This window comes from Pseudomonas sp. C7.1, from assembly GCF_056312395.1.
Genome location: NZ_JBWDTL010000003.1, coordinates 2,955,156 through 3,066,221, shown reverse-complemented (window position 1 = coordinate 3,066,221; position 111,066 = coordinate 2,955,156). Strand labels below are relative to the sequence as shown.

General features: G+C 59.6%; 104 protein-coding genes, 3 tRNA genes, 2 pseudogenes and 1 riboswitch (1 of these 110 cut by a window edge). Of the genes and pseudogenes, 58 read left to right on the top strand and 51 right to left on the bottom strand.

From position 1 onward, the window contains the following. Positions 1-15: 15 nt before the first annotated feature. Together AC0T4W_RS17830 and AC0T4W_RS17825 are read right to left on the bottom strand one after the other, a co-directional pair. Positions 16-882 (bottom strand): NAD-binding protein, encoded by an 867-nt coding sequence (locus AC0T4W_RS17830; RefSeq protein ID WP_476321235.1) that lies wholly within the window; start codon positions 880-882, stop codon positions 16-18. After that, positions 867-1,649, bottom strand: a complete 783-nt coding sequence (locus tag AC0T4W_RS17825) for a cation:proton antiporter domain-containing protein (RefSeq protein WP_476321233.1) — start codon at positions 1,647-1,649, stop codon at positions 867-869. Before AC0T4W_RS17825 ends, AC0T4W_RS17830 begins: the two co-directional genes overlap by 16 nt. A 135-nt stretch (positions 1,650-1,784) precedes the next feature. On the opposite strand from AC0T4W_RS17825, the gene AC0T4W_RS17820 reads away from it, so the two are divergent. From AC0T4W_RS17820 to AC0T4W_RS17785, 8 genes are all read left to right on the top strand, one after another. Then, positions 1,785-4,247 carry a Lon protease family protein gene (locus AC0T4W_RS17820; RefSeq protein ID WP_476321231.1) on the top strand — a complete coding sequence of 821 codons (2,463 nt, stop codon included), beginning with the start codon at positions 1,785-1,787 and terminating at the stop codon, positions 4,245-4,247. Positions 4,248-4,445: 198 nt separating this feature from the next. Continuing rightward, positions 4,446-4,787 (top strand): PA4575 family protein, encoded by a 342-nt coding sequence (locus AC0T4W_RS17815; RefSeq protein ID WP_476321229.1) that lies wholly within the window; start codon positions 4,446-4,448, stop codon positions 4,785-4,787. Between the two features lie 202 nt (positions 4,788-4,989). Continuing rightward, a complete protein-coding gene (locus AC0T4W_RS17810) occupies positions 4,990-5,478 on the top strand; it encodes a TIGR00645 family protein (RefSeq protein ID WP_476321227.1) in 489 nt (162 codons plus the stop codon). Positions 5,479-5,620: 142 nt separating this feature from the next. Further along, positions 5,621-5,926, top strand: a complete 306-nt coding sequence (locus AC0T4W_RS17805; RefSeq protein ID WP_476321225.1) for a DUF6482 family protein — start codon at positions 5,621-5,623, stop codon at positions 5,924-5,926. 4 nt (positions 5,927-5,930) lie between these two features. After that, positions 5,931-7,331 carry an exonuclease domain-containing protein gene (locus AC0T4W_RS17800; protein ID WP_476321223.1) on the top strand — a complete coding sequence of 467 codons (1,401 nt, stop codon included), beginning with the start codon at positions 5,931-5,933 and terminating at the stop codon, positions 7,329-7,331. Next, on the top strand, positions 7,328-8,863 hold the full coding sequence (locus tag AC0T4W_RS17795) for a cryptochrome/photolyase family protein (protein WP_476321221.1): 1,536 nt from the start codon (positions 7,328-7,330) through the stop codon (positions 8,861-8,863). The genes AC0T4W_RS17800 and AC0T4W_RS17795 overlap by 4 nt, the downstream gene beginning before the upstream one ends. Continuing rightward, on the top strand, positions 8,860-9,006 hold the full coding sequence (locus tag AC0T4W_RS17790) for a DUF2256 domain-containing protein (protein ID WP_476321219.1): 147 nt from the start codon (positions 8,860-8,862) through the stop codon (positions 9,004-9,006). The genes AC0T4W_RS17795 and AC0T4W_RS17790 overlap by 4 nt, the downstream gene beginning before the upstream one ends. A gap of 60 nt (positions 9,007-9,066) precedes the next feature. Continuing rightward, positions 9,067-9,684, top strand: coding sequence for an FKBP-type peptidyl-prolyl cis-trans isomerase (locus AC0T4W_RS17785; RefSeq protein WP_476321217.1), 618 nt, complete (start codon positions 9,067-9,069; stop codon positions 9,682-9,684). A 76-nt stretch (positions 9,685-9,760) separates the two neighbouring features. Here the strand turns inward: AC0T4W_RS17785 and AC0T4W_RS17780 are convergent, their stop codons facing one another. Further along, on the bottom strand, positions 9,761-9,988 hold the full coding sequence (locus tag AC0T4W_RS17780) for a PA4570 family protein (protein WP_090249418.1): 228 nt from the start codon (positions 9,986-9,988) through the stop codon (positions 9,761-9,763). Between the two features lie 145 nt (positions 9,989-10,133). Then, positions 10,134-11,102, bottom strand: a complete 969-nt coding sequence (locus AC0T4W_RS17775; protein ID WP_476321215.1) for a polyprenyl synthetase family protein — start codon at positions 11,100-11,102, stop codon at positions 10,134-10,136. Positions 11,103-11,521: 419 nt separating this feature from the next. Here AC0T4W_RS17775 and rplU point away from each other — a divergent pair, with 419 nt between their 5' ends. The 6 genes from rplU (at position 11,522) to AC0T4W_RS17745 (ending at position 16,950) form a co-directional block, all read left to right on the top strand. Then, a complete protein-coding gene (rplU, locus tag AC0T4W_RS17770; RefSeq protein WP_339414415.1) occupies positions 11,522-11,833 on the top strand; it encodes a 50S ribosomal protein L21 in 312 nt (103 codons plus the stop codon). Positions 11,834-11,872: 39 nt separating this feature from the next. Further along, positions 11,873-12,130 carry a 50S ribosomal protein L27 gene (gene rpmA, locus AC0T4W_RS17765; RefSeq protein ID WP_003176049.1) on the top strand — a complete coding sequence of 86 codons (258 nt, stop codon included), beginning with the start codon at positions 11,873-11,875 and terminating at the stop codon, positions 12,128-12,130. 248 nt (positions 12,131-12,378) lie between these two features. Beyond that, positions 12,379-13,602 (top strand): Obg family GTPase CgtA, encoded by a 1,224-nt coding sequence (gene cgtA, locus AC0T4W_RS17760; RefSeq protein ID WP_476321212.1) that lies wholly within the window; start codon positions 12,379-12,381, stop codon positions 13,600-13,602. Between the two features lie 68 nt (positions 13,603-13,670). Then, positions 13,671-14,789, top strand: a complete 1,119-nt coding sequence (gene proB, locus AC0T4W_RS17755; protein ID WP_476321210.1) for a glutamate 5-kinase — start codon at positions 13,671-13,673, stop codon at positions 14,787-14,789. 297 nt (positions 14,790-15,086) lie between these two features. Next, positions 15,087-16,301: an IS110 family RNA-guided transposase gene (locus AC0T4W_RS17750; RefSeq protein WP_476316702.1), complete on the top strand. Its 1,215-nt coding sequence runs from the start codon at positions 15,087-15,089 to the stop codon at positions 16,299-16,301. A 184-nt stretch (positions 16,302-16,485) separates the two neighbouring features. Next, complete coding sequence (locus AC0T4W_RS17745) at positions 16,486-16,950, top strand: CreA family protein (RefSeq protein ID WP_476321208.1); 465 nt, start codon at positions 16,486-16,488, stop codon at positions 16,948-16,950. Between the two features lie 111 nt (positions 16,951-17,061). On the opposite strand, the gene rpsT is transcribed toward AC0T4W_RS17745, so the two are convergent. Further along, positions 17,062-17,340, bottom strand: coding sequence for a 30S ribosomal protein S20 (gene rpsT / locus AC0T4W_RS17740; protein WP_136663161.1), 279 nt, complete (start codon positions 17,338-17,340; stop codon positions 17,062-17,064). Between the two features lie 177 nt (positions 17,341-17,517). Here rpsT and murJ point away from each other — a divergent pair, with 177 nt between their 5' ends. The 8 genes and pseudogenes from murJ (at position 17,518) to ispH (ending at position 25,606) form a co-directional block, all read left to right on the top strand. Continuing rightward, positions 17,518-19,062 carry a murein biosynthesis integral membrane protein MurJ gene (murJ, locus tag AC0T4W_RS17735; RefSeq protein WP_476321205.1) on the top strand — a complete coding sequence of 515 codons (1,545 nt, stop codon included), beginning with the start codon at positions 17,518-17,520 and terminating at the stop codon, positions 19,060-19,062. 76 nt (positions 19,063-19,138) lie between these two features. Continuing rightward, on the top strand, positions 19,139-20,065 hold the full coding sequence (gene ribF, locus AC0T4W_RS17730; protein WP_476321203.1) for a bifunctional riboflavin kinase/FAD synthetase: 927 nt from the start codon (positions 19,139-19,141) through the stop codon (positions 20,063-20,065). Between the two features lie 48 nt (positions 20,066-20,113). Further along, a complete protein-coding gene (gene ileS / locus AC0T4W_RS17725; RefSeq protein WP_476321201.1) occupies positions 20,114-22,945 on the top strand; it encodes an isoleucine--tRNA ligase in 2,832 nt (943 codons plus the stop codon). A 203-nt stretch (positions 22,946-23,148) separates the two neighbouring features. Then, entirely contained in the window at positions 23,149-23,652 is a 504-nt protein-coding gene (gene lspA, locus AC0T4W_RS17720) for a signal peptidase II (RefSeq protein WP_476321199.1), read from the top strand. After that, positions 23,645-24,091: an FKBP-type peptidyl-prolyl cis-trans isomerase gene (locus AC0T4W_RS17715; RefSeq protein ID WP_476321197.1), complete on the top strand. Its 447-nt coding sequence runs from the start codon at positions 23,645-23,647 to the stop codon at positions 24,089-24,091. Before lspA ends, AC0T4W_RS17715 begins: the two co-directional genes overlap by 8 nt. 30 nt (positions 24,092-24,121) lie before the next feature. Further along, positions 24,122-24,316 (top strand): type II toxin-antitoxin system RelB family antitoxin, encoded by a 195-nt coding sequence (gene relB, locus AC0T4W_RS17710; RefSeq protein ID WP_476321195.1) that lies wholly within the window; start codon positions 24,122-24,124, stop codon positions 24,314-24,316. Beyond that, positions 24,316-24,598, top strand: a pseudogene (locus tag AC0T4W_RS17705) (type II toxin-antitoxin system RelE/ParE family toxin). Before relB ends, AC0T4W_RS17705 begins: the two are co-directional and overlap by 1 nt. Before the next feature lie 60 nt (positions 24,599-24,658). After that, on the top strand, positions 24,659-25,606 hold the full coding sequence (gene ispH, locus AC0T4W_RS17700) for a 4-hydroxy-3-methylbut-2-enyl diphosphate reductase (RefSeq protein WP_476321193.1): 948 nt from the start codon (positions 24,659-24,661) through the stop codon (positions 25,604-25,606). Positions 25,607-25,657: 51 nt separating this feature from the next. On the opposite strand, the gene AC0T4W_RS17695 is transcribed toward ispH, so the two are convergent. From AC0T4W_RS17695 to AC0T4W_RS17660, 8 genes are all read right to left on the bottom strand, one after another. Then, positions 25,658-26,101: a type IV pilin protein gene (locus AC0T4W_RS17695; RefSeq protein WP_476321191.1), complete on the bottom strand. Its 444-nt coding sequence runs from the start codon at positions 26,099-26,101 to the stop codon at positions 25,658-25,660. Further along, a complete protein-coding gene (locus tag AC0T4W_RS17690; protein WP_476321189.1) occupies positions 26,101-30,396 on the bottom strand; it encodes a pilus assembly protein in 4,296 nt (1,431 codons plus the stop codon). Before AC0T4W_RS17690 ends, AC0T4W_RS17695 begins: the two co-directional genes overlap by 1 nt. 14 nt (positions 30,397-30,410) lie before the next feature. Continuing rightward, positions 30,411-30,749 carry a hypothetical protein gene (locus tag AC0T4W_RS17685; RefSeq protein ID WP_476321187.1) on the bottom strand — a complete coding sequence of 113 codons (339 nt, stop codon included), beginning with the start codon at positions 30,747-30,749 and terminating at the stop codon, positions 30,411-30,413. A gap of 17 nt (positions 30,750-30,766) precedes the next feature. Continuing rightward, positions 30,767-31,270 (bottom strand): pilus assembly PilX family protein, encoded by a 504-nt coding sequence (locus AC0T4W_RS17680; protein ID WP_476321185.1) that lies wholly within the window; start codon positions 31,268-31,270, stop codon positions 30,767-30,769. Positions 31,271-31,348: 78 nt separating this feature from the next. After that, the gene (locus tag AC0T4W_RS17675; protein WP_476321183.1) at positions 31,349-32,077 is read right to left on the bottom strand and encodes a PilW family protein; all 729 of its coding nucleotides are present in this window, start codon (positions 32,075-32,077) and stop codon (positions 31,349-31,351) included. Next, positions 32,074-32,670 (bottom strand): type IV pilus modification protein PilV, encoded by a 597-nt coding sequence (gene pilV, locus AC0T4W_RS17670; RefSeq protein ID WP_476321181.1) that lies wholly within the window; start codon positions 32,668-32,670, stop codon positions 32,074-32,076. Before pilV ends, AC0T4W_RS17675 begins: the two co-directional genes overlap by 4 nt. Continuing rightward, positions 32,657-33,175 (bottom strand): GspH/FimT family pseudopilin, encoded by a 519-nt coding sequence (locus AC0T4W_RS17665; RefSeq protein WP_476321179.1) that lies wholly within the window; start codon positions 33,173-33,175, stop codon positions 32,657-32,659. Before AC0T4W_RS17665 ends, pilV begins: the two co-directional genes overlap by 14 nt. 79 nt (positions 33,176-33,254) lie before the next feature. Next, positions 33,255-33,770 (bottom strand): GspH/FimT family protein, encoded by a 516-nt coding sequence (locus tag AC0T4W_RS17660; RefSeq protein ID WP_476321177.1) that lies wholly within the window; start codon positions 33,768-33,770, stop codon positions 33,255-33,257. Here AC0T4W_RS17660 and thiO point away from each other — a divergent pair. Then, positions 33,769-34,944, top strand: coding sequence for a glycine oxidase ThiO (gene thiO / locus AC0T4W_RS17655; RefSeq protein WP_476321176.1), 1,176 nt, complete (start codon positions 33,769-33,771; stop codon positions 34,942-34,944). The genes AC0T4W_RS17660 and thiO overlap by 2 nt on opposite strands. Positions 34,945-35,184: 240 nt before the next feature. Here thiO and AC0T4W_RS17650 read toward each other — a convergent pair whose 3' ends face one another. The 4 genes from AC0T4W_RS17650 to AC0T4W_RS17635 all read right to left on the bottom strand — a co-directional run bounded on the left by AC0T4W_RS17650 (position 35,185) and on the right by AC0T4W_RS17635 (position 39,500). Then, on the bottom strand, positions 35,185-36,522 hold the full coding sequence (locus AC0T4W_RS17650) for a sigma-54-dependent transcriptional regulator (RefSeq protein WP_476321175.1): 1,338 nt from the start codon (positions 36,520-36,522) through the stop codon (positions 35,185-35,187). A gap of 2 nt (positions 36,523-36,524) precedes the next feature. Next, positions 36,525-38,114, bottom strand: a complete 1,590-nt coding sequence (locus tag AC0T4W_RS17645; protein WP_476321173.1) for a sensor histidine kinase — start codon at positions 38,112-38,114, stop codon at positions 36,525-36,527. After that, positions 38,104-38,349: a PP0621 family protein gene (locus AC0T4W_RS17640; RefSeq protein WP_476321171.1), complete on the bottom strand. Its 246-nt coding sequence runs from the start codon at positions 38,347-38,349 to the stop codon at positions 38,104-38,106. Before AC0T4W_RS17640 ends, AC0T4W_RS17645 begins: the two co-directional genes overlap by 11 nt. Before the next feature lie 167 nt (positions 38,350-38,516). Then, entirely contained in the window at positions 38,517-39,500 is a 984-nt protein-coding gene (locus tag AC0T4W_RS17635; protein WP_476321169.1) for an outer membrane protein assembly factor BamD, read from the bottom strand. 147 nt (positions 39,501-39,647) lie between these two features. Here AC0T4W_RS17635 and rluD point away from each other — a divergent pair, with 147 nt between their 5' ends. From rluD to clpB, 3 genes are all read left to right on the top strand, one after another. Beyond that, positions 39,648-40,622, top strand: coding sequence for a 23S rRNA pseudouridine(1911/1915/1917) synthase RluD (rluD, locus tag AC0T4W_RS17630; RefSeq protein ID WP_476321167.1), 975 nt, complete (start codon positions 39,648-39,650; stop codon positions 40,620-40,622). A gap of 45 nt (positions 40,623-40,667) precedes the next feature. Continuing rightward, positions 40,668-41,393 carry a peptidoglycan editing factor PgeF gene (gene pgeF, locus AC0T4W_RS17625; RefSeq protein ID WP_476321165.1) on the top strand — a complete coding sequence of 242 codons (726 nt, stop codon included), beginning with the start codon at positions 40,668-40,670 and terminating at the stop codon, positions 41,391-41,393. Between the two features lie 197 nt (positions 41,394-41,590). Further along, on the top strand, positions 41,591-44,155 hold the full coding sequence (gene clpB, locus AC0T4W_RS17620) for an ATP-dependent chaperone ClpB (protein WP_476321163.1): 2,565 nt from the start codon (positions 41,591-41,593) through the stop codon (positions 44,153-44,155). A gap of 84 nt (positions 44,156-44,239) precedes the next feature. On the opposite strand, the gene AC0T4W_RS17615 is transcribed toward clpB, so the two are convergent. Beyond that, positions 44,240-44,575 (bottom strand): PilZ domain-containing protein, encoded by a 336-nt coding sequence (locus tag AC0T4W_RS17615; RefSeq protein WP_275960678.1) that lies wholly within the window; start codon positions 44,573-44,575, stop codon positions 44,240-44,242. 9 nt (positions 44,576-44,584) lie between these two features. Further along, complete coding sequence (locus AC0T4W_RS17610; RefSeq protein WP_476321161.1) at positions 44,585-46,945, bottom strand: DUF1631 domain-containing protein; 2,361 nt, start codon at positions 46,943-46,945, stop codon at positions 44,585-44,587. Between the two features lie 212 nt (positions 46,946-47,157). On the opposite strand from AC0T4W_RS17610, the gene AC0T4W_RS17605 reads away from it, so the two are divergent. The 3 genes from AC0T4W_RS17605 (at position 47,158) to AC0T4W_RS17595 (ending at position 47,400) form a co-directional block, all read left to right on the top strand. Then, positions 47,158-47,233, top strand: a tRNA-Asn gene (locus AC0T4W_RS17605). Between the two features lie 9 nt (positions 47,234-47,242). Then, positions 47,243-47,319, top strand: a tRNA-Pro gene (locus AC0T4W_RS17600). A 5-nt stretch (positions 47,320-47,324) separates the two neighbouring features. After that, positions 47,325-47,400, top strand: a tRNA-Lys gene (locus tag AC0T4W_RS17595). Positions 47,401-47,564: 164 nt separating this feature from the next. Here the strand turns inward: AC0T4W_RS17595 and AC0T4W_RS17590 are convergent. From AC0T4W_RS17590 to AC0T4W_RS17575, 4 genes are all read right to left on the bottom strand, one after another. Next, a complete protein-coding gene (locus AC0T4W_RS17590) occupies positions 47,565-48,866 on the bottom strand; it encodes an NAD(P)/FAD-dependent oxidoreductase (RefSeq protein ID WP_476321159.1) in 1,302 nt (433 codons plus the stop codon). Between the two features lie 63 nt (positions 48,867-48,929). Continuing rightward, on the bottom strand, positions 48,930-49,103 hold the full coding sequence (locus AC0T4W_RS17585; protein WP_476321157.1) for a DUF3094 family protein: 174 nt from the start codon (positions 49,101-49,103) through the stop codon (positions 48,930-48,932). Between the two features lie 59 nt (positions 49,104-49,162). Then, positions 49,163-49,657 (bottom strand): MOSC domain-containing protein, encoded by a 495-nt coding sequence (locus AC0T4W_RS17580; RefSeq protein WP_476321155.1) that lies wholly within the window; start codon positions 49,655-49,657, stop codon positions 49,163-49,165. Continuing rightward, positions 49,654-50,283, bottom strand: a complete 630-nt coding sequence (locus tag AC0T4W_RS17575; RefSeq protein ID WP_304866758.1) for a DUF1780 domain-containing protein — start codon at positions 50,281-50,283, stop codon at positions 49,654-49,656. Before AC0T4W_RS17575 ends, AC0T4W_RS17580 begins: the two co-directional genes overlap by 4 nt. Before the next feature lie 302 nt (positions 50,284-50,585). Between AC0T4W_RS17575 and AC0T4W_RS17570 the strand changes: the two genes are divergently transcribed. Together AC0T4W_RS17570 and AC0T4W_RS17565 are read left to right on the top strand one after the other, a co-directional pair. Further along, on the top strand, positions 50,586-51,263 hold the full coding sequence (locus AC0T4W_RS17570) for an energy-coupling factor ABC transporter permease (protein ID WP_476321153.1): 678 nt from the start codon (positions 50,586-50,588) through the stop codon (positions 51,261-51,263). A 166-nt stretch (positions 51,264-51,429) separates the two neighbouring features. After that, positions 51,430-51,645: a hypothetical protein gene (locus AC0T4W_RS17565; RefSeq protein WP_476321151.1), complete on the top strand. Its 216-nt coding sequence runs from the start codon at positions 51,430-51,432 to the stop codon at positions 51,643-51,645. Between the two features lie 242 nt (positions 51,646-51,887). On the opposite strand, the gene yacG is transcribed toward AC0T4W_RS17565, so the two are convergent. The 5 genes from yacG to pilB form a co-directional block, all read right to left on the bottom strand. Continuing rightward, complete coding sequence (gene yacG / locus AC0T4W_RS17560; RefSeq protein WP_476321149.1) at positions 51,888-52,088, bottom strand: DNA gyrase inhibitor YacG; 201 nt, start codon at positions 52,086-52,088, stop codon at positions 51,888-51,890. Further along, a complete protein-coding gene (coaE, locus tag AC0T4W_RS17555; protein ID WP_476321147.1) occupies positions 52,085-52,699 on the bottom strand; it encodes a dephospho-CoA kinase in 615 nt (204 codons plus the stop codon). The genes yacG and coaE overlap by 4 nt, the downstream gene beginning before the upstream one ends. Before the next feature lie 446 nt (positions 52,700-53,145). After that, positions 53,146-54,012, bottom strand: a complete 867-nt coding sequence (locus AC0T4W_RS17550) for a prepilin peptidase (protein WP_476321145.1) — start codon at positions 54,010-54,012, stop codon at positions 53,146-53,148. 3 nt (positions 54,013-54,015) lie between these two features. Beyond that, a complete protein-coding gene (locus tag AC0T4W_RS17545; RefSeq protein WP_476321143.1) occupies positions 54,016-55,236 on the bottom strand; it encodes a type II secretion system F family protein in 1,221 nt (406 codons plus the stop codon). A gap of 3 nt (positions 55,237-55,239) precedes the next feature. Continuing rightward, positions 55,240-56,943 carry a type IV-A pilus assembly ATPase PilB gene (gene pilB, locus AC0T4W_RS17540; RefSeq protein ID WP_476321141.1) on the bottom strand — a complete coding sequence of 568 codons (1,704 nt, stop codon included), beginning with the start codon at positions 56,941-56,943 and terminating at the stop codon, positions 55,240-55,242. 235 nt (positions 56,944-57,178) lie between these two features. Between pilB and AC0T4W_RS17535 the strand changes: the two genes are divergently transcribed. From AC0T4W_RS17535 to AC0T4W_RS17510, 6 genes are all read left to right on the top strand, one after another. Continuing rightward, complete coding sequence (locus tag AC0T4W_RS17535; protein WP_476321139.1) at positions 57,179-57,364, top strand: prepilin-type N-terminal cleavage/methylation domain-containing protein; 186 nt, start codon at positions 57,179-57,181, stop codon at positions 57,362-57,364. A 26-nt stretch (positions 57,365-57,390) separates the two neighbouring features. After that, on the top strand, positions 57,391-57,885 hold the full coding sequence (locus AC0T4W_RS17530) for a hypothetical protein (protein ID WP_476321137.1): 495 nt from the start codon (positions 57,391-57,393) through the stop codon (positions 57,883-57,885). Between the two features lie 57 nt (positions 57,886-57,942). Then, a complete protein-coding gene (locus tag AC0T4W_RS17525; protein ID WP_476321135.1) occupies positions 57,943-58,122 on the top strand; it encodes a prepilin-type N-terminal cleavage/methylation domain-containing protein in 180 nt (59 codons plus the stop codon). Between the two features lie 151 nt (positions 58,123-58,273). Next, positions 58,274-59,083, top strand: a complete 810-nt coding sequence (locus tag AC0T4W_RS17520; RefSeq protein ID WP_476321133.1) for an ABC transporter permease — start codon at positions 58,274-58,276, stop codon at positions 59,081-59,083. 1 nt (position 59,084) lies between these two features. Beyond that, positions 59,085-59,924 (top strand): hypothetical protein, encoded by an 840-nt coding sequence (locus AC0T4W_RS17515; protein WP_476321131.1) that lies wholly within the window; start codon positions 59,085-59,087, stop codon positions 59,922-59,924. Further along, a complete protein-coding gene (locus AC0T4W_RS17510; RefSeq protein WP_476321129.1) occupies positions 59,921-60,820 on the top strand; it encodes an ABC transporter ATP-binding protein in 900 nt (299 codons plus the stop codon). The genes AC0T4W_RS17515 and AC0T4W_RS17510 overlap by 4 nt, the downstream gene beginning before the upstream one ends. Before the next feature lie 104 nt (positions 60,821-60,924). On the opposite strand, the gene nadC is transcribed toward AC0T4W_RS17510, so the two are convergent. Further along, positions 60,925-61,773 (bottom strand): carboxylating nicotinate-nucleotide diphosphorylase, encoded by an 849-nt coding sequence (gene nadC, locus AC0T4W_RS17505; RefSeq protein ID WP_476321127.1) that lies wholly within the window; start codon positions 61,771-61,773, stop codon positions 60,925-60,927. 366 nt (positions 61,774-62,139) lie between these two features. Between nadC and AC0T4W_RS17500 the strand changes: the two genes are divergently transcribed. The 3 genes from AC0T4W_RS17500 to ampE all read left to right on the top strand — a co-directional run bounded on the left by AC0T4W_RS17500 (position 62,140) and on the right by ampE (position 66,013). After that, on the top strand, positions 62,140-64,455 hold the full coding sequence (locus AC0T4W_RS17500; protein WP_476321125.1) for a DUF1631 domain-containing protein: 2,316 nt from the start codon (positions 62,140-62,142) through the stop codon (positions 64,453-64,455). Positions 64,456-64,616: 161 nt separating this feature from the next. After that, positions 64,617-65,180, top strand: coding sequence for a 1,6-anhydro-N-acetylmuramyl-L-alanine amidase AmpD (gene ampD, locus AC0T4W_RS17495; protein ID WP_476321123.1), 564 nt, complete (start codon positions 64,617-64,619; stop codon positions 65,178-65,180). Continuing rightward, entirely contained in the window at positions 65,177-66,013 is an 837-nt protein-coding gene (gene ampE, locus AC0T4W_RS17490) for a regulatory signaling modulator protein AmpE (RefSeq protein WP_476321121.1), read from the top strand. Before ampD ends, ampE begins: the two co-directional genes overlap by 4 nt. A 280-nt stretch (positions 66,014-66,293) precedes the next feature. On the opposite strand, the gene AC0T4W_RS17485 is transcribed toward ampE, so the two are convergent. Then, positions 66,294-67,187, bottom strand: coding sequence for an ROK family protein (locus AC0T4W_RS17485; protein WP_476321119.1), 894 nt, complete (start codon positions 67,185-67,187; stop codon positions 66,294-66,296). A gap of 252 nt (positions 67,188-67,439) precedes the next feature. Here AC0T4W_RS17485 and AC0T4W_RS17480 point away from each other — a divergent pair. Next, positions 67,440-68,579 (top strand): annotated as a pseudogene (locus AC0T4W_RS17480) (HAMP domain-containing protein); the annotation flags it as partial. A gap of 144 nt (positions 68,580-68,723) precedes the next feature. After that, positions 68,724-69,437 (top strand): methyl-accepting chemotaxis protein, encoded by a 714-nt coding sequence (locus tag AC0T4W_RS17475; protein ID WP_476323768.1) that lies wholly within the window; start codon positions 68,724-68,726, stop codon positions 69,435-69,437. A gap of 63 nt (positions 69,438-69,500) precedes the next feature. Here the strand turns inward: AC0T4W_RS17475 and AC0T4W_RS17470 are convergent, their stop codons facing one another. The 3 genes from AC0T4W_RS17470 to AC0T4W_RS17460 all read right to left on the bottom strand — a co-directional run bounded on the left by AC0T4W_RS17470 (position 69,501) and on the right by AC0T4W_RS17460 (position 72,529). Next, positions 69,501-70,283 carry a TatD family hydrolase gene (locus tag AC0T4W_RS17470; protein ID WP_476323765.1) on the bottom strand — a complete coding sequence of 261 codons (783 nt, stop codon included), beginning with the start codon at positions 70,281-70,283 and terminating at the stop codon, positions 69,501-69,503. Positions 70,284-70,375: 92 nt separating this feature from the next. Further along, on the bottom strand, positions 70,376-70,843 hold the full coding sequence (locus AC0T4W_RS17465) for an REP-associated tyrosine transposase (RefSeq protein WP_476323762.1): 468 nt from the start codon (positions 70,841-70,843) through the stop codon (positions 70,376-70,378). A gap of 102 nt (positions 70,844-70,945) precedes the next feature. Continuing rightward, the gene (locus tag AC0T4W_RS17460; RefSeq protein WP_476321117.1) at positions 70,946-72,529 is read right to left on the bottom strand and encodes a peptide chain release factor 3; all 1,584 of its coding nucleotides are present in this window, start codon (positions 72,527-72,529) and stop codon (positions 70,946-70,948) included. Between the two features lie 618 nt (positions 72,530-73,147). On the opposite strand from AC0T4W_RS17460, the gene AC0T4W_RS17455 reads away from it, so the two are divergent. The 7 genes from AC0T4W_RS17455 (at position 73,148) to AC0T4W_RS17425 (ending at position 81,100) form a co-directional block, all read left to right on the top strand. Then, positions 73,148-74,311 (top strand): type III PLP-dependent enzyme, encoded by a 1,164-nt coding sequence (locus AC0T4W_RS17455; protein WP_476321115.1) that lies wholly within the window; start codon positions 73,148-73,150, stop codon positions 74,309-74,311. 242 nt (positions 74,312-74,553) lie between these two features. Beyond that, positions 74,554-76,728, top strand: a complete 2,175-nt coding sequence (locus tag AC0T4W_RS17450; protein ID WP_476321113.1) for a TonB-dependent receptor plug domain-containing protein — start codon at positions 74,554-74,556, stop codon at positions 76,726-76,728. Between the two features lie 19 nt (positions 76,729-76,747). After that, the gene (locus AC0T4W_RS17445; RefSeq protein WP_476321111.1) at positions 76,748-77,425 is read left to right on the top strand and encodes a hypothetical protein; all 678 of its coding nucleotides are present in this window, start codon (positions 76,748-76,750) and stop codon (positions 77,423-77,425) included. Between the two features lie 13 nt (positions 77,426-77,438). After that, the gene (locus tag AC0T4W_RS17440) at positions 77,439-78,527 is read left to right on the top strand and encodes a 2Fe-2S iron-sulfur cluster-binding protein (RefSeq protein ID WP_476321109.1); all 1,089 of its coding nucleotides are present in this window, start codon (positions 77,439-77,441) and stop codon (positions 78,525-78,527) included. A gap of 253 nt (positions 78,528-78,780) precedes the next feature. Further along, complete coding sequence (locus AC0T4W_RS17435) at positions 78,781-79,524, top strand: 5-oxoprolinase subunit PxpA (RefSeq protein WP_476321107.1); 744 nt, start codon at positions 78,781-78,783, stop codon at positions 79,522-79,524. Then, positions 79,521-80,198 (top strand): 5-oxoprolinase subunit PxpB, encoded by a 678-nt coding sequence (pxpB, locus tag AC0T4W_RS17430; protein ID WP_476321105.1) that lies wholly within the window; start codon positions 79,521-79,523, stop codon positions 80,196-80,198. The genes AC0T4W_RS17435 and pxpB overlap by 4 nt, the downstream gene beginning before the upstream one ends. Then, positions 80,195-81,100 carry a 5-oxoprolinase subunit C family protein gene (locus AC0T4W_RS17425; RefSeq protein ID WP_476321103.1) on the top strand — a complete coding sequence of 302 codons (906 nt, stop codon included), beginning with the start codon at positions 80,195-80,197 and terminating at the stop codon, positions 81,098-81,100. The genes pxpB and AC0T4W_RS17425 overlap by 4 nt, the downstream gene beginning before the upstream one ends. A 129-nt stretch (positions 81,101-81,229) precedes the next feature. On the opposite strand, the gene lnt is transcribed toward AC0T4W_RS17425, so the two are convergent. The 5 genes from lnt to miaB form a co-directional block, all read right to left on the bottom strand. After that, positions 81,230-82,750 (bottom strand): apolipoprotein N-acyltransferase, encoded by a 1,521-nt coding sequence (gene lnt / locus AC0T4W_RS17420; RefSeq protein ID WP_476321101.1) that lies wholly within the window; start codon positions 82,748-82,750, stop codon positions 81,230-81,232. 313 nt (positions 82,751-83,063) lie between these two features. Next, positions 83,064-83,906, bottom strand: coding sequence for an HlyC/CorC family transporter (locus AC0T4W_RS17415; RefSeq protein ID WP_476321099.1), 843 nt, complete (start codon positions 83,904-83,906; stop codon positions 83,064-83,066). A gap of 49 nt (positions 83,907-83,955) precedes the next feature. After that, positions 83,956-84,414 carry an rRNA maturation RNase YbeY gene (gene ybeY / locus AC0T4W_RS17410; RefSeq protein ID WP_476321097.1) on the bottom strand — a complete coding sequence of 153 codons (459 nt, stop codon included), beginning with the start codon at positions 84,412-84,414 and terminating at the stop codon, positions 83,956-83,958. After that, positions 84,407-85,411, bottom strand: a complete 1,005-nt coding sequence (locus tag AC0T4W_RS17405; protein ID WP_476321095.1) for a PhoH family protein — start codon at positions 85,409-85,411, stop codon at positions 84,407-84,409. Before AC0T4W_RS17405 ends, ybeY begins: the two co-directional genes overlap by 8 nt. Positions 85,412-85,588: 177 nt before the next feature. Next, positions 85,589-86,914 (bottom strand): tRNA (N6-isopentenyl adenosine(37)-C2)-methylthiotransferase MiaB, encoded by a 1,326-nt coding sequence (miaB, locus tag AC0T4W_RS17400; protein WP_476321093.1) that lies wholly within the window; start codon positions 86,912-86,914, stop codon positions 85,589-85,591. Between the two features lie 135 nt (positions 86,915-87,049). On the opposite strand from miaB, the gene AC0T4W_RS17395 reads away from it, so the two are divergent. Then, positions 87,050-87,373: a DUF1820 family protein gene (locus AC0T4W_RS17395; protein ID WP_069521143.1), complete on the top strand. Its 324-nt coding sequence runs from the start codon at positions 87,050-87,052 to the stop codon at positions 87,371-87,373. A gap of 424 nt (positions 87,374-87,797) precedes the next feature. Here AC0T4W_RS17395 and AC0T4W_RS17390 read toward each other — a convergent pair whose 3' ends face one another. The 6 genes from AC0T4W_RS17390 to AC0T4W_RS17365 all read right to left on the bottom strand — a co-directional run bounded on the left by AC0T4W_RS17390 (position 87,798) and on the right by AC0T4W_RS17365 (position 93,089). Then, positions 87,798-88,817 (bottom strand): IS110 family RNA-guided transposase, encoded by a 1,020-nt coding sequence (locus AC0T4W_RS17390; protein WP_476319515.1) that lies wholly within the window; start codon positions 88,815-88,817, stop codon positions 87,798-87,800. A gap of 104 nt (positions 88,818-88,921) precedes the next feature. Further along, positions 88,922-89,473 (bottom strand): tetratricopeptide repeat protein, encoded by a 552-nt coding sequence (locus AC0T4W_RS17385; RefSeq protein ID WP_476321091.1) that lies wholly within the window; start codon positions 89,471-89,473, stop codon positions 88,922-88,924. A gap of 92 nt (positions 89,474-89,565) precedes the next feature. Then, positions 89,566-90,222: a DUF6962 family protein gene (locus AC0T4W_RS17380; protein ID WP_476321089.1), complete on the bottom strand. Its 657-nt coding sequence runs from the start codon at positions 90,220-90,222 to the stop codon at positions 89,566-89,568. Beyond that, positions 90,222-91,511, bottom strand: coding sequence for a glutamate-1-semialdehyde 2,1-aminomutase (gene hemL / locus AC0T4W_RS17375; protein ID WP_476321087.1), 1,290 nt, complete (start codon positions 91,509-91,511; stop codon positions 90,222-90,224). Before hemL ends, AC0T4W_RS17380 begins: the two co-directional genes overlap by 1 nt. A 129-nt stretch (positions 91,512-91,640) precedes the next feature. Then, complete coding sequence (thiE, locus tag AC0T4W_RS17370; RefSeq protein ID WP_476321085.1) at positions 91,641-92,267, bottom strand: thiamine phosphate synthase; 627 nt, start codon at positions 92,265-92,267, stop codon at positions 91,641-91,643. A 27-nt stretch (positions 92,268-92,294) separates the two neighbouring features. Continuing rightward, positions 92,295-93,089, bottom strand: a complete 795-nt coding sequence (locus AC0T4W_RS17365) for a hydroxymethylpyrimidine/phosphomethylpyrimidine kinase (RefSeq protein WP_476321083.1) — start codon at positions 93,087-93,089, stop codon at positions 92,295-92,297. Between the two features lie 406 nt (positions 93,090-93,495). On the opposite strand from AC0T4W_RS17365, the gene AC0T4W_RS17360 reads away from it, so the two are divergent. From AC0T4W_RS17360 to AC0T4W_RS17345, 4 genes are all read left to right on the top strand, one after another. Continuing rightward, on the top strand, positions 93,496-95,877 hold the full coding sequence (locus tag AC0T4W_RS17360) for a hybrid sensor histidine kinase/response regulator (RefSeq protein ID WP_476321081.1): 2,382 nt from the start codon (positions 93,496-93,498) through the stop codon (positions 95,875-95,877). A 219-nt stretch (positions 95,878-96,096) separates the two neighbouring features. After that, positions 96,097-96,753 (top strand): TetR/AcrR family transcriptional regulator, encoded by a 657-nt coding sequence (locus tag AC0T4W_RS17355; protein ID WP_476321079.1) that lies wholly within the window; start codon positions 96,097-96,099, stop codon positions 96,751-96,753. Next, a complete protein-coding gene (locus tag AC0T4W_RS17350) occupies positions 96,750-98,402 on the top strand; it encodes an acyl-CoA dehydrogenase family protein (RefSeq protein ID WP_476321078.1) in 1,653 nt (550 codons plus the stop codon). The genes AC0T4W_RS17355 and AC0T4W_RS17350 overlap by 4 nt, the downstream gene beginning before the upstream one ends. Positions 98,403-98,519: 117 nt before the next feature. After that, a riboswitch (cobalamin riboswitch) is annotated at positions 98,520-98,728 on the top strand. A 55-nt stretch (positions 98,729-98,783) separates the two neighbouring features. Beyond that, positions 98,784-99,464, top strand: coding sequence for an energy-coupling factor ABC transporter permease (locus AC0T4W_RS17345; protein WP_476321076.1), 681 nt, complete (start codon positions 98,784-98,786; stop codon positions 99,462-99,464). Positions 99,465-99,468: 4 nt separating this feature from the next. Here the strand turns inward: AC0T4W_RS17345 and AC0T4W_RS17340 are convergent, their stop codons facing one another. Next, entirely contained in the window at positions 99,469-100,212 is a 744-nt protein-coding gene (locus AC0T4W_RS17340; RefSeq protein ID WP_476321074.1) for a hypothetical protein, read from the bottom strand. A gap of 197 nt (positions 100,213-100,409) precedes the next feature. On the opposite strand from AC0T4W_RS17340, the gene amn reads away from it, so the two are divergent. Next, a complete protein-coding gene (gene amn / locus AC0T4W_RS17335) occupies positions 100,410-101,882 on the top strand; it encodes an AMP nucleosidase (protein ID WP_476321072.1) in 1,473 nt (490 codons plus the stop codon). A gap of 347 nt (positions 101,883-102,229) precedes the next feature. On the opposite strand, the gene ahr is transcribed toward amn, so the two are convergent. After that, a complete protein-coding gene (gene ahr, locus AC0T4W_RS17330; RefSeq protein WP_476321070.1) occupies positions 102,230-103,264 on the bottom strand; it encodes an NADPH-dependent aldehyde reductase Ahr in 1,035 nt (344 codons plus the stop codon). A 204-nt stretch (positions 103,265-103,468) separates the two neighbouring features. On the opposite strand from ahr, the gene AC0T4W_RS17325 reads away from it, so the two are divergent. Further along, positions 103,469-104,038, top strand: coding sequence for a pseudouridine synthase (locus AC0T4W_RS17325; RefSeq protein ID WP_476323759.1), 570 nt, complete (start codon positions 103,469-103,471; stop codon positions 104,036-104,038). On the opposite strand, the gene AC0T4W_RS17320 is transcribed toward AC0T4W_RS17325, so the two are convergent. From AC0T4W_RS17320 to AC0T4W_RS17300, 5 genes are all read right to left on the bottom strand, one after another. Next, on the bottom strand, positions 104,039-104,431 hold the full coding sequence (locus tag AC0T4W_RS17320; protein ID WP_476321068.1) for a globin: 393 nt from the start codon (positions 104,429-104,431) through the stop codon (positions 104,039-104,041). It lies immediately after the preceding gene. A gap of 85 nt (positions 104,432-104,516) precedes the next feature. After that, a complete protein-coding gene (locus tag AC0T4W_RS17315) occupies positions 104,517-104,735 on the bottom strand; it encodes a DUF2788 domain-containing protein (protein ID WP_304866600.1) in 219 nt (72 codons plus the stop codon). A 127-nt stretch (positions 104,736-104,862) separates the two neighbouring features. Next, positions 104,863-105,342: an Lrp/AsnC family transcriptional regulator gene (locus tag AC0T4W_RS17310; protein WP_476321066.1), complete on the bottom strand. Its 480-nt coding sequence runs from the start codon at positions 105,340-105,342 to the stop codon at positions 104,863-104,865. 449 nt (positions 105,343-105,791) lie between these two features. Beyond that, a complete protein-coding gene (locus AC0T4W_RS17305) occupies positions 105,792-106,661 on the bottom strand; it encodes a cation diffusion facilitator family transporter (RefSeq protein WP_476323756.1) in 870 nt (289 codons plus the stop codon). 317 nt (positions 106,662-106,978) lie between these two features. Then, positions 106,979-107,398, bottom strand: coding sequence for a polyribonucleotide nucleotidyltransferase (locus AC0T4W_RS17300; RefSeq protein WP_476321064.1), 420 nt, complete (start codon positions 107,396-107,398; stop codon positions 106,979-106,981). 178 nt (positions 107,399-107,576) lie between these two features. Here AC0T4W_RS17300 and hrpB point away from each other — a divergent pair, with 178 nt between their 5' ends. Together hrpB and AC0T4W_RS17290 are read left to right on the top strand one after the other, a co-directional pair. After that, positions 107,577-110,111: an ATP-dependent helicase HrpB gene (hrpB, locus tag AC0T4W_RS17295; protein WP_476321062.1), complete on the top strand. Its 2,535-nt coding sequence runs from the start codon at positions 107,577-107,579 to the stop codon at positions 110,109-110,111. Between the two features lie 190 nt (positions 110,112-110,301). Next, positions 110,302-111,066 carry the 5' portion of an SDR family oxidoreductase gene (locus AC0T4W_RS17290; RefSeq protein ID WP_160013216.1) on the top strand. 81 nt of this gene lie beyond the right edge of the window, so 765 of the gene's 846 nt are visible here — the first part of the coding sequence; its start codon is at positions 110,302-110,304; its stop codon lies off the right edge, out of view.

Here is a 111,066-nt window from a genome sequence, read left to right as displayed (position 1 = left end):
CCGCAGCCGCTGGCCTCACACCTGTTTGATTTCTTCCAGCAAACGCTGTGCTGCGGTTTGCGCCGCATCGCTATAAGGCCGCAGCACGCTGGCTGCGCCGGCATGGTGTAGCGCTTCGGCATCACCGGAGCGAAACGCACTGAGGGTGATCTGCCCCTTGAACGCCGCACTGCGTAAGGCGCGAAACAGGATGGCGTTGACCTCGCGCTGGGGGATGGTGCTGATCAGCGCCTGGGCGTGGTGTAGCGGCATATGGCTAAGAAAGTCCGCATCCTCGGCGTCGCCGTAGCAGGCGTTGAGGCCTTCTTCACGGGCCAGAGCCAAGGCCTGCGGGTCGAAATCCACGCCTAGGACGCGGCGGCCACCTTGCTCCAGTTGTGCGGCCAGTTGGCGCCCGTAGCGGCCCATACCATAAACGATGATATCTGGCTGCTCACCGGCTGGGGCGTTGTCGTCGGCGTTTTCCCGGTGCGGGATATGCCGCTCGAACGGCCCCAGCCAGGGTGACAGGCGCGCGAATAGCGGCTGCGCGTAGAGAATCATATAGGTCGATAGCGTAATGGTGATCAGCCCCACCAGAGTGGTCAGGCCCAGGGCGTCCTGGCCGATATGGCCGAGGCCGATGCCCATGGCGACAAAGATGATCGAGAACTCGCTGATCTGCGCCACGGTCAGCCCGGCCATAAACCCGGTGCGCTTGCGATAGCCCATCCAGCCCATGATGGCCATGACGATCAGCGGGTTGCCGATCAGCACGAAGGCCGAGAGGATCAGCGCACTGCCGATTTGCCCGTGAATATGGGCAAAGTCCAGCTGCAGGCCCAAGTGTAGAAAGAAGAACAGCAGCAGGAAGTCGCGCAGGCTGGTCAGGCGGCTGGCCACCGCTTCGCGCAGCGAGGTCGAGGCCGAGAGAAACCGGCGAGAAACGCGCCGATTTCCTTGGACAGGCCCAGCGAGTCGGCACCTGCCGCCAGCAAGGTGCCCCAGGCGATGGCCATCAGCATCAGCAGCTCGGGTGAGTCGGCCATCATATTCAGCAAGCGCGGCAGGGCGTAACGCATCAGCACAAACAGCACGGCCAGGCTGCCGAGCAGGGTGGCTGCCAATAGCAACGGGTGCATGCCGGGTTGCTCTGCGTTGCTCGGCTGATACAGGTTGAGGCCGAGCATAGCCAGCACCACGGCGATGTCCTGGACAATCAGGAAGCCCATGGCAATGCGCCCGTGCAGCGAGTCGATCTCGCCTTTGTCGGAGAGCAGTTTGACGATGATGATGGTGCTGGAGAACGTCAGCGCTACGGCCACATACAGCGCGGTCAGCCACTCCAAACCCAGCAGATAGCACAGGCCATAACCGAAGACGATGGTAAAGGTCAGCTGGCCCAGGCCTGTGGCCAGCGCCACTGGGCCTAGGGTGCGCACCAAACGCATATCCAGCTTGAGGCCGACCACGAACAGCAGCACCGTGATGCCGATTTCCGCGAGCAGCTGCAGGGGCTCGTTTTCACTGCTTAGGCCCAGCACAGCTGGGCCGGCAAGGATGCCAACCAGAATGTAGGCGATGATCAGCGGCTGGCGCAGTTTCACCGCGATGCCGCCGACCAAGGCTGAGAGGGCCAGTAATACCGCCACTTCCTGGAACAAGCTCATGGGCAACTCCTTGAAAAGGTGAGGGCATTGTAAAAAAAACGGCGGTAGGGCGCATGCGCTAGATCAAGCATACTGCTTGTGGCGAGCCGGGTATGGGGCGATGATTTGCCCAGCCCTCACGTCTAAGGATTTCCAATGCCAGACTCCGTCGCAGCCCATTTGCGGTTGGCACCTGAAGCACTTACCCGTCCCTTTTCCCCTGAGCAGTTCAATTTCAGCAATACCGAAGACCTCGAACCCTTCCGTGGCGTATTGGGCCAGGAGCGCGCCGTAGAGGCGCTGCAGTTCGGCGTGGCGATGCCGCGCCCCGGTTATAACGTGTTTGTCATGGGCGAGCCCGGCACCGGGCGTTTCTCCTTCGTCAAACGCTACCTCAAGGCCGAAGCCAAGCGTCTGGAAACTCCGGCTGACCGGGTGTACGTCAACCATTTCGATGAGCCGCGCGAGCCGCGTGCGCTGGAGTTGCCGTCTGGTACGGCTAGCGAGTTTCTTGCTGATATCAATGGTCTGATCGATAACCTGCTGGCGACCTTCCCGGCGGTGTTTGAGCACCCCTCGTTCCAGCAGAAAAAGAACGCCATCGACCGCGACTTCAATAAGCGCTACGACCAGGCGCTGGATGTGGTCGAGCGCCTGTCGCTGGAAAAGAACGTCGCCCTCTATCGTGACAGCAGCAATATCGCCTTCACCCCGATGCTCGACGGCAAGGCATTGGATGAGGCCGAGTTCGCCCAGCTGCCAGAAACCGAGCGTGAGCGCTTCCATGTTGATATCGCCAGCCTGGAAGAGCGCCTTAACGAGGAACTGTCCAGCCTGCCGCAGTGGAAGCGCGAGTCGAGCAACCTGTTGCGCCAGCTTAATGAGGAGACCATCACCATCGCCCTGCAGCCGCTGCTCGCGCCGCTGTCAGAGAAGTACGCGGAAAATGCCGGAGTTTGCGCCTATCTGCAGGCCGTGCAGGTCAACCTGCTGAAAACCGTGGTCGATCAGCTGGTTGAAGTGGAGAAGGCCGACGCACAAACCCGCAAGCTGCTCGAAGAGCAATACTGCCCGAGCCTAGTGGTTGGTCATCACGCCCAGGGTGGCGCGCCGGTGGTGTTCGAGCCGCACCCGACCTACGACAATCTGTTTGGCCGTATCGAATACAACACCGACCAGGGCGCGCTCTACACCAGCTACCGCCAGCTGCGCCCCGGCGCGCTGCATCGCGCCAACGGTGGCTTTCTGATTCTTGAAGCGGAGAAGATGCTCGGCGAGCCGTTTGTTTGGGATGCGCTCAAGCGCGCCCTGCAATCGCGCCAGCTGAAGATGGAGTCGCCGCTCGGTGACCTCGGCCGCATCGCCACCGTGACCCTGACCCCGCAGATGATCCCGCTGCACCTCAAGGTGGTGATCATCGGGTCGCGCCAACTGTATTACACGCTGCAAGACCTTGATCCGGACTTCCAAGAGATGTTCCGCGTCCTGGTCGACTTCGATGAAGACATTCCGCTGGCCGACGACAGCTTGGAGCAGTTCGCCCAGTTGATGAAAACCCGCACCTCGGAGGAGGGCATGGCACCGCTCACCGCCGCTGCTGTAGCGCGGGTGGCCACCTACAGTGCGCGCTTGGCAGAGCACCAGGGGCGGTTGTCGGCGCGCATCGGTGATCTGTTCCAGCTGGTCAGTGAGGCCGACTTTATCCGCAGCCTGGCCGGCGATGAAGTAACCGACGCCGGGCATATCGAGCGTGCGCTAAAGGCCAAGGCCACCCGCACGGGTCGCGTTTCGGCGCGGATTATCGACGACATGCTGGCCGGCATCATCTTGATCGATACCGCCGGCGCCGCCGTAGGCAAGTGCAACGGCCTGACCGTGCTGGAAGTCGGCGACTCGGCCTTTGGTGTGCCGGCGCGGATTTCCGCCACGGTTTATCCGGGCGGCAGCGGTATCGTCGACATCGAGCGCGAGGTGAATCTGGGTCAGCCGATCCACTCCAAAGGCGTGATGATCCTCACCGGTTACTTGGGCAGCCGTTATGCCCAGGAGTTCCCCCTGGAAATCTCCGCGAGCATCGCCCTTGAGCAGTCCTACGGCTATGTCGACGGTGACAGCGCCTCGCTCGGCGAGGTCTGCACGCTGATCTCGGCACTGTCGCGCACGCCGCTCAAGCAGTGTTTCGCCATTACCGGTTCGATCAACCAGTTTGGTGAAGTGCAGGCGGTTGGCGGGGTCAACGAGAAGATCGAAGGCTTCTTCCGCCTGTGTGAGGCGCGCGGCCTGACCAGCGAGCAGGGCGCGATCATCCCGCACTCCAACGTCACCACCTTGATGCTCGATGAGCGCGTGCTGCAGGCAGTGCGCGCCGGGCAGTTTCATATCTATGCCGTGCGCCAGGTCGACGAGGCGCTGAGCCTGTTGGTCGGTGCGGATGCCGGTTCGCCCAATGAGCAGGGGCAATTCCCGGCGGGCAGCGTCAATGCGCGGGTGGTCGAACGCCTGCGCGATATCGCCGCCATGGGCATGGACGAGGACGACAAGGAGGAGCCGAAGAAGGAGGAGCCAGCGGCTGCGGTCAAGGAGAAGAAGCCACGGGCGAAAAAGCCGACGGCGGAGTGACTGCTGCTTTGTGATAATTCGCCCGGTGGCTGGTCAGTCACTGAGCGAATTACATCATCGGCCAGTGCACCTGGCTCAGGCCGGCTTTTCCTCACTTCATCCACAGAGTTATCCACAGTAAGTGGGGGTAACTGTTGGCTTCCCAGCAACGCTTGCTCGGGTGTAGGCTGAAGACCTGCTCCCGAGAGGGTCGTCGCCATGTCGCGCAGCCTCAATCTCACCCGCCATTGTCTGGGCCTGGATACCCGTATCGAATGCGTGGTGTTGCCGTTGGCCGGCAACAATGGCCTCTGGACGCTGATCTGCGCGGCCGGCATGGCAGGTGCGCAGCCCTCCACGATCAAGGCGCAGGGCCCATTCCACGGGGCTTTAGCCGCCGAAAGCATCCTCGTTGATATCGCTGAAAGCCTGCAGGGTATGGGCTATGAGCAATCTGCCGACGTGCCGATCTGGCGCCTGCATATTCAGGCTGAGTTGCGCCGCTTGAACGGTGAGCGGGGCCACCATTTGCGCGATTGTCAGTTTCAGCCGGAAACCTGAGCGGGCACTTGCCGAGTATTTGACCAGTCGCCGAAAAGCCGCTGTAGATCAGGCTTACGGCCATTAATCCTGAGCCTGCCCACAAGGTTATCCACAGTTGCCGGGGATAACCTGAACGGCCATCGTTTGCCGCGTTCCGGGGTTGTTTGGGCGAGGGCGCTGGGTATACTCGCCGGCAGCCTTGAACCCTGAGTGAGCCCTTATGGAACGCTTTATCGAAAATGCCATGTATGCCTCACGTTGGCTGCTGGCACCTATCTACTTTGGCCTGTCGCTGGGGCTGCTGGCGCTGGCGCTGAAGTTCTTTCAAGAAGTCTTCCACATTCTGCCTAATGTCTTCGGCATGGCCGAGGCGGATCTGATTCTGGTGATCCTGTCGTTGATTGATATGGCGCTGGTCGGCGGCCTGCTGGTGATGGTGATGATTTCCGGTTATGAGAACTTCGTTTCTCAGCTGGATATTAAGGAGGGCACCGAGAAGCTCAGCTGGCTGGGCAAGATGGACTCCAGCTCGCTGAAGATGAAGGTAGCGGCCTCCATCGTGGCGATTTCCTCGATCCATCTGCTCAAAGTATTTATGAATGCGCAGAACATCCCCGACAGCAAGCTGATGTGGTACGTGATCATCCACATGGCCTTCGTTCTCTCGGCTTTTGCCATGGGCTATCTGGATAAGCTGACCAAGCACTGATCCCCTTTTCGCGTTCCTCCCGCCGCCCGGCCGTCGCAAAACGGACGGGCGGTTTGCGTTGTGCCTTGTGCTTTTCTGTTGTTATACAAGAATTGTATTTGTATAGATTTTTGTATAGCTTTAGCCGCCCGAGGACATCGCCATGAATCTGCAAGAGTTGTCACTGCACGCCCATGCTGGGCATATCGAAGCGCTCAACCTGATCTCCATCGAGGGCGGTATCTACCTGCTGGAGGCGCACATGGATGGCCGTGCCCATCCGCTCAGTGATGGTCATGGCAAAACCCTGCACCTGCGCTCGGTCGAGGATGCCCGCGATCTGCTGCACGATCTGCCGCGCGTGCCGTTTCACCTGGTGCACGCGGTGGTGCATGACGAGATGTGCGGCATGCAGGACGGTACCCAGGACACCCTACGTGTGCCGATTTCCTTCAACTCTTCCTGGTAACACCTTGAGCCCCCCAATTCCGCTGCTTGCGCGCCCGCTGGCCGTTATAGATGTACAGGTCACAGGTTTGCATCCTGGGAAGGACTGCATCTGGGAAATTGCCCTGCTGCAGGTCGAGGCAGGCGCAGTTATGGCGCGCCATACCTGGTTGTTGAAGCCGGCCTGCGCGTTGCCCAGCCACGTGTCGCGGCTGTCCGGCGTGTTGCCTGCAGAATTGGATGCCCAGCCGGCGTTTGCCGAGATCGCTATCGAGCTGGCCCAGTTATTGGACGGGCGGGTGGTGGTCGGATACAACCTGCGCATCGCCCATGCTTTTTTGCGGCGTGCCTTTACCCTTGCGGGCTTGTCGGTGCGTTACCGGCAGCTGTGCACATTGCGCCTCGCCCGCGTCGCCTGGCCGGATTTACCCGATTACGGCCTAGAGGCGCTGTGTGAGTCTCAGCAGATCAGCCGCTTCTTTCGCCATCGCGCGCTACCGGATGCCGAAGCCGTCTGGCAATTGCTCGCGTGCCTGCTGACGCAGCTGCCAGCTGACCTTTTGCAGGTTCAGGTGCAGCGCCAGCTGCGCAAGGCGGCAGTCCCGCGTTTTCTTAGCGCTGAGCGTTTGCAGGCGCTGCCCGCACGCCCTGGGGTGTATTACTTCTACGGCGAGAATCAGGCGCTGCTGTATGTCGGCAAAAGCCGCAATTTGCGCCAGCGGGTGCAGTCGCATTTCCAGAATGATCACCATAGTCGCCGAAGTCTGCAGGTGGCTCAACAGATCCGTGAGGTGCGCGTGCAACCTACGGCGGGTGAGTTGGGCGCGCTGTTGCTGGAGGCTGCGGAGGTCAAGCGTCTTTTGCCCTTGTATAACCGACAGTTGCGGCGTCAGCGTGAACTGTTGACCTGGGGGCTTAGCCACGTGCAGGGTGGTTGGCAGCTTGCATTGCAGGCCGTCGATACCAGCGCGCAGATTGACTGCAGTGTTGGTCTATTCCGCTCGCGGCGTCAGGCTCAGGGCTGGTTACGCAGCCAGGCGCGCAAGCATCAGCTGTGTTTGCGTTTGCTCGGTCTAGAAGGCGGCGCGGGGGCATGCTTTGCCACGCAATTGGGTGGCTGTAATGGCGCTTGTTGTGGGCAGGAGCCTCGTACCGCACATGATGCCCGGCTGCTGGCTGCCTGCGAGCAACTGCGTATTGCGGCCTGGCCGTGGCCGGGGGCTGTCGCACTGGTTGAGCGCGACCCTGAGCATGGGTTCTCGCAGTGGCATGTGCTGGATCAGTGGCGCTACCTGGGCACTGTCGATGACCCGGCTTTGCTACATTCAATCCGTCAGCAACCATCCCAGGCATTTAGCCTGGATGCTTATCACATTGTGCTGAGCCATTTGCGGCGCTGCCCACACACCGAGGTTGTTGTGCTATGACCACTCGCCGGCTTGCCCTGGTTTTGGGCGATCAGCTGTCTTTCGATTTGCCCAGTTTGCAGGCGCTAGACCCACAACAAGATGCTGTGCTGCTGGCTGAGGTGGCGGCGGAAACCGACTATGTGCCGCACCACCCGCAGAAGATCGCGCTGATCTTCAGTGCCATGCGCCACTTTGCCGAGGCCCTGCGCCAGCGCGGCTGGCGCGTGCAGTACGTCAAACTGGATGACCCGGACAACAGCGGCTCGCTGCCCGGCGAGTTGCAGCGCTGGACGAAGCAGTTGCAGGCCGTCGAGGTGCATATCACCGAATGTGGTGAGTGGCGCCTGGAGGATCAGTTAAAGCGCAGCAGCGTGCCAATCACCTGGCATGCCGACAGCCGCTTTATCTGCGACCGTGACGAGTTCGCCCGCTGGGCCGAAGGGCGCAAGCAGCTGCGTATGGAGTTCTTCTACCGCGAGATGCGCCGCAAGACCGGTCTGCTGCTCAACGGCGACGGCACGCCGGTAGGTGGTGCGTGGAACTTCGATGCGGAAAACCGCAAGGCGCTGCCCAAACAGATCAAGGCACCGATGACGGCGCGCTTTCCAGCGGATGCTATTACCCAGGAGGTGCTGGCACTGGTGGCCGAGCGCTTTAGTCATCACTACGGCAGCCTGGCATCCTTCGATTACCCGGTGACCCACGCCGAAGCTGAGGCGTTGTGGCAGCACTTTCTCGACTTTGCCTTGCCGGCTTTCGGCGATTATCAGGACGCCATGGCGGTTGGCGAGCCCTTTCTGTTTCATGCGCGGATCAGCGCGGCGTTGAATATTGGCCTGTTGGATGTGCGCCGCCTGTGCGCCGATGTCGAGGCAGCTTACTGGCGTGGTCAGGTGCCGCTAAACGCCGCCGAAGGGTTTATCCGCCAACTGATCGGCTGGCGCGAGTACGTGCGCGGCATCTACTGGCTGCATATGCCCGAGTACGCCGAGCGTAATAGCTTTGGTAATACCCGGCCGTTGCCGGAGTTTTACTGGACCGGTAAAACCCGGATGAAATGCATGAGCCAGGCCATCGGCCAGACCCTGGAACATGCCTACGCCCACCATATCCAGCGGCTGATGGTCACCGGCAACTTCGCCCTGCTGGCCGGCATCCAGCCCAGCCAGGTGTGCGACTGGTACCTGGCGGTGTATATGGATGCCTTCGACTGGGTCGAGCTGCCCAACACCCTGGGCATGGTCATGCATGCCGACGGCGGCTACCTGGGCTCTAAGCCCTATTGCGCCAGTGGTCAGTACATCAAGCGTATGTCCAACTACTGCGGCAGTTGCGCCTACAAGGTCACAGAAAGCGTCGGTGAACAGGCCTGTCCGTTTAATGCGCTGTATTGGCACTTCCTGATGCGCCACCGCCAGCAGCTATCCGGTAACCATCGGCTGGGCATGATCTATCGCGGCTTGGATAAGATGAGCGAAGCCAAGCAACAGGGCTTGTGGGCGCGCGGCGAGCAGCTGCTGGCGCGGCTGGATGCCGGCGAGGCGTTGTGAAAAAGGCTGAGCTGCCGGTCAAGAACTGTGCGGTCTGCGGGCTGCCCTTCACCTGGCGCAAGAAGTGGGCGCGCTGCTGGGATGAGGTGAAGTACTGCTCCGAGCGTTGTCGGCGCAATCGCCAAGGTGCGGCAGGCGGGTAGGGCGGGCAGGCGCTTTGTGCTAGGCTGGCCGACCTTTTTTAGCCCCAGCGGAGCAGTGCTATGTCCGAAATCAATCTCTCAACTGACGAAACCCGCGTCAGCTACGGCATCGGCCGTCAATTGGGTGGTCAGCTGCGCGACAACCCGCCGCCGGGTGCCAGCCTGGACGCTATCATCGTCGGTATCACTGATGCCTTCTCCGGCCAGCCAAGCCGCGTTAGCGAAGCCGAGCTGACCGCCAGCTTCAAAGTGATCCGCGACATTATGCAGGCCGAGGCTACTGCCAAGGCTGAAGCGGCTGCTGGCGCTGGCCTGGCTTTCCTTGCCGAAAATGCCAAGCGTGACGGCATCACCGTTCTGGCTTCCGGCCTGCAATATGAAGTGCTGAGCAGCGGTACTGGTGCTATGCCGACCCGCGAAGACACCATTCGTGCGCATTACCACGGCACCTTGATCGACGGCAGCGTGTTCGACAGTTCCTACGATCGCGGCCAGCCTGCTGAGTTTCCGGTTGGCGGCGTAATCGCCGGCTGGACCGAAGCCCTGCAGCTGATGAACGCCGGCAGCAAATGGCGCCTGTATGTGCCGAGCGAGCTGGCTTATGGCGAGCAAGGCGTTGGCAGCATCCCGCCGTATAGCGTGCTGGTGTTTGACGTGGAGCTGCTGGACGTTCTTTAACGCCTCTGGCGTTTTCCTTCGCGGGCATGGCCCGCTCCTACGAGTGTGTAGGAGCGGGCCATGCCCGCGATGCGTTTCAGGGGCGCAATGCCCGTGCATAGCAGTAAAGAAACAGATTGCGCACCAACTCCTTGAGCACCAGCGGCTCGCTAGAGTTTAGCTCGTGCAGGTCCAGATCCCCCTGGTCACGCAACTCATCCAGCGCATCTTCCTTAAGCAAGGCGCAGACTTCGCCAGTGTTGCGGTTAAGAATGCGCAGATACGGCTGCGGGCGGTCCAGCCAGGCATCGATCAGATAGGTCATAACTCATCTCCCTTTCAAGTGGTTAGATGAGAATAATTCTTATTGTATTTATAGCAAGTATTAATCGCTGCCTTTCGTCGTGGCAGCAAATGACGGTCATAAAAAACCCGTCACATGGACGGGCTCTTGTCTGTCGCGGCAAACCTCAGTGCGTGCGCGCTACGGCGAAGCGGCTGAGCTCGATCAGCGCGTCGCGGTATTCGCTGGGCGGCAGCGCATCCAGGCAAGTGATGGCGCGCTCGGCGTAGTCGCGGGCCTGCTGGGCGGTGTAGTCCAGCGCGCCAGCGGCTTCCACGGCGTTACGTATGCTTTCCAGATCTTCGATACCGCCTTTCTGGATTGCTTGGCGCACCATGGCCGCTTGCTCGGGCGTGCCTTCGCGCATGGTGTAGATCAGCGGCAGAGTCGGTTTGCCTTCGGCCAGGTCGTCGCCGACGTTCTTGCCCAGGGTGGTGGCATCACCACGGTAGTCGAGTAGGTCGTCGACCAGTTGGAAGGCCACGCCGAGGTGATCGCCAAAGGTGCGCAAGGCTTCGGTCTGCTCAGCATTGGCACCGGCGAGTGCGGCGGCGCTGTGGGTCGAGGCCTCGAAGAGCATCGCGGTTTTGCCACGGATGACTTCCATATAGGTTTCTTCGGTGGTGCTGGCGTCACGGATCTTCGACAGCTGCAGCACTTCGCCTTCGGCGATCACCCGAGTGGCCTTGGAGAGGATCTTCATCACCGGCATGGAGCCGAGCTCGACCATCATTTCGAACGAGCGCGAATAAAGGAAGTCGCCGACCAGCACGCTCGGTGCATTGCCCCATTGGGCGTTGGCGGTGCTGCGGCCACGGCGCATGTCAGACATGTCGACCACGTCGTCGTGCAGCAGAGTGGCGGTGTGTAGGAATTCTATGGTGGCCGCCAGCAGCCGCAGGTTGTCGCCTTCTATACCCAGCGCCTTGCCGCTGAGCAAGACCAGCAGCGGGCGCAGGCGCTTGCCGCCAGCGGAGATAATATAGTCGCCGATCTTCTCGACCAGAGGGACTCGCGACACCAGTTGCGCGCGGATGATGCCGTCGACGGCGGTAAAGTCATCCGCCACCACGCGGTAGAAAGCCTGGGGTTGCATCGCTTGCACCTGCTACTCATGGGATGCGCGGCATGTTAGGGTCTGTGCCCGTTTCAGCGCAAGCCGCGTTGCTGCGTAAAATCTCGCCAGGCTAGGCGGAGGACGCCGGGAATGGTGTTCCCTTGCCAAGTCCTCCAACAACGCATGGCGAGATTTTACGCGCAACCCGCAGGGCTACGGCGCGGCCGTGCTGTAACGGGCACAGACCCTGTCGGGCAGGGTAGGGGCTGTCAAGGCAAGCACTCTGCACACTTGCGTGGCGTCGGTTGCTTGCGTACAATCGCGCACCCTGAACTTCCCCCTGGGTATTTCCCTGCCTTACGCAATTGCAAGGGTGTCCTTGAAGGCCCCAAGCAGCCATGCCAGCCAACACTTATTCCTATAAAGCGCTGGGTGAGCAGGATTAACGGAGATTTACCATGTACGCAGTAATTGTTACTGGTGGCAAGCAATACAAAGTCACCGAAGGCGAATTCCTCAAGGTCGAAAAAATCGAGCTGGCCACTGGCGAAGCCGTGACTTTTGACCGTGTTCTGCTGATCGGCAATGGCGACGACGTGCAAATCGGCGCGCCGGTTGTTGAAGGTGCCAAGGTTGTTGCTGAAGTGATCGCTCAAGGTCGTCACGACAAGGTCACCATCATCAAGTTCCGTCGTCGTAAGCACCACATGAAGCGTCAGGGCCACCGTCAGTGGTACACCGAGATCAAAATCACCGGTATTCAGGCTTAATTCGTTAAGCGCTGATCCCTTTATAGGAGTATTGAACTCATGGCACACAAAAAAGCTGGCGGTAGTACCCGCAACGGTCGCGACTCAGAAGCTAAACGCCTTGGCGTGAAGATGTATGGCGGTCAGAAAATCATTCCTGGCAACATCATCGTGCGTCAGCGCGGCACCCAGTTCCACGCCGGTTACGGCGTTGGCATGGGTAAAGATCACACCCTCTTCGCAAAAATCGAAGGCGTGATCAAGTTTGAAGTAAAAGGCGCGTTCAACCGCCGTTATGTGAGCGTCGTTGCGGCTTAATTGCGCGACTGCTGGGAAAGCCCCGTCCTTGTGACGGGGCTTTTTTATTGGTTTGCCATCCATTGCGGCCATCCTGCGAGTCGTCGCAGGCGACGTTAGAAAACGCTCCAGGCGTTTTCTGTTTCTGTATTCTTGGGGTTCTTGCCAAACTGTCCTGGGTGTTAGCGTTTGTTTGGGCGCAGGTCAATTTTGCAAGAACCTGGTGTTTCTCGGTTTAGATGACCCGCGTGATTGCGGGGGGCGTAAAAATGAAATTCGTCGATGAAGTATCGATTTTTGTAAAAGCCGGCGACGGCGGTAACGGCATGATGGCTTTTCGTCGTGAAAAGTTTATCGAGAAGGGCGGCCCCAATGGTGGTGATGGCGGCGATGGTGGCTCGGTGTATATCGAGGCTCAAGCGAACCTCAATACCCTGGTGGACTACCGCTATACCCGTCGCTTCCAGGCGCAGAATGGTGAGAAGGGTGGCAGCACCGACTGTACGGGTGCCAAGGGCGAGGATCTGATCCTGCCGGTGCCAATTGGTACCACGGTGATTGATGCCGGTACCCAGGAAGTGATTGGCGACCTGACCCGCGCGGGCCAGCGTCTGCTGGTGGCCCAGGGGGGTTGGCATGGCCTGGGTAACACCCGCTTCAAGTCCAGCACCAACCGTGCGCCACGGCAGACCACGCCGGGCAAGCCGGGCGATGCGCGCGACCTCAAGTTGGAATTGAAGGTATTGGCTGATGTCGGTTTGCTCGGCTTGCCGAATGCCGGCAAGAGCACCTTTATCCGCTCGGTATCGGCCGCCAAGCCGAAGGTCGCCGACTATCCCTTCACCACTTTGGTGCCAAACCTGGGTGTGGTCAGTGTTGATCGCTACAAGAGCTTTGTGGTCGCCGATATTCCGGGGCTGATCGAAGGAGCTTCCCACGGAGCTGGTCTGGGTATTCGCTTCCTCAAGCACTTGTCGCGTACTCGTCTGCTGCTGCATTTGGTGGATATGGCGCCGCTGGATCTGACAGACCCGGCCGAATCTGCAGCCACCATTATTGATGAGCTGACCAAGTTCAGCCCATCGCTGGCGGAGCGTGAGCGCTGGCTGGTGCTGAACAAGGCGGATCAGATTCTCGATGAGGAGCAGGAAGCGCGCATCGCTGAAATCGTCGAGCGGATCGAGTGGGCTGGGCCGGTTTATGTGATTTCTGCCCTGGCGCGCGAGGGTACCGAGAAGCTCTGTTATGACATCATGGACTTCCTAGAGGCGCGCGCTGAGCGCATTCAGGAAAATCCAGAGTACGCCGCCGAGCTGGCCGAGCTGGATACGCGCATCGAAGATGAAGCGCGCGCTCAGTTGCAGGCGCTGGACGACAAACGTGCGCTGCGTCGTACTGGGGTCAAGGCGGTCGGTGACGTCGATGAGGACGATAGCTTCTGGGATGAAGAAGACGAAGATGATGGCCCGGAAATTATTTACGTCCGGGATTAAGCAACTACAAAACGCCGCTTAATTGCGGCGTTTTTGTAATCACAGGTCGCTGCTGGGGTTGGAAGATCATGCGTGACAAGGTAACCGGTGCGCAGCGCTGGGTAGTGAAGATTGGCAGTGCGCTGTTGACCGCCGATGGGCGTGGCCTGGATCGCGCAGCGATGGCGGTGTGGGTCAGGCAAATGGTTGTGCTGCGCGAGCAGGGCGTCGAGTTGGTGCTCGTGTCGTCCGGTGCGGTGGCGGCCGGCATGAGCAAGCTGGGTTGGGGTGCGCGACCGAGTGCCATGCATGAGCTGCAGGCGGCCGCAGCGATTGGTCAGATGGTGCTGATTCAAGCGTGGGAGTCGAGCTTTGCCGAGCATGGCCGGCGTACTGCGCAGATCCTGCTGACCCATGACGATCTGTCGGATCGCAAGCGCTACCTGAATGCGCGCAGCACCCTGCGCACCCTGGTGGATCTTGATGTGGTGCCGGTGATCAACGAGAACGACACCGTGGTCACCGATGAAATCCGCTTTGGTGACAACGACACCCTGGCCGCGCTGGTAGCCAACCTGGTCGAGGCAGACCTGCTGGTGATCCTCACTGATCGTGACGGCATGTATAACGCCGACCCTCGGCATAACCCTGGTGCTGAGCTGATTTTCGAGGCGCGTGCCGATGATCCGGCGCTGGATGCTGTCGCGGGCGGTGTGGGCGGCGCGCTCGGGCGTGGCGGTATGCAGACCAAGCTGCGTGCAGCGCGCCTGGCGGCGCGTTCCGGCGCGCATACGGTGATTGTCGGCGGTGCTATCGAGCAGGTGCTGGCGCGGCTCAAGGCGGGCGAGCGCCTGGGTACGCTGCTGGCGCCTGAGCGCGGCATGCTGGCGGCGCGCAAGCAGTGGCTGGCTGGGCATCTGCAGACTCGCGGCACGCTGGTGCTGGATGATGGTGCGGTCAAGGCCCTGGCCACCGGTACCAAGAGCCTGCTGCCGGTCGGTGTAAAGGCTGTGCAGGGTAGTTTCCGTCGCGGCGAGATGGTTGTTTGCGTCAGTCCGGATGGCCGCGAGATAGCTCGTGGGTTGGCCAACTACAGTGCGCTTGAGGCGCAAAAGATCATTGGTCAGTCGTCGGATGCCATTGAGAAGTTGCTGGGGTATGTTGACGAGCCCGAGTTGGTGCATCGGGATAATTTGATCCTGATCTGAAAACCTGCACAAAGTCTGCTGCGCGTCGGCCCTGCTGCGTTAACAGTCATGGCAGCCCCGCCACCCCTGATGATGAAAGAGAGCTATAGATAGGGAAGGTGGCGGTGAGAGGTCGCTAGTTTTTTTGGCGGAGACACCCCGTCGTTAACATGATCCAGCGAACTGACTCGTACCCCGGATTGCCTCTTTCGAGAGCGAACGCTAAATAGGCCGTTGGGGACTTGTTCCCTTCAGGCTCATTCAGTTCGATCACCGCCACCTTCCCGATCTTGAGTGTAGACAGCAGAGGGGTGGGGTATGGAATTGATTGCCCTTTATAAACGTGTGGTTGGACTGGATGTGCATCAGGCCCAGATCACTGCCTGCGCGGTGATTGAAGAGACGGATGGTCGCATCACAGTCGAGCACCGTCAGTTTGGCGCGTTCAAGCGTGATCGTCGGGCGCTGGCCGAGTGGGTAGCGGCTCTGCAGCCGGACGATGTGGTGATGGAGAGCACCGGCGTTTACTGGAAGAGCCCCTATGCGGCCCTGGAAGCGGTGGGTATCAGGGCCAAGGTGGTCAATGCTCGGCATGTCAAAAATGTACCTGGGCGCAAAACGGACATAGCCGATGCTCACTGGCTGGCGATCCTGGCGCGCGCTGGGCTCTTGCGTGGCTCGTTTGTGCCGCCGGCCAAGCTGCGCGAGTTGCGCCTGATTGCCAGGCAGCGGCAGAAGCTGGTCAGCCAGTTGGCCTCGGAGAAGAACCGCTTGCACAAGGTGTTGAGCGACAGCGGGGTGCGTCTCGGCGTCGTGGTGAGCGACCTGCATGGGCGTTCTGCGCGGGCCATGGTCAAGGCGATCATTGCGGGTCAGCCCGTACACGAAGTGCTCAAGTTCGCCACGCGCCGCCTGAAGGCCAGCCGTGAAGAGCTGTTCGAGGCGCTGCAAGGAGAACCGACGGCCAGCCACTGTTTTGTGCTCGACGAGTTGATGCAGCACATTGAAGAGCTTGAAGCGCGGATTTCCCGTTTCGAAGCCCGCCTGCTCAGCGAACTCGATAGCGAGCGCAATGCCCTGTCTCTTTTGCAGACCCTGCCCGGCGTTGACTTGATCGGCGCGGCGCTACTCATCGTTGAGATCGGCAGTGACATGGACGCCTTTGGTAGCGCTGATCGATTAGCCTCCTGGGTGGGCATCTGTCCAGGCAACAACGAGTCTGCAGGTAAACACAAACCTGGAAAGATACGTAAGGGCAATGCTCATGTGCGGCGGTTGTTATGCGAATTCTCGCACTCGGCCAGCCGCACTGCATCGGTATTCAAAACCAAGTTCCAGGCACTGGTGATTCGACGTGGCTACAAGCGCGCGATCATCGCCTTGGCTCACAAACTGCTACGTACCGTCTACTACATGCTCAAGCGGCGCGAACACTACCGGGACAGCGCCCTGGACTATGAAGCCTTGTCGGTCAAACGCAATTCAGCTCGCTGGCTCAGGGCACTGGAGAAGTTCGGCTACCTGCCGAGCTAAACCACCCCCGAGTGTTTTTTTGCTGGTGTCCGGCAGGTTCGCGCTCGTCTGTCAGATGGATTCTTTCACGCTAAAAACAGGCTCGGAATGCTCATGTACAGCAGTACACTCCGCGTCCTCGCCTGTTTTTGCCTTGCATGGCTCTAGCTCGCGAGACTTTGAATGGGTTTTGGAGGGAAGGCTGATGCGAGTGGTAAAGGGATTGCTGGGTGCGCTGGTGTTGCTGCCTGGTTTGGTGGCGGCCGAGCAGATTGGCGAAGTATCGACGGTTTTCAAGATCATGGGGCCGAACGACAAGATCGTTGTCGAGGCCTTTGATGATCCTAAGGTCGAGGGGGTGACCTGTTACCTGTCGCGCGCCAAGACTGGTGGCGTTAAGGGTGGTTTGGGCTTGGCCGAGGATCGCGCCGAAGCGTCGCTTGCCTGTCGTCAGGTTGGGCCGATCAGCTTTCTGGAGAGGCTCAAAGAAGGCGAAGAGGTCTTTCGCGAGCGCACTTCGTTGGTGTTCAAGACCATGCAGGTGGTGCGGTTCTTCGATCAGAAGCGCAATACCCTGGTTTATCTGGTCTACAGCGACCGGGTAATCGAGGGCAGTCCGCAGAATGCGGTAACGGCCATCCCGATTCTGCCGTGGCCGCAAAAGCCCTGAGCAAAAAAAGCCCGAAGCGATTCGGGCTTTTTTGTGGCTTGCCATTTTTTGGGCAATAAAAAACCGGCGATTAAGCCGGTTTTTAAGAACAATCAGCGTGTCGCTAACAGCTTAGGCAGCTGCAGCTTCGCCCAGGGCCTTAATATGACCATTCAGGCGGCTCTTATGACGAGCGGCTTTGTTCTTGTGGATGATGCCTTTGTCGGCCATACGGTCGATTACCGGCACAGCCAGGGTGTAAGCAGTAGTAGCAAGAGCTACGTCTTTGGCTTCGATAGCCTTGACGACGTTCTTGATGTAGGTACGGACCATCGAGCGCTGGCTGGCGTTATGGCTACGACGCTTCTCAGCCTGTTTTGCGCGTTTTTTGGCAGAAGGTGTATTGGCCACCGTCAAGCTCCTCGAAAAAATTCTGGGGGTTACAAACAAATAAGGCCGCGAATCATGCCGATATGAGGGAGTGCTGTCAAGCCTGTTGGCTTTTCCCTGTGCTGGCCTGACCAGCGGCAGATCGCTACACTCGTCGCCTTTGCGCGCCAGTGCTTGTTTGCGGAGCCGGGATATTACATGAATTTGCTCAAGTCGTTGGCCGCTGTCAGCTCCATGACCATGCTTTCGCGTGTATTGGGCTTTGTCCGTGACACCATCATTGCTCGCACCTTCGGCGCTGGCGTGGCCTCGGACGCTTTTGTGGTGGCGTTCAAGCTGCCCAATCTGTTGCGTCGTATTTTCGCCGAGGGCGCATTTTCCCAGGCATTCGTACCGATTCTGGCCGAGTACAAGACCCAGCAGGGCGATGAGGCTACGCGTACCTTCCTGGCGTACGTGACGGGGCTGTTGACTCTAGTGCTGGCGCTGGTGACTTTTATCGGCATTCTTGCGGCGCCATGGATCGTTTGGGCCTCCGCGCCAGGTTTTGCCGATGATGCGGAACGCTTTGAGCTGACCACTGATCTGTTACGGGTCACCTTTCCTTATATCCTGCTGATTTCCCTGTCCTCGCTGGCCGGGGCGGTGCTCAATACCTGGAACCGCTTCTCGGTGCCGGCCTTTGTGCCGACGCTGCTTAACGTCAGCATGATCGTCTTTGCCCTGTTTCTAACGCCCTATTTCGATCCGCCGATCATGGCCCTGGGTTGGGCGGTATTGGTCGGTGGCCTGGCGCAGCTACTGTTCCAGCTGCCTCACCTGCACAAGATCGGCATGCTCGTGCTGCCGCGCCTGAACCTCAAGGACACCGGCGTGTGGCGCGTGGTCAGGCAGATGGGGCCGGCGATTTTTGGCGTGTCGGTCAGCCAGATTTCGCTGATCATCAACACCATCTTCGCCTCCTTTCTGGTCGCAGGCTCAGTGTCCTGGATGTACTACGCCGACCGTCTGATGGAATTGCCCGCCGGTGTGCTGGGCGTGGCGCTGGGCACCATTCTGTTGCCGGCCTTGTCGAAAACCCATGCCGGCGCTAGCCGCGAGGACTATTCCAAGCTGCTCGATTGGGGCTTGCGCCTGTGTCTGGTGCTGGCGCTGCCCAGTGCGGTGGCCCTGGCGATTATTTCCGAGCCGCTGATCGCCTCGCTGTTTCAGTACGGCAAATTCACCGCAGCCGATACCTTGATGACCCAGCGCGCCTTGATCGCTTATTCGCTGGGCTTGGTCGGTATTATTCTGGTGAAAATCCTCGCGCCCGCGTTCTATGCCCAGCAAAACATCAAGACCCCGGTGCGTATCGGCCTGGTCACGCTACTGGCGACCCAGGTGATGAATGTGTTGTTTATCTTTGTGATTCCCCTGGCCCACGCCGGCCTGGCGCTGGCCATCGGCCTGGCCGCCTGTCTGAATGCGGGGCTGCTGTATTGGCAGTTGCGCAAGCGCGACATGTTCCAGCCGCAGCCGGGCTGGGCGTTGTTCCTCGGTAAGCTGTTGCTGGCGTTGCTGGCGATGGCGGCTGTGCTGCTGCTCAGCATGCAGCAGCTGCCGGCCTGGGCGGACGGCACCATGCTTTGGCGTTTGTTACGCCTGGGTGGGCTGGTGGGTGTGGGCATGCTGGCCTATTTAGGCGTGTTGGCGTTGCTGGGCTTTCGCTTGCGGGACTTTGCGCGGCGCAGCTCCGTCTAAAAGCCGCTGATTTGCCGCCTGTTGTCCGCTGCCCGGTGTGCGTATAATCGGCCACTTTATGAGCAAGAAGCGCGTTATGCAGCTGGTTCGAGGCCTACACAATCTGCGGCCCCAGCATCGGGGCTGTGTCGCCACTATCGGTAATTTTGACGGCGTCCATCGTGGTCATCAGGCCATCTTGGCGCGTTTGCGTGAGCGTTCCGCCGAGCTTGGCGTGCCCAGCTGCGTGCTGATTTTCGAGCCGCAACCGCGCGAATTCTTTGGCCCGGATACCGCCCCGGCGCGCTTGACCCGCTTACGCGACAAGCTCGCCTTGCTCGCTGCCGAAGGCGTCGACCTGGTGCTATGCCTGAGCTTCAACCGGCGTTTGCGCGAGCTGTCCGCCGCCGAGTTTGTGCAGAAAGTGCTGATCGATGGCCTGGATACACGCCATCTTGAGGTAGGTGATGACTTCCGTTTCGGCTGTGATCGCGCCGGCGATTTCGCCTTTCTGGCCGAGGCCGGTGAGCGCGAAGGCTTTAGCGTTGAGGCCGCCAGCACGGTTGAGCTGGATGGCATTCGCGTCAGCAGTACGCGGGTGCGTGAAGCCCTCGATGCAGGTGATTTTGCCCTGGCGCAGCACCTGCTCGGCCGTCCCTTCCAGATCGCTGGACGGGTGCTGCACGGGCAGAAGCTGGGCCGTCAGCTGAATGCCCCGACCGCCAATGTGCAACTTAAGCGCAAGCGGGTGCCGCTCAAGGGCGTGTATCTGGTCAGCACCGAAATCGATGGAACGAGCTGGCCCGGCGTCGCCAATATCGGCGTGCGCCCTAGTGTTGCAGGTGACGGCAGTGCCCACCTGGAAGTGCATGTGCTGGATTTTGCCGGTGATTTATATGGCCGGCGTTTGACGGTGGCTTTCCACCACAAGCTGCGTGATGAGCAGCGTTTCGCCTCCCTTGAGGCATTGAAGACGGCAATTGCTGCCGATATTGCTGCCGCCCGTGCCCATTGGCGCGTTTAAGCACCCAGCATCAACTGCTCGGTGCCAATCGCTTACGAAGAGCCTGAAATGACCGATTACAAAGCCACGCTAAATCTGCCTGATACCCAGTTTCCGATGAAGGCCGGCCTGCCGCAGCGCGAGCCGCAGATTCTGCAGCGCTGGAACGAGATTGGCCTGTATCAGAAGCTGCGCGCGCAAGGCGAAGGCCGGCCCAAGTTCGTCCTGCACGACGGCCCGCCCTATGCCAACGGCAGCATTCATATCGGTCATGCGGTCAACAAGATCCTCAAGGACATCATCACCCGCTCCAAGACCCTGGCCGGCTTCGACGCCCCCTATGTGCCGGGCTGGGACTGCCACGGCCTGCCGATCGAGCACAAGGTGGAAACCACCTTCGGCAAGAATCAGCCTGCCGACCTGACCCGCGAGCGCTGCCGCACCTATGCCGGTGAGCAGATCGAAGGGCAGAAGGCCGACTTTATCCGCCTCGGCGTGCTCGGCGACTGGGACAGCCCATACAAGACCATGGATTTTGCCAACGAGGCGGGTGAAATCCGCGCATTGGCTGAGATGGTCAAGCAGGGCTTCGTGTTCAAAGGCCTGAAGCCGGTCAACTGGTGCTTCGATTGCGGCTCGGCGTTGGCTGAGGCCGAGGTCGAGTATCAGGACAAAAAGTCCGACGCCATCGACGTGGCTTTCGTGGTCGAAGATGCCGACAAACTGGCCGCCGCCTTCGGTCTGGCCAGCTTGCCGAAGCCTGCTTCAATCGTGATCTGGACCACCACGCCCTGGACCATCCCGGCTAACCAGGCGCTGAATGTTCATCCCGAATTCAACTACGCCCTGGTCGATACCGGCGACAAGCTCCTGCTGCTGGCCGAGGAGCTGGTCGAAAGTTGCCTGGCCCGTTATGGCCTGCAGGGCGAAGTGATCGCCACCGCGCCAGGTGCGGCGCTGGAGCTGATCCGCTTCCGCCACCCGTTCTATAAGCGTTTTGCTCCGGTCTATCTGGCCGAGTATGTCGAGCTGGGCGCCGGTACCGGTATCGTTCACTCCGCCCCGGCCTACGGCGAGGACGACTTCCGTTCCTGCAAAGGCTACGGCATGAGCAATGACGACATCCTCAGCCCCGTGCAGAGCAACGGCGTATACGTCAGTGACCTGCCGTTCTTTGGCGGCCAGTTTATCTGGAAGGCCAACCCGGCCATCGTTGCCAAGCTGGAAGAAGTCGGCGCGCTGCTCAAGCACGAAGCCATCCAGCACAGCTATATGCACTGCTGGCGGCACAAGACCCCGCTGATCTACCGCGCCACCGCGCAGTGGTTCGTCGGCATGGATAAGCAGCCTAACGAAGGCGACACCCTGCGTGAGCGCGCGCTGGCCGCTATCGAGCAGACCGCATTCGTTCCCGCCTGGGGCCAGGCGCGCCTGCACAGCATGATCGCCGGCCGTCCGGACTGGTGCATCTCGCGCCAGCGTAACTGGGGCGTGCCGATCCCGTTCTTCCTGCACAAAGCCACGGGCGAACTGCACCCGCGCAGCGCCGAGCTGATGGAAATCGTTGCCAAGCGTGTCGAGCAAGAGGGCATCGAGGCCTGGTTCAAGCTGGACGCCGCTGAACTGCTCGGTGATGAAGCCGCCCACTACGACAAGATCAGCGACACCCTGGACGTCTGGTTTGACTCCGGCACTACGCATTGGCACGTGCTGCGCGGCTCGCACAACCTGGGTCATGCCAGCGGTCCGCGCGCCGATCTGTACCTGGAAGGCTCCGACCAGCACCGTGGCTGGTTCCATTCATCCTTGCTTACCGGCGCAGCCATCGACGGCCACGCGCCGTACAAAGAGCTGCTGACCCATGGTTTCGTGGTCGATGAGAACGGCCGCAAGATGTCCAAGTCCCTGGGCAATGTGGTCGCGCCGCAGGAAGTGAACGACAGCCTGGGTGCCGATATCCTGCGCCTGTGGGTGTCGTCCACCGACTACTCCGGCGAGATGGCCGTATCCAAGGTGATTCTCCAGCGCAGCGCCGACTCTTACCGGCGCATTCGCAACACCGCGCGCTTCCTGCTCTCCAACCTCAGCGGTTTCGACCCGGCGCAGCATCTGCTACCGGTCGACGAGATGCTGGCGCTGGATCGCTGGGCGGTGGATCGCGCGCTGCTGCTGCAACGCGAAATCGAGGAGGCCTACGACAGCTACCGCTTCTGGAACGTCTACCAGAAGGTGCACAACTTCTGCGTGCAGGAGCTGGGCGGCTTCTACCTCGACATCATCAAGGACCGCCAGTACACCACTGCCGCCGACAGCGTGGCGCGACGTTCCTGCCAGAGCGCGTTGTTCCATATCGCCGAAGCCCTGGTGCGCTGGGTCGCCCCGGTGCTGTCCTTTACCGCAGACGAGCTGTGGCAGTACCTGCCGGGCGAGCGCAACGAGTCGGTGATGCTCAATGGCTGGTATCAGGGCCTGAGCGAACTGCCCCAGGATTTCGAGCTGAGCCGCGAGTTCTGGGAGCGGGTCATGGCGGTCAAGGTCGCGGTCAACAAGGAAATGGAAGGGCTGCGCGCGGCCAAGGCCATTGGCGGCAACCTGCAGGCGGAAGTCACCCTGTATGCCGAAGACAGCCTGATTTCCGACCTGAGCAAACTCAGCAATGAACTGCGTTTCGTGCTGATCACCTCCACCGCAGCGCTGGCTCCCTTGGCCGCTGCCCCGGCCGATGCCGTGGAAACCGAAGTGCCAGGCCTGAAGCTGAAAATCGTCAAGTCCGGCCACGCCAAATGCGGCCGTTGCTGGCATCACCGTGAGGATGTCGGGGTGAACCCGGCGCATCCAGAAATCTGCGGTCGCTGCGTGGACAATATCGAAGGCGCGGGCGAGGTTCGTCATTATGCCTAAGCCACTGCGCACCGCTTTGCTCCCTCTCCCCCCGGGAGAGGAGCCGGGGGTGAGGGCCGCTTTTGCGTAGGAGCCAGCTTGCTGCGGTCCGGCGTCCCGGCGATTCTCGGAATAGCGCCAGAAGGTAGGATGGGTGACAACCCATCGCTGCAGTCTGCGCATTTGATGGGTTATCACGCATCCTACGAGTTCGGGGGTCGCCTATGACCTCCCGCTTCGGCAAGCTGCCCTGGCTCTGGCTGAGCCTCGTTGTGTTCGTGATCGATCAGGCCAGCAAGTTCTATTTCGACAATGCCCTGAGCATGTACCAGCAGATCGTGATCATTCCCGATTACTTCAGCTGGACTCTGGCTTATAACACCGGCGCAGCCTTTAGCTTCCTTGCCGATGCGGCCGGTTGGCAACGCTGGTTTTTCGCCGCGATTGCGGTGGTGGTCAGCGCGGTGCTGGTGGTCTGGCTCAAGCGTCTGAAACCCGGCGAGAGCTGGCTGGCCCTGGCTCTGGCGCTGGTTCTGGGCGGCGCGCTAGGCAACCTGGTGGACCGCGTGGTATTCGGCCACGTGGTCGACTTTATTCTGCTGCACTGGCAGCACCGTTGGTATTTCCCTGCGTTCAATGTCGCCGACATGGCGATCACCGGCGGCGCGATTCTGCTGGCACTGGATATGTTCAAAAGCGAGAAGTCTGGAGAAAAAGCTCATGACTGACGTACGTATCGGCCCGAACAAGGAAGTCACCCTGCATTTCGCCCTCAAGCTGGAAAACGGCGATGTGGTCGACAGCACCTTCGACAAGAAGCCCGCCACCTTCAAGGTGGGCGATGGCAACCTGCTGCCTGGTTTTGAGCAGGCCATCTACGGGCTCAAAGCGGGCGACAAGCGTAGCCTGTCGATCAGCCCAGAGCAGGGCTTTGGTCAGGGCAATCCACAGAATATCCAGGTCATGCCGGGCAGTCAGTTTCAGGATATGGAGCTGTCGGAAGGTCTGTTGGTGATTTTCAATGATGCCGCCAATGCCGAGCTGCCAGGCGTGGTCAAAGCCTTTGATGACAGCCAGGTGACCATCGACTTCAACCACCCTCTGGCCGGCAAGGCGCTGAGCTTTGAGGTGGAAATCATCGAGGTGAAAACACTTGATACGGTATAGACTGACTGCCTAACACGGAGGCCGCCCAGCATGAGCGCGCAACTTTCCCCCATCGTGTCCGAGTTCGAGACACAGGAGCAGGCGGACAGCTACGATCGTTGGTTCCGCCGCAAGGTGCAGGAGTCCCTGGACGATTCGCGCCCTGGCGTTCCACATGACCAAGTGATGGCTGAAATGGAGGCCATCATTGCCGAGGCCGAGGCCCGTCAGCGGGGCCGCAGCTGATGCTGCCGATCGTCTGGCGCGGCAGTGCCAGAGCCGACCTGGCGAAAATCATCCGCTACATCGCTGACGAAGACCTCCAGACCTCCAGACCGCCAGGCTGCTCAAGGACCGCTTGGAGTCGGCCGTTCTGCCGCTGGCCGAACACCCATACTTGTATCGTTCCGGACGGGTTCCCGGCACCCGGGAACTGGTCGCCCATCCCAACTCTGTTCTGTCTACCGAGTGGCAGCCGACTGCGTAGAAGTGGTGAGCGTCCTGCATTCCCGCCAGGAATATCCCTGATCACTTGAGCTTCATTCCGTGCAGGCCATACCCATCACGGTGCATACCGAGACAACCACCATGTATATCAAACTCGCCAATCCCCGCGGCTTCTGCGCCGGTGTCGACCGCGCCATCGAGATCGTCAATCGTGCCCTGGAAGTTTTCGGCCCACCCATCTATGTGCGACATGAAGTGGTGCACAACAAGTTTGTGGTTGAAGACTTGCGCGCGCGCGGCGCCGTATTTGTCGAAGAACTGGACCAGATTCCTGACGACGTCATTGTCATCTTCAGCGCCCACGGCGTCTCCCAGGCTGTGCGCAGCGAGGCCGAACGTCGTGGCCTGAAGATTTTCGACGCCACCTGCCCGCTGGTGACCAAGGTGCATATGGAGGTGGTGCGCTACAGCCGCGAAGGTCGCGAATGCATCCTGATCGGCCACGAAGGCCACCCCGAAGTCGAAGGCACCATGGGCCAATACGACGCGAGTAACGGCGGCACCATCTACTTGGTAGAGGATGAAACTGACGTCGCCGAACTGCAGGTGCGCAATCCAGAAGCGCTGGCTTTCGTTACCCAGACCACCCTGTCGATGGACGACACCAGTAAAGTCATCGACGCCCTGCGCAGCAAATTCCCCGCCATCGGCGGCCCGCGCAAGGACGACATTTGCTACGCCACCCAGAACCGCCAGGACGCGGTCAAACAACTCGCCGCCGAATGCGACGTGCTACTGGTTGTCGGCAGCCCCAACAGTTCCAACTCCAACCGCTTGCGCGAACTGGCCGAACGCATGGGCACGCCTGCCTATCTCGTCGATGGGGCAGAGGATCTAAAGCAGGAATGGTTTGCGGGCGTGGCGGGTATTGGCATCACGGCGGGTGCATCGGCACCTGAGGTGCTAGTGCAGGGGGTCATTCAGCAGCTAAGCGAATGGGGTGCAACAGGCGCACAAGAGCTGCTGGGGCGGCCGGAGAATGTGACGTTCTCGATGCCCAAAGAGCTACGGGTAATTGCAAGGCAATAGTCCGCCTTCCATCAAAAATGAAAAGGCCAGCATTAGCTGGCCTTCTTTTACTTACCAACAGGTAGCTGCCGCCCCTGTGCCGCCTAAAATCCCTTTAACTCCGCGACTATTTAGAGTGAGCCTGCCACAAACAGTGTCGGCAGCCTGGGAGCCCTGTGGTGTAGCAGTCAGCAATACGCAGTTTGCAATAGGTATTCCGGCAGCACAAATGCCGGCTGTTACCAAGTAGCGCCCATCCTCCGATGGGGCTGCAGCATTTAATGCGACTCCTGTATAGGCAAGGCCTCCGACACCAAGGTTCGCTGTATAGGTCTGGTTTTGTGAGTAAAAACGCTCTTGCATTTGCATCGCTTCTAACAGCTTTGCTTGGCCCTCACTTCTACCACTTTTTAACATGTACGCTCTGTAATTCGGGATCGCAATTGCCGCCAGTACCGCGATGATTGCTACCACGATCATCAGTTCAATAAGGGTAAAGCCTTTCTGGCGTGGCATTAATTCTCTCTCCAGTATGTGGATTTCAAACCGCCTGCTTTGGGATCACAAAAAAGCTTGTTCTTTTTGCAGGCGATAGTGAGGGCAGGAGCATTGCCTCCTCCAGAGCTATCACATTGCTCTGCCCCGCAAAGTAGTCCAGGCCTCCCGTCTTCACGCAGTACTACGGCGGGTTTTGGTGGTATACCGCCATGCACTAGGTCGAAACTGCGCTTGTCATTAGTAACATCATTAATTGTCTCAGTGAAAATGGAGGTGGCGTCAGCCAGGCTTAGTGCATAAAAGCGGCCTTGGCCTACGTCAGGACCGCAGGTGGTTACTTGTTGGCCGCTTGGGCGGAATGTCGAAAAGAAAAGAGACCCGCGGAAGCTAATAGAGCTTGAGAGTACTTTTTCGCCAAGAGGGAAGCGGATAAACCAACCTTTACTGTTATTGAGTGCAACTAAGTCAGGGGTATAGGTGTCGCCAGGGCTCAACTGCGCATAAAGTGCATTTATTTCGCTACGCAATGTTGGGATTTTACTTACTGCCTCTTGCCGACGTTGCTCAATTAAGAAATTGTAGACGTCGAATGCGCTGAGCGGTGGTGTAGTATCAGCAGCGGTTGCTTCTGCTATCTGAGCGGCGTCTAGGGGCGGTGTAGTGCCATCATAGGCTATGTCGCTGATGGCTGTAAGGTCCGCCAGTAATCCTGAGGCTGCGCCGCTTAAAGCGAGGATTTCTGCTTGAAGTGCATTCAGGCGTCCGACCTCGCTTACTAACGGTGCGCTTACAGCGAGACTGTCAGTGAGACTTTTTCGTGTGCCGGCTTCTACAGACAAAAGTTCCGCATTTGTTCCAGTATCTACCGCGTTTTGGTTAAGCTGAGAAGTTAAGTTTCTTATATCGGTCTTGAGTACGTTTAGCGCGGTCTTTTCACTGGTTACGTTTGCAGCATCATTATTAAGTAGTGTCTGGAATATGCTGTTTTGCAGTATAAGCATTTCGTTTAGTTTGCTGTCTAGTGAGCTTTTATTCTCAATAAGTTGTTGGCGTTGTACAAATGAGCTTGAGGCTTCATACGCTGCTGTACTGCTCGCCAGGTCGGCTTCCAGTGCTGTGGTATCTGTTGTGCCGTTAGCTCTTGCTGTGGTGAGTGCCTGTTCTGCGAGTAAAACGCTTTGATAAGGTGCGTCAGGTATTGTGTTAAGCACTTGCAGGTTGAGCTGGAATTGTCCCCAGTCGCTGCTATTGCTATTGCTAAGTTGCTCTTGTAAAAAGTCATCGGCATTCGAAGCTGTAACAGCTGTAAGTGTTTTTAATGATATAAGTCCATCGAGCGTTTGAACGATTAGATTGTTGAGCTGAGTGCGAGCGTCCATTTCTGCTGCATGCTCAACAATAAAAGGGTCGTTGCTAATAATGTTGTCGATAGAGGTTTGTTTGCTATTTATTTCATTGTTGGTCTCTAATAAATTTTCTTGTTTTGTAGTGTAGCCTACAGATGCTTGGTAGTTTAATAAGGCGTCGCGTGCAGCTGTCTCTGCTGCTGTCAGTGACGATATTTGCGCTCGCTTGGTGTTGATAGAGTTTTGCGTGGTAGTTGCTGTGGCGCCGCTGGTATCGATGCTGCTCACATCAACCATGTCGGCCTCAGTAACGGTAGTGTAGGTTGTTGGTCTTGTGTATACGTCTTTGTCACGTATTACATAAAACCGATCAATAGTGTCTTCGTTTAGTGGGTGCCCACGATAGCCGGTACCGATGGATATAGTGTAGTACGGCTGTGCTCCACGCTCTTTGATGAGGGCAACATCTGGTGAGTTATAAAAACGACGGTTGTCTTGGGCGGTTACTCCTCCGAATTGGGCAACTCTCCCGCCAGTCGCAAAATCATCTGCGTTTGTGCTAAGAGGGTTTAGATCAAAACGGAATATTTGTCCGCGAGTATCAGCGGCAAAAACAGTATCAATAACACCGTCGCCGGTTATATCAACCAGAGTAGGATCTGCGGGTATGCTGTTAGTCATGGTGCTGAGCTGCAAGTTCGCAGGTACGGTTTCGCCCGGTACTGGCGTAGGGCCAGCCATCCAGAGTCTTTCGCCTGTATTGGCGTCTGCCACATATATTGCATTACCGTAGCTGTCGTTGCTCGGTGTGTTCGGAGTGTCGTCATCCTGGTTAACGTCATAGCCGCCAGTGAAGATAAGTACGTCACGCGGTGAGCCATTCCATAAAACCTTGCTAACTTTTGGAGTCGACCATGTTTGACCAAGCCGTTGGTAAGCGGTTCCTGTAGTGCCACCTATAATTGCCCATTTAAGTTTAGGGTCTATTGTCGTTGGATTGCCAGACGCGCCAGGACTAACGTCTAAGGCATAATAATTACGGCCACCACGGCCCATGCCTGCATAGAGAAATACTTGCGTAACAGGGCGGAGCTTGGTGGTAGTGTTGGTAGTGCCATAGGTGACTTTTAAATCAAATTGTCCATCAATACCATATCTCTTGCTAGCGCTACCTTTAGGGTTGTCGTAATAGGCTTTTAGATTGGGTAACAGTTCTTTTGGTATATAAACGAAAAGTTCGTTGCCGCTTTCTGGGTCAATGGCTGCTATGTGGCCTTCGTTGGTGCCGTAGAAAAGTGCTAGCTTATCTTTGCTAACTCCTGCTCCAACGCGGGTCAGGTCTTCGTCGCTTACATATGCCACAACTTTGGGGGCGTTATGCAGTACGTCGGCTACTTGTAGTCTCGGGGGCGCGCCAGCAATACTTGGGTCGCTACCACGAGCCCAGCTGATAAGTTTGTTTCTGTAGTTGTCAGACATCGTCGCATCGCCCAGCAATGTTTTTGAGACATTGGCAGCGCTAAGCGCATTAGTTGATAAGGTGAGATTGATCGGGGTGGGCGGGGTTGGCCCTGCGAGTGGTGTTGTGCCGGTGTAAGTAAATATTTTGCGTGTGTCTGGGTTTGTTAGTTTGCTTGCCGCGCCTCCGCTTTCGGCGTTTCTGCCGTCGGCTGAAGGGCTCCAAAAACTTTGCGCGGTATCTTTGAAGAAACCTGTTTCCGAGTCTACGGCATTGTTTCCGTTGGCGTCGGTGACAATAAGATTTCCTGTGGATGCGTCGGTTGTGGCTTTATATTTTTTAACATTACCTACCCAGCGAGCGCCTTCAGCAGGGCGGAAAAGTGCATAGTACAGATCATTGCGATAGCCAAAGTTGCTGTAAGCGCTTACAGACACTGTTGGCGTAGTGAAGGATGTGTTCTCTGCAAGAATATCTACGACAATAGATTTTAGTGCTGAGACTAAGCCCGATGTATCCCCTGTGGTAAAAAACTTACCGCCACCATAGTCGGCTGTATCTTGTAGTAATTGTGAGTTACCAATGTTTCCGAAGCCAACAGTGTACGTGTTGATGGTTTGTTTGCCAGCGGCTGGTGAGTTGTCTTGGTTGGCAAGGTATTCAGACAAGCCGGGCATCCAGCAGCCATCAGCGGCGACACCATCAGTGGGATAGTTTCTATTGCACGATGTATATTGAGTGTTCTTTCCTGAAACCAAAGTTTGGATTGTAGAGTTGCTGCCTACATCTCTATTGGGAAGGCCGTCAGTCAGTACGATGATGTTGGATTTTTGACAGGAGTTTTCAATTGGTGATTTATAACTGCTGCCTGTGTATGCAGCGCTGTCACTTCTCCACGGGTCAAGCGTTATGGCGCCTGTTGTGTCTTCTATAGCCCCGCGTGAGCTGTTGCCATAGCGTGGCGTTTCCCCGCGAAGATACAACGCTGCTTCATGATAGCTTTCCAGTAGCGGGGTGGCGCCGCTGGCGTAATAGCGACTTAACTGTGTTTTGAATGCATTGGCGGCAGTACCCGCTCTACTGACTGGCACATTGATGAAGCCGCCATTGCTATTTGAGTCAAAACGGGCAAGGCCGATATTGGCGTCGTTCGAAACAGCTAGCTCATCGACAAGTTGGCTAACGACCTGTTTTACAACCTCCATACGGGTGAGTGCGCCTTTGTTCCTAGAGAGGTTTTTTGTGGTGCGCGTGCACCAGTTTCGAGGAGTCTCTCCATATGAGGCGGGTACAACCAGTGCTTTACAATTTGTACCAGGAACGCCGTTTAACATCGATCCTGATGTGTCAATAACAAACATGATGTTAGGGCGAACGCGCTGATCCGCAGGTAAGTCGCGGGTCAGATAGATTTCTGTGTCATCGGCAAACGTGAGTCCACTTTGCAGAGATAGAAAGAGGTAGGTGAATGCGAATACGCTGGTTGAGGTGTTAGTTTTGTTTATCATGGCTGTGCCTCAATTCACTGCAGCATTAGTCTGGTTGCAACGGGTGGTTTGCCTGGCATGAAAAATACTGCACCCTGCCAGTCAATTTTGAAGCCGAGATCTTGCGTGCTTACTAGGTCGCCATTGAGGCGAAGCTCGGTCGTTTGATCAATCTCAATGCGTACTGCTTGGCAGGTGCTGCATGCGGTTGCGAGGGCGTATCCGTGCGCGCGATCTGTTCCTGCTGTGGGTTCAATATTAAGTATGATGTTAGCAAATTCGATGTACTTTTCTTCTTGCTGACTAGCAGGTGCGCTGGGGTGTACGCTAATCATTATGAATAATGAAATAAAAAGTTTTAATGTATTTGTCATGGGTTATAGCTCCGTGATTATTTGGGTGTGGACATGACAAGTCCACCAACTTGTTCTGAGTATGCCCCGCTTGCTAATGTAGAGCGGGTGTTTAGCTCGAATTGATTGCAGGTAAAGCTACCGGCGGAAGTTCCTTCGCCAAAAATCATGCAGTCGACAATACCGAGCGAATTGACTGTGCTCACTTGCGTAAGTCCCGTTGCGCTAATTTGTGGCAATAGTGCTAGCGCCTGGCGGCGATCTGGGAATCGGGGTATTGGTTGGTTTGGCCTGCTCATCGACAGCTGAAGCGGTTCTCTGTTAGCTATGTTGCCATCCATAACTAATTGCTGAGCATTTAGTTCGCTCTGTGCGAGCTGAAAAGACATGCCCCTAAACTGGCTATTGCTGGCCATGCGCTCGCTTGAAGTTGAGAGCCTTACTGCTGTGATGCCTGCAACAGTTAAAATCAGGAGAAAGATCAGTGCCACAATTAACGTGGCACCTTGTTCTTTCCGATGAGCTCCAGGTGTATGTAGCATGTTGGCCTCAGTACACATTATTAAAGTGAATGGTTGTTGAGAAGATTTGCCGTGCACGACTGTCATCTGCGTCGGGTGTTATGGGGGGGCATCAAGCAGATAATAATTACGCTGAGGTGGTTGTGGTGTAGTTGGGTCAATGCTGTTGGCTAGGACTGCTACACGGACTGCAATAACATCTTTCCAGCCATTTAAAAGATCAACTCTGTCTGCAGATACAAATTGTCCTGCACTGAGTGGGCTGTTATTTGAGGGGAGTCCGTAGAGCACTTGCAGTGACTCTATCCCGTCAATTAAACTTTGGTTTTGTGTAATCCATGCGCTGGTTGTTCTGTTATATGAGCTGCAGGCAAGGGATGGCTGGGGATTGTTTGCATCTGCTGGCATGATGAAATATGAGTTAATGACAACAGAGTTTGCAGGTACGATGCTGCCGGCGCAATCACGTAAGTTCCCATCAATTAATACCGGTTCTGCAGAAAAACTTATACGGTCAGTTGCTCCGTTTACAGCGCAAGGATTGCTGGCTGCTGAGCCTTTTCCACAACTTATTGGTTCAACTGGGAATGGGCGAGGCAATGGGGAGCCTGGGGATAGATAGCCTGCTTGGCGTGCGCTGGTTGCGATGAACTCTAGCGCAAAACGCCCGTTTTCCTGAAGTTTTGTCATTGCCTCATTTGTGGTGAATGTCTGGCGGCTTGATAGGAATACTTGGCTCACTCCCAGCAGTAATATCAATCCAATTACCATTGCTACCATAAGCTCGATCAGGCTAAATCCGCGCTGGCTTTTAATACAGTGTTTCATCGCAGGACCTCCAGTTGAGTCGATAGGTTTTCTCCCGTCGTAACTCCTGTAGACGATCTGGAGCCCATGCTCAGCCAGCTAGACGTTATTCTTAAACCATTACCTTGAGCAGTGACTGCCAGTGGCGGTGCGGCTCCCGCAGGTCTGGTGAGGAAGTCTCGGCTGCTATATCTGCCATTAGCGGCATTTGCATTTCCTTGATAGGTTGGTGTGCTACTGTAGGGGCACTGTGCCTCCCATAGGTCAAAGGCCGCCATTTGGGTTGCGTTGCATACGGTTGCATTTACTTTGGAGGCTGCAACCGGATCGTAATAATCCGAACATATGTTGGGCGGAAGGCTTGCGCAGTCAACATTGGCCGCAGCCGCTATATAGATCGCATTGCCTGCCTCTGCATTTGCGCGCATTCTTTCGGCGAGCTCTTGGCTTATCCACACGGCTTGAGAGCGTTGACCGCTGTCAGCAGTACTTTGTAGTGCATTTACTTGTAGTCCGGCGAAGCCCAAAAGGCCAACTGCGAATATAAGCAACGTGATTAAAACCTCAATTAATGAAGATCCGTTGCTTGAGTGCCTGAATTTAACAGTCAACATCAGGTTTCACCTTTTTTATTGAGGCTTTTCCTAGCCCGTTGAGGTTAATGCAGCGGGCGTCATCACTTGTGGCCGACAGGCGCGTAGAGCTGATTTTGAATGGCGAGGCACTGCCTGGGTCCAATAGTGTGCCGTCGCGTCGAAACGTTAAGCGATTGCCTGCTTGTAGGTAAGTTGACGTGACGTTTATATCGCTGGCTTTGGGCTGGTAGCTTGCTATCACATCTGCATGATTGCAGTTGTTGATGCTTGTGAGGCCAATGCACCAGCCATTACTCCAGCCTGTGACGGCATTGGTCAGAGGAATGACTACTATATTTGCATTGCGTTTACTCGCTTCGCTGCGCGCAAAGGCCAATGCGCTAATTAGTTCACTGGCCTGCCCAGAGACCCGCTGGGTCACAAGAAATTGCGTGAAGTTAGGTATTGCGATACCCATCAAAACCGCCAGTATTGCTATCGCAATAAGCAGCTCTATTAGAGTGAAACCGTATTGTCGTTGCATGTAAAAGCCCCTTTTCCCTAGCGTTAACCATAATCCGCAAGGCTGGCGGGGGCAACAGAGGGGGGACGTTCGGCGCTAGTCAGGGTATGGGCGGTTCTTTTGGTACGATAACCTTGGGCTTGCCAAGGCGGCTGATGGTCAATTGCATCCTTTTTTCGCCGTTGCTTATGCTGAATGTTCCATTACTGACAAAAGTAATTCCTTGGCGATTGAAGTGCAGGCTGTTGCCGCTACCCATCCCGCTCCAGCTGATTTTTACTCGTTTCGAACGGCTGAATGTGCTCAGTAGCACATCACCATCGTCAAGGCGTCTATTTCCGTTGGCGTCAGTGAACGCACTTATGTCCTGCTGCCAGTCTTTTGAGCAGTTACCGACTCTCGAAAGTGGACAGACTGAAACGCGCACCTGTTGAGATAGCGCGTGGTATCTTGCCTGCTGTGTGAGGCTGAATAGGCCATTTGTTACGGAAGAAAGTTCTATTTTTTGATGCAGTGAAGCAAGGGTTGGTACTGCTGTAGATACGAGTATGGTTAAAATGCTTAGAGATAATAAAAGATCAGTAATGCTTAAGCCTGTTACATTCCGTTGATACATGGTTTTCTCCCTGGTCCATGGGGTACCCTTCATTAAAGATGATTATTCAGGAGTTGCCAATGTGGGCTGCTATGAGCGGTATGTTGTCGTAGGGGGCGGTGTTATTGGCATGCTTTCTGCTTTGACACTGGCGAAAAATAGTTGCCGCATTGATGTTGTTGAGCGTGGTCTTGTGGGTGCTGAGTCCTCCTGGGCCGGCGGCGGAATCGTCTCTCCGCTTTACCCCTGGCGTTACAGCCCTGCGGTAACAGCACTCGCGCATTGGTCGCAGGATTTTTATCCGCGCTTGGGTGAGCAGTTGCTGGCGCAGACGCAGATTGATCCTGAGGTGTATGTCAGCGGGTTGTATTGGCTTGACCTTGATGATGAGGCTGATGCGCTTGCCTGGGCGCAGCATGAAAGGCGGCCGCTGCAGCGTGTGGATGTTGCGGCGGTAGAGCGGGCGGTGCCGGCTTTGGCTAAGGGCTTTGGGCGGGCAGTGCAGATGTCGGATGTGGCGAATGTGCGTAACCCGCGTTTGGTCAAGGCGCTGCGGGCGGCGTTGCAGCAGATGCCGAATGTCACCTTGCATGAGCACTGTGCGGTCAGTGGTTTTATTCGTGAGGGTGGGCGTGTCACGGGTGTGCACACGGCGCAGGGTGATATGTATGCCGATCAGGTGGTGCTGACTGCTGGTGCCTGGAGTGGCGAGTTGATGAAGACTCTGGGCATTGAGTTGCCGGTGGTGCCGGTCAAGGGGCAGATGATTCTGTACAAGTGCGGCGAAGACTTTCTCCCGTCTATTGTGCTGGCCAAGGGGCGTTATGCGATTCCGCGTCGTGATGGCCATATTCTGATAGGCAGCACGCTTGAGCATGCGGGCTTCGATAAGACGCCGACCGCCGAGGCGCTGGCGAGCTTAAAAGCGTCTGCTGTCGAGTTGTTGCCGGCGTTGGCGGATGCCGAGGTGGTGGGGCATTGGGCGGGGTTGCGGCCTGGTTCGCCTGAGGGCATTCCGTTTATTGGCCCGGTGCCGGGGCATGATGGTTTGTGGCTGAACTGTGGGCATTACCGCAATGGACTGGTGCTGGCGCCAGCTTCGTGCCAATTGCTGGCGGATTTGATGTTGGGACGTGAACCTATCATCGATCCTGCACCTTATGCGCCGACTGGGCGGGTGGCTTCGGCGGGTTGAGTGTTTCACTGGGAGGGACGCGCGGCTAAAGTCCCATTTATCAAAAAAATAACTCATTGTTTTATATAAATAAATTAAATCCGCACAAAGACCTGTAGGAGCGGGCCATGCCCGCGAAACGCATCGCGGGCATGGCCCGCTCCTACAGGTACCTACAAGCCGAAAGACGCAATTGCCCCCGTTTGCTGCGTGACAGCGCGGCGTCTGGACGACGGGGATCTCCCGCAATTGATGCTCGCTTTAGTCGATACCCAGTTTCTTTAACCGATAGCGCATTGAGCGAAAGCTCAGGCCCAGGCGTTGGGCGGCGGCGGTGCGGTTCCAGCGGGTTTCTTCCAGGGCTTGCATGATCAGTTTGCGTTCGATGCTTTCCAGGTGGTCTTCCAGGTTGTCGATCTGCGCCAGGCTGGTTTCGCCGTTTTCGCTGACCGGTACGCTGTCGGCCAGGCGCAGATCGCAGGTAGTGATGCGGTCGTCTTCGCACAAGGTGTAGGCGCGTTCGAGCATGTTCTCCAGTTCGCGCACGTTGCCTGGGAAGCGGTAGCTCTTGAGTTTCTCCAGCGCGTCGTCATCCAGTTTGGCTGGGCTGAGGCCGGTGCCGTCAGCCAGGCGCTTGAGCATGATGTCGGCGAGCAGGGGGATGTCTTCGCGGCGTTCACGCAGGGCGGGCACGCGTAACTCGATCACGTTGAGGCGGTAGTACAGGTCTTGACGGAAGCGCTCGGCGGCGACCTCGGCGGCCAGGTCCTTGTGAGTGGCGCAGAGGATGCGCACATCGACGATCAGCTCTTGCTGGCCGCCCACGGCGCGTACGGCTTTTTCCTGAATGGCGCGCAGCAGTTTGACCTGCATCGGCAGCGGCAGGTCGGCGACCTCATCGAGGAACAGGGTGCCGCCGTTGGCAGCTTGGAAAAGCCCTTGCTTGTCTTCGACGGCGCCAGTGAAGCTGCCTTTCTTGTGGCCAAAGAACTCGCTTTCCATCAGTTCGCTGGGAATGGCGCCGCAGTTGACCGGGATAAAGGGTTGTTCGCCGCGCGAGCCTTGCTCATGTATCAGGCGGGCGACCAGCTCTTTGCCGCTGCCGGATTCGCCGCTGATATACACCGGGGCCTGGCTGCGGGCCAGCTTGAGGATCTGTTTGCGCATGACCTTCATTGGTGGTGAGTCGCCGAGCAAGCGGCTATCCACCGGCATTTCTTCGCCATCGGCGCTGCGCAGGCGTAAGGCGGCGGCGACTAGTTCGCGCAGGCGACCGAGGTCCACCGGTTTGGTCAGAAAATCAAAGGCGCCGGCTTTCAGGGCGTTGATCGCGGTATCGAGGCTGCCGTAGGCCGTGATCATCGCCACCGGCACTTGCGGGTGGCGCAGCAGAATATGCTGCACCAGCTCCAGGCCTGTGCCGTCCGGCAGGCGCATGTCGGTCAGACACAGGTCGAAGGGCTCTTTGGCCAGCCACTCGCGGGCTTCCTTGACGTTGCGCGCGCTGCGGGTGTCGAGCTTCATCCGCCCCAGGGTGATTTCCAGGAGTTCGCGAATATCGGGTTCGTCATCGACGATCAGGGCTCTCTGGCGGGTCATGGTCAGCTCAGTTTGCGCGGGTGGGCGAAGGTGATGCGTAGGCAGCTGCCGCCACCTTCACGAAGTTTATAGTCGAGACGTGCCTGATTGCTTTCGCACAGTTCGCGGGAAATATACAGGCCTAGGCCGGTGCCTTTGTTTTCTGTGGTGTAGAAGGGCTCGAACAGGTGGTGCAGTTGTTCTTCGGCAATGCCGGGGCCGTCGTCCAGTACTTCGAGCACCGGCAGCTCGCTCTCCGCGTCGCGGAACAGCTTTAGCCAGACTTGTCCTTGCTTGTTCTTTTGCGCGCTGTAACGCAGGCCGTTTTCCACCAGATTGCTCAGTACCTGGGTGAGTTGATGCGGGTCCATGCGAGTTTGAATACTGCCGCTGCAGGTTTCCAGGTGCAGAGTCTGGCCAGGGGCGGCGCTGCTGCGGAACTCGCTGGCAAAACGGTGCAGCCAATACTTCAGGTCAAGCAGCTGCGGTTCGGCCTGGCGGCGCCGCGACAGTTGCAAGACGTTTTCTATCACCAAGTTCATTCGTCGCGAGTGATCCTGGATGATCTGCGCCAGACGCAGGTCCGGGCCTTCCAATTCTTCTGACTCTTGCAGCAGCTGTGCGGCGTGGCTGATTGCGCCCAGCGGATTGCGAATTTCGTGGGCGATGCCGGCAGTCAGGCGGCCTAGGGAAGCGAGCTTGAGCTGTTGCGCCTGCTGGGCGATTTGCGAAATGTCATCGAGGAATATCAGCGTATGTTTGTGCTCGCCGCGCTGCAGTGCAATAAAGCTAGGCTGCAACACGCGACTATCGGGCGCCGCTTGCAGGCTGGCGGGACGCAGGCTGGGGTTGTGTGACCATTGCTGCATGCGCTTGATCAGTTCCGGGCAGTGCGGGTCGAGAATTTTGCCGGTCAGATCGGCATGCCCCAGCAAGTGGTTGGCGCCCTGGTTGGCTAGTAATACGCGGTGTAATTCATCCAGCACCAGAATGCCGGTGCGCATGCGTTGCAGGATCAGCGCGTTGAGTGCTTCCAGGTTGGCGACATCGGCTGCGCGCTGCTCGGCCAGGTTTTCGCTGGCTTGCAGCCGGCGCGTCAGGCCCTGCACAAACAGTGCGGCGGCGAAGCACAGTGCGCCGAGTGCTCCGGCCTGGACGTACTGTGCCGCCGCAGCCGGTCGGCTAAGGCTCAGGTAGACGGTCAGATAGATCATGCCTGTTGCGGCGACGGCGGCAATTAGCAGGCCGATACGGCCACGCAAGAGGATATTGGCAATCGCCACGGCGACTATCAGCAGGTTGCCGATGCCGCTGGGTGTGCCGCCTGCGGCATAAAATAGGACGCAGAGCAGAATCACATCGACCAGTGCCAGGCTGAAAACCTGCGTCAAGCCCTTGGGGCGACGCACGGTGGCGATGATCAGGACGTTGAGTATTAGATACAGCCAGCTGCCATTGCGAAATAGCGTCGGGTGCATCATGTCCAGCAGTTCGCTGTCCAGATTGCTGGAGACCAGCAGCGCTAGGGTGATGCCGATAACCAGGCGGTACAGGTGATAGAGCCGCAGAATTCGTCTACTTTGCTCCCCGCTCAGGGAGAAATCAGCGCTCACCGGAATGTGGGCCTTGTTCTAGGTGTGCTTGGCTGCAAAACCACTGTTCGCCTTTTGCCAGCGCGTGATCGCGCGGTACATGAGTGCCGCAGTGCTCGCAGCGCACCATGGGGGTAGGCGTTGCGCTGGTTTTGCGGTCTTCGCTGCGAGGGGCTGCTGGCCGAGTAAAGCGTCGCCATAGCCAAAATGCAGCCGCAATGACGGCAATCCAGAACAGTAAGCGGAACAGGCCCATGGCGCTCTCTTTTTATCGGTGAGCGGGCAGTTTAGCTAACCCGCCTGTATGCGCCCAGTGTTGAAGCAGTGTGCCAGTTGCGCTTTTGCACAGAGGGCGTCAGCTGGCTAGCGGCGCGCAATAAAAACGGGAGGCCGATGGCCTCCCGTTTTGTGCAGTGTGCTTGTTCAGTCGAACAGGCCAAAAGTCATGTAGCTGAACCAGGAGCGGCTCGCTTTTTCTTCGCTGGTGCCGCTCTTGAGCTCATCCGGAATCTGCTGTTCGGCATCTTCGTACTGACGAATCACGTCCTGGCTGGCGCGGGTTTCGCCCGGTGGCAGCGGCGTATCGGTTTCGATCAGACCCAGCGTTGCCTTGGCCAGCCAGGAGCGGCTGTCGGCGGCTTCTTCACGCGGGATGAACTGGCCGTCGACCAGGCTTGGGTGGTCGGGGTAGTTGAGCTTGAGGGTTTCCAGGCTGGTGGCCGCCAGGTCATCCAGGGTCAGGCGCTGGTAGGCTTCGGTCATGACCGCCAGGCCATCACCGACTGCTGGGGTTTCCTGGAAGTTCTCCACCACATAGCGGCCACGGTTGGCGGCTGCCACATAGGCGTTGCGGGTCAGGTAGTAGTGCGCCACGTGAATTTCGTAGGCGGCCAGCAGGTTGCGCAGGTAGATCATGCGCTGCTTGGCGTCTGGCGCGTAGCGGCTGGTGGGGAAGCGGCTGGTGAGCTGAGCGAACTCGTTGTAGGAGTCGCGCGCAGCGCCTGGGTCGCGCTTGGTCATGTCCAGCGGGACGAAGCGGGCGATCAAGCCGCGGTCTTGGTCAAACGAGGCGAGGCCTTTGAGGTAATAGGCGTAATCAACGTTGGCGTGCTGCGGGTGCAGGCGGATAAAACGGTCGGCTGCGGATTTGGCGGCTTCCGGCTCAACGTTTTTGTAGTAAGCGTAGATCAGCTCCAACTGCGCCTGCTCGGCATAGCGGCCGAACGGGTAGCGCGACTCCAATGCCTTGAGCTTGGCGACGGCGCTGGTGTAGCTACTATTGTCCAGGTCGGCCTGTGCCTGCTGGTAGAGTTCGGCCTCACTCAGATTTTCGTCGACCACCTGCTTCGATGAGCAGGCGGCAGTGAGGGCGAGGATTGCGATCAGCAGCAGGTGTTTCACTTGCATGGCGGCTTGCGTCCCTGTGACGGCGGCTGTCTTGAGCAAAGCCGTCCTGTTATGATGAGCGCCCCCGGTACCCCTGGGGCAAAGACGCCGTATTTAACCACAAGCGTGTAGCTGAAACCAAAGGCTACGCCCCCTCTGTTGCCGAGCATGCCCTCTATTAATAAGCAGATCATTGAACTGAACGCCGAGGTGCCCTATGAAATGGGCGGTCAACGCCTCGATCAAGTCGCCGCACTCCTGTTCGCCGAGCACTCGCGTTCGCGTCTGTCTGCCTGGATCAAAGAGGGTCTGCTGACCGTCGATGGTGAGGTGCTGCGCCCGCGCGACATCGTCCATGGCGGGGCGCTGTTGGCGCTGAACGCTGAGCAGGAAGCCCAAGGCGAGTGGATCGCCCAGGACATCGCGCTAAACATCGTCTACGAAGACGAGCAGATTCTGGTGATCGACAAACCCGCCGGCCTGGTCGTGCACCCTGCTGCCGGGCATGCAGATGGCACCTTGCTTAATGCTCTGCTGCACCATGTGCCGGACATTATCAACGTGCCGCGTGCCGGCATTGTTCATCGTTTGGACAAAGACACCACTGGCCTGATGGTGGTGGCCAAGACCATCGAAGCGCAGACCCGCCTGGTCGATCAGCTGCAGAAACGCTCGGTCAGCCGCATCTATGAATGCATCGTGATTGGCGTGATCACCTCCGGCGGCAAGATCAATGCGCCGATCGGTCGTAGTTCCTCGCAGCGTCAGCGCATGGCGGTTAGCGACGGTGGTAAGCCGGCGGTCAGCCATTACCGGGTGCTGGAGCGCTATCGCTCGCATACCCATGCGCGGGTCAAGCTGGAAACCGGTCGCACCCACCAGATTCGTGTACACATGAGCCATATCGGTTATCCGCTGGTGGGCGACCCTGTCTATGGCGGGCGTTTCCGTATTCCGCCTGCGGCCAATCCGAGTATGGTGCAGACCCTCAAGGAGTTTCCACGCCAGGCTTTGCATGCGCGCTTCCTTGAGCTGGACCATCCGATTACCGGTGAGCGGATGAAATGGCAGTCGCCATTGCCGGATGATTTTGTTTGGTTGCTGACGCTGCTGCGCCAGGACCGTGAGGCCTTTATCGGCTAACAAATATCCGAAACACGAGTGGGTAACAGAGAACAGGGTGACAGGATGCACGATTGGCTTACGCCGCAATGGCCCGCACCAGCAAGAGTAAAAACCAGCGTCACCACCCGCAGTGGTGGCGTCAGCGTTGCGCCGTTCGACAGTTGCAACCTGGCTGAACATGTGGGCGACGAGCCAAAGGCGGTGCTGAAAAACCGTCAACGGCTGGTCAGCCTGCTCGGTTGCAAGCCAGCCTGGTTGCAGCAGGTGCATGGCGTTGCAGTGGTTGAGGCCAATCCTGGGTTGGTGCTTGAAGCCGACGCCAGCTGGACCAGCAAGTCGGGCGTTGCCTGTGCGGTGATGACTGCCGACTGCCTACCTGCGCTGTTCTGTGACCGTGCCGGCACCCGCGTTGCGGCGGCTCATGCTGGCTGGCGCGGCCTGGCTGACGGAGTGCTGGAAGCCACCCTGGATCAGTTGGCGGTGCCGGCGGATGAGGTACTGGTCTGGTTGGGGCCGGCAATTGGGCCGCAGGCCTTCGAGGTGGGTGCGGAGGTGCGTGAAGCCTTTGTCGCCCAGCATGGGCAGGCGGCAGCGGCCTTCCAGCCCAGCGTCAATGCCGGCAAATTTATGGCCGATATCTACCAGTTGGCGCGCATTCGCCTGGCCGCTTGTGGCGTCGAGGCTGTCTACGGTGGCGATTTCTGCACCTTCAATGATCCGCGTTTCTTCTCCTACCGCCGCTCGGCGCAAACCGGACGCTTTGCCAGCCTGATCTGGCTGGGCAACTAACCCTCGCGTGCCGCCTCTGCGGCACTCTTGCGGCATTCTCACGGCGTTCCTGCGTCACTTTGGCGGTAAATGACTCAGGTCAACATCGCTCAGCTTGAAACCCACACAATCGACCTCATCTACTCTTCATCCGCAGGCTTTCTGTTTGGGCGCGATTCAGTGCGCCGGCCTGCCACCACTACGAGGGTTGATTGTTTATGCGTATTGATCGTTTAACCAGTAAGTTGCAACTCGCGCTCTCCGATGCGCAATCCCTGGCCGTTGGCCTTGATCATGCGGCTATTGAGCCGCTGCACCTGATGCAGGCTTTGCTTGAACAGCAGGGCGGCTCGATCAAACCGCTGCTGATGCAGGTCGGTTTTGATGTGAATAGCCTGCGCCTGGCTCTGGGCAAGGAGCTGGATCAGCTGGGCAAAATCCAGAACCCATCCGGCGACGTTAATCTGTCGCAGGATCTGGCACGCCTGCTCAATCAGGCCGACCGCCTGTCGCAGCAAAAGGGCGACCAATTTATCTCCAGCGAGCTGGTGCTGCTGGCCGCGATGGATGAGAGCACCAAGCTGGGCAAACTGCTGCTCGGTCAGGGCGTCAGCCGCAAGGCACTGGAAAACGCCGTGACCAACCTACGCGGTGGCGATGCGGTAAATGACCCGAACGTCGAGGAAAACCGCCAGGCCTTGGATAAATACACCGTCGACCTGACCAAGCGTGCCGAAGAAGGCAAGCTCGATCCGGTGATCGGTCGCGATGATGAGATTCGCCGCACCATTCAGGTGTTGCAGCGCCGCACCAAGAATAACCCGGTACTGATCGGCGAGCCGGGTGTGGGTAAAACGGCGATTGCCGAAGGCCTGGCCCAGCGCATCGTCAACGGCGAAGTACCGGATGGCCTCAAGGACAAGCGTCTGCTGTCCCTCGACATGGGTGCCCTGATCGCTGGCGCCAAGTTCCGTGGCGAGTTCGAAGAGCGCTTGAAGGCGGTGCTCAATGAGTTGAGCAAGCAGGAAGGGCGAATCATCCTGTTTATTGACGAGCTGCACACCATGGTTGGCGCCGGTAAAGGCGAAGGCTCGATGGATGCCGGCAATATGCTCAAGCCATCCCTGGCGCGCGGTGAGCTGCATTGCGTCGGCGCGACCACGCTCAACGAGTACCGCCAGTACATCGAGAAGGATGCCGCCCTGGAGCGGCGCTTCCAGAAAGTGCTGGTTGATGAGCCGAGCGAAGAGGACACCATCGCCATCCTGCGTGGCCTCAAAGAGCGTTATGAAGTGCACCACAAGGTGGCCATCACCGACGGCGCGATTATCGCTGCGGCCAAACTTTCGCACCGCTATATCACCGACCGCCAGCTGCCGGACAAGGCCATCGACCTGATTGACGAGGCGGCCAGTCGCATTCGTATGGAAATCGACTCCAAGCCGGAAGTGCTGGATCGTCTTGAGCGCCGGCTGATTCAGCTCAAGGTGGAAGCCCAGGCACTGAAGAAGGAAGACGACGAGGCGGCGATCAAGCGCCTGGCCAAGCTCAACGAAGACATTGCCCGGCTGGAGCGTGAATACGCCGACCTGGAGGAAATCTGGAAGTCGGAGAAGGCCGAGGTGCAGGGTTCCGCGCAAATTCAGCAGAAAATCGAGCAGTCCCGCCAGGAGCTTGAGGCGGCGCGGCGCAAAGGTGACCTTAACCGCATGGCGGAGCTGCAGTACGGGATTATCCCGGACCTGGAGCGCAGCCTGCAGATGGTCGATCAGCACGGCAAGAGCGAAAACCAGCTGCTGCGCAGCAAGGTCACCGAGGAAGAAATCGCCGAGGTGGTGTCGAAGTGGACCGGTATTCCGGTGAGCAAGATGCTCGAGGGCGAGCGCGACAAACTGTTGAAAATGGAAGGCTTGCTGCATCAGCGGGTGATCGGTCAGAACGAGGCGGTGGTGGCGGTGGCCAATGCCGTGCGGCGTTCCCGCGCGGGCTTGTCCGACCCGAATCGGCCGAGTGGTTCGTTCCTCTTTCTTGGCCCAACCGGGGTCGGTAAGACCGAGCTGTGCAAGGCGCTGGCCGAGTTCCTTTTCGACACCGAAGAGGCGTTGGTGCGCATCGACATGTCCGAGTTTATGGAGAAGCACTCCGTGGCGCGGCTTATCGGCGCGCCGCCAGGCTATGTCGGCTATGAAGAGGGCGGTTATCTGACCGAAGCGGTACGGCGCAAGCCCTATTCGGTGATCCTGCTGGATGAAGTGGAGAAGGCTCACCCGGACGTGTTCAACGTCTTGCTGCAGGTGCTCGAAGATGGCCGCCTGACCGACAGCCATGGCCGCACCGTGGATTTTAAGAACACCGTCATCGTGATGACCTCCAACCTCGGCTCCGCGCAGATTCAGGAACTGGTGGGTGATCGCGAAGGCCAGCGTGCAGCTGTGATGGATGCGGTCGGCACGCATTTTCGTCCGGAGTTTATCAACCGTATCGATGAGGTGGTGATCTTCGAGCCGCTGGCTCGCGATCAGATTGCCGGCATTGCGCAGATCCAGCTCGGCCGTTTGCGTCAGCGTCTGGCCGAGCGTGAGCTGAGCCTGGAGTTATCTGCTGAGGCGCTGGATAAACTGATCGCCGTCGGTTACGACCCGGTCTACGGCGCGCGCCCGCTTAAGCGTGCGGTGCAGCGCTGGATCGAAAACCCTCTGGCGCAGCTGATTCTGGCTGGCAAGTTCGCCCCAGGCAGCAGCGTGACGGGCAGGGTTGAGGGCGATGAAATCGTCTTCGGTTAAACGCTGTCGGCCACACTAGAGCTGCAAAATAAAAAACACCCCGGTTCAGTTCGCGCTGACCGGGGTGTTTTTTATGGGGCTGAATCACAAGTGCTTGAGCAGGATTTCCAGCGCCGCGGCCTGATCTTCGGCCAGGTCAATGATGTGAAAGCCGGCCCAGCAGTGCTGGCCATCGGCGCCAGGGCGGCTCCACAGGCAGTCGGCTCCCAGGGTGATTTCGCACACACCCTCAACCTCCTGCTCGCTCACCAGGCGGCACTCCACCAGCTCGTCGGCGGTCAACGGGGTGTCGCTAAACAGCATAAAGCCATCGGCGGACAGGTCGACCACGCGACCCAGGCGCTGCCCAGTGTGTAAGTCGAAGACTTCCAGCTGCACGTCGGCGTTATGCCGGCTGTGCAGGCGACGTTCGTCATCCATAGGAGTTCCTTATTCTTGGGGCTCAGCCGTGCGCCCGGTAAAACGCTGGAGCACGCGGTAAATGGCGGTAAGGGCACGGTCCACCAGGGGTGCACCTCGTTCAGGGGTGACGATGCGCGCCAGCCCTTGTTCCATTTCGGTGGCCAGCTGAGTGAGTGGCTTGATTGCCACGCGCTGGCCGCTCTGGTCGACAAACATATAGTTGCGGGTTGTTGGGCTAAACCAGGACAGCTTGAGCGTGCGCACCTGCTCGCCATTGACGAACTCGAACCAGGTGCCGAACTCGATATGCCCCAACTCCTTGGCCAGTGCCTGGGCGCGGGGCGAGAGTGTCGATTCGCGCGGCGCCAGGGTCGCCAGTGCGGCGTCTTCGCCGAGCATGGCGCCCAGCGGGCTCTCTGGCAGGATTGGCTTGAGCTGGGCGGCTACCTGTGGCTGTTTGGCCTGTACGGCGTGCTGGCAGGCCACCAGGTCCTGCAGCAGGCGGCGGATGCCGTCTTCGTGGTAACCGCCGAGCAGTTCCAGGCCTTTGCGCAGATTTTCGAGCAGCGGCACGCGCAATTTCTGCAAGCGCTCACGGCCTGCTTCGTCGAGCAGCGTGCCGCTCCAGGCCAGTTGTTCGGCCGCTTCACTGGCGCGCTGCCATTCCGGGCTCTGATCGCCATTACGCAGCAGCACAAATACCAGCACATCGGCCCAGGTCAGTTCGAGGAAGTTGCGGATGATGGTCGGCGGCTGACGACTGTGCAGGCTATTGGCGATCACTTCGACCGCGTGCTGGCGCGCGCCCAGCAGTTTGTCGCGACCTTTGGCGGCTTCCACTGCACGCCGCTCGCGCAGCTCGACCTTGTGCCTGAGCGTGGCAACGAATTCGTTGAACTCCTCCAGCAGGCCTTCAAACAGCTGCAGGTCACCAAAGAAGTCATGGATGACCCGCTCGACCACCCATTGCATCTTGGCCAGCAAGCCGCGTTCATCGCCTTCGCCGCCATACAGTACGCCGGCCTGGGCCATGGCATTGAGCAGGCGACGGGCCGGGTGGTGGTGCTGGGTGAACAGCGCTTTGTCTTGCAGCGCCACTTTCAGGTAGGGCGTGTGCAGGTGGGATAGGGTGGTTTTGCAGCTGTCCGGCAGGTTGTCGTCGTCGAGGATAAAGTCGAACAGCATACCGACCAGGTCGATCACGTCGGCTTCCTGGTCGGAAACTTTTTGCTGGCCCGGCAACTCGCTGTGCGCTTCCAGCTGTTGCTGCAAATCCGCCTTCAGGCCTTCAACCTGCTGCGGGCGGCTCAGGCGCTGTGACAGGTCGTTGGTCGATTGCTGTTGCATGCGGTTGAGGGCATCGAGCAGGGCCGAGGCGCTGTAGGTGCTGGTCGCCTCGCGCGGGGTGAAGCTGGCAATGCTGCGGGTGCCGCCAAGCAGTGGGGCGTCAATGTCGCGCTGGCGGTGTTCGCCCAACAGGGTCGCCAGGCTGCCGAGTAGCTCCTGCGGGTCGCTCGGCGGCGGGCCGCTAAGGTCTGCGCCGGCGGCGTTGTAGGATCGCCCTGGCGGTTGCATAACGGTTGCAGTGCCCTGGTTTTGGCTGCTACTGGCGCTGCTCTCTGGCGCATGTTCGGTCGGCGTGGCGGACGTGCTTTTGGGGCGTGCCGGTGGTGGGTTGTTGCGCTGCGCGCTGTACTTCAGGTTAGGCAGTACGCCAGCGTCGATCAGGCGCTGATTCAGCGCGGCATAGATGCTGTCTAGGCTTTGCATAACGTGCGTATCAAACAACGTATAAAGGATAACCTTTATACGCAGCGGGAAAGGGCAGGGCGTCAGGGCGTCGCGAAAGGCCTGGGCAATCATCTGCGGGCCGAAGGGGTTGATGTCCTCGCCGAGCTTCTGACCGTTATTCAGCAGTGCCAGGCGCTGTTCCAAGGCAAACAGCGGTTGCGCGCAGCGTGCCTTGACCCGGCTGACCATATTGGTGACTTGCAGGCTTTCTTCATAATCCTCGTTTTGCACCAGGGCCATGTGCTCGGCGTCCAGTTCGCTGGCGCTGGGTGGCGGCTTGAGCTTGCCTTCGAGGAAGTCGGAGAAGTTCTGCGCGATCTGCTGGTGGTAGCTGCGTTCTATCTGTGGGCGCTGCCTGCGGATCTCGCGCATGTTGTCGAAGAACAGGGTTTGTACCTGATTGTTCTCGGCTTTTTCGGCGCACTCAAACAGCGTGTCGTCGACCTGGGCGAAGACGCCGGTCAGGTGTTCGGCCAGGCGGTTCATCACCAGTTTTCGACAGCTTTGCACCAGGTCGCCGAAGCGCGGCTGGATACCCCGGTTGGCAAGGGTCTGCGTTAAGCTGGGTGGATTTGGCGGTATGCCCTGGTTACTCATGGACTTTCCTGGCTGAAGCCTTACGGCTGGTGCGTCCTGCAATGAATACAGACATAGGGAAGATATAGCAGCCGCTCACGCAGCTGCAAATCATTGTACTAAAAGCAATTTAAGGGGTTGACAGGCGCGCGCGGAAACGTAAAATGGCGCGCCTCAGACACGGGAAACGATTTAACAACCGGCTCCAGTTTCTGAGAAAGGAAGCAAGTAGTTCCGCGATAGCTCAGTCGGTAGAGCAAATGACTGTTAATCATTGGGTCCCAGGTTCGAGTCCTGGTCGCGGAGCCAATCTTTCATCGGGGTATAGCGCAGTCCGGTAGCGCGCCTGCTTTGGGAGCAGGATGTCGGGAGTTCGAATCCCCCTACCCCGACCATTTTTGGGTCGTTAGCTCAGTTGGTAGAGCAGTTGGCTTTTAACCAATTGGTCGTAGGTTCGAATCCCACACGACCCACCATTTCAAGCATGCTTGAATGATAAAAAACCCGCCTAGTGCGGGTTTTTTATTGCCTGCGATTTATGGCAGTAATCTTTCATGCGCGCAGAAATGTAGGGGCGGGCCATGCCCGCGATCATCGCTTCGCGGGCGTGGGCCGCTCCTACGGGTTATGCCGAGACAACTCAATGCAGCTTAAGGCGCGGCTCGGTGCTGCGGCCGATGCGGTCGCCGAGCATCATCAGCAGCGTGCGGGTCATGCCGTACAGGGCGATCTGATGCATGCGATACAGCGACACGTAGAACATTCTGGCCAGCCAGCCCTCAAGCATCACGCTGCCGGTCAGGTTGCCCATCAGGTTGCCGACCGCCGAAAAGGTCGACAGCGAGATCAGTGAGCCGTAATCACGGTAGCGGTATTCCGGCAGCGCCTTGCCTTCGATGCGCAGCTTTAGTGATTTGGCCAGCAACGAGGCTTGCTGATGCGCCGCTTGCGCGCGCGGGGGGACGTTACGGCCGTCAGTGCCGGGTTGTGGGCAGGCGGCGCAGTCGCCGAAGGCAAAGATGTTGTCGTCCAGGGTGGTCTGCAGTGTCAGGCGCACCTGCAGCTGGTTGATGCGATTACTTTCCAGGCCATCCAGCTCCTTGAGAAAGTCGGGCGCGCGAATCCCTGCCGCCCAGACTTTCAGGGTGGCCGGGATCACCTGGCCTTGCGCGGTATGCAGCGCCTCGCGGGTAACCTGGCTGACGGCGGCGCCGGTGAGCACGGTTACGCCAAGTTTCTCCAGGGTTTTGTGCACCGGCTGGCTGATGCGCTCCGGCAAGGCTGGCAGTACGCGTGGGCCGGCTTCGATCAAGGTGATGCGCATATTTTCCGGGCTGATCCGATTCAGGCCGTAGGCGGCCAGCTCGTGTGCGGCGTGATGCAGCTCGGCCGCCAGCTCCACGCCGGTGGCTCCCGCGCCAACGATGGCAATGTTGATCAGCTCGGTGGCTTCGCTCTGGCTGGCGTGGGCACGTAAGTAATGGCTGAGCAGTTGGTGATGGAAGCGCTCGGCCTGCGCTCGGGTATCCAGAAACAGGCAGTGCTCGGCGGCGCCGGCGGTGCCGAAATCATTGGTGGTGCTGCCCACGGCGATCACTAGACTGTCATAGCTCAGCTCGCGCGCAGGCATCAGCACCTGGCCGTCGTCATCCAGTGTGGCGGCCAGGCTGATACGTTTTTCCGCGCGGTTGAGGTCGCACATTCGCCCCAGCTGGAATTCGAAGTGATTCCACTTGGCCTGCGCCACGTAGTTCAGTTCGTCACCCGAGGAGTTCAGCGAGCCAGCCGCCACTTCGTGTAGCAACGGTTTCCAGATGTGGGTCAGGTTGGCGTCGACCAGGGTGATCCTGGCCTGGCCGCGTTTACCCAGGGTTCTACCCAGGCGGGTAGCAAGCTCCAGGCCGCCGGCGCCGCCGCCGACAATTACGATTTGATGGGTCATTAGACACGCTCACAAGGCTTTTAAGAAAAACGGGTGAGCCGGCGTGGGCGAGCGCTAAGCAGCTCATAGCACCAATCGACTCAGAAGACGGCTCAGCACGCCCAGGCCAATCACCACGACTACGATGATCAGCAGCAGCCGCCAGACCTTGAACGGCTGACGCTCGACCTGATGCTGCGGAGCGCTGAGGTATTGCTCGACACGTTTTTGATCATCAGGGTTCAGGCGGCTGGACATAGAAGCCTCGAATAGGGGGCGATGGCGGGCTGAAGTGGTAAGTATTCTAGCCGCGCGGCTTATAAAGGCTCAACGCGCAGGGCGTCATTCAGGCGAATAATGCCCCCTTGTAGCACGCGCGCAGTAATTCCACCGTGGCCGCGCATGGCCTGAAAGGTGCCAAGCCCCAGGCGCTCTTCCAGCTTGGCGCAGGGTTGGCACCAGCCGGTGGTTTCTAGGATCGCCTGGCCGAGGCGAAAGCGGCGGCCCTTGAGGCTGAACAGATTGATGCCGCTGATGGCGATATTGCGCCGCAGCTCGGACGCGCTGATCGGCTGTTCGGTCGGGCGGCCCATCAAGGCGCTGATCACCGCCAGGTGTTCCCATTGAATCAGGGTGACCTGCCGAGCATTGCGCGGTCCGGGTCTGCTGTGGTCGCCGGTAAGACCGGCTTCGCGGCGTGCTTCGACGGCATCCAGCTCGATCATTGCGGCCCGCGAGGCCGGGCGTACGCCAATCCAGCGCACGCAGCCTTGCTGCGGCACGGCTGCGAGCAGTTCATGCAAAGGGCTCACAGGCTGATACCTACATCGAACAGCACAGAGCGGCCGAGGTTGTGGCGCAGAAAGTCCGGCGCATCCGGGTGGGCGAACAGCACACGAGCAAAGGTTGGGCCGACCAGTGACAGCGAGCGCCAGCCTTGGCGGAGAAATTCGGTGGGCGGCGGGAAGTGGCTGTTGAAGTCCGGCACGGCGCGCTTCAGGTTGACGTAAGCGAGCAGGTCCAGCTCACCCAGGTCGAGGCCGCGCTCTTTATAGTTGTGGGCCTTCTTGCGCAGGGTTGGTGTCAGTCGCTGTTGCAGCTCGGCGGCGGCAATGCGCCGTGGTTTGGCTTCGCGGCGCACCAGTTGGCTGAGGGAAAACGCGCTGCGCCGCCGCTCCAACTCGGCGCGCCATTCGTCATTCAGGCGGCGCCCTTCGTCGAGGACGAAGAACACCTCAAAGCTCGCCTCGCGGAACAATACGTCAGGCGGTTCATGGCCGGCGGCGCTGAACTCATCTAAACGGTGGCTGACATTCAACGCCTGCAGCAGGCGCTGGCACACCCAGCGCTCACGCTCCCACTTGCGCGCGTTGGAGAGAAAGGCGTTGGCTTGTTCGGCCTGGTGCGTCAGCAGGCGCAGGTAATCTGAGTCATCCATGGGCTCAGCTTAGCTTGCGCGGTTGGGTTGTTGGTACCCCTCTGCGACGCTTGTTGCAGGCTTTTATGCATACAAACGGTAGGTTGGCGCTGAGCGCAGCGAAGCCCAACAGGTGTTGGCATCGTTTGTTGGGTTTCGTCCCTGCGCTTCTCAACGGAACCCCTCCCAGCACGCAGTAGTGACAGCGCTTTTTGGTATGGGCTGAGCGTGGGTGGCTACGCCTCTGCCTTGCTCATCGTCTGCTTTCGCAGGCAAGATCCAGATTGCTGGCGCGCTCTGCCGTCGGCTTATCGGGAGAAACCATGATCGCTGCCGAGCTGTTGCAGCCCACCACCCAACTGGCCGGTTGGCTGATCTATTTACCGCTTCTGTGCTGGGCGATCTGGCGCGCGCCCTGGGTCGAACTGTGCAGTGACTTGCGCCGCCAGCACCTGCTCGGCGGCACGGCGCTAGCGCTGTTTGTGCTGTGGTTGGTGCGCCGGGATTTCGACTCGGGCCTGTCCTATCACTTTATCGGTATGACCGCCGTTACCTTGCTGCTGGATTGGCCGCTGGCCATGCTGGTGGGGCTGATTGCCCAGCTGGGCTTGCTGGCGCTGGGCCGGCAGGATTTTGCCGCGCTGGGCGTTAACGGTGTGCTGCTGGTGGTGATTCCCGTGTGGGTGACCGAGGCCTGCGCACTCTGGGTCGAGAAAAAGCAGCCGCGCAATCTGTTTGTCTACATCTTCTGCAGCGGCTTTTTCGCCGCAGCGCTGGCGGCATTGCTGTGTATCGTTGCCGCTTTCACCTTGCTCTGGATGGATGGCCTATTCCCGATGCCGCCCTGGCTGGAGGACTTTATCGGTTACCTCTGGCTGGTGATTTTCCCCGAGGCCTTTATCAACGGCATGCTGGTGACGGCGCTGGTGGTGTTCTATCCGGATTGGCTGGAGACCTTCAACCGCACACGCTATCTGGCTGCGCCCTGGAAGGATGGCTAGGGTCTGTTTTTTGTTTTTGTAGGCGCTATTCCATGGTTGGTACCTCCCTCCGGGGCCGCTGATGACGTGATCTTCAGTTGAGTGATTGGGCTGCGCGGGTTGATCCAGATCAAGCTGCGCGAACGGCCATGCGCGATCTTTCATCTATCAACAGAGAGGGCGAGATATGGGCGTGCATCAATGGGCAAGGCAGGCAATCGATCAGAGTTTGCAGGGAGTCGAGGCGCAGGGTTTTGGCCAGGCCATGGCATTGCGGGCATTGCTCAGTGCCGTAGTCGAGCGTAGCCGTGCAGGGCGCAGTGCAGCGGACCTGGCCGCAGAGTTGCAGTTTCTCGCTGACAACCTGGATGACGAGCGCGATTACAGCTTTATGCGGCCTTGACTATTGAGTGTCGCGACACGGCTAAGTCTGTTGCTTCCCGTGGGAGGGGCTTTAGCCGCGATTGGGTCGTAGTTTTCAAGCGGTCGCGACTAAAGCCCCTCCCTCCGCGCCTGGCATTGCGCCGACATTTCAGGATGGCTGCGATGGGGGGCTGCGATCCCCGTAGGAGCGGGCCACGCCCGCGAAGCTCTTGCTTGAGCTCAATTCGCGGATAAGCCCGCCGCCACATTTACAGCAGCCTGCTAGTGCTCGCGCGGCGGCAGCTCGCCAGAGAACACATCATCTTCCAGTGGGTTGCCGGCAATCGCGTGTTCTTCTGAAGCCCAGGCACCGAGGTCGATCAGCTTGCAGCGTTCGGAGCAGAAGGGCCGGTTCGGGCTTTGTGGGCCCCACTCGACGGGCGCGCTGCAGGTGGGGCAGGCGACTAGGGTTGGCTTACTCATGCTTGGCCTCCGCGTAGCGTCAGGTAAAAAGTGTGCAGTCGTTCCACTTCGGCTTGTAGCCAGGGCAAGTCTTGATCATTAAGCAGTACATCATCGGCATGTCGCAGGCGTTCCTCACGGCTGGCCTGGGCCTTGAGAATGGCCTGCACCTGCTCGCTGGAACTCTGGTCGCGGGCCATGGTGCGCTGCACTTGCAGCTGCTCGGGGGCGTCCACCACCAGTATGCGCTGGGTCAAGTTGTGCTGGCCGGACTCAACCAGCAGCGGCGAAACCAGAATGGCATAGGGTGATTCTGCGTGTGCCAGGTACTGGATGATTTCCTGACCGATAAGCGGATGCAGCAGGGCTTCGAGCCAGTGCCGCTCATTGGTATCGGCAAAAATCCGGTTGCGCAGTGCTGCGCGATCAAGCTGGCCATCGGTCTGCAATACATCGCTACCGAAGTGCTCGGCGATCTTGGCCAGCGCCGGCTTACCAGGCTCAACCACCCAGCGTGACGCATGGTCAGCATCGACCAGGTGCACGCCTAGGTCGATAAAGTGCTGGGCCACAGCGCTCTTGCCACTGCCAATGCCGCCTGTAAGGCCAAGAATCCAGGGTTTTGTCGTCAAGGTGCGCGCTCGTGTCGGTCATTCAGGGGCGCGATTGTAGGGCGGATTCAGGCGCGAAGCGAACAATCCGCCACGAGCGCAACGGCACGCCTCTGTAGGAGCCAGCTTGCTGGCGATCACGGTCGTAATAATAGGTCGGCTGGGCGGCTACGTTACGGTGAGGTGACAAGTAGTAGGTTGGTGTTGAGCGTAGCGAAGCCCAACAGGCAGTGATATCTCTTGTTGGGCTTTGTCGCTTTGCTCCTCAACCCAACCTACCCGTGCGCGGCATACGTTGCTGGCCATAACAGCATAGTCAGTTCGTAGGATGGGTTAGGCGCATGTCGGTGGGCTGTCACGTTGTGCGTGGTTGGTCGCGCCGTAACCCATCAGCGGTATAGGCTGATTAACGCCGATGGGTATCGCTGCGCTCAACGCCATCCTACGGGTGTTGAGTCATCACAAACCTAGAAGCCGGCAATCTGCAGGTAGCTGGCGGTGATTTGCTCACCCCAGAGCAGGGCAATCCAGCCGGCAATCGCCAGGTAAGGGCCGAAAGGGATCGGCGTGCTGGTTTCTGCATTACGCATGCGCAGCATGATCAAGCCCAGTACCGCGCCAACCAATGACGACAGCAATATCGTCAGCGGCAACACCTGCCAGCCACCCCAGGCGCCGAGCATCGCCAGCAGCTTGAAGTCGCCATAGCCCATACCTTCCTTGCCTGTTACCAGCTTGAATAGCCAGTACACCGACCACAGACTCAGGTAGCCGGCAATCGCGCCCCAGAGCGCATCCTCAAGGCTGGTGAACACGCCAAAACTATTGGCAATCAAGCCTAGCCACAGCAGCGGCAGCACTAACGAGTCTGGCAGCAATTGGTGATCAGCATCGATCAGGCTCATCGCCAGCAAGCCCCAGGTCAGCAGCAACATGCCGCCCGCCTGCCAGGTAACGCCGAAGTGCCAGGCGATAAAGGCCGATAACAAGCCGCAGGCCAGCTCAACCAGTGGGTAGCGCATGCTGATCGGTGCTTTACAGCTAGAGCACTTGCCGCGCAGAAACAGGTAGCTGATAACTGGAATATTTTCCCAGGGCTTTATTTCATGGGCGCAGTGCGGGCAGCTTGAGTTGGGCAATACCAGGTTGAATGTTGCTGTCTGGGTCTCGACGGGCAGCTCCAATATCTCGCGGGCCTGCTCGCGCCAGTCACGCTGCATCATTTTTGGCAGGCGATAGACCACCACGTTGAGGAAGCTGCCAATTAAAAGACCGAGCAGTAGGCCTACACAAACAAAGGCCGGCAAATTGCCGGCCAGAAAATCGAGGATCATAAGTTAGCCAACCACTGCGCCAAGCTGGAAGATAGGAAGGTACATGGCGATGATAAGGCCGCCGACCAACACCCCGAGTACCGACATGATCAGCGGCTCCATCAGGGTCGTCAGGTTGTCTACAGCGTTATCCACTTCGGCCTCGTAATACTCCGCAGTTTTGTCCAGCATTTCATCCAGGGAGCCAGACTCTTCGCCGATGGCGGTCATTTGCACGGCCATGCTTGGGAATACCCCGGTGTTACGCATGGAGAAATTCAGTTGAGTGCCGGAGGATACGTCATTACGGATTTTGGCAATTGCCTGGCGGAATACCACGTTACCAGCAGCGCCTTCAACCGACTGAAGCCCCTCCACTAGGGGTACGCCGGCCGAGAATGTGGTTGAAAGAGTGCGTGCAAAGCGCGCGACCACGGCCTTGTAGAGAATGTCGCCAACAATCGGTGCTTTCAACAGGGCGCGATCCAAAAAATCACGGAATTTTTCAGAGCGTTTGTGCGCCTCTTTGAACGTAAAGCCAATCACAAAGAAGGCAAATATGAAGAGATACCACCACTCCTGTAAGCCTCGCGACATATTCACCACAACTTGGGTAAATGCCGGAAGCTCGGCGCCAAAACCAGCAAATACACTCTCGAACTGCGGAACCACCTTGATCAAAAGAATTGCCGTGACAATAACGGCTACGACCAGTACCGAGATCGGGTAGGTCATGGCCTTTTTGATTTTGGCTTTGAGGGCTTCAGTTTTTTCCTTATAGGTGGCGATTCGATCCAGCAGAGTTTCCAGGGCGCCGGATTGCTCGCCGGAGTCCACAAGGTTGCAATACAGGTCATCAAAATATTGCGGCCGGGTGCGCAGTGAGGCTGCAAAGCTGTTACCCGCCGCCACCTCTTGCTTAACGTCATTGATCAGGGTGCGCATCCTGGGGTTGTCGAAGCCTTCGCCGATAATATCGAAGGACTGCAACAGCGGAACGCCGGCCTTCATCATGGTCGCCATCTGCCGAGTAAACAGGGCGATGTCCATGGGTTTGATTTTCTTGCCGGCGCTGAATAGCGACTTAGGTTTTTTCTTTACTTTGAGCGGGTTGATACCTTGTTTGCGCAGTTGCGCCTTGACCAAGGCCGGGTTCTGGCCGTTGATTTCACCTTTGATCTTTGCACCTTTCTTATCGGTGCCTTCCCACGCAAAGGTGCTGATGCTTGGAGCTTTGGCCGCCATGGCTTAATCCTTGGTCACTCGGTTGACTTCTTCAAGGCTGGTAATGCCCTGCATTGCTTTCAGTAAAGCTGAGGTGCGCAGGTCATTGAAGCCGTCTTTGCGCATTTGTATGGAGATATCGATGGAGTTGCCTTCCTCCATGATAATCCGCTGCAGGGCCGGCGTGTTTTTAACCACTTCATATATTCCGACACGGCCTTTATAACCGCCGTTGCAGTTTTCGCAACCGACAGGGCCGTAAAGCTTGAGCGTGTCGACTTTGTCGGCCGGGAAACCTTCTTCGAGTAGGGCTTCGCGCGGAATCTTCACCTCTGCTTTACAGCTGTTGCACAGCTTGCGAGCCAAACGCTGGGCGATGATCAGGTTGACCGAGGTGGCGATGTTAAATGACGGCACGCCCATATTGCGCAGGCGCGTCAGGGTTTCCGCCGCGCTGTTGGTGTGCAGGGTCGACATCACCATGTGGCCGGTTTGTGCTGCCTTTATCGCGATGGAGGCGGTATCCAGGTCGCGGATCTCGCCGACCATGATGATGTCAGGGTCCTGGCGCAGGAATGATTTCAGCGCGGCAGTAAAGTCCATGCCCTGCTTGGGGTTGACGTTGACCTGGTTGATTCCTTCTAGGTTGATTTCCACCGGGTCTTCGGCTGTGGAGATATTCACATCCACGGTGTTGAGGATATTCAAGCCGGTATACAACGACACGGTTTTTCCGGAACCGGTCGGGCCGGTCACCAGGATCATGCCCTGCGGTTGCTTGAGGGCTGTCATATAGAGGTCTTTTTGCGACTCTTCATAGCCCAAGGCGTCGATACCCATCTGCGCGCTGGCCGAGTCGAGAATCCGCATCACGATCTTCTCGCCCCACAGGGTGGGGCAGGTGCTCACGCGGAAGTCTATTGATTTGCTTTTGGATATGCGCATTTTAATGCGCCCATCCTGCGGCTTGCGTCGCTCAGAAATATCCAGGCCGGCCATGACCTTGAGGCGAGCAGAAATGCGTGGTGCCAACTGGATGGGCGGTCGGGCAATTTCTTGAAGAATACCGTCGGTGCGGAAGCGTACGCGGTAGGTTTTCTCGTAGGGTTCAAAATGCAGGTCGGACGAGCCCTTCTTGATCGCATCAAGCAACATTTTGTGGACAAAACGTACAACCGGGGCGTCATCCGCCGAGTTGCTGTCGTTATTGTCCTGTTTGTCGTCGTCAACAGCCTCGATGTCTACGCCGTCTAAGTCAACGTCGCCCAGTTCTTCCATTCCGCTGCTGGCGGTATCGAAGAATTTTTCGATGGCATCGGTCAGCTTGTCGTCTTCAACCAGCAGGGGTTCGGTGGTTAAACCGGTGGAAAACTGTACATCGGTAACCGCTTGGTGGTTGGTAGGGTCCGAGACGCCAACAAATAACTTATTACCGCGGCGAAATAACGGAATAACCCGGTGCTGGCGAACCAGCTTTTCGCTGATCAGCTCGCGCGGTTGGCTTTCCTTGTCTATTGCGTTGAGGTCGCAGAACGGCACGCCAAATTGCTCGGCAGCCACTTCAGCCACCGCTTTGCTGGTGGCGAGCTTGTTCTGTACCAGGTAGGAAACCAGTGGGATTTTATTGCGTAACGCCTGAGCTTGCGCTTGGGAGGCAGCGCTTTCGCTAAGCAGTTCGGCATTGACCAGTTGCCGGGCCAGGCCGGTCAGATTGGGGGCTTCGCTCATGATTAATTGGGTGCTTCTTGCCGGATTAGAGTGGTTGTCTTATAGCTCAAATTTAGCAGTAGCCCAAGCTAGGTAGGCGCGGGTGACAAAAAATGGCAGGTGTTGCCCTTTCAAGGGATAGGTTGGCTATGACTGGTGGTCGTGTCATGGCCACAACTCGGTCTTTCGGCGATTGGCACGGCCTGTGCTAAGCCTCCAATAGGTCGTCGACCTTAACCACAACAGGAGCTTATCCATGAAGTCTCTCAAGAAACAAAAAGGTTTTACCCTGATTGAACTGATGATCGTTATTGCGATCATCGGTATTTTGGCTGCTATCGCGATTCCGCAGTTTAATGAATATCGTGCCAAGGCAAACGATTCTACGGCCAATGCGGACGCTAAAAACGCAATTACTGTTTTTTCCTCTGCGCAGCGTTAATGCTCAGCTAATCAATGGAGTCTGTTATGAAAAAGATATTGTTTGGTATTCTGGCATCTGTTGCTGCTTCTAGTGCACTTGCTGCTGATGCTGGTGCGGTGATTAGTAGTGGTGTAGCGATCGATACTACTGCAGCGGCAGGTTGCTCGCTTCTTTCCGAGCAGGTTACGATTAATTTGTCGACTGGTGTTTTTGGCGCTTATGCCTGTAATACCGTAGCAAACGTGATTGGTGTTGCAACCTGTCATCCTAATGGTCGTAAAGGCGATGTTGCTGTTGATTGTGATCCTGTTGCAGTTACAGCAGATCCTGCTAACGGTGTTGTCGGTAACGTACCGCCAGCAGGTTGCGCTGTTAAGCCTGCGCCAAACACTAACCCTAACAACGGTTCCGTAAACGTTCGTGGCGGGCTTGCTTATACAGCTAGCTCGCAGGGTGGTCGAGTTGGGGGTGCTAATGCTGCAAATTGTGTTGCCGGCGGCAGCACAACAGCAGAGGCTCAAACAGCCGCAGGCCTGTAATACTTTCAGGTTGTACTGCCGGAGAGCATGCTCTTCGGCAGCTTGGAGTTTCTGCGTATGAAACTTTTAGCCAGAGCTTTTACTTTGATAGAATTGATGCTTGTTGTAGCTATCATAAGCGTGTTGACTGCTGTGGCTCTGCCAGTATTCAGTGAGTATCGCGCTGCTGCGAGAGATGCCATCGCGGCGGCTGATGCGAAAAACGCTATAAGTCTTTTCAATACAGCGAAGCGATAGGATGAAAAGTAAAGGTATAGCTATGTAGTGTTGGTTTATCGGAAAATGGGGTCAGAGTCGATTTCGCCTCTTGCTCTTGATTGTCTAGCAGGAAGGGGCCGTCTCCCTGTTCTAATTTTTATACCTCCCAATAAAGTACTGATAGTTGCATATGCTGTATTACTCTGATTTTCTGACTGGCCTTCGCTTGGCCTTTCGCGCCCGCTATCTATGGTTGGCGAGTTGCTCGTTGCTAGTGCTAGCCTTGGCCGTGCTGCTGGCCTCCCAGTTCAGCGGTCGCCAACCCGCCACCGTAGCGCTGGATGTTGGCCTGTCGGTAATGCGTCTGTTCCTGCCGCTGGTGCTGGTGCTGATGACCCAGGAGCTGCTTTCGCGCGAATTCGATCGGCGCTATTTCCTCAATACCCTAACCTATCCGCGCCCTCGGCATAGCCTGTTGCTCGGGCGTTTTCTCGCCGTTGCCGCCTTGGCCCTGGGCCTGCTGCTGGCGTTGGCGTTGCTCTTGGCGCTGCTGGTCGGGCTAGTCGGTCAGGGCTATGCGCAGGCTACGCCGGTAACTCTGGGTCAGCACTACCTGGTCACTGTCGGCTTTATCGGGGTGGACCTGCTGCTGCTTACGGCGCTGGCCTGTCTGCTCGCCGTGGTCGCGTCGACCCCCAGTTTCGTCTTGATCGGCACTTTCGGTTTTATGCTGGTGGCGCGTTCCTTCGCCGCCATTGTCGAGCTGCTCAGTCGTGACGCATCGGTGGTTGGCGATGCCGAGAGCTACCGCGCAGGCGTTGGCCTGCTGGGTTATCTACTGCCGGACCTGGGTGCGCTGGATGTGCGCATGGTCGCGCTCTACGGCAAGATGCAGTTCCTCCCCGCCGACTGGCCTTGGCTGCTGCTCTCCAGTCTGGCTTATATAGTTGCCTTGTTGGCGCTCGCCGTGTGGGCACTGCAACGCAAGCGGTTTGCCTGATATGCGCAGTCGCTACGTTCCCCTGTTGCTGGCTCTGCTGGGTTTTGTCGCCTTTGCCGTTATCGCCTTCTGGCGTGCCCAGCAGCCTCTGCCGCACGAGCAACCGCAGGTGCAGGACCGTGTGGTGATCGCCGCGCCCATCCTGCTGGCGCTGTATGGTGGTGATCGCTTTCTTGCCGCAGATCTGGAGGCTATGCGCCTAGCCGCCACCGGCATGCACGATGGGCAGAGCGATACCAACTATCTTATTCGTGCCCAGCAGGTGGTCGCGCAACTGAATGCCTGCCATGAAGACAACTATTACCTGGCCAACGGCCTGCTCACCTGGGGTGGCGCGGTCAGCGAGGGTAATCAGGTGCTGCGTGCGGCAGTGCAGTGCCGTACCTGGGACTTTGTTCCGGCTTTTTTCTATGGCATCAACCTGGCGTTCTTCCAGCGTGATGTCGTCGAGGCGCAGCGTGTACTCGAGCTGGGCGCGCAGCGTTCGCCAGAGAATGCCGCAGGCCTGCACAAGCTGGCTGTGATGTTGCAGGCGGAAACTTTCGCCGATGAAAAGTTGGCCCTGAATTACCTGGCTCAACAACGCGACTCCGCCAGCGACCCCAAGTTGCGCGATATGCTCGACAAGCGCGTGATACGCCTGCAAGGTCTGGTTGCTCTGCGTGAGGCGCAGCGCCGTTTCGAGGTTGAGAACGGCAAGCTACAGAAGCTGGAGCAACTGGTCGAGTCAGGCTTATTGCCGGCCTTGCCGGAGGATCCGCTGCGGCTTGGCTACGAGTTACGCGAGGGGCTCATCATCTTGAAGAAACTGAAGATCGCTGGTATGGAGGATCAGTCGTGAGTGCTTCACTGGAATTTCATGGCGTCAGCCATACCTTTCGCAGCAAAAACAAAGAAGTTCAAGCCCTGCGCGATGTCAGCTTTAGCCTCGTCGAAGGCGAAGTCTTCGGTTTTGTCGGCCCTAACGGCGCGGGTAAATCCACCACCATCAAGGTGATGCTGGATATCATCAATGACTATCAAGGTGAAGTTCGCATCTATGGCGTAGATGCCAAGTGTGCAGAAGCGCGCCTGCCCCTGGCGTTTGTACCGGAGTCCCCCGCGCTTTACGAACAATTCACCCCGTTGGAAATTCTGCGCATGGGTTTGTCCATGTATGGCATCAAGCGCAAGGATGCCGATGCTTGGTGCATGCAATGGCTTGAGCGCTTTTCTGTGGCGCAGAATGCCAAACGGCGGATTCGCGAGCTGTCCAAAGGTAATGTGCAGCGTGTAGCGCTGGCTCATGCCATGGTGGTGCAACCTAAATTGCTGGTGCTGGATGAGCCGTTGTCCGGCCTTGATCCGGTGGGGCGCAAGGATGTGGTGAATATCCTTACCGAGTACAAGCAGCAGGGCGGGGCGATTTTCTTTACCTCTCATGTGCTGCATGACGTTGAGCGGATTGCTGACCGTTTTGGCTTTATCAACAAGGGTGAGCTGCTAACAGTTCGTTCGCCGCGCGAGTTGGCGGCTGAGCGGGTTGATCAGATGCTGGTGCGCTTTAATGCTGAGCAGCCTCTGTTGGAAGGCTGCAAGCAGTTGCGCGAAATGGAGTTTGAGTGCGAGCTGTCGCAGGCTGACTTGCCAGCGTTTATTGCGCAGTTGAATAACGTAGGCGGTCATCTGCTGACCATCAAGCCTGCGGTGTCGCTGGAGACTGTGTTCTTCAAAATCCTTGAGCAAGCCGCGCACTAGTTATTTGTAGGATGGGTTGAGCATAGCGATACCCATCATGCAGGCATCAGTCTCTCCCCAGCATGGGTATCGCGTTACTCAATCCATCCTGCTGTGTTGTGTGGCTACAGGCTCAACCGCATCGACAAATCCACCGCCTTCACATCCTTGGTCAGCGCACCAATCGACACATAATCCACCCCGGTTTCGGCAATCGCGCGCAAGGTGCTTTCGTTCACCCCGCCTGATGCTTCCAGTTTGGCTTGGCCTTGGGTGAGGGCTACAGCTTCACGCATTTCATCCAGGCTCAGCTCATCGAGCATGATGATGTCCGCTCCCGCACTCAATGCCTGGCGCAGCTCTTCCAAACTTTCCACTTCAACTTCCACCGGCTTGCCTGGGGCTATCTTGTGGGCGGCGGTTACGGCTTGGGCGATGCCGCCGCAGGCGGCGATGTGGTTTTCTTTGATAAGGAAGGCGTCATACAGGCCGATGCGGTGGTTGTGGCAGCTGCCTTGGGTGACGGCATATTTCTGCGCCAGCCGTAGGCCGGGTAGGGTTTTGCGGGTGTCGAGCAGTTTGACGGCGGTGCCTTGCACCAGGTCTGCATAGTGCTGGCCGCGGGTGGCGACAGCGGAGAGGGTTTGCAGAAAATTCAGGGCGCTGCGCTCGCCGCTGAGCAGAGCGCGGGCGGGGCCTTCCAGTTCAAACAGCACCTGGTTGGGTTCGGCGCGTTGGCCGTCCTGGATATGCCAGTGCACGGCAACCCGTGGGTCGAGTTGGCGAAATACGGCATCTACCCAGGCGGTGCCGCAAATGATCGCTGCTTCGCGGGTGATGACCTTGGCATGCGCCAGGCGCTCGGCGGGAATCAGTTGGGCGGTGATGTCGCCACTACCTATGTCCTCTGCCAGTGCGCGGCGCACGTTGGCCTCAACTTCATTGGCTAGGTCGGCGAGGATCAGGTTAGGCATGATGGGCTCCAGTCAGCAGAATGGGCCGATTATAGGGATTGATGGCTGTTTGCGCAGTGTTTGCAGCTGTTCTCTGGTGGCGGTGGGGCTATGCTGATGAAGGTTCTTCGTTAGCTGTGTGTTTGCTGCTACGCATAGGCGTGTTGCGTTGGTCGTATGCAGGTAACCGTTGGGAAGCTGTGGCGCTGCATCTGTGACGCGGGTCATGTCTGGAGGAAAAGTCAGCTTGGTATGCGCGCGCGCATCCCTATAATGACTTTACTTTTTAGAATTGTTGACGCCAGGCCTTTGACGTTACGGACGACGCTCAGTTGATCGCTGTGCAGATCGGTTCGCCCAAGAGGGGCAGTCTGCAGGAGACTCGCAATGAAGACTGATGCGAATGTGGTTCACCTGAGCAAGGTGGCCCCTGAGCAATCGCCCACCTCGTCGGTAGGAAGACTGCCTGTGGCGCTGACAAATGTGCGTGACAAAGCGGCGCAACAGCTGAAAGCGGCGCTGCAGGCGCTGTTCGACAACGCGGACGATACGCTGTTCGAGATGGCCGACCGTGCTACCAGCAATGCCGAGCAAAATGCCTTTTTCGAGGCGATGCGCGATCTGCGCTTGAAGCGCAAAAACATCGAGCGCGGCTTTCTGCAGAAGGTCTTCGAGTCCTTCGCTACCCTTAACCAATATGAAATCGGTAAGCCTGCGCCCTTGGATGCGGTGTCGTTTGACACCCTGTCGCTGGTACAGAACGACGCGCTGGAAGAGTCGGTGGCGCTGGATTCGATGGTCGCCAAGGTCGTCAGCCGTGACGGTACGGCGCTCAGCCATCTGACTACGCGCTTCAATGCCATGGTCAGTAAAAAGCTGGACGACAAGAGCAACCCTGTCGGTCCGACCTGTCTGTGTGAGTTCTTCCTTGATGCGTGCAGCAGCCTGGGCGTTGAGATCCGGGTCAAGCTGATCATCCTTAAACTGTTCGAGAAGTATGTACTCAGCGGTCTCGATCAGCTGTATGCCGAAGCCAACCAGGCGTTGATCGCCGCCGGTGTATTGCCGGAACTCAAATCCGCGCCGGCTCGGCGCAATCCTTCGCGCGCCAGTGCGCCGGCAAGTGGTAGTCGCCAGGATGCATCGCCGGAACTCTCGGCTGAATTTGCTGATGAGGGCGTGCAGGAGGTGTTCGGCGCGCTGCAGGAGCTGCTTTCTCAGGCGCGCGGCTCGGTGACTCCGCAGCGCAGCCGCCCGGCTGATGCCATGCCGATCTCCAGCAATGACCTGATGCGCTTGCTCTCACATATGCAGCAGCGCGCGCCGGCGCAGGTGAGCGACGATTTTGATCTGCGTGAGCAGCTGGAAGGTTTGCTAACACGCGCCAGCGCCAAAGCCGGCAAGGCTCGGGTGGTCGGTGAGGTTGATGAAGACGTTATCAACCTGGTGTCGATGCTCTTCGAATTTATTCTCGATGATCGCACCCTACCGGACTCGCTCAAGGCGCTGATTGGCCGTCTGCAGATACCGATGCTGAAAGTGGCGGTGATCGACAAGACCTTCTTCAGCCGTGGTAGCCATCCGGCCCGTCGCCTGCTAAATGAAATTGCCTCTGCCGCCCTGGGGTGGGGTGAGCAGGACGATGCGCAGCGCGACAGCCTGTATCAGAAGATCGAACAAGTGGTGCAGCGCCTGCTTAATGACTTTGTTGATGACCCGGTGATCTTCTCCGAGCTGTTGGCAGAGTTTCTGGCCTTTACCGGTGACGAGCGCCGTCGTAGCGAGCTGCTTGAGCAGCGCACTCGCGATGCCGAAGAAGGCAGTGCCAAGGCTGCAATGGCGCGCCGTGAAGTCGAACAGGCACTCAATGAGCGGTTGCTCGGCAAGACCCTGCCGGAAGTGGTGGTGCGTCTGCTGCAGGAAGCCTGGAGCAAGGTGCTGATGTTGACCTGTCTGAAGCACGGCGTTGAGTCGGCGCAGTGGCAAGCCGCTCTGGCGACCATGGATGATCTGGTCTGGAGTGTTGAGCTGCACGAAGAGCCAGAAGCGCGTATGCGTCTGCTGGAGATGGTGCCAGGGCTGCTTAAAGCGCTGCGTGAAGGTATGGCCAGTGCGGCGTTTGATCCGTTCTCCACCGGTGAATTCTTCAGCCAGTTGGAAGCTTTGCATGTGCAGGCCTTCCAGCGCTTCAAACGCAGCCTGCCGGAAGAAAATCCACAGGGTGATGCACCTGCACGTGTTGACGTCGACGAAGAGAAGCGCGCTGCGCTGGCCGAGGTCGGTATTGAGTTGCCATTGCTGGAGCTGCCGGCTGCGGACGCGATTGAAGAGCCGGCAATGGTTGAGGTGGTGGAGGAAATTATTCTGCTGGCACCGGGCGAGCTGCGCGCCGCCGAGCCGGAAGCCAGCCTGCCGGACGACGATGAGTCGCTGCTGCAGGTCGATAACCTGCGGGTTGGTAGCTGGGTCGAGTTTCAGGAAGATGATGAGCACAAGCTGCGTTGCAAGTTGGCGGCGGTGATCAAGCCAACCGGCAAGTACATCTTCGTCAATCGCACTGGCATGAAAGTGCTGGAAAAAACCCGTATGGGCCTGGCCGTAGAGTTCCGCCGCAATGCGATTCGCCTGCTCGATGATGCGCTGCTGTTTGATCGGGCGCTGGAGTCGGTGATCGGCAATCTGCGCAAACTCAAGGGCGCTTGATCGACTTGCATTGATGCGTCACCACAACGCCGCCGGGGTATGGCCCAGGCGGCGTTGTTGTATCTGCATTTTGAGCTCGGATTCGTCCTTTCACGCCGCGATGGCAACGTAGGTAGTTTTTCAACGGCCTGCTAGAGTGGTGGCTCGTTCAAGGAGTCTTTATGCAGCTGGACCCTTACAGTGGCTGGTGCGATGGCATCCAGCGCTGTCCATCGCCGAACTTCAATCAGCGGCCGCTGGGCGAAGTTTCTCTGTTGGTGATCCATAACATCAGCCTGCCGCCTGGGCAGTTTGGTACAGGCAAGGTGCAGGCGTTTTTTCAGAATCGTCTGGATGTGGATGAGCATCCCTATTTCGCCAGCATTGCCAGCCTGCGGGTGTCCGCGCATTTCTTTATCGAGCGTGATGGCGTTGTTACGCAATTCGTCTCCTGTAACGAGCGTGCCTGGCATGCCGGCGTATCGCGGTTTGCCGAGCGGGAAAACTGTAATGATTTTTCCCTGGGTATCGAGCTTGAAGGCACTGATGATTTGCCGTTCACGGCGGCGCAGTATGCTGCACTGATTGAGCTGATTCGGCAGCTGCAAGCGGCTTACCCAGCCATCACCCTGGAGCACATTTGTGGTCATAGTGATGTCGCCCCAGGCCGTAAGACCGACCCCGGCCCGGCATTCGACTGGCAGCGCGTGCGCCTGGCATTGCAGCAAGATAAGGAACTGATATGAATTTTTTGGTGCTACTGCTGGTGCTGTGGGTCGAGAAGTTTTCGTCCTGGCGTAAACCCATTCAACACGATGGCCCCTGGCTGCGGTTACTGACGGCTATTGAGGGCAAGCCGCAGTGGGCTGAGCGGCCCTGGCTGGCGCTGGCCGTGCTGGCCGTGCTGCCGTTGCTTGCTCTTGGGCTGATTCTGCTGGTGCTGGAGCCTGTGGCTTACGGTTGGCTGGCGTTGCCGGTGCATCTGTTGGTGGTGATTTACAGCCTGGGGCGCGGTGATTTGCTCGCTGCGCTTGGGCCGTTTCGCGACAGTTGGCGCCGTGAGGATGCCGAAGCGGCCTATCTGGTGGCGCGGCGTGATTTGGCGCTAGAGGCGGATGAAGAAGGCGAATTGCTCCAGCGCGTACAGGGCCATCTGGTGTGGCAGGCCTATCAGAGCTTCTTTGCAGTGATCTTCTGGTATGCGTTGCTGGGGCCATTGGCGGCGCTGGCGTATCGGCTGGTCGCCCTGGTCAGCGAACATGCGACTCTGCCGGCCTTGCGTGAGGCTGCCGTGCAGGTGCGTCATGGTTTCGACTGGTTGCCGGTGCGTGTACTCGCCGCCAGCTTTGCCCTGGTGGGCAACTTTGCCGGGGTCAGCCGGGCCTTGCTGCACGAACTGCTTAGCTGGGACATCAGCGCGGCGCAGTTGGCGATTATTACTGCGCGGGCTGCTGGCGAGACGCCGGAACCGGTGATGGGCGAGGTCGGTGTCAGCAGTCTGGATGGCCTTTGGCAACTGTTGGTGCGCGCCGCAGTATTTTGGTACGCGGGGTTTGCCGTGTGGACTCTGCTTCTCTAAAGCTAGCTATTGGCCATGTCTCAAGACTGTGATGCAGGCCGCCTTTGTAGGGTGGGTTAGCGGCACTGGGACGAGATTATAGGGTGTTCCAAGCAATTCGTGCGCCGCGTAACCCACCATTGCGGTTTGTCGGTAGATCGCCTTGGTGGGTTACGGCGCACGGAGATTCGATGGGATTTCCTGATTCCGGTTCGCGCCTAACCCACCCTACGTATTACTGCACTTCATGCACCGTATAGCTGTTAGGGGCGACTCAACATATGACTGGTAGATGATCTAATTATTCGTTCCACAGCCAGGCCGCGCCGCGCACGCCGCTGGAGTCGCCGTGCTTGGCCTGTAACAGGCGTGTATTGACCTGATCGGAGAACACATAGCGCGGCAGCAGTGGCACTACCTGGGAGTAAAGCGCGGTGTTGTTGGACAGGCCTCCGCCCAGCACGATCACATGCGGATCAATCAGGTTGATCACTGATGCCAAACCGCGCGCCAACTGGTCGCAATAGCGAGCCACTGCCTGTTGCGCATGTGTATCGCCGGCGTCTGCCGCTCGCACCAACTCCCCAGCGTTTAGGCCCAGGCCGCTTCGTGCCGCCCAGCCGGGGCCACTGAGAAAAGTTTCGATGCAGTCATCCTGGCCGCAATAACAGCGCCGGCTCGGACCATCCTCATTGCGTCGCCAGGGCAGCGGGTTGTGCCCCCACTCGCCGGCGATGGCATTCGGCCCGCTAAGCAGTTGCTGGCGCATTACCAGGCCGCCACCAACGCCGGTGCCGAGAATAACGCCGAAAACACTCACGGCACCTTCGCCTGCACCATCGCAAGCTTCTGAAAGGGCAAAGCAGTCGGCGTCATTGGCCAGGCGTACTGGGCGCTGTAGGCGTTGCTCAAGGTCGGCTTGCAGATCCTTGCCGATCAGGCATTGCGAGTTGGCATTCTTGACCCGGCCATGGTCGGGGGAGCGGGTGCCGGGGATGCCGACACCGACGCTGCCGCCGCTGCCCAGTTCGCGCTCGCAATCTTCAACTAAGCTGGCAATCAGGGTGAGGGTTTTCTGGTAATCGCCCTGCGGCGTTGGTGCGCGGCGGCGCAAGACTTGCTGACCGTTTACCAAGGCGATTATTTCGATTTTGCTGCCACCCAGATCAATGCCCAGCTTTAGTTGTGTGCGCATCATTTACCTTAATTTACAGAGGTTGGGGTCGATAAGAGGTATACATGACGCCATGCTCGACCGTTGCTTTGTGATATTGATCACACAAATTTGCCCGTATTTATCCCGCTGATGCAAATGCCGCAGGTCGAGCAGCGAGGGACATATAGGCCGCCGTTTGAGATTCTGCACGGCCGCTTTGTAACCTTACACGACAATAATTAGAACTGGAGACGTCCTGTGAAGACCGTGTTGTATCCGGCCATCGCGCTAATGAATCGCCTTAGCTTCGGCATGAAGTTCAGCCTGATCAGTGTGCTGTTCTTTCTGCCCATGCTGGTCACCAACTTCTACCTGGTGCGTGACTCTTACCGGCAGTTCATCAGTACCCAGGCGGCTCTCGAGAGCATCGATCTGCTCGGCGATAGCCTGACGCTGCGTCGTAGTCTTGAGGACTTTGTCGACCTCACCGAGGTCAACGCGATGATCGGCCAGTCCGGTCAGGCGGGTGATCTTGAAACGCGGCTGGTCAAGCTGCAAGGCAGCATCGGCGAAGCGTTGCAGAGCATGGCCGCCGTGGTGCATGAGTCTGAGCAGATCGAGGAGTTCAATAACAAACGCGATCAATTGATTGCCGAACTGGCCGCCGTACAGGCCGAGACTTCGCTGCAAGGCAAGATCGCCCTGGCCGAAAAGCTGCTGGGTAGTTCCCAGGTATTTATCAAGCTGGTGGCTGCTCAAGCGGGGCTGAGCCAGGACCGTCAGGGCGCCGTGCGGCAGATGGTCGAGCTGGTCACCGTGGGCACGCCCAAAGTCACCGCCGTTCTTAGCGAAGGTCGCGCGGTAGGCGCCTACTCGCTGGCCCAGGGCTTTCTCAACTCATCGGCCAGCACCGCCTTTGATGAACTGTTGCTGGAGCTGGAAAAACTGCATGGCGATTACGGCCTGAACCTGCAAGCATCGCTCAACAGCAGTGCGCAGGCCCGTACGGAGTTGGCCAGTCAGGCCGCAAGCAGCCTGGAAACCCTGAAAACCACTGTGGTGGTGTTTGAGGACAAGGTGGTTGTCGCCGACTCGCTGGACACTCCTTGGGCGCAGTTCTACGCGGATATCAGCGGCGCCATGGAGCAGACCTATCAGCTCAATGATGCGGTGCTGGTGTTCCTCGACAAGCAGCTGCAGGTGCGCCTGGAGGAAAACCGTACGCAGATGGTGCTGCTGGTCGCGGCCCTGGTGGTGGTGTTCCTGCTGATCGTTTACCTGTACGGCGGCTTCTATGTGTCGATCCGCACCACCCTGAAAAAGCTTGGTCAGGTGATGAACCAGGTGGCCGCTGGCGATATGACCGTCAGCTTCAAGGCGCAGAGCCACGATGAATTGGGTGAACTGGGCCAGGTGTTCAATGAGACGGTGAGCAAGATTCACCAGCTGATCGAGCGCGTGGGCCAGACCGTGGTTGAGGTCGAGTGTCAGGCGGACCGTGTGCAGCAGGTTTCCGGAGAAAGTAACCAGGCCGTTGCCGGCCAGCGTGGGCAGATTGATCAGATCGCTACTGCGATGAATCAAATGTCCGCCACCGCCCAGGAGGTGGCGCACAGCGCCGCTGCCGCAGTGGGCAGTGCACAGAGCGTGAATGATGAGACGGTCAGCGGTCGCGCGCTGGTTGAGTCCCAAGTGGGCAGCATCCAGCGGTTGGCCGGTGAGATCGACCAGTCGGTGGTGGTGATCAACAAGCTGGCCAGCGACAGCGCTTCGATCAGCCAGGTGCTGGACGTGATCAAGGGTATTGCTGAACAGACCAATCTGCTTGCGCTCAACGCCGCCATTGAGGCCGCGCGGGCCGGTGAGCAGGGGCGCGGTTTTGCCGTGGTGGCCGATGAGGTGCGCAACCTGGCCAAGCGTACCCAGCAATCCACCGAAGAAATCGAGGCGATGATTGCCAAACTGCAAAGCGGCGTGGGTGCGGCGGTCAAGGCCATGAGCGCCAGCCACAAGATGGCCGACACCACCGTCAGTGAGTCGGGCAAGGTGCAACAGGCGCTGGAGAATATCCTCGGCGCGGTGGGCATGATCGTCGATCAGAACCAGCAGATCGCTACTGCCGCCGAAGAACAGACGGCTGTGGCCCACGATATCGACCAGAACATTGTTGAAATCAGCCAGGCTGGCGAACGTACCGCCGAAGGTGCCAGCCAGACCGAACAGGCCAGCCGCGAGCTGTCCGGTTTGGTGGCGCGCTTGAAGCAGCTGATTGGGGCGTTCCGCGTCTGATTTGCAGCTCACTTGAGCTAAGCCCGCCACGTTGGCGGGCTTTTTTATGAGCCTCAGCCAGGCTTAGCTATTCCAGCCAAACAACTCGGCTGCGTTGTTGCTGCTGGCGCAGGCCAGCTCCTCGGCGCTGATGCCGCGTAGTTCGGCGAGCGCCGTGCAGATAGCCGGTAGATGTTCCGGACTGTTGCGCTGGTTGGGGTGCATAGCGGGAGCCATGTCCGGGGCGTCGGTTTCCAGCACGATGGCGTCTAGCGGCAGTTGCGCCACCACTTTGCGCAGGCGCAATGCCTGCGGCCAGGTGGGAGCTCCGCCCAGGCCGAGCTTGAAACCCAGCTTGAGGTATTCGCGGGCTTCTTCAGTGCTGCCGGCAAAGGCATGGATTATGCCGCCGCGTGGGGGCTTGAGGCGTTTCAGCGTGGCGATGGTCGCCGCATGGGCACGGCGCACATGCAGCAGGGCGGGCAGTTCGAACTCGACAGCCAGTTTGAGCTGCGCTTCGAATAGCTGTTGCTGCTGTGCGCGGTCCAGCTGTTCAAGAAAGTAGTCCAGACCGATCTCACCCACGGCGCAGAGCCTGGGGTGGCCGGCACAGCGTGTCAGCCAGCCGCGCAGCTCGCTCAGATGCTCCGGGCGATGTTCATCAAGGTAGACCGGGTGCAGGCCAAGGGCGGCGTACAGGCTGTCTTCGGTTTGTACCAGATCCCAGACACGCTGCCAGTTGGCTTGATGCACACCCAACACCACCAGCCGCTCGACGCCACTATCGCGGCAACGCTTTAGAAGCTCGCTGCGGTCGGTGTCAAAGTCGGGGAAGTCCAGGTGGGTGTGGGTGTCGATCAGGTGCATGGGGGCATCATACGCCGCTGTGTTGCTTGTAGGAGCCAGCTTGCTGGCGATCAGCTCTCGCAGGGAAAAGTGATCGCCAGCGAAACTGTGATTCATAGCCATATGGCATCCCACAGCGGGTAGTCACCGATGTGTTTGACAAGTCCTGCCCGCAAAGGGTTTGCGACGATATAGCGGGCCATGCTTTGCAAGTCATCCTCCCGCCGCATGGCTCGGTCATAAAAACCCTTCTGCCAAAGCTTTCCGTGATGGTTGCGAGTGTTGTTGATGGAAATAGCACTGCGCGATTTCATGGATTGCATCAGCGTCTCTAAAGGGATGTCCCCAAGCGTGACCAGCCAATGCAAATGATCCGGCATTAACACCCAGGCAAGTGACTCAACGAGCTTTGCGTCGTGTGCGGCACGCATTTCAAAGATAACCAGGCGAGCGGCATGCCAGTCACTGAATATCGGCTGGCGTTCATGGGTTACTGCCGTCAGTAGGTAGCTTCTGCCTGATTCGGAGAAACGACCTGCCCGCAGGGCGTGGCTGCGGTGGTTGAAGAGGCTGGACTCCATTCCAGAAGCTCCCTGCGTTCGGTTGTAGGAGCCAGCTTGCTGGCGATCTGTAGATAAGCTGATCGCCAGCAAGCTGGCTCCTACACAGGGTAGTGCAACCCCTTAATGATGCTCGCGCGTCGCGCGGAATTTCACATCCGGCCAGCGCTCTTCCATCAGCGCCAGGTTGACCCGCGTTGGGGCCAGGTAGGTGAGGTGGCCGCCGCCATCCAGGGCGAGGTTTTCTACGGCCTTGTTGGAGAATTCCTCAAGCTTCTTCTTGTCCGCGCAATCGATCCAGCGCGCCGACCAGACGGTGATCGGCTCGTAGCCGCACTCGACCTTGTATTCTTCTTTCAAGCGGCTGGCGACCACGTCGAACTGCAGCACACCGACCGCGCCGAGGATGATGTCGTTGCTGCGCTCGGGGAAGAAGACCTGGGTCGCGCCTTCCTCGGCCAGCTGTTGCAGGCCCTGGCGCAGTTGCTTGGATTTCAGCGGGTCCTTCAGGCGCACGCGGCGGAACAGTTCCGGGGCGAAGTGCGGGATGCCGGTAAAGCCCAGGGCCTCACCTTCGGTGAAGGTGTCGCCGATCTGGATGGTGCCGTGGTTGTGCAAGCCGATGATGTCGCCGGCGTAGGCCTCAACCAGCATTTCGCGCTCGCTGGAGAAGAAGGTCAGGGCGTCGCCGATGCGCACGTCCTTGCCGGTGCGCACATGGCGCATCTTCATGCCCTGGCTGTATTTGCCCGAGCAGATGCGCATAAAGGCAATGCGGTCGCGGTGCTTGGGGTCCATGTTCGCCTGGATCTTGAACACGAAGCCGCTGAATTTTTCTTCTACCGGTTCCACGGTGCGCTCGTTGGCCACCCGGGCCAGGGGCTTGGGTGCCCAGTCGACCACCGCATCGAGCACATGGTCGACGCCGAAGTTGCCCAGGGCGGTGCCGAAGAACACTGGTGTCAGTTGACCGTCGAGAAACTCCTGCTGATCGAACTCGTGGCAGGCGCCCTGGACCAGCTCCAGCTGTTCGATAAAGCGCTCGTACTCGTCGCCCAAGTGGGCGCGGGCTTCATCGGAATCGAGCTTTTCGATGATCTTGGTTTCGGTGCGCTCGTGGCCGTGGCCAGGGGTGTAGACGATGATGTAGTCATCGGCCAGGTGGTACACACCCTTGAAGTCGCGGTAGCAGCCTATCGGCCAGGTGATGGGAGCGGCCTTGATCTTCAGCACCGCTTCTATCTCGTCGAGCAACTCAATCGGGTCGCGGATGTCGCGGTCGAGCTTGTTGACGAAGCTGACGATGGGCGTGTCGCGCAGGCGGCATACGTCCATCAGGGCGATGGTGCGCGGCTCAACGCCTTTACCGCCGTCGAGCACCATCAGGGCGCTGTCTACTGCAGTCAGGGTGCGGTAGGTGTCTTCGGAGAAATCTTCGTGGCCGGGGGTGTCGAGCAGGTTGATCATATGGTCGCGGTAGGGGAACTGCATCACCGAGGTGGTGATGGAGATACCGCGCTGCTTTTCCATTTCCATCCAGTCGCTGGTGGCATGGCGGTCGGATTTACGCGACTTCACCGTGCCGGCCACGGCAATCGCCTTGCCCATCAGCAGCAGCTTCTCGGTAATGGTGGTCTTACCGGCGTCGGGGTGGGAGATGATCGCGAACGTGCGGCGTTTGGCGACTTCGGCGGCCTGGATGGTCATTGTGCGAGAACCCGTCGACTGAATAGTCGGTCTGTCAAAAAAGGCGGCGATTATAACGGTAAACGCCGGTTCGCGCGGCGACCTGTAGTCAGAGGGCAAAACCACTGATTTTTTGCGCTTTGTGCAGCATTCCTGACGTTTTGTTTTGAATATAAAACGATCAATCAATAAGGCGACAGAGCGGGTCAAAAGTACGGCATTTTTTGATTGATCTCAGCACCCCATGGCCCTAAAGTTCGCGCCCGAACGTCCATGCTGGCAACGATCCATCCGGCTCAAGTACTGACGACGAGAGACCCTAGAATTTGTTTTACGAGCTCGCGAGCTAGAGTCCTACAAGGCAAAAACAGGCGAGGAAGCGGAGTTTACTGGTGTAAATGAGTATTCCGAGCCTGTTTTTAACGCGGTAGGGCCGACGCGCAGCAGGTCGTCAACGAATTCTTGAAGTACTCGGCGACATGCCTTGGGAAGTAGGCGAACCAAAGTGGGGATACTGATCAGACGTTCTGCCTGTGCGGCTATGCCGCCGGGCATCCCTTAAGGCCGAGTAATGGCTAGCGAGTGCTAGGGTTACTTGACTGAAATGTTTTAACTGGTTCTGCCAACTGGAGTCCGAGCATGTCGATCAAGGTCGAAGATTATTACGCACCCGCCACCTTTCAGCGCATGAAGGCGTTCGCCGACACCCAGGAAACCCCATTTGTGGTGATCGATACCGCGATCATCAGCCAGGCCTACGATGACCTGCGCGCCGGTTTCGATTTCGCCAAAATCTACTACGCGGTCAAGGCCAACCCTGCGGTCGAGATCATCGACCTGCTTAAGGAGAAAGGCTCCAGCTTCGACATCGCCTCGATCTATGAGCTGGACAAAGTGATGGATCGCGGCGTCAGTGCCGACCGTATCAGCTACGGCAACACCATCAAGAAATCCAAGGACATCCGCTACTTCTTTGAAAAGGGCGTGCGTCTGTTCTCTACCGATTCAGAAGCTGACCTGCGCAATATCGCTAAAGCCGCGCCGGGCTCGAAAGTTTATGTGCGCATCCTCACTGAAGGCTCGACCACGGCTGATTGGCCGCTGTCGCGCAAGTTCGGCTGCCAAACCGATATGGCCATGGACCTGCTGATCCTCGCCCGTGACCTGGGTCTGGTGCCGTACGGCATCTCCTTCCACGTTGGCTCACAGCAGCGCGACATATCGGTTTGGGACGCGGCGATTGCCAAGGTCAAAGTGATCTTCGAGCGCCTGAAAGAAGAAGACGGCATCGAACTCAAGCTGATCAATATGGGCGGCGGCTTCCCGGCCAACTACATCACCCGCACCAACAGCCTGGAAACCTACGCCGAGGAAATCATCCGCTTCCTTAAAGAAGACTTCGGTGATGACCTGCCGGAAATCATTCTTGAGCCGGGCCGCTCGCTGATTGCCAACGCCGGCATTCTGGTCAGCGAAGTGGTGTTGGTTGCGCGTAAATCGCGTACCGCCGTCGAGCGTTGGGTGTATGTCGACGTGGGCATGTTCAGCGGCCTGATCGAAACCATGGGCGAGGCGATCAAGTTTCCGCTCTACACCGAGAAGAAGGGTGAGATGGAGGAAGTGGTGATCGCAGGTCCCACCTGCGACAGCGCCGACATCATGTACGAGAACTACAAGTACGGCCTGCCGCTCAACCTGGCCATTGGTGACCGCATCTACTGGCTGTCCACCGGTGCTTACACCACCAGCTACAGCGCCGTGGAGTTCAACGGCTTCCCGCCGCTGAAGTCGTTCTACCTGTAAGTCCACGCTGTTGTTAGGCAGGCCCCGCTTCGGCGGGGTTTGCGTTTCTGGGAGGGTGTATTCAGTACAAGGCCCGCATAGCTGCAATCAGCACGGTGGGCACAGAAGGCTGCTACCACCGCCACAGCTACTGACCTGCGGCCTTCAGCGGTGTTATGTATTACCAAATGAAGTTTAAATTCACTTGGTAATACGATTGATTGGCAATTAGAATCGCGCCTCATTTTCCTGGGGAGGTTCTTATGCAGCAGCAATGGCCGTTCAGTCTTAAGGCGCAGCCGCGCTTGTTGTCATTGCTGGCGCTGGCGACGCTTTCGCCGTTGGCCGCCCAGGCTGCCGATAGTGGCGTCACGGCATTGCCGACCATGCGTGTGGATGGTGTGCGCATCGCCACTGAAGAACGTCGCCAGTCAGTTGCGCCCAAGGTGGTGATCGACGGTGAGGAGCTGCGCCGTTCGGGCAACGGTAGCCTCGGAGATGCTCTGCGCCGCAAGACCGGCATGTATTTCGGTGGTGCCCCAGGCGAGAACAAGGACCTGCGTCTGCGCGGTATGGACAAGGAATACACCCAGGTGTTGCTGGATGGCCGGCGCATGCCGGACAGCGGCGAGAAGCGCGAAGTACAGCTCGACCAGATCCCCATGGCGATGATCGACCGCGTCGAGATTCTCCGCTCGCCCACCGCGCAGATGGACGCCCAGGGCATTGGCGGCACCCTCAATATCATCCTGAAGAAGCGCAGCACTGAGCAGCGCAAGGTAATTCTCGGCGCAGCCAGCGGCGATCAACGCCCGATGGACGGCAGTGCGCAGTTCAGCTGGGGCGAGGCCGACTTGCGTCAGCAGTGGCTGATCAGCGGTGGGCGACAGACCCGTAGCCTACCCCAGCTCAAGGACACAGTGATCTATAACGCTGCGGGTGTAGCCGGTGCGCGTCAGCAGGAGCGTGATAACAAACGCTTCTTTGAAAACTTCCTGACCCCACACTGGGGCTGGCAAAGCGAGGGCGGTGACATGCTCAATGTCGACCTGTTGCTGCTCGACAGTGAAATGCACCGCAACAAGGACAAACTCAAATTCAAGGCTGACGGCACCGGCAACGGCACTGAGTCCGAGAAAGAGCTGATGAACAGCCGCAACCTCGGTCTGAGCCTGGGCTGGGAACGGCCGCTGGCCGAGGATCTGCAGCTCGACAGCCATTTCAGCATACGGGACCTGGACGATCAGAAGCGCAAGTTCAAGCAGGCCTACAAGGCCAACGGCAAGCTGGACAAGCTGGAGACCGAAGACGAAGACAAGAGCGACCGCGAGTGGCAGTTCGGCCAGAGCCTGACCCACTGGCGCGATGACCACGAGCTGCTGGCCGGTTTCGACTACAGCGTGAAGAACCGCGAGCGTGACAAGCACAGGGTCATCAACGCAGTGCCTAAGCCGGAGGCCAACGGCCAGTACAAACTAGAAGAAAAGCGCCTCGATCTGTACGTCAGCGACACCTGGCGGATCAACGACAAACATCATCTACAGCCGGGCCTGCGCTGGGAAAGTTCCGAGCTGGAAAGCTCGATCCCTGGCAGCGAAGCCGATGGTCGTGAAGAGCACTTTGCGCCGTCACTGCATTACCGCTGGAACCTGGCCGAGGCCTGGGCCTTGCGCAGCAGCGTGGCGCGCACGGTGCGGCGGCCGAAGTTCGATGACATCACGCCGATGGTCGACAGCAAGAGCGGCACCATCGCCGACCCGAACAAGGTCGGCAACCCGGCGCTGCAGCCTGAGGAGTCCCTGGGCTATGACCTGGGCTTGGAGCACTACCTGGCCGACAACGCCGGCCTGGTTGGCCTCAACCTGTTCCGCCGCGACATCAAGCACCTGATGGAGGAGGTGACCTTCCTCGACAATAACGATGGCGAGTACTACAAGCAGACCCGCAACACTGGCGACGGCAAACTCTGGGGTGCCGAACTGGAGCTTTCCAGCGACCTCGGCTGGCTGGGCATCGACGGCCTGAGCAGTACGGCTGGTTACAGCTGGCTGGATTCCGAAGTGAAGGACCAGGCCACAGGCGAGAAGCGCCGCTTCAAGCAGCAACCCGGTTACCTGGCCAACGTCGGCCTGGAATACCGCATTCCGGCCACGGTGCTGACGGTGGGCGGCAGCTGGAACAAGGCCGGTGATTTCGACGATGAAATCGGCAATAGCGGCGAAAGCACCCGTACCTCTGAAGTCGAGTATTTCGATCTGTTCGTCAACGCCAACTTGACGAACGACATGACCTTGCGCCTGGCCGCCGAAAATATCGGCCAGGCCCAAAAAGACCAGGAAAAGCGTGCATACAACGCTGACGGGTCGCTGAAAAACCGTGAAGTCACCCAACAGTATTCTGAGCCGCTGTACAGCATGAGCCTGGAAATGCGCTGGTAACCCTGAGGAGTTAATCGCTATGTCGAGCCGTCAAATTCACCTGTGGAGTGGGGTGCTGCTGGCCCTGCCGATGTTTATCGTCGGTGTTACCGCCATCTTTCTTGCACACGAGAAGAGCCTGGGCATCAAGGATATGCCGATTAACTGGTTATCCATGCCCATGGAGAAGGAGCTTGATCTGCGCAGCGTGGCCCAGGCCGCCGATGGGCGTTTGTGGCTGGGTAGCCAACAGGGTTTGTTCGTGCAGCAGGCGGATGAAAAGCCGCAACGCCAGGCCGATGTCGAAGTGCGCCAGCTGCTGAGCGAGGGCGACAGCCTGTGGGTTGCCAGCAAGATGGGCCTGTACCAACTGCAGGGTGAGCAGCTTGAGCTGCGCCTGGAAGGCGATGTGCACGGCATCAGTCGCCTGGCTGGCGGCCAGCTGATGGCCAGCGTCAAGGATATGGGCGCAATGCAAAGCCGCGATGGCCTGAGTTGGAACGCCTGGGCCGGCAATGCAGCGCTGCTGGCCGCCCAAGGTGAAGTGGCCAAGCCTTACACCATCGGCAAGCTGGTGATGGATATGCACACCGGCAAGGCGTTTTTCGGCAAGAGCGGCGAGTGGGTGTGGATCGACGTGCTCGGTTTCACCCTGGCTCTGCTTGGCCTGACCGGTGTGTGGGGCTGGTGGCAGTCGCGCCGCCGCGCCGCACTCTAAGCCGCACACTAGGATGATCTACCTCGCCGCGCTGCTGATCGGTCTGAGCCTGCTCGGCGCGCTGGCGACTCTAGCCATCAGCCTGCACGGCCTGTGGCTCTGGTGGCAGGGCCGCCAGCAACGCCTGGGCCGGCGGCTGCGCATTCGCCGCAGTCAATGGCTGAGCGAGGACCTGCTGCATCTGGAATTGGTGCATCCCTGGCGCTTGCCGTTACCGCGTTTCGCGCCTGGGCAATTCCTCACCATTCTTGCCCAGCCGCCCGGCTCGCGGCCCATGCGCCGTTGCTATTCCCTGGCGGCCTGGCACGCTCGGCCTTGGCAGTATCAGCTGTGTATCAAGCGCGAAGCGCTGGGTCGCATGAGCCAATGGCTGGCCGAACAGGCCCTGCCGGGGCGCTCGCTGCGCATTCTGCCGCCGGCCGGGCACTTCACCCTAGAGCCGCAACACGGCCCACACCTGGTACTGATTGCCGGCGGCGTCGGCATCACGCCGATGCGCGCCATGCTGCATGCCTGGCTCAAGCGTCCCGCTGGTCGCCGCCTGACCTTGCTCTATGGCGGCCGTGACCAGGCGGCGCTGGCCTATCACCAGGAGCTGCTGGCGCTGGCTGCCGCGCATCCGGCATTCGACTATCGCCCGGCGCTTAGCCGTGACAGTCAGGCTCCCTCAGCTTGGCAGGGGTGGCTGGATCGCCAGCGTTTGAGTGAGATCGTTACGGCCGACAGCGAAGTGTTTATCTGCGCCGGTGATGCCTTGCTTAAGGCTTGTTTAGCGCATCTGAGCGACCTGGGTTTGCCTGATGCACGGGTGCACTGGGAAGCCTTCGGTGCGGGCGCTCTCGGTGCCGGTGCCGGGCAGTTCGCCCTCGAATGGCAGGGTGAAACGCTGGACTACAACGGCCAGCCGAGCCTGTTGCATGCCCTGCATGAGCAGGGCGTGGAGCTGGCGGCGGATTGCTGGGGCGGGCATTGCGGCAGCTGCCGCCTGGTCTGCAAGGGCGAAGTGGAATGGCGCCAGCAGCCGGCGCTGGCCCTGCCAGCCGGGCAGATTCTGGCCTGCTGCTGTATTCCCAAGGAGCCGCTTCAACTACTGCAGCTTTGACTATTAACTGCGTTGCGACAGTCAACTTCCCAAACTCAGTCGTAGCCTGGATAAGCCTAGGCGCAATCCGGGGTTGTCATCCCGGATTGCGCCTAGGCTTATCCAGGCTACGGGCTTGCCAGAAGTATCGCGGGCATGGCCCGTTACGAGAGACCCGAGAGCCATCGTTCAATGCAATCCGTCGTTGGCGAGAGCGTGGCGCGGGTTGTATTCGCACTGGTGCCGCTCTGTGTGTGGCTCTAAGCTTGGGGCCATGAAAAAAATCCTGCTGAATTGCGACATGGGTGAAAGCTTCGGCGTGTGGAGCATGGGCGATGACGTGCATGCCATGCCGCTGGTTGATCAGGCCAATCTGGCGTGCGGTTTTCATGCATCCGACCCAATGACCATGCAGCGCACCGTCGCCCTGGCGGTGCAGCATAGGGTGAGCATTGGCGCGCACCCGGCCTACCCGGATTTGCTCGGTTTTGGCCGTCGGCATATCGCCTGCTCGCCAGAGGAGGTCACCGCGCTGGTGCTGTATCAACTCGGCGCGCTGGAAGCCTTCTGCCGCGCGGCCGGCACCCAGCTGGCCTACGTCAAGCCCCATGGTGCGTTATACAACGATCTTGTGCGTGACGATGCGCTGTTCAATGCGGTGCTGGAGGCCTGCGCCCGTTACCGCAAGGGCTTGCCGCTGATGGTGCTGGCCCTGGCCGACAACAGCCGCGAACTGCGCCTGGCCGATGCTGCCGATGTGCCGCTGATGTTCGAGGCCTTTGCTGACCGCGCTTACCTGGCCGATGGGCAGTTGGCACCGAGGCGTTTGAGCGGCGCTGTGCACCATGATCCGCAGCGGATATTTCAGCAGGCCCTGGCGATTGCCCGTGGTGAGCCGTTTGCCGATATCGATGGCAAGCCGCTGCAACTGCGCGCCGACAGCCTGTGCGTGCATGGTGATAACGCCGACTCACTGGCCGTGCTGCGGCGTTTGCGGGCCAGCCTGGACGCCTTATGATCCGCCTCGAACCGGCCGGTGCCGAAGCGCTGCTGCTGGTGCTGGCCGAGCAGCCGGATGCGCAGCTGCCACAACGGATCGCCCTGCTGGCCGAGCGCATCCGTGGCGAGCTGGGCGAGGACCTCACCGACCTGGTGCCGGGCTGGACCAGCCTGCTGCTGCACTATGACCTGATGCGTACCGATCACCTGGAGCTGGCCGAGCGGCTCAAGCCGCTGCTGGAGCGCTGGTTGGCCGACCCTTTTGTCGCGCAGGCCGGGAGGCTGCATGAAATCCTGATCTTGTATAACGGTGAAGACCTCGCGGAGGTTGCCCAGCTCTGTCAGCTGAGCAGCGCCCAGGTGATCGAACTGCATGCCGCGACCGAGTACCGCGTCGGCGCGATTGGTTTTGCCCCAGGCTTTGCCTACCTCGGTGAGCTGGACGCGCGCCTGGCGTTGCCGCGCCGCGCCACCCCACGCATTGCCGTACCGGCCGGGAGCCTGGCAATTGCCGAGCGGCAGACGGCGATCTACCCGCACAGCTCGCCTGGCGGCTGGCACTTGATCGGCCGTTGCCCCTGGTCGCTGTTCGACGCTGCGCGAACGCCGCCATGCCCGCTGGCGCTGGGTGAGCGGGTGCGTTTTCGCAGCATTGATGAGCGCGACTTTATCCGCGAAGGCGGGCTGCTGTGAGCGGCCTGCGGGTGCTCAAGCCTGGGCCGCAGAGCCTGCTGCAAGATGGCGGGCGGCGCGGCTGGCAACACCTGGGCGTATCGCCAGCGGGGCCGCTGGATTGGCATGGCGCGGCCTGGGCCAATCGTCTGCTGAACAATCCCTGGGGTACGCCGCTGCTGGAAATCGCCCTGGGCGGCATCGAGTTGCAGGCTGAGGTCGACACCTGGGTGGCGGTCTGTGGTGCCCAGGCGCCGCTGAGTGTGGATGATCAGCCGCAGCCGTTGTGGGCGCGCCTGCCGTTGCGCAAAGGCCAGCTGCTGCGCCTGGGCTTTGCCCGCAGGGGCCAGCGTGCCTACCTGGCGGTGGCCGGCGGCTTTATCGCCGCGCCGGTGCTGGGCAGCGTCAGCGTGCAGCTGCGTGAAGGGTTGGGGCAGGCGTTGCAGGTCGGGGATCTGTTGGCTTGCCGGACCGCGCATTTCTCACGCAGCGCCAGCGTGCCCTGGCCCTATCTGCCGGATTACGCCTGCAAACCCTTGCTGCGGGTGATCACCGGCGGCGATGCGGCGAGTTTTGAGGAAGACCAGTTGCAGGGCTTTTTCGCCCAGACCTGGCAGCTCAGCCCACACTCCGACCGCATGGGCGCGCGGCTGCTCGGTGAGGCCTTGCAGCCGCCCGTGCGGCAGTGGTCATTGGGTGTGGGGAGGGGCGCGATTCAGGTGCCGCCGGATGGCCAGCCGATCATCCTCCAGGCCGATCACCAGAGCATGGGCGGTTACCCGCTGCTCGGCTGGCTGCATCCGCTCGATCAGGGCCGCCTGGCGCAATGCCCGGCGCACCATCCGCTGCGCTTCACCCCGGTCAGTATCGGCGACGCGCAGGCTGAGCTGCGCGAGTTCTACCGGTTCTTTCGCCGTTTATAGGCGCTTTTGTAGGGTGGGTTAGCAGCGCATGGCCGCAATGTGGAAGCCTATGCGGGGCTGGAGCGCTGCGTAACCCACCAAGCGGTAGTCGGCCATTCCATCGCCTTGTGGGTTACGAGTTAGTTGTCTCTATAGCGTCTTGGCCATACGGCTGGCCAGCAGCGCCCAGGCGAATAGCAGCAGGCAGATGATCAGCATCGGCCAGCCGCGCCACTGCAGATAAGGCGTGAGCCCCTGCATCGGCTGAACCTGGCCATACAGCACGCCTTGCTCGAACTGCGGCAGTTGGGTGGTGATCTGGCCTTGTGGGTCGATCAGCGCGGTAACGCCGTTGTTGGTCGCGCGGATCATCCAGCGGCCGGCTTCCAGGGCGCGCATTTGCGCCATCTGCAGGTGCTGCAGCGGGCCGATGGAGCGGCCAAACCAGGTGTCGTTGCTGATGGTCAGCAGCAGGTCGCTCTGCGCGGCCAGGCCGGCGGAAAACTCCGGGTAGACCACTTCGTAGCAGATAAACGCGGCAATTGAATGGCCCTTGGCCTGCAGCAGGCTTTGCTCGGCGGAGCCACGGGCAAAATCCGACATCGGCAGGTTGAAGAAGGCGATCAACCCGCGCAGCACTTCTTGTAGCGGCACGTATTCACCGAAGGGCACCAGCTTCTGCTTGAGGTAATCACCGCTGCCCTGACCGACTACGCTGATGCCGTTGTAGTAGCGCTGCTCACCGCGCTCGTTGCTCTGGCGAATCGGCACGCCGGTAATCAGCGCGGCATTTCGCTCATTGGCGAAGCGGTTGATCATGCCCAGGTAGCCCTGGGCGCGGTCCTTGAGCACCGGGATGGCGGTTTCCGGCCAGACGATCAGGTCGGTCGGTTTGGCGCTGAAGGTCATATCGCGGTACAGCGCGAGCTGCGCGTTGAGCTGCTCGGGGTCCCACTTCATGTTCTGTTCGATATTGCCCTGCATGGCCGACACGCTTAGCCGCTCGCCCAGCGGTTGGGTCCAGGCGTGGCTCTTGAGGGCAAGGCCGGCAATCCACGGGGCGATTAACAGCACCACGCCGATGGCGAGAAACGCCTTGCGTGTGCGCAGTTGCGCCAGATTCACCAGCAGCGCGGCGCTCAGCGCCAGGGCAAAGGACAGCAGCCACACGCCGCCCACCGGAGCCAGCCCGGCCAGCGGACCGTCGAGCTGGCTGTAACCGGCGTACAGCCAGGGGAAACCGGTGAGAAACCAGCTGCGGAAGGCTTCCTGCGCCAGCCACAGGGCCGCGAAGGCCAGGGCATCGGCCAGCGGTGCTTCAGCCCGGCGTAGCCAGCGTGTCCAGACCCAGGCGCTAAGGGCGAACAGTAGACCCAGGCCGCCGACAAACAGCAGGGTCAGGAATGTCGCCAGGGGCGGTGAGGCCGCGCCGTAATCGTGGATGCTCACGTACACCCAGCTGGTGCCGGCGGCGAACAGGCCAAAGCCATAACTCCAGCCGCGCAGGGTCGCCTGACGCGGCGTGAGGTCACGCAGGCCGAGGTAGAACAGGGCGATGGAGAGGATGGCCAGCGGCCACAGGTCATAAGGCGCCAGCGCCAGGGGCGTGATGGCGCCAGCGAGCAGGGCGATAAGGTTGCCGGGCCAGCCAGGTCGGGTTATCCAGTGCATTGCATGCAGGTCCTTGGATTGAGGTGGCGCAAGGGTAAAGCGGAATGCGCGGGGATGTGTAGCAGATCCCCGTCGTCCAGACGCCGCGCTGTCGCGCAGCAAACTGGGGCAATTGCGTCTTTCGGCGTGTAGGTACCTGTAGGAGCGGGCCATGCCCGCGATGCGTTTCGCGGGCATGGCCCGCTCCTACAGGTCTTTATGCGAATTTAATTTATCCATATAAAACAATGAGTTATTTTTTTATAAGAGCCAGCTTGCTGGCGATCATCTCGTACGGATCGCCAGCAAGCTGGCTCCTACAGACACAGGTGCGCTAGCTGCGCTCCAATGGGCTTAGACGCAGCAGATGGATGCGGCGGCTGTCGGCGTTGAGTACGCGGAAGCGGAATTCGCCGATCTGGGTCACTTCGTTGCGCTTGGGCAGGTGGCCGAAGGCACTCATCACCAGGCCGCCGACGGTATCAAACTCGTCATCGGAGAACTCGGTGTCGAAGGCTTCGTTGAAACTGTCGATTGGCGTCAGCGCCTTGACCAGGAAGTCGCCGGAGGGCAGCGGTTTGACGTAGCTGTCTTCTTCCACGTCGTGCTCGTCTTCGATATCGCCGACGATCTGCTCCAGCACGTCCTCGATGGTCACCAGGCCGGCAACGCCGCCGTACTCATCGATGACCACGGCCATGTGGTTGTGGTTGGCGCGGAACTCACGCAACAGCACGTTGAGGCGCTTGGACTCGGGCACGAAGGTGGCCGGGCGCAGCAGGTCCTTGATATTGAAGTTGGGCTGTTCGCCCGAGAGGATCAGCGGCAGCAGATCCTTGGCCAGGAGAATGCCGACCACATCGTCGAGGCTCTCGCCCACCACGGGATAGCGCGAGTGCGCGGCCTCGATGATCGAGGGCAGAAACTCCTTGGGCGTCTGGTTGGCCTTGATGCTCATCATCTGTGAGCGCGGCACCATAATGTCGCGAACTTGCAGGTCGGCGACCTGAATTGCACCTTCAACGATGGCCAGTGCTTCGCTGTCGAGCAGCTTGTTCTGATGCGCTTCGCGCAGCACTTCCAGCAATTCCTTGCGGTTTTTCGGCTCATGAGCAAAAGCCTGGGTCAGTCTGTTAAACCAGGACTTATGCTCGTTGCTCGATCGGTCTTCGCTCATGGTGGTTACTCAGGAACCTTTTCTAATTTCTGTGGGTTGTGGAGGGACATTATTCGTGGTCGGCGTAAGGGTCAGGGTGCCCCAATTCAGCCAGCAATTCTCGTTCCAGCGCTTCCATCTCTTCGGCTTCTTCATCCTCGATATGGTCGTAACCGAGCAAATGCAGACAGCCGTGGATCACCAGGTGCGCCCAATGCGCTTCGCTGGTTTTCGCTTGTTCGGCGGCTTCGCGCTCAACCACTGGCACGCAGATCACCAGATCACCGAGCAGCGGTATATCCAGCATCTCGTCCGGCACATCGGCCGGGAAGGACAGTACGTTGGTGGCGTAATCCTTATGACGCCAGGTGTGATTGAGCTCGCGGCCTTCGGCTTCATCGACCAGGCGGATGGTCAACTCGGAATCCGCCGTGCGCTGGCGCAGGGCGATCTCGCACCAGGCGCGAAACTGCGCCTCGCTAGGTAGGCTGCTGGCGTCACTGGCGATTTGCAGATCAAGCTCAAGCATTGCGCTCATCCTGCTCGTTATCCATCTTGCCGTGTATGCGATTGTCGTAGCGCTCGTAGGCTTCGACGATGCGCTGCACCAGCGGGTGGCGCACTACGTCTTTGGGCTTGAAGTGGGTAAAGCTGATGCCTGGCACTTCACGCAGTACGTCGATCACATGGGTCAGGCCACTTTTGGTGCCGCGTGGCAGGTCGACTTGGGTGATGTCGCCGGTAATCACTGCAGTGGAGCCGAAACCGATGCGGGTGAGGAACATCTTCATCTGTTCCAGGGTGGTGTTCTGGCTTTCGTCGAGGATGATAAAGCTGTTGCTTAGCGTGCGGCCGCGCATATAGGCCAGCGGCGCGACCTCGATCACCTGTTTCTCAATCAGTTTGGCCACCTGCTCGACGCCGAGCATCTCGTAGAGCGCGTCGTACAGCGGGCGCAGGTACGGGTCGATCTTCTGCGACAGGTCGCCAGGCAGGAAGCCGAGCTTCTCGCCGGCCTCGACCGCCGGGCGTACCAGCAGGATGCGGCGAATCTGCTCGCGCTCCAAGGCATCCACGGCGCAGGCCACCGCGAGGTAGGTTTTGCCGGTGCCGGCCGGGCCGATGCCGAAGTTGATGTCGTGGTCGAGGATGGCTTTGACGTAGCGCTGCTGATTGGCCCCGCGTGGGCGAATCATGCCCTTGCGGGTGCGCAGGGCAACACTGGCTTCGACGGTCGGGCTGCTCATTTCCTCTATGCCGGACTCTTGCAGGAACAGGTGCACCAGATCGGGCGACAGTTCGGTGTTTTGAGTTTCGCGGTACAGACGGCGCAACAACTGCTCGGCGGCGTTGGTCTGGCCGGCGGAGCCGACCAGTTCGAACTGGTTGCCGCGGTTGCGCAATTCGATACCCAGGCGCGCTTCGATCAGGCGCAGGTGCTCATCAAATTGGCCGCACAGGTTAGCGAAGCGGCGAGCCTCGAAGGGTTCAAGGATAAAGCGGAGTGGTTCTATGGGTGCGTTCAAGGTCGTGTGATGGCCGCCAGTCGGCTGGGGTAGTGAAGCGAAGAATAGCGCTAGCGGCCGCGAGGGGGAAGCTCGGGCCGCCAGCAACCTGTTGCAGAGCCGTTCGCGTAGGGTGGATGACGCCTCACCCATCCACCAATCGCGCAGCCATGGTGGATGTAAAAAACGACATCCACCCTACAACAGGCTGCCGCGCAGCGAGTTGGGCATGGCTTCGTCGATATGCACGTCGACAAACTGACCGATCAGGCGCGGGTTGTCACTGCGAAAGTTAACCACCCTATTAGTCTCGGTGCGGCCCTGGAGCATGCCGGGGTCCTTTTTCGAGTAATCGTTGACCAGGATGCGCTGCACGGTGCCGGCCATTCGTCGGCTGTTCTCGAAACCCTGCTGGGTGATGCGGTGTTGCAGCAGCGCCAGGCGCTGTTTTTTCAGTTCCAGCGGGGTGTCGTCGGGCAGGTCGGCCGCCGGGGTGCCGGGGCGCGCGCTGTAGACGAAGGAGTAGCAGAAGTCGAAACCGATATCCTCGACCAGCTTCATGGTCTGCTCGAAGTCCTTCTCGGTTTCACCGGGGAAGCCGACGATAAAGTCCGAGCTGATCAGAATGTCCGGCACGGCGGCGCGCAGCTTGCGGATGCGCGACTTGTATTCCAGCGCGGTGTGGTTGCGCTTCATCGCCGCAAGAATGCGGTCGGAGCCCGATTGCACCGGCAGGTGCAGGTACTTCACCAGCTCGGGGATCTCGGCGTGGGCCTGGATCAGCGCGTCGGAGAACTCCAGCGGGTGGCTGGTGGTGTAGCGAATGCGGTCGATGCCGTCGATGGCTGCCACTGCGTAGAGTAGCTCGGCGAAGTCGGCGATCTGGCCGTTCTGGGTTGCGCCACGGTAGCCGTTGACGTTCTGCCCGAGCAGGGTGATTTCACGCACGCCGTGTTCGGCCAAGTGGATGATTTCACCCAGCACATCGGCCATGGGGCGGCTGACTTCTTCGCCACGGGTGTAGGGCACCACGCAGAAGGTGCAGTACTTGCTGCAGCCTTCCATCACCGAGACGTAGGCGCTGGGGCCATCGACGCGTGGTTCGGGCAGGCGGTCGAATTTCTCGATCTCGGGGAAGCTGATGTCGACCTGGGCGATCTTGGTGGTGCGCGCGGCGTCGATCATTTCCGGCAGGCGGTGCAGGGTCTGCGGGCCGAAGACCACGTCGACATAGGGCGCGCGGTCGCGAATCGCCGCGCCTTCCTGACTGGCCACGCAGCCGCCGACACCTATCACCAGGTCGGGGTTGGCAATCTTCAGCTTTTGCCAGCGGCCGAGTTGCGAGAAGACTTTGTCCTGGGCTTTTTCACGGATCGAGCAGGTGTTGAGCAGGATGATGTCAGCGTCTGCGGCCTTCTCGGTGACTTCCAGGGCTTGATGTTCACCCAGCAGGTCGATCATGCGCGAGCTGTCGTACTCGTTCATCTGGCAACCGTGGGTTTCGATATAAAGCTTCTTGGTCATGCGCGCTCAAAAAGGGTGATTCGAAGAACCGCGCATTATAGGGGCCAAGTGGCTGGCTTCCTAGCGTTGCCTGTCCGGCGGCTATGCTATGATCCGCGCCCTTTCAATTAACCCCTCGGTACGAACTGCATAACCATGAGCAAGCGCGAACCCATCTACAAGGTGATTTTCCTCAACCAGGGTCAGGTGTACGAGATGTATGCCAAGCAGATTTTTCAAAGTGATCTGTGGGGCTTTCTGGAAGTAGAAGAGTTCGTCTTTGGCGAGCGCACCCAGGTAGTGGTTGACCCGAGCGAAGAAAAGCTCAAGGCGCAGTTTGACGGTGTGGTGCGCAGTTTTATCCCTATGCACGCGATCATCCGCATCGACGAAGTCGAACGCCTGGGCACGCCGAAGATCAGCGAAGCCAAGGGTGGCGGCAATATCATGCCGTTCCCCATGCCGATGCCGGATAAGTAAGTACCTGCATACGATCTGCTGCGCGTCGGCCCTGCTGCGTTGAAAACAGGCTCGGAATGCTCATGTACAACAGTGCGTAGGATGGGTTGAGCCTGCGATACCCATCATCAGGCCGCATGGGTATCGCTTCGCTCAACCCATATATGGACTCCTCCCGTTTTGCCAGTGAAATACACATCCAACGAACCTAGGTACGACTGCTTCCGTATATCCGGCTTCTGATAAGGCGTTGGGTGCCTTGAGCCATGATGAATATCCGCTCATGTGTTCCTGATCGCCCTAGCGGCCTTGGTTTACAGAGGGCCTGTGGGTAAAGCAGGTTTTACACATGCCGGCTCGACCGGTTCGTCATCACTGCATGTCACTGTGCAATCGTGGTGGATCTTCTACGGTGTCACTTCATTCCAGCTTGGGTACTTCAGGTTTACGCCTCAGCAGGTTGATAGTCTTCCCCCTTGCTGAGGATCGCCCAGATGATCCGGGCATTCTTGTTCGCCAGGGCGACCGTGGCGATATTTGTGTTGCGTCGACACTGCAACTGCTGCAGCCAGGTGCTGCGTCGATCCGTCTTTTCCTTACAGGTCTTCAGCACCGCACGAGCGCCATGGACCAATAACGTGCGCAGGTAACAGTCACCCTTTTTGCTGATGTGCCCCAGACGCTCTTTGCCGCCACTTGAATGCTGGCTCGGCACTAATCCCAGCCAGGCCGCGAACTGTCTGCCCGAACTGAACTGCCGTGCATCACCCACTGCAGACACCACGGCAGTCGCGCTGATCGGGCCAACGCCCTCCACCTGCAGCAAACGCTGGACACGCTCATCCGTCTTAACCTGACGGTGAAGCATGCTGTCCAACTGTTTGACTCGCTCATCCTGTCCCTGCAGCTCATCACGCAATAACTCGAGCATTTCGTGCAGCTCGCCCGGTAATGTCTGGTGTTCGTCCAGCGCCTGCTGCAGCAACGCGCGGGTGGCCGCTATTCCCTGGCGACTCGCCACCAAACCGAACTCGCCAAGCAGGCCACGTATCTCGTTAACCAACGCTGTACGCGCCCTGATTAACCGGCTTCTGATCCGGTGCACCGACTGCCCAGCTTGCTGCTCGGCACTCTTCACCGCGACATAACGCATCGTGGGTCGGCTGGCAGCCTCGCAAATCGCCTCCGCGTCGTTGGCGTCGTTCTTACCACTCTTGACGTAGGGTTTGACGAACTGCGGCGCAATCAACCGCACTTCATGCCCCAACTTGCCCAGCTCGCGCGCCCAGTAATGCGAACTACCACAGGCCTCCATCGCCACCAAGCACGGCTCTTGTTGGCGGAAAAAATCCAGCATCTGTGAACGCTTGAGCTGCTTACGGCACTTCACCTGCTCGTGGCTATCGACGCCATGAACTTGAAAAACCTGTTTTGCCAAATCGATGCCGATTCGCTTAAGTTTCATGGTGACTCCTCCCTTCGTGGCTGTTTGGTTGTGACAACCTCAGTCTGGCGCATAGACGCCGTAGGAGGGAGGAGTCCATCTCATTGTCCTACGGTTTACGGTTGTTAAGGCAGTGGCGCGAACGGCGAGGTAAGAGCGTCGGCGTTCTGCAGTTCCAGCAGGTAGTTGCGGAAGATCTGCCCGAGCACCTGGCTGGCAATTTCCAGCTCATTGCGCGGCATCTGTGCGGCAATTAGGTCAGCGCTGTCCATGGCGTCGTCCGAGCCATTGACCGCCGCCATCTTCAGCACGATATAAGCCTGCACGGCGTTCGCCGGTACGCCTTCGCCCCGGAAGAACATCATGCCCAGGCGGTACTGCGATTGCGCATGGCCCTGCAGCGAGGCCTGCTCGAACCATTTCATTGCCTGGCTGAGATCACGCTCGACGCGCTTGCCGTCGTAATAGAACTCGCCCAACTCGAATTCTGCCTGCAGGTCACCATTGAGTGCTGCCTGTTCGCAGGCCTCAAGAGCAGCGGGCAGTTCTTCGGGGGCGGTGTTGAGTGAGCAGCTGCCAAGCGCGGGGATCAGCAAAGAGTTGCCGCTTGCCGAGGCAAGCAGTGGCAGCAGGAGCAACAGGCAGCCCAGGGACAGGGTGCGGCCGGTGCGTTTCATGGAAATCCGTTTACCTCGGGGTGCACAACAGGCGATGTGCCTGGCCGACGAAACGCGTCGGCTGTCACATTATGAAATAAGCAGCAGCGTTCTTACAAAGTCTTTACCGGGTTTTCTTCTGCACAGTCGAGTTTTGCACTGCCAGGCAGGCTCAGTAACAGCCAGGCCAGCAACGGATAAGCCGGTGTCAGCAGGGCGTGGAACAGGTCAATCCGGCGTAACGAGCCGATAAAACCCTCGGTGCCCACGGCCAGACCGGCCAGCAGAAACAGCCCGACTACTGCAGTGGCAGCCACCAGCGGTTTGCGCTTGGGCCACTGCACGGCACCGGCGTAGAGGATCAGCAGTAGGGTCGCCAGGTTGAGCAACAGGCGGTAATCCTCCAGATAGTTCATCTGCCGGAACAGCTCGAAGAAGGCACACAGCCCCAGCAGAATGCGCCCCCAGTTCGGTCTGCTCCAGGCCCAGCCACGGCCCAATGCCAGCGCGGCGGCGCCAAGCAGCGGCAGGCCGAGAAAGCTGCTGGCCTGGCTTAGCCACAGGTGTGCGGCCTGCGCGCTGGGGTCGATACCAAAATGAATCACCCCGACGGCCGCAGCTGCGGCTGGCAGAAGAAACCCCAGCAGCGCGCAGAACAGCGCGGGCTGGTCGGCCTCGCCATAGTGCTTGCGGGCTTTGCCGATGGCGATTACGCAGGCCAAGCAGGCCAGGGCCAGGACTGCGTCGCTAAAGGCGGTGCTGTACTGCATTAGGCGTTCTTCAGCTCGGCAAAGGCGCGCTCGGCGGCGTCCAGGGTGATTTTCAGCTCGGCATCGCCATGGGCGATGGAGGTAAAACCGGCCTCGAAGGCGCTGGGTGCCAGGTACACGCCGCCGGCCAGCATCAGGTGGAAGAAACGTTTGAAACGCTCGGCGTCGCTGGCCATCACATCATCAAAGGTGACGATATCGTCGGCACCACTGAAATACAGGCCGAACATGCCGCCCGCCTGGGTGGTGACAAAGGGGATGCCGGCGGCATCGGCGCGCTCCTGCAGGCCTTGCAGCATGCGACTGGTGTAGTCCGTCAGCTCGGCGTGAAAGCCCGGGCGCTTGATCAGGCGCAGGGTAGTTAGGCCAGCGGCCATGGCCAGCGGGTTACCTGAAAGGGTACCGGCCTGGTAGACCGGGCCGAGCGGGGCGATGCAATGCATGATCTCGCGCTTGCCGCCGAAGCAGCCCACCGGCATGCCGCCGCCGATGATCTTGCCGAAGGTGGTCAGGTCTGGGGTTACGCCGTAATGGGCCTGGGCGCCGCCGAGGGCGACGCGGAAACCGGTCATCACTTCATCGAAAATCAGCACCACGCCATGCTTGTCGCACTGCTCGCGCAGGCCTTGCAGGTAACCCGGTGCTGGCGGTACGCAGTTCATATTACCGGCCACCGGCTCGACGATGATGCAGGCCACGCTCGCGCCGACTTCGCTAAGCATCTGCTCGACCGCTGCCAGGTCGTTGAAGGGCAGGGTCAGGGTGTGTTTGGCAAAATCTGCCGGCACGCCGGCCGAGCTTGGTACGCCCTGGGTCAGCAGGCCGGAGCCGGCTTTCACCAGCAAGCTGTCGGAGTGGCCGTGGTAGCAGCCTTCAAACTTGATGATGTTGTCGCGGCCGGTGTAACCACGGGCCAGGCGGATGGCGCTCATGGTCGCCTCGGTGCCGGAGCTGACCATGCGTACCATCTCCATCGACGGCACCAGACTGCATACCAGGTCCGCCATCTCGGTTTCCATGGCGGTCGGCGCGCCGTAGGAGAGACCGTGCTGCAGCTGGTTGCGCACTGCGTCGAGAACGTCTGGGTGGCTGTGGCCGAGGATCATCGGGCCCCAGGAGCCGACGTAATCGACGTAGCGCTTGTCGTCCTCATCGGTGACGTAGGCGCCTTCCGCGTGCTTGAAGAACAGCGGCGTGCCGCCGACGCTTTTGAAAGCGCGCACTGGCGAGTTGACGCCGCCGGGGATGTGCTTTTGCGCGTTGGCGAAGAGGGTTTCGGAACGGGACATGGCAGGGCCTCTCAAACGGGAGTTCGGAGCGAGCTGGGTCGCCCCTGACAAAGATTAATTATGGCCTGCCATCCTTGGCGGCCACCCTTCGGACCGTCGCTGCGCGACGTTAATAATGGCTCCAGGCCATTATTTCGGGGTAAGCAGGGCGCTAAAGGCGCGAGCGCGGCGCTCGACTTCAGCAGCCGAGTCGGCACCGAACAGGCCGTGAATTACTGCGACCATGCTGGCGCCCTGGGCAATCAGCGCCGGGGCGTTGTCCAGGGTCACGCCGCCGATGGCGACAATCGGCAGGTTGATCTTGGCCTTGGCCGTCGCCAGCAACTCGACGCTGGCGTTGGGCGCGCCGGGCTTGGTATTGGAGTCGAAGAAGCGTCCGAAGGCGACATAGCTGGCACCTTCCTTGGCGGCGGCTTCAGCCAGTTCGATCTGGGCATGGCAGGTGCCGCCGATAATGGCCTTGCGCCCAAGCAGGGCGCGGGCCACCGACAGCGAACCGTCAGATTGGCCCAGATGCAGGCCTACACCAAGGCGGGCGGCCAGCTCGGCATCATCATTGATGATCAGCGCGGCGCCATAGCGGTTGCACAGCTCACGCAAGGCTTCGGCCTCGCGCAGGCGGCGGGCGTCATCGCTGGATTTGTCGCGGTATTGCAGCAGCGTTGCGCCGCCCTTGAGCGCAGCTTCGACGTAGGGCAGCAGCTTGCCCTGGAGCAACTGGCTGTCGGTGATGGCATATAGGCCACGCAGTTTCATCGGGTGCGCTCCATCAGCAGCCGTTCATCAAAATAGGTCTAGCGGCAGACGGCGCGGAATAAACTGGCCGTGGCCAGGTTGCTCAGCATCGCGCAGGGTGCGCCAGGTGTAATCGAGGGCAAATTGCACGGCGCTGACCAGTTCCTGGCCTATCGCCAGGCGACCGGCCAGGGCGCTGGCCAGGGTGCAGCCGGAGCCGTGGTAGCTGCCGGGCAGGCGCTGGCAGGTAAAGGTGTGGCGGCTGCCGTCGCGGATGTACAGGCGGTTGTGCACTTCGTGCTCATCGCCATGGCCGCCGGTGATCAACAGGTGCTGGATATAGGGCAGTAGTTTCTCCGCACACTCGTCCGCCGTGCCATCCGGCAATTCGGCGAGGATGCGCGCTTCCGGCAGGTTCGGGGTGGCGATGGTGGCGACGGGCAGCAGGCGCTCGCGCATGGCGTAGCCGACTTCATCCTTGCCAAGGGCGCCACCGCCGCCGGCACGCAGCACCGGGTCGCAGACCAGCGGGATGCCGGGCAGGCGCTGCATGATCTCCAGTACGGTTTCAACCATCTCCACCGAGCCGAGCATGCCCAATTTGACTGCCTCAACCGGCAGGTCGTTGATCACCGCATTGGCCTGGGCTAGCACCCACTCGCGGTCGAGCACGCGGAAGTCGGAGACATTCACCGTGTCCTGCACGGTCAGCGCGGTGACGGTGGGGGCTGCGTGACAGCCCAGGGCGAGCAGGGCTTCGATATCGGCTTGCAGGCCGGCACCACCACTGGGGTCATGACCGGACAGGCACAGCACTACGGGGCGAGAGGTAGGCGTTTTCATGGTGCGCGAGCTTACCACCAAACCACGGCTTGCAGATCCCGCTGCGGTGGGAAAGCCAGTTGGGCGGACGATCTGTCGCATGCCCCTAGGAGCCTGTCGGACTTGACACTGTTCTACTGCGGAAAAGCCGGACTCGGCCATTTTTGCTGCTCTTTCTCGTTAAATAGCTCGCTATTCGCCTCGAAAGACCAACAAAACTGACTCGATCCGGACTTTCCCTCGCTACGAACGGTCAAGCCCGACAGGCCCCTAGCCCAATGTAATCCGGGGTTGTTGTTCGGCGTCCAGAAGGTTCCCGGATTGCATCCGGGCTACAGATAAAAGCCTATGCTAGAGTGCCAACCTTCCCAATACACCGCTTCCAGCTGCGCGTCGTGTCGCTGCTGGCTTACTCTGGCTGAGTTGCATGCACTACATCCTTCTCTGTTTCTTTATGCTGGTGCCAGGGTTGGCCGGGGCATTGGTTTTTGACGAAAACACCCGCAGCCTGCCGCTCGGCAAGGCCATGTCGGTATTTGAGGATGTACGCGGCGATGCCAGCATTGAGGACATCACCTCGCCGGCCTTGCAGGCCAGTTTCCGTCAGCACGACAAGGGTGTACTGAACGCCGGCTATTCGCGCTCGGTGTTCTGGCTGCGCCTGGATCTGGAATACCGCCCGCAGCAGGCGACAGGCGTGCAGCCCTGGTTGCTGGAGCTGGCCTATCCGCCGCTTGATCATGTGCAGTTGTATATGCCTGATGCGCTGGGGCGTTATCAGCTGAGCCAGCACACCGGCGATGCCTTGCCGTTCTCCAGCCGCGAGATCAAACAACATAACTATGTGTTCGAGCTGAAGTTGCCGCCCGCGCAGCGGCAAAGCATCTACCTGCGCCTGGAAAGTCAGGGCTCGATTCAGGCGCCGCTAACCCTTTGGGCGCCCAATGCATATGTGGAAGAGCTGCCTGCGCGCATCTACGTGCTGGGCATCATCTATGGCGTGCTGCTGGTGATGCTGATCTACAACCTGTTTATCTTCCTCAGCGTACGCGATACCAGCTACCTGTATTACATCCTCTATATCGCCTCGTTCGGCTTTTATCAGCTGTCGGTCAACGGCGCGGCCATCGAGTATTTTTGGCCCAACAGCCCCTGGTGGGCAAACGCCGCCACGCCGTTTCTGATTGGCGCGGCCGCGTTGTTCGGTTGCCAGTTCGCGCGCAGCTTTCTGCATACCGCCGCGCACAGTCCCTGGGTTGATCGCGCCTTGTTGCTGATGATGGCCAGTGGCGTGCTGGTGATGACCCTGGCGCTGACGGCCAGCTACGCGCTGTCGCTGCGTCTGGCCACTTACCTGGCGCTGGGCTTTACCGTGGTGATCTTCAGCGCCGGCATCCTCGCCTGGATGCGTGGCATGCGCGTGGCGCGCTACTTCATCATCGCCTGGACCGCCTTTCTCGTCGGCGGGATGATCAACACCCTGATGGTGCTGGGCTATCTGCCGAATGTGTTCCTCACCATGTACGCCAGTCAGATCGGTTCGGCGCTGGAGGTCGGCCTGCTGTCCCTGGCCCTGGCTGATCGCATCAATGCGATGAAGGAAGAACGCACGCGCATCCTCCAGGAGGCCGGGCTCAAGCTTGAAGCCTTCAACCAGGAACTGGCCAACAGCAACCGCCTCAAGGATGAATTTCTCGCCACCGTCACCCACGAGTTGCGCACGCCGATGAACGGGGTGATTGGCTCGCTGGAGCTGATGCAGATGCTCGAGATCGACGGTGAGCTGGCGCATTATCAGCGCACGGCCGCCAGCTCGGCCCGCGACATGATGCGCATGGTCAACGACATCCTCGCCCTCACCGAACTGCAGGCCGGGCGTCTGTACCCACGGCGTGAACCGTTCAGCCTGCGCGGCCTGTTTGATGGGCTGCGTGCGCAGTACGCGCCACGCGCCGAAGAGAAGGGCCTGCGTTTTATTCTGGAATTGGACGACAGCCTGCCGGACACCCTTGAGGGTGACGCCAACAAACTGCTGCAAAGCCTCAATTGTCTGCTGGATAACGCCATCAAATTCACCGCGCATGGCGAGGTGCGCGTGCGAGTCAGTTGCGGCGGCACGATGAGCGATGTTCTGCGGCTGCGCATCGAGGTGATTGACAGTGGGGTGGGCTTCACCGTGCCGGCTGACGGCAAGCTGTATCAACGCTTCCAGCAGCTGGACGGCTCGATGACCCGCGAGTACGGCGGCTTGGGCATTGGCCTGGCGATCTGTCGGCAACTGGTCGACCTGCTCGGCGGCGACCTCAGCCATGAGTCCCAGCCAGGCCAGGGCAGCTGCTTTCGCCTGGAACTGCCGTTGGCCTTGCCGATGCAGATGACCACCCCAGCTGCAGTGGTGCTGCGCGCCACGGGCCCGGCGGTGCGTGCGCCTGAGCAATGCACGGTATTGATCGTTGAGGACAACGCGATCAACCAACTGGTAACCCGCGGCATGCTGCTCAAACTGGGTTATCAGGTGCGCACCGCCGATAACGGCGCCGAAGCGCTGGAGGTGCTGCGCAACGAGCCCATCGACGCGGTGCTTCTGGATTGCCAGATGCCGGTGATGGATGGTTTCGCCACCTGCCGGGCGCTGCGCAATCTGCCCGGCTGTCAGCTGCTGCCGGTGCTGGCGATCACCTCCCACAGTCACAGCGGTGATCGCGAGCGTTGTCTGGCTGCGGGTATGAGCGACTACCTGGCCAAGCCGGTGAAGTTCGAGCAGCTGCGCAGTCTGTTGCACGACTGGGTGCTCTGCCGCGCCGGTTGAGTTGAGCATAAATCACGATTGGCTTAAGCCACCGCCCTCGTAGCCCGAATAAGCGCCAGCGCAATCCGGGGGCTTGTCTCCCGTAAGAAGTACGTGCAGCGGTTTGTCCGGACTATGGCTGCCTGCTGCGCGCGCGTCCCTCTCTTGGCCGAAATGCCGCTGTGCGCAAACTCTGAAGCGTGATTCACTGAGCTCAATTAGTGAATCAGGATTCAGATCATGGTTTATCGCACCACTGCCCTGCGTGTCGACCGCGATCAGGCGCTACGCGAACGTATTCTTGCCAGCGCCCTGGCGCGGGTGGCCGAGGGTGGCTTTGCCGCCTTGACCATGCAGGCGCTGGCCGAGGATGTCGGCATTGCCACCGGTAGCCTGTACCGCCACTTCCGCCGCAAGGGTGAGCTGGCGGCCGAGGTATTTGCCGTGGCCAGCCAGCGCGAGGTCGATGAGCTCAGCGCGATTCTGCGCGGCCCGGGCGATCCACTGACCCGTCTGCAATTAGGCTTGCAGCGCTTCGCCGAGCGGGCCTGGCACAGTCGCCAGCTGGCCTTCGCCCTGATCGCCGAACCGGTTGAGCCTGAGGTGGATGAGCGCCGCCTGCGTTATCGGGAAGCCTATGCCGCACTGTTTGCCGAGCTGCTTGAGGCCGGTAACCGTGAGGGACAGTTCCGCGTGCAGCAGGTCAATCTGATCGCCGCCTGCCTGGTCGGCGCCATTGCCGAGGCCCTGGTCGGCCCTCTATCGCCGCACGCCCGCGCGGCCCGCGAAGCTGGTTATCCCGCCCCCAGCCTGGCCGAAGTCAGCCAGGCCTTGGTCACCTTTTGTCTACGCGCCGTCGGCGCCCCATTGCCCAACGAAGAGGAGCTTCAGCCATGAATGCCAGCCAACAGGCCGAAACCCATGAAGTGTTTAACCAGGTGCCGCCGTTGGACGGCGCCAACCTGTATCGCGTCGATCTACCGCTGCAGGAATGGAACAAACGCTTCGGCGGTGGCTGGGCCGAGCAGAAGTTGGATGTGTATGGCGCCCTGGCCGGCGGCGAGCTGATGGTCGCCGGCTTTCTTGCCAATGAGAACAAGCCGGTGTTCAAAAGCCACGACCGCTATGGCCATCGCGCCGATCTGGTGGAGTTCCACCCGGCCTATCACCAACTGATGAGCGCGGCTATTGAGCATGGCCTGCCGTCCATGCCTTGGACCGACCCGCGTGCCGGCGCCCAGGTCGCGCGCGCCGCCATGAGTTATCTGCACAGCCAGGCCGAAGCTGGCAGCGGTTGCCCGCTGACCATGACCTTCGCCAGCGTGCCCGCGCTCAAGCTGCAGGGCGATGTGGCCGAGAAGTGGCTGCCGAAAATCCTCTCCACCCAATACGATCCGCGCAATCTGCCCATCGAGCAGAAAACCGGCGCGACCATCGGCATGGCCATGACCGAAAAACAGGGCGGCACCGATGTACGCGCTAATACCACCCGGGCTTATGCGGTGGGCCTCGGTGGCCCTGGCCAGGCCTATGAGTTGGTCGGCCACAAATGGTTCTGCTCGGCGCCGATGTGTGATGCATTCCTTACGCTGGCGTATACCGATAAGGGCCTGACCTGCTTTCTGCTGCCGCGTCATCGCCCGGACGGTACGCGCAACGAGTTCTATATCCAGCGCCTGAAAAACAAGCTGGGCAACTGGTCGAACGCCTCCAGCGAGGTGGAGTACCGTGGCGCCCTGGCCTGGATGGTCGGTGAAGAAGGCCGAGGCGTGCCAACCATTATCGAGATGGTCGCGCTGACCCGCTTCGACTGCATGATCGGCTCCAGCGCCCTGATGCGTCAGGCACTGACCCAGGCCGCGCACCACTGTGCCCATCGCCAGGTTGGCGGCCGTGTGCTGAGCGAGCAGCCGCTGATGCAGAACGTGCTGGCCGACCTGGCCCTGGAAAGCGAAGCGGCCCTGGCGCTGACCCTGCGCATGGGCAAGGCGCTGGATAATGCCCATGACGAGCAGGAAGACAAGTTCGCCCGCCTGGTTACCGCCGTGGGCAAATACTGGATCTGCAAACGCGCCCCCGCAATGATCAACGAAGCCGCCGAATGCATGGGCGGCGCTGGGTATGTTGAGGACACCATCCTGCCAAGGCTGTACCGCGAAGCACCGGTCAACTCGACCTGGGAAGGCTCGGGCAATGTGCAATGCCTGGACGTGTTACGTGCACTGTCCAAGGAACCCGGCGTGCTTGATGCGCTGTTTGTTGAGCTGGGCGATGGTCATGGCGATGCGCGCCTGAAAGCGCATATCGCCAAGTTGCAGGCAGATTTTCGCGACACCGCCGACATCCAGTACCGCGCCCGCCAGCTCACCGAGGACGTAGCCCTGGCCCTGCAAGCCAAGCTGCTGCTGGAGGCCGGCAATGCGGCGGTGTCCGATGCCTTTATCGCCAGCCGTCTGGGCGGGCAGGGTGGTCGGGTCTACGGCACCTTGCCGCGTGGGCTGGATGTTGAAGCGCTGGTGGCGCGCAGTACGCCGCATTTGATCTAAGGCGCTTACTTGGCTGACAAGCGCTGCGGGCTGAGCTCCAGCAGCGCTTTCCCCCAGAGCCCGGCCTAGCGCCGGTGAGTCACTGAGGGGCGGCTCTGTCATTTCTCTTGGCCGCCGGGTAAGGTGGCCGCCGATGGTTCCGGTTCGCATTTATGCGACTGGATGAAAAGGGAACATGTGTGGCACTGCAACTGGTGCCGAAGCCATGGCTGCCCCCGCAACTGTAAACGGTGAGCAACGCCCGGATGCCACTGGCCGCAAGGTCGGGAAGGCGGGCGAAGTGTTAAGCCGTGAGCCAGGAGACCTGCCATCGAAGCCGGGCGCTTATGCCCATCCCCTCAATCCCGATCATCGCGCGGTGGGCGCGGTACAGGAATCTCTATGCACATCGAACCCGAAGTTGTTACAGGTGCCAAACTCTTCCTCAGTTATGCAACCGCTGCGGGTGCCTTTGGTCTTACGGCCAAGCTTGCCCTCGACAGCGTACGCAGCAACGGTGGCGTCGCCGCCCTGGCGCTGCGCAGCCTGCTGACCACTGCCCTGGTGTTCTGCTTCTTCGAGGTCTTTCCGCACCATGCGGTTGGGGTTTCCGAGGTGCATCTGATCCTCGGCTCGACCTTGCTGCTGCTATTTGGTGCAGGCGCAACAGCTATTGGCTTGGCCGCTGGCCTGCTGCTGCAGGGGCTGCTATTTGCTCAGTTTGACCTGCCGCAGTACGGCATGAACGTCACCACGCTGCTGGTGCCGCTGTGGGCTATCAGTCTGTTGGCCAAGCGCATCATCGCGCCGGGCACCGCTTATGTGGATCTCTCCTACAAGCAGGCGCTGGCGCTATCGACCGCTTATCAGGGTGGCATCGTTGCCTGGGTCGGCTTCTGGGCGTTCTACGGTAACGGCTTCTCCGGTGAGAACCTTGCAGCCGTGGGCAGCTTTGCTCTGGCGTATATGAGTGTGATTCTGATCGAGCCGCTGGTCGACCTGGGTGTGCTGGCTGCGGCCAAGACGCTTTCGGCTTATAGTCGTGGGCCGTTGTTTAATTCGCGCCTGCACCAGCCGGTTTGATCGATCAGCGGCGGCGCTGCCAGATCAGCTTGCCGGTATTGCTTTCAGTGACCAGGTACTGGTCGCTGAAGCGGTAGTAGGCGGCGGGCTGGTAGTCGCTGCGGCCCTGCAGCTGCACTTCCAGCAGGCCGTTGCTGGTCTGCCAGCGGCCGCTGTATTGCAGCTCGCCAGGGCTGTTGGCGTTCCAGTCGGTGCCGCCCGCCACGCTGCGCGTCCATTGCGAAACGCTGCCGTCATCACTTAGTTGCAGAATCATCTGGGTGGTCATTAAGGCAAAGTTGGCGCCGCCGCTGTTGATGATCTGCTCGTGTACCCAGGTGCCGATCAGCGCCGGGTCGCGTGTTGCGTTGCTGCTTGGGCTGATGATTTTTTGTGCCAGGGCGGCGCTGAGTTTTTGCCGGTGGAATAGCGCCTTGCGTTCCAGGGTTGCCCCGGTAGTCGGGTTGCGCGCGGCAATATGGGCGTTGAGCACGCCGTTGGCATAGGTGGCATTCATATTGGCGATCAGTTGCCCGGATTGCGGCTCGCTGATCTGCGCACTGAGCAGCTGGCCGTCAAAGCTGCCGCTGATCTGTAGGCGCAACCTGCCACCCTCTACATATTCCCCGCTGACCTGCTGGTCCTGGCTGCGCAGGTGCATTTCGGCTGGCTGGCCGTCCAGCGTGGTCAGATAGTGGCCGTCCAGGGTGTCGGCCAACAGAAAACGGGGTAACAGACTGAGCGCAAGTGTGAGCAGGAGGCGCGGCATGCGTTTTCCTTAGGGGATGGGGCGTCTGAAGATTAGCAACTGATGCTGGTTTGGGCGTGAGTGCCAGCGTGACGGGGCCGAGGGCCTGGCGCAACTGCGACGCATCCCCGGTAGCCTGGGCCGGCAACGTCGCGCTATGCCAAGCGCGGCGGATCAGGGCAAGATAGAGCCATTGAGATCAGCCAGGAAGGTGCCTTGTGAACCCTTGTTTCGATGACTTTATTGTCGCCAGCACCGCTGAAGAAGCGGTGGATCATCTGGCCGCCTTGCACCTGCAGGCGACCACGGGCTTGAGCCAGGCGCTCAAGCGTTATCTTAAAGAACGTATTAAGCCGGATGCAGAGGAGCAGTCGCGTTTCCGCTACCCGGAGCTGCGCCTGACCTATCTGTGCCAGGGCGAAGTACCGACCACCGTGCGCGCCTATGCCAAGGTGCAGGTGCCGGGCACTTACAGCGTCACCGTTACGCACCCGGCGGCGTTCCGCAAATACCTGCTGGAGCAGCTGCGCCCGCTGATGAACGACTTCACCGTGCGCGTGGAAGTGGGCATCAGCCAGCAGAACATTCCTTATCCCTACGTGGTCGAGCAGGGCGATGAGCTGGCCGGCTCCGGAGTGACCGCCGCCGAGCTGGCGCGGGTGTTCCCCAGCACCGACCTGTCGGCTGCCACCGACGGCACGGCCGATGGCCTGTACGACTGGGAAAATACCGACCCGCTGCCGCTGGCACTGTTCGACGCGGCAAGGGTGGATTTCTCCCTACGCCGTCTGGTGCATTACACCGGCAGCGATTGGCGGCATGTGCAGCCATGGATTCTGCTGACCAACTACCACCGCTACGTCGACCAATTTATCCGTCATGGCCTGGACATGCTGGTGGGCGAGTCGCGCTTCGAACGTATGGTGTTGCCGGGCAACGTGGTGATCAGTCGGGGCATGGCCGAAGGCGAGATGCAGGCGATTATCGAGACCGTCATCTGGCACCGTTACCAGATGCCGGCCTACCACCTGCAAGCTGCCGACGGCGACGGCATCACCCTGGTCAATATTGGCGTCGGCCCCTCCAACGCGAAAAACATCACCGACCACCTGGCGGTGCTGCGTCCACATTGCTGGCTGATGATCGGCCACTGCGGCGGCCTGCGTCAGTCGCAGACCATCGGCGACTACGTGCTGGCCCACGCCTATATGCGCCGCGACGGCATTCTCGACCGCGTGCTGCCGCCGCATATTCCGCTGCCGGCCCTGGCCGAAGTGCAGCAGGCCTTGCAGGAGGCGGCCAGGAAGGTCACCGGCGAGCAGGGCGACGAGCTGAAAAAGCGTCTGCGCACCGGCACCGTGCTGACCTACGATGACCGCAACTGGGAGCTGCGCTGGGCCCAGGAAAGGCCGCTGATTAACCTGTCTCGCGCGGTGGCGGTGGATATGGAAAGCGGCACCATCGCCGCCCAAGGCTATCGCCTGCGGGTGCCCTACGGCACGCTGCTGTGCGTCTCGGACAAGCCGCTGCATAGCGAGATCAAACTGCCCGGCGCGGCCGGTGCCTTCTACGAGCGCGCGGTCACCCAGCACCTGCATATCGGCATCACCGCGCTGGATCTGCTGCGCAACCAGCTCAATTCGCTGCACTCGCGCAAGCTGCGCAGCTTTGATGAACCGCCGTTCCGGTAGGTTGGGTCGGGCCGCGCAGGCTGAGCACACGAAGCTCAACACAATATCGCGAAGCAGAGGCAGCTTTTGTAGGGTGGGTTAGCGGCGCTGGAGCAGGTTTATAGTGTGCTCCAAGTAACTGGAGCGCCGCGTAACCCACCATTGCGGTTTGTCAGTAGACCGCAATGGTGGGTTACGGCGCATTGAGAGTTGATGGGGTTTTTCTGATCCTGGTTCGCGCCTAACCCACCCTACGTATGACCTCATTTCATGCGCCGTATAGCTGTTCGGGGCGACTCAACACATGATTGGTACATGGCCAAAAAAGCCCGAGGTTTGCGCCTCGGGCTTTTCAATTTCAGCTCAGCTTATTTGCTCGCATCCAGCACCACCCGGTAGCGCGCTTTGCCGGCGCGCAGGTGGTCGATGGCCTCGTTGACCTGGCTCATGGGGAAGTGCTCGACCTGCGGCAGGATCTGATGGCGGGCGCAGAATTCCAGCATTTTCGCCATATTCGCCGGTGAACCGACCGGAGAGCCGGACATACTCTTCTGCTTGGGGATTAGGTTGAATACATGCACCGGAATCGCGCTGGGCACGATGCCGACAAAGTGCAGCCGGCCTTTGCCGCGCAGGGTGCCGATCATGGCGTTCCAGTCCAGGTCTGCGCTGGCGGTGACCAGGAGGAAGTCCAGGCTGCCGGCAATCGCTTTAAGCGCCGCGCTGTCGGTAGATGCCACCACTTTGTGTGCGCCCAGGCGTTTGGCTTCTTCCTGTTTGCTCAGCGATGAAGTAAATGCCGTGACTTCGCAGCCCCAGGCATTGAGAAAGCCCAGCGCCAGATGGCCGAGACCGCCGATGCCGACTACGCCGACCTTGTCAGTCGGTTTTACGTCGAAATCCAGCAGCGGGCTAAACACCGTGGAGCCGGCGCAGAACAGCGGGCCGACCAGCGCCGGATCGAGGCCGTCCGGCAGTGGCACGGCCCAGGCCCAGTGGCTGCGCAGGCGGTCGGCGAAACCGCCGTTGCTGCCGACAATCGTCGGTTTTATCGTGCCGCAGAGTTGGTGCGAGCCTTCCATGCACGAGCTGCAATGCATGCAGCTGCCCTTATACCAGCCGATGCCGACGCGCTGGCCGAGCTTGAGGCCGCGCGCCTGCGAGCCGAGGCGCACCACGGTGCCGACCACTTCATGGCCAGGGATAAAGGGGTAGCGTGCGTTGCCCCATTCGTTGTCGATCATCGACTGGTCGGAGTGGCAGATGCCGCAATACTCCACCGCCACTTCCACCTCCTCGCTGCCCAGCGGGCCGGGGTCATAACTGTGCGGTTCGAGGGGCGCGCCAGGGGCTTTGGCGGCCCAGCCGGTAAAGGTGTCAACGATGGATTCGGACGAACTCATAACAATGGCCTCAAGGCGGGGAACACAATCCAGCCAGCATAGCCCGCCAGGCCTGCGAAGGCTGCGCGGATCACTCAGCCTGATAGCTCAACCTTGGCCTCGGTTACACTGACCGCTTTGTAATCTGCTGCTGGATCACCTATGTCGCGCCCACCTCGCCCTGCCTCCTCTCGCCCGCACACCGGCAAAGCTGCCGTGCGCCGCGTGGCCAAGGCGCCACCCGCCGAGCCGCGTTTGCTGCTGCTGAACAAGCCGTTTGATGTACTGACCCAGTTCAACGATGAGCAAGGCCGTGCCACCCTCAAGGATTTTATCGATGTGCCCGGCGTCTACCCGGCTGGGCGTCTGGATCGCGACAGCGAAGGCCTGCTGCTGCTGACCAACGACGGCAGCCTGCAGGCGCGCATCGCCGACCCCAAGCACAAGCTGGCGAAAACCTATTGGGTGCAGGTGGAGGGCGAGCCGAGTGAAGCCCAGCTGCAACAGCTGTGTGACGGCGTGCAATTGAATGACGGCCCGACCCTGCCGGCCGAAGCGCGGCTACTGGAAGAGCCCGAATTGTGGGCGCGCAATCCGCCGGTGCGCTTTCGTAAAAGCATCCCGACGGCCTGGCTGGAGCTGGTGATTCGAGAGGGGCGCAACCGTCAGGTGCGGCGTATGACGGCGGCTGTCGGTCTACCGACCTTACGCCTGGTGCGCGTGCGCATCGGGCCATTTAGCCTGGACGGCTTGCAGCCGGGGCAGTGGCGCGAAGTGCCGCCCCGGCTGGATTGATCAATAACCGGCTTTGATAACGGCGATGCCTTTATCCAACACTTCATTCCAGGCGCTGCGGGTTTCGCTGCAGTACTGCTGATCATGCTCGCTGATGGTCTGCAGCAGCGCTTGCTGCCACAGCACATACAGCTCTGGGCGAATATCCATGGCTGCGCGGGAGTGTGTGCAACCCAATGCGCGTAACTTGGTGTCGGGCATGCCGCGCGCATGCATCACCAGATTGAGAATGCCCTGGCGCAGCAGCAGCTTTTGCCCGTTCATTTCGGTATTGGCGAACTTCTCGCGCACCTCGGGTGAGCTGGCGAGGAAGTGCCGGTAAAAGCTGTCGAAAAAGTCTGGGTTGGCGCAGCAGCGGCCATAGCTCTGCATCACCCGGTCGGCGGTGGACATGAATACTCCTGGGGAACGGCGCAAAACCGCATTCTAGCGCGGTTGGATACGCCTGGGCATGCAGTAGTCGGCGCGGGGCAGCTTTCTAACCGTGGATGCCGCGACTCGCTTCGATGATGTAGGTGATGATTGGCTTGGCCAGAAAAGCGAACAGGCACAGACCCAGGCCGAGAAACAGGATCGCCGTACCCAGGCGACCGGCTTTGGAGGTTTTCGCCAGGTCCCAGATGATGAAGAACATAAACACCATCAGCCCGCCGACCAGTGCGTACATCATCAGCGATTCGAACTGTTCAGTTTCCATTCGGGCCTCGTAAACCTGCGCGACAATCGGTGTACGGTGGCCGCGCAATAGCGTTAACCGTCACAGAGGGCGCGATTATACGCAGCTATGGCCGCTCTGCCAGCCGACCACAGCCAAGGTGCGGCGATCAGCCGCGCAGGTGCTGCAACGGCAGCTGGGTGCTGGAGAGGATCTGTTGCAACACAAAGCTGGAACGCACGCTGGAAACCCCCTCGATACGGGTCAGGGTGCCTAGCAGCAGCTTCTGGTAGTGGTCCATGTCGGGCACCACCACCTTGAGCTGATAGTCGGCGTCCATCCCGGTGACCAAACAGCATTCGAGCACCTGCGGGCATTTGCGAATTTCTTCCTGAAAATGCTCGAAGCGTTCCGGGGTGTGCTTGTCCATGCCGATCAGCACATAGGCGGTCAGCGTTAGCCCAAGCTGCTTGCGGTCGAGCAGGGCGACCTGGCCGAGGATATAGCCGTCATCCTCCAGTTGTTTGACCCGCCGTGAGCAGGGAGAGGGCGACAGGCCGATGCGCTCGGCCAGCTCCTGGTTGGACAGGGTGGCGTCGCGCTGCAATTCGGCGAGGATATTCAGATCGTAACGATCAAGTTTGTTCATCTTTACCCTGCTTTCGTTATTTGATTGTGCAGGATGATGCGCTTGTGGTTATTAATTGCGCAAGTGGTGGGTTAATCAGCAATATTCGCAATCTTTCACTGCGCCGGCGGGCGTAAGCTTTACCTCAACTTCAAGGCCCGGACGACACGTCCAGCCGCCTCGCCCAATCAGGTGAGCGGTCGCCGCCGATCCCACCGGATCGTCACGGCACCCGGGTCCGCACTGCCCAACCAGGCAGGCGAAGAAAAGGCGTTACCATCGCCACAATGACGGACACGCAAAAAAGGGGAAGGCCTGCAGGCCTTCCCCTTTTTTGTGTCGGTGTGCCATTGCCTGATGTCAGGCGCCAGCTCGTAGGTTGGCGTTGAGCGTAGCGAAGCCCAACAGCTCATGGCAGGCCTCTTATGACAGGCCTCGTTGGGCTTCGTCGCGCTGCTCCTCAACCCAACCTACCCGTTAGGGCGCGCGTGCTTTACCACGCTGCTCGGGTCGGCATGCACCAGTACCTCGGCACGGGGGAATTCGCTGCGGATCGCCGCTTCAACCTGCTCGCACAGGCCGTGCGCATGCAACAGGCTCAGCTCACTTGGCAACTCCACATGCAGCTGGACGAACCAGTGGGTGCCGGAGAGGCGCGAGCGCAAGTCATGCACGCCCAGCACACCGGGCACGGCGCAGGCCAGGCTGTGCATCTGCGCGCTGATCTGCGGGTCGAGTTCCTGGTCCATCAACACGGTGGCCGCTTCACGGACGATGCTGATGGCGCTCCAGAAGATATACAGCGCAATGCCGATGCCGAAGATGGCGTCCAGTTGCGGCCAGCCATAACTGGCCAGCAGCAATGCCAGGAGGATGCTGCTGTTGAGCAACAGGTCCGAACGGTAGTGCAGCGAGTCGGCGCGAATCGCCGTGGAGCCGGTCAGCTTGACCACATGACTCTGGAACAGCAGCAGGGCAATGGTCACCGCCAGCGACAGCAGCATTACCGCGATGCCCAGGGCCGGCGCGCCAATGGGTTCCGGGTTGAGCAGACGGTCGATGGCGTGACTACCCACCAGCACGGCGCTGGCGCCGATAAACAGCGCCTGACCCAGGCCGGCTAGAGCCTCGGCCTTGCCGTGGCCGTAGCGGTGATCCTCATCGGCTGGACGCAGGGCATAGTGCACGGCGATCAGGTTAAGCAGCGAGGCAGCGCCATCGAGCAGTGAGTCAGTCAGCCCCGCCAACAAGCTGACCGAGCCGCTGAGCCACCAGGCTATGGCTTTGGCCAGCGCCAGCGTAAGTGCAGCTGCCAGTGCGGCGAAGGTCGCTAGGCGCATCAGGCGGGCGTGTTGCGGCTGTATGTTCACGGGTTATCCAGAATGGGGCGAGTTCTGCCAAGGTTAGCGCTAAATAACAAAAGCCCGTTGTGAAGCGTAATGATGTTCACATAAGCATCGGGTGAACTCGGTCATCCCCTCGCCCCTCCGGGGAGAGGGTTAGGGAGAGGGGCAGGTCTTCAGTTTGGCGGTGTTTTCAGCCCTCACCCCCAGCCCCTCTCCCATAAATGGGAGAGGGGAGCAAAGAGCATGCGACCCAAAGTGAACAGCATTACGTCGCAAAACGGGCTTTTAGTCCGGGCTTGCTGGTGCCGAGCTTAAGCTGCTGGGCGCAGGCCGTAGGCCGCCAGTTGCTCTGCGCTGCCGCTGTGCTGGATCAAGCGTGGGTCATCCAGTGGCAGGCTGTGGCCGGTTTGCACTTCGATCAGCGCTTTGAGCTTGATCGGGTCGATCTTGCCGTCAGCATCCACCACATTCTGCAGGTCTTGCGGGTCAACCTGTGAGGTCAAGCCGCCGGGCAGGTAGATCGCGCCGGTGGCGAAGTCGATGCCAAAGGCGATCAGCCCAGGAATCACATAGAAGAGGATGCCAATGGCGTTAAGCCCGGCCACCATGGGGTCGATGCGGCCTTCGATCTGGCCGCGGCGATCCGGGAAGAACAGCGTGCCGCAGGCGGTCAGTTGGGTGAGCAGAGCGGCGACGATAAGGCCACCGATAACGCGGGTTTGGGTGCGCATTGAATATCTCCATGGGAAAAGTGGCGCAACTATAGCAACGCCAGACCAATGCCAGTATTGCAATGCCGCTGCATCAGGCGCTGGCGCTGCATTTCGTACGCAGCAAAGCCTGCAATTGAGACAGCGGCAATGCCCCGCAGGTTCGCCGGTATAATCCTGCGCCTTGAATGGAGCCCGCATGAATTCCCTGCCAATCGATGTGTTGCTGCCTGAGCTGTGTCAGGCCCTTGCCCTGCGTGATGAGGCGGTGCTGGAAGCGCCGCCCGGTGCCGGCAAGACCACCCGTGTGCCGCTGGCGCTGCTGAGCCAGCCTTGGCTGGCGGGGCAGACCATTATCATGCTTGAGCCACGGCGGCTTGCTGCGCGGGCGGCGGCCGAGCGACTGGCCAGTGAGCTGGGTGAGGCGGTGGGGGAAACCGTCGGTTATCGCATTCGTCTGGATAGCAAGATCGGCCCGCGTACCCGTATTGAAGTGGTCACTGAAGGCATCCTGGCGCGTCGACTGCAGGATGATCCGGCGCTGGAGGGCGTCGGCCTGGTTGTTTTCGATGAGTACCACGAGCGCAGTTTGGATGCTGATCTGGCGCTGGCGCTGTGCCTGAATGGGCGCGCGATGTTTCGCGGTGCGGACTCCGGCGAGCCGCCGCTGAAGGTGCTGCTGATGTCGGCGACGCTTGAAGGCGAGCGGCTGGCGGGGCTGCTCGGTGATGCACCGGTGCTGCGCAGCGAAGGGCGGATGTTCCCGGTGGATATTCGCTGGGGCGCGCCCTGGCAAATGGGCGAGTGGCTTGAGCCGAAGGTGCTGCAGTGCGTGTTGCAGGCACTGGCCGATGAGCCAGGCAGCCTGCTGGTGTTTCTGCCGGGGCAGGCGGAAATTCGCCGGGTCAATGAACAGCTGGCCGAGTCCCTGGCCGGGCGGCGCGATGTGCTGCTCTGCCCGCTGCATGGCGAGCTGGACCTCAGCGCCCAGCGCGCCGCCATCGAAGCCGCACCGCCGGGCCTGCGCAAGGTGGTGCTGGCGACCAATATCGCCGAAACCAGCCTGACCATCGACGGCGTGCGCGTGGTGATCGATGCCGGCCTGGCGCGGGTGCCGCGTTTTGACCCGAACAGCGGCATGACCCGCCTGGATACCCAGCGTATCTCCCGCGCTTCCGCCACCCAGCGCAGCGGCCGGGCCGGGCGCTTGCAGCCGGGCGTTTGTTATCGGTTGTGGTCACAGGCGCAGCATGAACAGTTGGCGGCCTACGGCACGGCGGAAATGCTCCAGGCCGACCTCGCCGGCCTGGCCCTGCAGCTGGTGCGCTGGGGTGTCCAGCCTGCCGAACTGGTGTGGCTTGACCCGCCGCCTGCAGCCGCTTATGCCCAGGCGTTGGAGCTGCTGGCGCGACTGGGCGCGGTGGATGCTCAGGGCAAGTTGACCGCTCACGGTCAGGCCATGGCTGAACTGCCGACCCATCCACGTATCGCTCATCTACTGCTGCGCGGTCAGGAATTGGGGCTGGGGCCGTTGGCCTGCGATCTGGCGGCATTGCTCGGCGAGCGCGACATTCTGCGTGGCGCGGGTGCCGATCTGCATAGTCGCCTGGCTTTGCTGGCCGGCGAGTCGCGGGCTGTCCGTGGTGCCCAGGGCGGTGTGCAACGTGCTCGCCAGTTGGCTCGGCAGTTTCAGGGTTATCTCAAGCGCAGGCCCAGCCTGCAGGCGGTGAGCGATCCCGAACATCCGCGCTGGCTGGGCGCGTTGCTGGCCTTTGCCTACCCGGATCGTATCGCCCAGCAGCGCCGCGCCGGTGGTGCGGAATATCGCCTGGCCAACGGCCGGGCGGCGCTGTTTGCCGAGGTCGATGGCCTGATGAAGCACAGCTGGCTGGTGGTGGCTGACCTGGGCAGCCGGCAGGGCCAGCGTGAAGAGCGTATCTACCTGGCCGCCGAGTTGGAGCCGCAGTTGTTCGAGGGCGTGCTGGCCGAACAGGTCAGCAACCTGGACGTGCTGGATTGGGATGAGCGCGAAGGCGCCCTGCGTGCAGAACGCCAGCGCAAAGTCGGTGAGCTGGTGCTGTCGCGTGAGGCGCTGACAGGGCTCGATGCGCAACAACGCAGCCGCGCCATGCTCGGCCTGGTGCGGCGCAAGGGCCTGGCGCTGCTGCCCTGGACCCCAGAGCTGCGCCAGTGGCAAGCGCGGGTGGCATTGCTGCGCACGCTGGATCTGGCCAGCAAGGACACCAGCGAATGGCCGGATGTCAGTGATGCGGCTTTGCTGGCGACGCTGGAAAACTGGCTGCAACCCTATCTGGATAACGTCACCCGGCTTAGCCATTTCGCCAACCTGGATTTGTCCAGCCTGCTGCAGAACCTACTGCCCTGGCCGCTACCGCAGCGCCTGGATGAGCTGGCGCCGCGCAGCCTGCAGGTGCCGTCCGGTTCGCGTATCAGTCTGGATTACAGCGAACAGCCGCCGGTGTTGGCGGTGCGTCTGCAGGAGCTGTTCGGCCTGGCCGATACGCCGCGCATTGCCGGGGGGCGTCAGGTGGTCAAGCTACACCTGCTGTCGCCAGCGCGGCGGCCGGTGCAGGTGACTCAGGACCTGGCCAACTTCTGGCGCAGCACCTATACCGAAGTGAAGAAGGATTTAAAAGGCAGGTACCCGAAGCATTACTGGCCCGATGACCCCTTGATCGCCGAGCCCACCGCGCGGGCCAAGCCGCGTAAGTAGGTCGCTTACGCTGGCGATCAGTGGTGGCGGTGGTAAAGGTTATGTTTTTAGTGGGCTGCAGTTCCCAGTGAATAAGGCCGTTAGCTTGTACTTCTGTGATTGCAAGCCTGCGTAGGCAGCGGCCTGTTGCGATGGCAGCTATAACAGGTTGTAGTAACGGCTTTTGCAGTAACTGGGTCGGAGAGAGGTTATGTACCGCAAGGTGTTCGCCAACAAGGTATTCGACCGTAAGGTTGTAGTCATTACGGGCGGCTGCGCTGGCATCGGTCGGGCGCTGGCCATGCGCTTGGCGCAGGCGGGGGCGCGGTTGGTGATTTTCGATCTGCAGCAGCAGGCGCTCGACAGCCTGGTGCAGCACCTGGCCGACCACCACAACGCCGAGGCCCTTGGTGTGCTCTGCGATGTGGCCGATGCGACTGCGGTGGAGCGGGCGATGGCGCTGACTGTCGAGCGTTTTGGTGGCATCGACGTGTTGGTCAACAACGCTGGGATTACCCACCGCAGTAGTTTTGCCGACACCGAGCTGGCAGTGTTTCAGCGGATCATGGCGGTCAACTATTTTGGTGCGCTGCATTGCACCAAGGCCGCGCTGCCCAGCCTGATCGCCCGCAGTGGGCAGATTATCGTGCTCAGCTCGCTGTCGGGCTTCGCCCCGTTGCTTTATCGCAGCGCCTACAACTCCAGCAAGCATGCCCTGCATGGTCTGTTTGAAACCCTGCGTTATGAGCTGAAAGGCTCCGGGGTCAATGTGATGCTGGTGTGCCCCGGCTTTACCGCCACCGATTTGCGCAAGAATGCCCTGGTCGGCGATGGTTCGGTGGCCGCGCAACCGCCGTTGGCAATGGGCAAGGTGGCCTCGCCGCAGGATGTCGCCGAGGCGATCTATCATGGCGCTTTGAAACGGCGTCGACTGCTGGTGCTGTCCAACGTCGACTGGCGCGCGCGGGTACTGGCG

What these genes read in the sequence shown, in the direction of transcription:
- AC0T4W_RS17825 (WP_476321233.1), bottom strand. Translation starts at nt 1,649, where the DNA reads ATGAGCTTGTTCCAGGAAGTGGCGGTATTACTGGCCCTCTCAGCCTTG.
- AC0T4W_RS17820 (WP_476321231.1), top strand. Translation starts at nt 1,785, where the DNA reads ATGCCAGACTCCGTCGCAGCCCATTTGCGGTTGGCACCTGAAGCACTT.
- AC0T4W_RS17815 (WP_476321229.1), top strand. Translation starts at nt 4,446, where the DNA reads ATGTCGCGCAGCCTCAATCTCACCCGCCATTGTCTGGGCCTGGATACC.
- AC0T4W_RS17810 (WP_476321227.1), top strand. Translation starts at nt 4,990, where the DNA reads ATGGAACGCTTTATCGAAAATGCCATGTATGCCTCACGTTGGCTGCTG.
- AC0T4W_RS17805 (WP_476321225.1), top strand. Translation starts at nt 5,621, where the DNA reads ATGAATCTGCAAGAGTTGTCACTGCACGCCCATGCTGGGCATATCGAA.
- AC0T4W_RS17795 (WP_476321221.1), top strand. Translation starts at nt 7,328, where the DNA reads ATGACCACTCGCCGGCTTGCCCTGGTTTTGGGCGATCAGCTGTCTTTC.
- AC0T4W_RS17785 (WP_476321217.1), top strand. Translation starts at nt 9,067, where the DNA reads ATGTCCGAAATCAATCTCTCAACTGACGAAACCCGCGTCAGCTACGGC.
- AC0T4W_RS17780 (WP_090249418.1), bottom strand. Translation starts at nt 9,988, where the DNA reads ATGACCTATCTGATCGATGCCTGGCTGGACCGCCCGCAGCCGTATCTG.
- AC0T4W_RS17775 (WP_476321215.1), bottom strand. Translation starts at nt 11,102, where the DNA reads ATGCAACCCCAGGCTTTCTACCGCGTGGTGGCGGATGACTTTACCGCC.
- rplU (WP_339414415.1), top strand. Translation starts at nt 11,522, where the DNA reads ATGTACGCAGTAATTGTTACTGGTGGCAAGCAATACAAAGTCACCGAA.
- rpmA (WP_003176049.1), top strand. Translation starts at nt 11,873, where the DNA reads ATGGCACACAAAAAAGCTGGCGGTAGTACCCGCAACGGTCGCGACTCA.
- cgtA (WP_476321212.1), top strand. Translation starts at nt 12,379, where the DNA reads ATGAAATTCGTCGATGAAGTATCGATTTTTGTAAAAGCCGGCGACGGC.
- proB (WP_476321210.1), top strand. Translation starts at nt 13,671, where the DNA reads ATGCGTGACAAGGTAACCGGTGCGCAGCGCTGGGTAGTGAAGATTGGC.
- AC0T4W_RS17750 (WP_476316702.1), top strand. Translation starts at nt 15,087, where the DNA reads ATGGAATTGATTGCCCTTTATAAACGTGTGGTTGGACTGGATGTGCAT.
- AC0T4W_RS17745 (WP_476321208.1), top strand. Translation starts at nt 16,486, where the DNA reads ATGCGAGTGGTAAAGGGATTGCTGGGTGCGCTGGTGTTGCTGCCTGGT.
- murJ (WP_476321205.1), top strand. Translation starts at nt 17,518, where the DNA reads ATGAATTTGCTCAAGTCGTTGGCCGCTGTCAGCTCCATGACCATGCTT.
- ribF (WP_476321203.1), top strand. Translation starts at nt 19,139, where the DNA reads ATGCAGCTGGTTCGAGGCCTACACAATCTGCGGCCCCAGCATCGGGGC.
- ileS (WP_476321201.1), top strand. Translation starts at nt 20,114, where the DNA reads ATGACCGATTACAAAGCCACGCTAAATCTGCCTGATACCCAGTTTCCG.
- lspA (WP_476321199.1), top strand. Translation starts at nt 23,149, where the DNA reads ATGACCTCCCGCTTCGGCAAGCTGCCCTGGCTCTGGCTGAGCCTCGTT.
- AC0T4W_RS17715 (WP_476321197.1), top strand. Translation starts at nt 23,645, where the DNA reads ATGACTGACGTACGTATCGGCCCGAACAAGGAAGTCACCCTGCATTTC.
- relB (WP_476321195.1), top strand. Translation starts at nt 24,122, where the DNA reads ATGAGCGCGCAACTTTCCCCCATCGTGTCCGAGTTCGAGACACAGGAG.
- ispH (WP_476321193.1), top strand. Translation starts at nt 24,659, where the DNA reads ATGTATATCAAACTCGCCAATCCCCGCGGCTTCTGCGCCGGTGTCGAC.
- AC0T4W_RS17695 (WP_476321191.1), bottom strand. Translation starts at nt 26,101, where the DNA reads ATGCCACGCCAGAAAGGCTTTACCCTTATTGAACTGATGATCGTGGTA.
- AC0T4W_RS17690 (WP_476321189.1), bottom strand. Translation starts at nt 30,396, where the DNA reads ATGATAAACAAAACTAACACCTCAACCAGCGTATTCGCATTCACCTAC.
- AC0T4W_RS17685 (WP_476321187.1), bottom strand. Translation starts at nt 30,749, where the DNA reads ATGACAAATACATTAAAACTTTTTATTTCATTATTCATAATGATTAGC.
- AC0T4W_RS17680 (WP_476321185.1), bottom strand. Translation starts at nt 31,270, where the DNA reads ATGCTACATACACCTGGAGCTCATCGGAAAGAACAAGGTGCCACGTTA.
- AC0T4W_RS17675 (WP_476321183.1), bottom strand. Translation starts at nt 32,077, where the DNA reads ATGAAACACTGTATTAAAAGCCAGCGCGGATTTAGCCTGATCGAGCTT.
- pilV (WP_476321181.1), bottom strand. Translation starts at nt 32,670, where the DNA reads ATGTTGACTGTTAAATTCAGGCACTCAAGCAACGGATCTTCATTAATT.
- AC0T4W_RS17665 (WP_476321179.1), bottom strand. Translation starts at nt 33,175, where the DNA reads ATGCAACGACAATACGGTTTCACTCTAATAGAGCTGCTTATTGCGATA.
- thiO (WP_476321176.1), top strand. Translation starts at nt 33,769, where the DNA reads ATGGTTTTCTCCCTGGTCCATGGGGTACCCTTCATTAAAGATGATTAT.
- AC0T4W_RS17660 (WP_476321177.1), bottom strand. Translation starts at nt 33,770, where the DNA reads ATGTATCAACGGAATGTAACAGGCTTAAGCATTACTGATCTTTTATTA.
- AC0T4W_RS17650 (WP_476321175.1), bottom strand. Translation starts at nt 36,522, where the DNA reads ATGACCCGCCAGAGAGCCCTGATCGTCGATGACGAACCCGATATTCGC.
- AC0T4W_RS17640 (WP_476321171.1), bottom strand. Translation starts at nt 38,349, where the DNA reads ATGGGCCTGTTCCGCTTACTGTTCTGGATTGCCGTCATTGCGGCTGCA.
- AC0T4W_RS17635 (WP_476321169.1), bottom strand. Translation starts at nt 39,500, where the DNA reads ATGCAAGTGAAACACCTGCTGCTGATCGCAATCCTCGCCCTCACTGCC.
- rluD (WP_476321167.1), top strand. Translation starts at nt 39,648, where the DNA reads ATGCCCTCTATTAATAAGCAGATCATTGAACTGAACGCCGAGGTGCCC.
- pgeF (WP_476321165.1), top strand. Translation starts at nt 40,668, where the DNA reads ATGCACGATTGGCTTACGCCGCAATGGCCCGCACCAGCAAGAGTAAAA.
- clpB (WP_476321163.1), top strand. Translation starts at nt 41,591, where the DNA reads ATGCGTATTGATCGTTTAACCAGTAAGTTGCAACTCGCGCTCTCCGAT.
- AC0T4W_RS17615 (WP_275960678.1), bottom strand. Translation starts at nt 44,575, where the DNA reads ATGGATGACGAACGTCGCCTGCACAGCCGGCATAACGCCGACGTGCAG.
- AC0T4W_RS17610 (WP_476321161.1), bottom strand. Translation starts at nt 46,945, where the DNA reads ATGAGTAACCAGGGCATACCGCCAAATCCACCCAGCTTAACGCAGACC.
- AC0T4W_RS17590 (WP_476321159.1), bottom strand. Translation starts at nt 48,866, where the DNA reads ATGACCCATCAAATCGTAATTGTCGGCGGCGGCGCCGGCGGCCTGGAG.
- AC0T4W_RS17585 (WP_476321157.1), bottom strand. Translation starts at nt 49,103, where the DNA reads ATGTCCAGCCGCCTGAACCCTGATGATCAAAAACGTGTCGAGCAATAC.
- AC0T4W_RS17575 (WP_304866758.1), bottom strand. Translation starts at nt 50,283, where the DNA reads ATGGATGACTCAGATTACCTGCGCCTGCTGACGCACCAGGCCGAACAA.
- AC0T4W_RS17570 (WP_476321153.1), top strand. Translation starts at nt 50,586, where the DNA reads ATGATCGCTGCCGAGCTGTTGCAGCCCACCACCCAACTGGCCGGTTGG.
- AC0T4W_RS17565 (WP_476321151.1), top strand. Translation starts at nt 51,430, where the DNA reads ATGGGCGTGCATCAATGGGCAAGGCAGGCAATCGATCAGAGTTTGCAG.
- yacG (WP_476321149.1), bottom strand. Translation starts at nt 52,088, where the DNA reads ATGAGTAAGCCAACCCTAGTCGCCTGCCCCACCTGCAGCGCGCCCGTC.
- AC0T4W_RS17550 (WP_476321145.1), bottom strand. Translation starts at nt 54,012, where the DNA reads ATGATCCTCGATTTTCTGGCCGGCAATTTGCCGGCCTTTGTTTGTGTA.
- AC0T4W_RS17545 (WP_476321143.1), bottom strand. Translation starts at nt 55,236, where the DNA reads ATGGCGGCCAAAGCTCCAAGCATCAGCACCTTTGCGTGGGAAGGCACC.
- pilB (WP_476321141.1), bottom strand. Translation starts at nt 56,943, where the DNA reads ATGAGCGAAGCCCCCAATCTGACCGGCCTGGCCCGGCAACTGGTCAAT.
- AC0T4W_RS17535 (WP_476321139.1), top strand. Translation starts at nt 57,179, where the DNA reads ATGAAGTCTCTCAAGAAACAAAAAGGTTTTACCCTGATTGAACTGATG.
- AC0T4W_RS17530 (WP_476321137.1), top strand. Translation starts at nt 57,391, where the DNA reads ATGAAAAAGATATTGTTTGGTATTCTGGCATCTGTTGCTGCTTCTAGT.
- AC0T4W_RS17525 (WP_476321135.1), top strand. Translation starts at nt 57,943, where the DNA reads ATGAAACTTTTAGCCAGAGCTTTTACTTTGATAGAATTGATGCTTGTT.
- AC0T4W_RS17520 (WP_476321133.1), top strand. Translation starts at nt 58,274, where the DNA reads ATGCTGTATTACTCTGATTTTCTGACTGGCCTTCGCTTGGCCTTTCGC.
- AC0T4W_RS17515 (WP_476321131.1), top strand. Translation starts at nt 59,085, where the DNA reads ATGCGCAGTCGCTACGTTCCCCTGTTGCTGGCTCTGCTGGGTTTTGTC.
- nadC (WP_476321127.1), bottom strand. Translation starts at nt 61,773, where the DNA reads ATGCCTAACCTGATCCTCGCCGACCTAGCCAATGAAGTTGAGGCCAAC.
- AC0T4W_RS17500 (WP_476321125.1), top strand. Translation starts at nt 62,140, where the DNA reads ATGAAGACTGATGCGAATGTGGTTCACCTGAGCAAGGTGGCCCCTGAG.
- ampD (WP_476321123.1), top strand. Translation starts at nt 64,617, where the DNA reads ATGCAGCTGGACCCTTACAGTGGCTGGTGCGATGGCATCCAGCGCTGT.
- ampE (WP_476321121.1), top strand. Translation starts at nt 65,177, where the DNA reads ATGAATTTTTTGGTGCTACTGCTGGTGCTGTGGGTCGAGAAGTTTTCG.
- AC0T4W_RS17485 (WP_476321119.1), bottom strand. Translation starts at nt 67,187, where the DNA reads ATGCGCACACAACTAAAGCTGGGCATTGATCTGGGTGGCAGCAAAATC.
- AC0T4W_RS17475 (WP_476323768.1), top strand. Translation starts at nt 68,724, where the DNA reads ATGAATCAAATGTCCGCCACCGCCCAGGAGGTGGCGCACAGCGCCGCT.
- AC0T4W_RS17470 (WP_476323765.1), bottom strand. Translation starts at nt 70,283, where the DNA reads ATGCACCTGATCGACACCCACACCCACCTGGACTTCCCCGACTTTGAC.
- AC0T4W_RS17465 (WP_476323762.1), bottom strand. Translation starts at nt 70,843, where the DNA reads ATGGAGTCCAGCCTCTTCAACCACCGCAGCCACGCCCTGCGGGCAGGT.
- AC0T4W_RS17460 (WP_476321117.1), bottom strand. Translation starts at nt 72,529, where the DNA reads ATGACCATCCAGGCCGCCGAAGTCGCCAAACGCCGCACGTTCGCGATC.
- AC0T4W_RS17455 (WP_476321115.1), top strand. Translation starts at nt 73,148, where the DNA reads ATGTCGATCAAGGTCGAAGATTATTACGCACCCGCCACCTTTCAGCGC.
- AC0T4W_RS17450 (WP_476321113.1), top strand. Translation starts at nt 74,554, where the DNA reads ATGCAGCAGCAATGGCCGTTCAGTCTTAAGGCGCAGCCGCGCTTGTTG.
- AC0T4W_RS17445 (WP_476321111.1), top strand. Translation starts at nt 76,748, where the DNA reads ATGTCGAGCCGTCAAATTCACCTGTGGAGTGGGGTGCTGCTGGCCCTG.
- AC0T4W_RS17440 (WP_476321109.1), top strand. Translation starts at nt 77,439, where the DNA reads ATGATCTACCTCGCCGCGCTGCTGATCGGTCTGAGCCTGCTCGGCGCG.
- AC0T4W_RS17435 (WP_476321107.1), top strand. Translation starts at nt 78,781, where the DNA reads ATGAAAAAAATCCTGCTGAATTGCGACATGGGTGAAAGCTTCGGCGTG.
- pxpB (WP_476321105.1), top strand. Translation starts at nt 79,521, where the DNA reads ATGATCCGCCTCGAACCGGCCGGTGCCGAAGCGCTGCTGCTGGTGCTG.
- lnt (WP_476321101.1), bottom strand. Translation starts at nt 82,750, where the DNA reads ATGCACTGGATAACCCGACCTGGCTGGCCCGGCAACCTTATCGCCCTG.
- AC0T4W_RS17415 (WP_476321099.1), bottom strand. Translation starts at nt 83,906, where the DNA reads ATGAGCGAAGACCGATCGAGCAACGAGCATAAGTCCTGGTTTAACAGA.
- ybeY (WP_476321097.1), bottom strand. Translation starts at nt 84,414, where the DNA reads ATGCTTGAGCTTGATCTGCAAATCGCCAGTGACGCCAGCAGCCTACCT.
- miaB (WP_476321093.1), bottom strand. Translation starts at nt 86,914, where the DNA reads ATGACCAAGAAGCTTTATATCGAAACCCACGGTTGCCAGATGAACGAG.
- AC0T4W_RS17395 (WP_069521143.1), top strand. Translation starts at nt 87,050, where the DNA reads ATGAGCAAGCGCGAACCCATCTACAAGGTGATTTTCCTCAACCAGGGT.
- AC0T4W_RS17390 (WP_476319515.1), bottom strand. Translation starts at nt 88,817, where the DNA reads ATGAAACTTAAGCGAATCGGCATCGATTTGGCAAAACAGGTTTTTCAA.
- AC0T4W_RS17385 (WP_476321091.1), bottom strand. Translation starts at nt 89,473, where the DNA reads ATGAAACGCACCGGCCGCACCCTGTCCCTGGGCTGCCTGTTGCTCCTG.
- AC0T4W_RS17380 (WP_476321089.1), bottom strand. Translation starts at nt 90,222, where the DNA reads ATGCAGTACAGCACCGCCTTTAGCGACGCAGTCCTGGCCCTGGCCTGC.
- hemL (WP_476321087.1), bottom strand. Translation starts at nt 91,511, where the DNA reads ATGTCCCGTTCCGAAACCCTCTTCGCCAACGCGCAAAAGCACATCCCC.
- thiE (WP_476321085.1), bottom strand. Translation starts at nt 92,267, where the DNA reads ATGAAACTGCGTGGCCTATATGCCATCACCGACAGCCAGTTGCTCCAG.
- AC0T4W_RS17365 (WP_476321083.1), bottom strand. Translation starts at nt 93,089, where the DNA reads ATGAAAACGCCTACCTCTCGCCCCGTAGTGCTGTGCCTGTCCGGTCAT.
- AC0T4W_RS17360 (WP_476321081.1), top strand. Translation starts at nt 93,496, where the DNA reads ATGCACTACATCCTTCTCTGTTTCTTTATGCTGGTGCCAGGGTTGGCC.
- AC0T4W_RS17355 (WP_476321079.1), top strand. Translation starts at nt 96,097, where the DNA reads ATGGTTTATCGCACCACTGCCCTGCGTGTCGACCGCGATCAGGCGCTA.
- AC0T4W_RS17350 (WP_476321078.1), top strand. Translation starts at nt 96,750, where the DNA reads ATGAATGCCAGCCAACAGGCCGAAACCCATGAAGTGTTTAACCAGGTG.
- AC0T4W_RS17345 (WP_476321076.1), top strand. Translation starts at nt 98,784, where the DNA reads ATGCACATCGAACCCGAAGTTGTTACAGGTGCCAAACTCTTCCTCAGT.
- AC0T4W_RS17340 (WP_476321074.1), bottom strand. Translation starts at nt 100,212, where the DNA reads ATGCCGCGCCTCCTGCTCACACTTGCGCTCAGTCTGTTACCCCGTTTT.
- ahr (WP_476321070.1), bottom strand. Translation starts at nt 103,264, where the DNA reads ATGAGTTCGTCCGAATCCATCGTTGACACCTTTACCGGCTGGGCCGCC.
- AC0T4W_RS17320 (WP_476321068.1), bottom strand. Translation starts at nt 104,431, where the DNA reads ATGTCCACCGCCGACCGGGTGATGCAGAGCTATGGCCGCTGCTGCGCC.
- AC0T4W_RS17315 (WP_304866600.1), bottom strand. Translation starts at nt 104,735, where the DNA reads ATGGAAACTGAACAGTTCGAATCGCTGATGATGTACGCACTGGTCGGC.
- AC0T4W_RS17310 (WP_476321066.1), bottom strand. Translation starts at nt 105,342, where the DNA reads ATGAACAAACTTGATCGTTACGATCTGAATATCCTCGCCGAATTGCAG.
- AC0T4W_RS17305 (WP_476323756.1), bottom strand. Translation starts at nt 106,661, where the DNA reads ATGCGCCTAGCGACCTTCGCCGCACTGGCAGCTGCACTTACGCTGGCG.
- AC0T4W_RS17300 (WP_476321064.1), bottom strand. Translation starts at nt 107,398, where the DNA reads ATGCGCACCCAAACCCGCGTTATCGGTGGCCTTATCGTCGCCGCTCTG.
- hrpB (WP_476321062.1), top strand. Translation starts at nt 107,577, where the DNA reads ATGAATTCCCTGCCAATCGATGTGTTGCTGCCTGAGCTGTGTCAGGCC.